Here is a 115,343-nt window from a genome sequence, read left to right as displayed (position 1 = left end):
ATGCAGGCAAGAACAAGGTACAAATGTTCAGCGGCATCCTGGCGCAACAACTGGGAGAACGCAACGAAATTGAATATGGCCTGGGCCACGCCATGCAGCGACAGGAACTCATGCTGTATTACCAGCCGCAAATCAATATGCAACACGGCAATATCAGCGCCCTGGAAGCGCTGATCCGCTGGCAGCACCCGGAGCGCGGACTGATTCCACCCGACCAGTTTATTCCTGTCGCCGAAGAAACCGGCCATATTTTTGCCATTGGTGAATGGGTATTGCAGACCGCCTGCCAGAAGATCAAGTCCATGCAAACCGAGTGGGGTTATATGGTGCCAATTGCGGTCAATGTATCGCCTATCCAGTTCCTGCGCGGCAACCTGGTCGAAACCGTACAACGCGTATTACGACAGGAGCGCGTTCCGCCACACCTGATTACACTGGAAGTCACCGAGAATGCCCGCTTCAAGGATGAAGCCATGTTCACACGCACACTGGAGCAGCTGAAACGCTTAGGCGTGTGTATTGCCATTGACGATTTTGGCATCGGCTACTCGAATATGGCCTATCTCAAAAACTACCCGATTGACGAGTTAAAAATCGACAAGGCCTTTGTGCAAGACCTGGAACAAAGCGTGACTAACGGCAACATTTTGCTGGCGCTGATTAACCTGGGCAAAAGTTTGCATAAATCGGTCACGGCGGAAGGTATAGAAACCGAATACCAGCACCGGTTTTTACTGCATAGTGGATGTGATGTCGGGCAAGGCTACTATTACAGCCGACCGTTATCGGATGAAGCGCTGGCGCAGTTTATGCGCGAGCAGCAGCCAAAATTCGATCATTTTCAGCAGGTGGCCAGATAATACTGGCCACAGTGCTTTTGACTAGACCGCAGTGTGCTCTACCTCAATCTCAGGTAACGCCTCGTGTTTGATGGCCGCTTCAAATGCGGTCAAACGTTTGTATACCGACAAAAGTTCAACAATCGTGGTCCAGGAATTCACCAGATATTGGAACGAGTTGCTGACTTGTGAGAACGCAGTCAGTATCTGTTGCAGAATACCAAAGGTGATGCGGCCAGCCGCAATTGTCGGCACCAGAATCAGGTAGGCGAAAATATTATCTGCCTGCAAATACAAGCTGCGTGCCACGTTGAAATACATATAGTGAAAATAGAGGCGGAAGTAGTTTTTACGCACATCCATAAACAATGACGTAAGTGTCGCCGGTTGTGCGCGCTCAATATTGTCCTCACCATACACCAGCTCTTTACGGTAGGCGGCTTCGACACGTTGATTCCTGAATTCCAGCCCCGGCAACTTAATCCCCACGGCGGCCAGTAATAAAGTACCGAACACCGACCAGGCAATCGCCGACGTAAACAACGGCGCGGGCACGGCACCAAACACCGGCAATTCGCTGACATAAGAAGACAGGCTCCACAGCACAGGCAAAAACGCGAATAGCGTCATGATCGCCTCCACCATGGACACACCCAGGCCTTCCATAATAGTGGCAAAACGCATGGTGTCTTCCTGCACCCGTTGCGAGGCGCCTTCAATGCGACGCACCTGTGACCACTGACTGGTATAAAAATCGTTCATCGCCGTACGCCAGCGGAAAATATAATGGCTGACAAAGAAACGCGTGATGACATAGATAAAAATCGCCACGAACGCAATTTCGGCAAACTGTAGCATCAAGGTATAAAGCTCGGCTGTGGTCACCTTGGAGTTGGGCGACAAGGCGGCCTGCACGCCATCAAAGAACGGCCTGCGCCAGTTATTAATCGCCACTGATACTTGCACCGAGTAGTAAGTCGAAAACAGGATGAATGCCGAGCCGACGATAGACCACCATTGCCAACGGCTGGGTTTAAGCTTAAACCAGGCCAGCGCAAACAGGGCCACACTCACAGCATAATAGCCATAAAACAATTTGAAGGAATCGGTCACAAAATGACCCAGACCAATCACAGGCTGCTCTTCGGCCAATGACAATCCAAACACAGCGCCAATGGCGGCAGAAAACTCAAACCAGACACCACAGCAAATAGTCGCCCACACAATGACAGAAGGCCAGAACCAGCGAGAATCAGGGAAAAAGGATTTAAACATAGCGCTTTCTTTGACGGTGTTTGTTTAGATGTGTTGAGAAGTCATTTGCTGCCAGTGTATTGGCTCTTGAAAAGACCTGCAACAAAAAAGCCTCCGTGTGGAGGCTTTATCTGTTCAAAGACATGTGGATGCTAGATGCGATTACCGCGGAAGCAGCACCCCAGCGGGGTATTGGCAGTGTAACTGGCCTTTAACACTATCGCATGCGGTTTGATTGCTGAATGCTTTTGTTGCACATGCTTTTTGTAAACAGCCGGTTTTTTCATGGCAGTCTGCTTATCTTCATCGACTTTACTTTCATCTACCGCCGCCACTTTTACCGCAGGCGCTAAGGTGTTCGACGCAACCACGACTTCAGCAGCCTCTGGCTTTGCCACCACCTGCGTCGACTGAACGCTACTCAGCAAAGGGTTATTGTCAGCCGGAGCTTCGTGCTCGAAAGTAATCATCATCAAGGCAAGCATGTTTAAAAAAATCAGCTTGGGTAACATATAGGACTTGGTTCGTTGCATTTTTAATACTCAATTTCGTCTCAGGCTATCTCATGCGCTATGTTAGAGGGCCTGGGCTGGCTGAATAAGTGGGCAGGTGCCGATTTACCTGTCAGAAAACGCCTACAAAATAACTATCACGGAAAACATTTACGCGATATTCTGGTCAGAGTGCTCAGACTCGTGCATGATGCATGATCAGAACGATTGGCCTTTGTCGATGGGAGCCTGTATGAAACGGTTATTGTTATTGCTGATAATGTGGACAGGGCTTGGGCAGGTGCACGTGCAGGCACAACCTAGCATCGTCGATACACTTGAATTAGGCCACTCGATTGTGATGGTCACCACCGACATGCCGGGCGGCTCCAATGGCCGGGGCTCGGGCGTGGTGGTCAGCCCGGAATACGTGGCCACCAACTGTCATGTCATCGCCAACAGCAATGGCGCCAATATTGCCAAGTTCCGTGATGGCTATCGGCCTATTGCGCTCAAAGCCAACTGGAAGCGCGATGTATGTTTACTCAAATTTGATCCCTTGCCGTTTAAACCACTCCCCATGCGCGACAGCAAAACGCTGCAATACGAAGAGGAAGTGTTTAGCCTGAGCTTTCCGGCCGCGGCGCCTGTACCGCAACTGTCTTATGGCAATATCAAAGGCATTTATCCTTACGATGGCAGCATGATTGTGCGCACGAATGCCTCTTTCTTGATGGGCTCCAGTGGCGGCGCCCTGTTTGACCAAAATTTCAACCTGATCGGGCTCACTACCTTCAAGAGCCCAGGACACCAGGCGTTTTACTACAGCCTACCCGCTGAATGGATTAAAGAGCTGATGGACGCACCTGAAGTTATTTCATTGAAAACCAATGAAGTGCCGTTCTGGGCATTGCCACTAGAACAACGGCCCTACTTTATGCAGGTGGTGATTCCTTACCAGAACGGCGACTGGGCTAATCTGAAGTCGATTGCCAGCCAATGGGCGAAGCAAGAGCCAACTTCGGCCGATGCCTGGTATTTTCTAGGGCTAGCAGAAGAAGGCCTGCAACAATACGCCGAGGCTGAGCAAGATCTCAAACATGCTTATGACTTGAACCAGCGCGACTATGACGCCATGCTGGCGTTATCGCGCGTGGCATTTACGCAAAAAGACCTGACTACCTTGCAGTCACTGCAACCGGCGATCAGCGCAGTGGATAAAGACCAGGGCGAAAAAGTCACGCAGCAAATTATTCAACTGAAACAAGGCAGTTAACACGCCGTGTTAAGTTTGTGAAACAGGCCAGAAAATATCTTGCTTGCGGGAACTCTCTCAGGCAAATGCTGTTCAAGCATGCAGCGCATAACAATAATGGATACACACATGATGAAACACGCAGTAACACGCACCACCACCGGGCTGACCATCGCCTTATTTAGTGCCATGGCAGAAGCTGAGTCTCGCATAGATCGACAAACTGAAACGGCCGTGCCCAGAGCACAAAACTTATACGGCATAGGCGTAGGCGTCTTGCCCAAGACCTCAGGCTCTGATGAGTACCGCGTACTTGCATTGCCAATTATCAATGCCAACTATGGTGATCGCTTTTTCATCAATGCATTACAAGCAGGTGTCTGGCTGCTGGACAGTGATGACCAGCGTGTGCGCTTTGGGCTGTCTGCTGAAGCCAAATTTGGCTGGGATGCCAGCAAAGGTGACCGGACTCGTGGCATGCATGACCGCGATTTCTCCATATTTGTCGGCCCATTACTGCGCTGGCAAACTGACTATGGCACCTTTAATGCACAATGGACGGCCGATGCCAGTGGCAACAGCAATGGCCAGCAAGTTCAGTTGCAATACATTAAAAGCCTGGTTCGCGCGCCGCAATTACGGTTGAACGGCGTGATTGGTGCCACCTGGAACAACCAGAAGTTTAATGACTATTATTTTGGCATCGACAGCAGCGAAGCCACGGTCAGTCGCCCGGTTTACCGCGCAGGGTCTGGGGTTGAATGGCAAGCTGGGGTCAATGGCATGATGCCAGCGTTCAAAGACCACTCCCTTTTATTTGGCGCCTTTGTGACGCGACTGAGCAACGCACAACATAACAGCCCGATTACCGAAACCAGAATCCAGCCGATGGCCTATGTCGGCTACAGTATTCCTTTTTAACTCACCCGTTTTTAACTCAGCTAGCGGCGGCTAACGGCGGCCGTTAGCGTTAAAAAACTGCCAGATCACATCATTGGCAGAGATCGCATCCGAACCAGCCTGCCCACCACGCGGTTTACTGCCTCCGGGCCAGGAATGGCCGCCAGTATCCGTAACGCACAGCTGCACTGGGGCCAGTCCGCCACGGTGGATTTCGCAATAAGCGCCGGGCACATCCAGGATGCGCTCGGCCTGGCTATTGGCCTGGTTGAGCTGCACCCACTTCTGTATCGTCGCTGGCACTGAGTTAAAACTCACATCAACCATGGACTGCTGACCTTTGCCGCCATTAAACGGCACATGGTCATCGTCTTTGGCATGGATATGCAGCACCGCTACCGGCTTGGCAGGCTGGCAGCGTTGGGTATTGTCGGTGCCAGCGACCGAGGCGATGGCACTCACGGTGTCAGATAGCTCACAAGCCAATCGGTAGCTCATCATGCCGCCATTCGACATGCCATCGACAAAAATGCGTTTGGCATCGACATTGGCACGTTGCTGCATGTCCTGGATGATGGCACGGATAACAGCTACATCATCACTCTGCTTTTTAACCGCCGGGCCACAGCAATTGCCCGCATTCCAGGTCGCAAACTTGCCACCCGGCAGGCGGCTGTAGCCATTAGGGAACACCACAATATAACCGTATTTTTCAGCGGCCGACACTTGGTGGTAAAAACGCTCATTGGCCTGCACTTGCATATTACCCAGGCCACCATGTAGCACCAGCACCATAGGCAAGGCCGGCCCAGACAGTGCCTGCTTGGGCACATGGACCAGATAAGGACGCTGCTCTCCGTTCACAGTCACGGCAAATTCATCATCACCCGCCGCAAGACCGGCCCACACCAGCGCAGGAAAAGTCAGCAAGCCCAGCAACACAGGGTAATATAATCGTTTAGGCAACATCATAGATACTCCAGACAAGCGTATGGAAAGCATACATGAACGCGCCAGTGAAGTGAGTTGTTGACCGCTTTAGCTCAATCGATGCATGAACAGAAATATGACACCACTTGCCCCCATACAACAACCGGTCGTCGGCTTATTGCTGGCAGGTGGCTTTTCACGCCGCTTTGGCGCGCAGAACAAACTGCTACAACCACTCGCCGATGGACAATTAATGGCGCTGAGTGCAGCGCAAGCTTTAATTCAAGCGTTGCCGAACAGCATTGCGGTGATACGTGCCTATGAGTCGCCGCTCACTGGCCAGCTCATGTCACTGGGATTTAAGGTAGTGACTTGTGAAGAACAGCATCAACAGATGGCAGACAGCCTGAAATTAGGGGTTGTCACGGCACAAACGCACTTTCCACACCTATCCGGACTGGTCATTGCGCTGGCAGATATGCCATACATTCAGGCAGCAACCATTACGCGCGTCGCGCAACAACTGACGCAAACACGACTGGTGCAGCCCATGTTTCAGGGCCAACCCGGGCACCCGGTTGGCTTTACCAGTGACCTGATACCGGAGTTACTGCTGGTCGAGGGAGACCAGGGCGCGCGTGAAGTGTTGCGCGCGCATCAGGCCGAGATTTTAAGATTTGAATGCCAGGATGCAGGCATCTTAAAGGATATTGATACCCCTGCAGACCTGGCGTGAGCCAATTTCACTCAAGCCGCAGCCAGATTGGCACTGGCTTGAGCGAGTCCGACTTGTTGCAATTGTGCCCGCGCCTGAATCAGCTCAGCCAGAATAGAGACGGCAATTTCGGCTGGCGTGCGGCTGCCTATGCGCAAACCGACCGGGCCATGCAGGCGATTCACTTCCTGCTCGCTTAAATCAAAACTGCGCAAACGCTGCTTGCGTTTTTCCTGGTTTTTCACTGAGCCCAGCGCACCGATATAAAACGCATCTGATTTAAGCGCCTCCAGCAAGGCCATATCATCCAGTTTGGGGTCATGCGTCACTGCCACAATGGCTGTGTGTGGATCAGGTGCGATGTCGAGCACCACATCGTCCGGCATGCCCGCTAGCCACTCTGCGCCTTCCACATGCCATTCTGCACGCATGTCTTCACGTGGGTCGCAGATCATGACATTAAAATCCAGCGCTTGTGCCATGGCTGCCAATACCGAGCCTAACTGGTTGGCGCCTATCACCAGCAGGCGCCATTGCGGGCCAAAGTAGCTGTGGAACCAGTCGTTGTCCAGATACGGCAGGCCTTCTGGCAGCACACGCTGATGGCGCACCTCGCCGCTATGCAGGTTGACTGAACGCTTTAACAAACGCCGTTGCGACAAACTTTCCAGCATGGGTGCCAGTTGCTCGGCCTGTGTGAGCGGCTCGGCAAAAATCTTCAGTTGCCCGCCACAGGGAATCCCAAAGCGCTGCGCTTCGTCCTGGTGGATGCCGTATTCGAGAATGGCTGGCCGTGTGGGCAACTGCTGCTGCCGCGCTTTATCTGCCAGGTCATCCTCAATACAACCGCCCGATACTGAACCGACCAGATGACCATCTTCACGCACCACCAGGATGGCGCCCGGCAAACGTGGTGCCGAGCCCCAGGTCTGGATCACGGTAAACAGATGCGCACGATAGCCTTGTTGCAGCCAGTCACTGGCGCGTTGCAGTACTTCCCAATCTGACGATTGCATAGACTTAAGCCAGTTGGTCGCCTATGGGTAAACGGCGGATGCGCTTACCGGTTGCCGCAAATACTGCATTGGCGACAGCAGGCGCTAATGGCGGCACGCCAGGCTCACCGACGCCGCCCATTTTTTCTTTGCTCGCGACGATATGCACGTCCACCTTGGGCATGTCTTTCATGCGCAATACCTGGTAGTCATGGAAGTTAGACTGCACCACTTGCCCGTCTTTAAAACTGATTTCGCTACTCAATGCTGCACCCAGCGCATAAGCCACAGAAGACTCCATTTGCGCCTTCACGCCATCCGGGTTCACCGCCAGGCCGCAATCAATGGCGACCACTACGCGGTGCACTTTGACTTCGCCCTCTTTCACAGAAACCTCGGCTACTTGCGCCACATAGCTGCCAAAAGATTCGTGTACGGCAATGCCACGGAACACGCCAGACGGTAATGGTTTGCCCCAACCCGCTTTATCGGCCGCCAGGTTCAGGGCGGCCAAATGGCGCGGATGATCTTTCAGCAATTGCCGTCTATATGCCAACGGATCCTGCTTACTGGCATGTGCCAGTTCGTCGATCAGGCTTTCCATGACAAAACCGGAATGGCTATGACCGACCGAGCGCCACCACAACACCGGCACATCACTTTGCACCGAATGCAGATGTACCTGATGGTTGGCGGTGCCTTTGACATAAGGTGAATCGGCCACGCCTTCTACAGAAGTCGCATCAATGCCATCCTTAATCATCACGCCTTCAAACGGCGTGCCTTTAATGATGGACTGCCCGACCAGCGTCTGTTGCCAGGCCAGTGGTTTGCCTTGTTGATCCAGCGCCACGGTGGCGCGGTGCACAAACATAGGCCGGTAAAAACCACCTTTGACATCATCCTCACGGCTCCAGACAGTTTTCACTGGCAAGCCAGCCGCTTTGGCCACTTCCACTGCCTCAGATACAAAATCGGCGCGCGGATTGGCGCGGCGGCCGAAACCACCTCCGAGGAACTGGGTATGAATTTTTACCTGATCAGGTTTCAACCCCAGAATTTTGGCAGCGGCAGCCTGGTCGGTGGTTTGCATTTGCGTGCCCGTCCAGATGTCGCAGCCTTGATCTGAAATTTTGACCGCGCAATTGAGTGGCTCCATCGGCGCATGTGACAAATACGGCAACACATACTCGGCAGTGATAGTGTGCTTGGCCTGTTTGCTGGCACTGGCAATATCGCCCGCCTTCGCCGCTTGCACACCTGGCTGCTGTGCCAGGGCCTGATATTGTTTCAATAGTGCCGCAGAATCCGGTTTGTCATGCCCGTCCAGGTCCCACGCCAACTTGAGTGCTTCTCGGCCTTGTTTGGCCGCCCAGTAATATTCGGCAATCACTGCCACGCCTGTTGGCACTTTCACCACTTTAATCACACCGGGTACCTGGCGTGCCGCGCTATCATCTACGCTTTTCAGTTTGGTGCCAAATACCGGTGAGCGCGCTACCATGGCCACTTTCAAGCCATCAAACTGCACGTCCTGGCCAAACTTGGCAGTGCCATTAATTTTTTCCGCGCTGTCCAGGCGTTTGGTGGCCTTGCCAATAAACTTCCATTGTTCCGGTTTTTTCAAGGTCACGCTGGTCGGCGTTTCCAACTGGCTGGCCGTCTCAACCAACTGGCCATAGGTCAATTTTTTCTTGCCGTTAATCACCGCACCGTTTTCGGTACGCAAGCCTGCGACAGGCACATTCCACTGCTTGGCTGCCGCCTGCAACAACAAGGCACGCGTTAAGGCACCTGCCTGGCGGTAACGGTCAAACTCTGACCAGGTGGTCGAAGAACCACCGGTAATCTGTATGCCGTAAGCGGTATGAATATAGGCCGGTGCGGCCGGTGCGTGCTCGACCTTCACCTTGCTCCAGTCTGCATCCAGCTCATCGGCGATCAGCATCGGTAGCGTCGTCCACACGCCCTGCCCCATTTCACTGTGTGCCAGCATCACCGTAATACTGTCATCGGCACCTATGCGCAAAAACGCATTTGGCGCAGGCAAAGGCATCGCTTCAGCGGCATTAGCCACCCCCATAAACCGTTTGGCTTGCGGGATACTAAAGGCCACCACCAAACCGCCAGCCACCAGCGCGGTGCTTTTAATAAAACTGCGGCGCGAGAGATTAATCATATCGTTCATGGTGTCTCTCCTTAGGCCAGTTTGGCAGCAGCTTCATGAATCGCTGTGCGGATACGTTGATAAGTCCCGCAACGGCAAATATTGCCACTCATGGCCGCATCGATATCGGCATCGCTGGGTGTGGGATTCTGCTTGAGTAACGAGGTCGCCGACATGATCTGGCCAGACTGGCAATACCCACACTGCACCACATCAATCTGCTGCCAGGCGGCCTGTACAGCCTGGCCGACTTTGTCTTCCTGCATGGCTTCTATGGTGGTGATTTTTTTGCCTACCGCGGCACTCACCGGCGTCACGCACGAGCGGATAGCCTGGCCATCCAGATGCACGGTACAGGCGCCACATTGCGCCATGCCACAGCCAAACTTGGTGCCAGTCATGCCAGCCACATCGCGAATCGCCCATAATATGGGCATATCGTCACTCACATTGAGATCGGTCTCTTTGCCATTGATATTTAGTTTCATCGGGTAGGTTCCTTGTGAATATCTGTTGTGCCTGATGGCTAAACCAATCTGAACGTTGGCTATGATGAAAAATATACTAACATACACATCTGTATGTATGTGTGTTTCATGCACGATAAAACAGGAAATTTAACGATGTTAAATTTTATCTACAGGCACGCTATATAAGGCCGTATATAACGAAGGGGCTGAGAATTTACATCGTCATCACAACACGGCACAATCCAACTATCACACGCATCCGATGATGATAATCATCACATTCATTGAGGAGACCAACAATGAGCAAAGCCATCATTGTGCAACCCGGCGGCGGCTACCAAAACGTGACTATAGGCAACCGTGAAGCGGCCGCCCCCAAAGCAGGCGAGATCACGGTCAGGCTACATGCCAACTCGCTGAACTATCATGATTTTGCCGTGGTTAGCGGCATGTGGGGGCCGACTGAGCCACGCATTCCGATGGCCGACGGCGCCGGGGAAGTGATTGCCGTAGGCACAGACGTCACTGAATTTAAAATAGGAGATGCTGTAGTCAGCACCTTCTTTCCCACCTGGCAATCAGGTGAGCCACTGGTTGAAGGCTTTGCCACCGTGCCGGGTGATGGCATTGATGGTTACGCCCGCGAGCTGGTCACCGCATCGGTAGCATCCTTTACCCTAGCCCCCAAAGGCTGGAGCCATCTGGCATCCTCCACCCTGACGACTGCGGCCCTTACCGCATGGCGGGCCCTGATGGCAGATGACCACCTGAAACCGGGCGATACCGTACTAGTGCAAGGCACAGGCGGCGTGTCTATTTTTGCGCTGCAATTTGCCAAACTGGCTGGTGCCACCGTGATTGCCACTTCGTCCAGCGACGCCAAACTGGAGAAACTCAACGCCCTGGGCGCAGACCACCTGATTAATTACAAAAGCACGCCGCAATGGGGCACACTGGCGCGTGAAATATCGGGCGGTCGCGGCGTCGACCATATCGTCGAAGTGGGTGGTCCGGCAACACTGGAACAATCCATGCTGGCGGCCCGCGTCGGCGGTCATGTGTCTGTCATCGGCATTCTGACCGGCCTGGCAGGAGACTTTCCGCTGGTGACTGCACTGATTAAGCAATTACGCCTGCAAGGCGTGCTGGTAGGGAATCGTGCGCAGCAACAAGCCATGGTGAAAGCGATTGATGCCAACGTTATGCAACCAGTGGTAGATAAAGTATTTGCAGTAGAAGAAATCGTGCAGGCGTTTCAATACCAGGAAACCAACCAGCACTTTGGCAAAATCTGCCTGCAGATTTAATATTTCAAACTTATGACGACTGATTAACCGCCAGCCTGCCGCACGCCTGGTTGGCTGGCAGTGCCACCGCCATTTGTGCTGGATACCCCAGTTTCAGGTTAGCCATCAGCGCCACGAACGCCGCACGTGAAATTTGGCCACCCAGGCGCGGATTGTCCTTTTTTTCTTTACCCACCGTGGATACCGTTTGGCCGTGGTAATCATGGCCCGGATAAACCAGGGTTGCCTCTGGCAGGCTGAAAATTGCACGATGCACACTGTCGTATAACTGTCCTGCATCGCCCTGCTGAAAGTCGGTGCGGCCACAGCCATTAATAAGCAAAGCATCGCCGGTAAAAATGCGGTCACCCAGGTAGTAACTCACGCAACCGCTGGTGTGGCCAGGCGTGGAGCGTACTTCAATATCCAGTGAGCCGACATGCAAGTGCATGCCATCGGTGACCAGCAGATCACCACACAGCACCCCCGCGTCACGGTGAACGACGCTTTGACTACCCAAGCGCTGGCGTAGCGCATCCGCCCCGGTCACATGATCGGCATGTACATGGGTTTCTAGCGTATAGGCCAGCGTTAATTCCTGGGTATGCAAAACCTCAATATAGCGCGCGATCTCACTTTCAACCGGGTCAATTAACACCGCCTGCCTGCTTTGTTCACACGCTAGCAGATAGGTATATGTGCAACTCTCTGCTTCAAAAAGCTGTTGAAAAATCATGTGCCGGCTCTCCTAAGAAATATCTTTATGAGAAATCAAGGCGGCACCAACGCGCTGACTGGTGCTCAGGGAAAATGACACGACTAGCATCCGTAAAAAGAGGCATGACTGCCTGCCAAATGACCAAGTATGGGTCGCACGCACGATGGCGCAAGAAAAGAAGAGATTAAAGCCAGCCGCGTCGCACGGCCAGCGTATGTAGCGCCATGCCCGCCAGCATACTGGCGACAAATATCCACACCGCAGCACCACCAACCAATATCGAGGCAACTGCCGGGCCGGGGCAAAAACCAGCCAGGCCCCAGCCGACCCCAAACAGTAATGCACCTATAACCAATTTGCGATCAATCAGATGGCTGGCAGGCAATTGCATAGGCAAGCCCAACAGACTGCGCGACTGTTTGGCCGCAGTTTTAAACGCGAAAAAGCCAATGGCAATCGCCCCCAACATCACAAACGCCAGTGAGGGATCCCAATCACCACTAATATCCAGAAACGCTAGCACCTTGGCCGGGTTAGTCATCCCGCCGACAATCAAGCCCAGGCCAAAAATCACGCCAGCGAACAATGCAATCAACATCACCATCATGCGCTCCTATCCTGCCACCAGCACATGGCGTACCAGCCATACCACCAGCATCGCTGTCAGCATAAACGTCAACGTCGCCACCAGCGAGCGTAACGATAAGCGCGATAAGCCACACACGCCATGACCACTGGTGCAGCCAGATCCCAGCCGAGTGCCAAAACCCACCAGCAGGCCGGATGCAATTAACCAGGGCGTACTGGTAGCAATCTGCATGGCGGGCAATGGCGTAAATAGGGCATACAACAGTGGTGCCACCAGCAGACCGGCAACAAAGGCAAAACGCCAGGCACGATCACTGGCAGCCGCCGACCACAGCTGGCCAACGATGCCGCTGATACCGGCAATCTGCCCCAGCCAGCGGATTAACAGCAAGGTAGAAAAGCCAATCAGCAAGCCGCCAATCAGTGATTGCAAGGGGGTAAATGTGCTCATACGGTGACCCGGTCGTTAAAAGTGAGGCGATGATCTGGCTATCGTGGCGAATTAATCTTCTTCGTCTGCCGTATCTTCATGTGCCACAGCTACCTGGCGGTTGCATTCAAACCCTGCTTTTTCAAGCACCACGCGATAATCGCAACTTGGTAAATGCCCTTCCAGACGGCCATTGATTTTGGTGGTTTCCTGCTTGCAAAACGCGCAACGATAACGATGCGCCTGTCCTTCATAATGCTCTTGCGGATAATCAATATAAAACAGTCGTTTCATCATGGACTCCTTATTTGCAACAGTGATCAGCCTATGCTACGCCGACGACCTCTGGCTGGCAATACACAAAAAATAGCCTGCAGCAAGGATTTTTGCTAATTATTTTCAGCATACAGATTTTAATCACCCCTGTTTTTAGTCATTAAATCAATCAGTTAAAACACTCACCCACAACACATCTGAAAAGTTATCCACAAAAAATGTGGACAGCGTTGCCTTATCCCCGGCTATGCAATGCTGCTATTTCCTGGATATCCAGATCACGCTCCATCATATGCAATAGTTCATCATGAATCTGTCCGGAACGATGCAGCTTCAGCAACTCCTCACGCCCGGCGGCCACTGCGGCCAGCACCACATTAAAATGCGCTTTACGGATATCGTCTGGCAACATGGCGTCATTTTTATGTTTGTCTGACAAGCTTTGGCGATAACCATATTGTTCGAGTAATCGTGGATGCTGTAGCTTGCCTTGTTCGTCATAAGCCAGCTTGTTGACCACTGCATATTGCGCCTGCTCTATACGCGCCCAGGTTTGCGGCTCATTAAGGTAAGTACGTTCATGGGCCGTGGCTTTTAATTTGAGTACGCGTATCACCCAACCGATGCTGGTACCCTGAAACAATACGGTGACTAAAATCACGGCAAACGCACACAGCAGCATCAAATCACGCCCCGGCACCTCGGCAGGCACCGCCAGCGCGGCCGCCAGTGTCACCACGCCGCGCATGCCGGCCCAACTGGTCACAAATGATTCACGCCAGCCGCCTGAGGCAGACCTTGCGTGTTTGCTGAATAATCCAGCCAGCCCATCGACGGCAAACACCCAGACAAAGCGCGACACAATCACCACCACCAGGACCAGCAACACCTCCAGGCTGTAATCAGCAATTGATTTGCTACCGTCGGCAATACGGTCCCACACCCCACGCAAGGAGAGGCCTATGAGGATAAACACCAGCGACTCAAAGACAAAAATCATGATTTCCCAAAACGCGGCACCGCGACGTCTGGCGGTGGCCGTCATGATTTCATGCTGGTGCCAGCCCAGCATCATGCCGTAGGTAACCGTCGCGATGACGCCCGAAACACCAATATGTTCACCCACCACATAACAAATCCAGCCCGGTAAGGCAGAGGCGAGAATCATGAGCTCGGTGTCATGCAAATAGCGCAAGGTTTTATAGACCAGGTAGCCAAACGCGGCGCCCAGCAGGATGCCGCCGACGCTAAGCCAGGCGAACTCCTCAACCGCCCCCGCCATGGAGAACACACCGGTCAGCATGGCCACAATCGAAAACTTGTATAACACCAGGCCGGTTGCATCATTGAGCAGGCTTTCACCCTCCAGCAACACCAGCAATTTGCGCGGTAACGCCACCCGTTGCAACACCGCCTTGGCGGCGATGGCATCCGGCGGTGACACAATGGCGCCTAAGGCAAAACAGGCTGCCCACGGCAGGGCCGGCGTCAAACTATGCAGTGCCAGCCCAACCACCAGGGTGGTAAATAGCACCGCGCCTATCGCCAGCAGCAAAATCCCCACCAGGTGGCGCCTGAATTCATGCCACACCGTGAAATAAGCGCCCGCCATCAGTAGTGGTGGCAAGAAAACCACTAACACCAGCGCAGGATCAATCTCAAACGCAGGCAAACCGGGGATAAAGGCGATCAGTGCGCCACCGATTAACTGCGCCACGGCAGGTGGCCAACGTAGCTTTTTCGCCAACACTTCTAGCGCAATAATCGCCACCAGAAAAAATAGAATCAGATTGAAATAAAACGCGTTGGACATAAATATGGATGCTCTTGTATGCGCGCAAAGCCAACAAGAAAACACTTTCGAATACAAAAAATCAAATGAGATGACGCTGTCACTGCGTGACTTAGAGGCGCTGGATGAGTGTAATAGAAAACATCCGCAGACGTTTCATTAAATCACGTAAAAGCAATTTAACGACTGGCTCACCCCATCTGCAATCACTTTTAAGCACCCGCCAATAAAACATATATTTACATGTGTTATTAAAGCAGTGTTTAATGGCGCTTCGATCTGCTTATGTGAAGTACAGCCATGCAATGGAGTCATCATATTTCAGCCGTTATTTCATTGGCAGCACGCATGACGCCGCCCTGGAAAGTCTTTTGGCTGGCTGGGCTGGTTGCCACAGCTTGCCTGCCGCTTGTTAGTCGGTTCGGACTCAGGGATAGCTGGTTTTTTCTGATTGCCATCCTCAGCGTGAGTGCCATCTGGTTGGGCATTTGGCGACAGCGCCCGCAACCATGCCAACCATGGTTGCAATTCGCGGTCGCTATCAGCGCACAATGCCTGGGTGGGCTCATAGAAGCGAATACCGATGCCAGTGGACACTTTGGCCTGCAACTTTCACTGGCTGATGTGTGCCTGCTCACAGGGCACCTGGCGTTGGTGCGCAGCTTGTGGCAACTCGCCTGCCAGCAACATCCGCAATTTCCACGTCATGGTTTTTTTCAGGGCTGGATCCTGGCCACCAGCCTCATGCTCATCGGCTGGCAATTCCTGTTTTTACCTACCATCCTGCATCATGGTTTTTCGCTGGATCGGCCGCAGATTTTCCGCATGCTGTATCCCTCACTGTCGTTTATTGAACTCGGCATGCTGCTATGGCTATGGACCAGTAGCAACGTATACGCCTCGCGGGTATTTTTGCAGCTTTGCCTGGCCATTCTGTTTTTTGCCATCGGTGAATGTGTGTTTCATGGCACGAGCAACAGCCTGGCTGTACCGCATGACATTAACCTGATGTGCTGGCTCATAGGCTATGTCAGCTTTGGCAGTGTTGCCTTGCACCCGGATATAGCGCAGCTCGGCCATCCCAGAGCCAGTGAAGACGATCGCCATGCCCACCATATCTTGACGATGCTATTACCGCTGGCCTTGCTGTTTCCGGTCGCGCTGCTATTACGCTATTTCCAGGCATTACATCCTGCCACCATCGGCATTTTGTTGGGCTTTTTCATTATCTTTATCATCGGCTGGTATCAGCTCAGCACCACCTTACAAAATATCATTGAGGTTAAGCAGCAACTGGAACAGCAAAACCGCACCGATTATCTGACCGGCATCCCCAACCGCAATTATCTTGAGCAAGTGGTTGAGAGTAGCATGTATTCCACGCGTGTACTGCCGCATAGTATGAACGCGATGTTGCTCATGGATATCGATGGTTTCAAAGCCTTTAACAATATTTTCGGCTTTGGCCTGGGTGACCTGATTTTAAAAGCCGTCGCCAAGCGACTACATCACAACAGCCAGGCGCAAGGCTACCACTTCGCCCGTGTCGACGGTGACGAGTTCATTGTGCTCATGCTCAACGTGCCTGAAAAAGCCATCGTAGAACAGCAAGCCTGGCATATTCACCAGTTGCTGGAGCAACCCTTTATTGTCAATGGGTTAACTGCCAAAGTCAGCTGCAGCATAGGCATCTCAATGGCAGACTCTTTCACCAAACACGCTTTTTCCAATATGCAACGCGAAAGTGAGCGCGCACTTTTGAGGGCAAAAGAAAATCAGTCTCAAGTCGAATGCTACCAGGCTATCCGCGACAAACCGGCAGACAAAAGCTGGATTATCAGTGAATTCCGGGAAGCCATACACGCGCGGCAAATCGTGGTCTACTACCAACCCAAGGTGCATTTGCAAACGCAAACGGTGATCGGAGTAGAAGCCCTGGTGCGCTGGCAGCATCCGCTACGCGGACTGATTATGCCAGGTGAGTTTGTGCCGCATATCGAAAACACTGACCTCATTCATACCCTGTTTAAACTGGTGTTACATGAATCGACCCGCCAGTGGCAATTGTGGCATCAACAGCAGCTTGACCTCACTATTGCAGTCAATGTCACCGCCCGCGACCTGATGAACTTTGACCTGGTGAAAGAGGTAGCGCAAGCGCTGGAAAAGCATGCCATGCCTGCCAATCACATAGAGGTTGAAATTACCGAGTCGAGCGCGCTCGCTGACCCCAGGCGCGTCAAAAAACTCCTGTCAGACCTGATCGCGCTCGGCATCAAAATCAGTATTGATGACTATGGCACCGGCTACAGCTCCTTACTTTATCTGCAACAACTGTCTTTGCACTATCTCAAAATCGACCAGCAATTTATCCGCGAAATGCACCACGACGCCTCCAGCCTGGCCATCGTATGCTCGACACTGGAGTTGGCAAAAAACCTGCACATAGAAGTGATTGCCGAAGGCATCCATGCCGCCGTGAGCGTGCAACAACTCAAAGCCTTGGGCTGTTACGGCGCCCAAGGCTTTCTATTCTCGGAACCGGTACCTGCCAGCGACATTCCGGCCACCATCCGTCGCATTGAGTCTGCCTGCTATGACATTGAGTCATGAGCCTAAGCCATGAACGCAAGACCTGAACTCCGCGCGCCAAACTGCCTCTAACAGACATGAAGATTAAACTGGCGACAGAATTAGTTTAATATGCTGCCAGTGATGGCAAAAACGCAGGAGTTTGTATGTTTACACTGAAAAAATGGCTCTGGACACAATGGCAGAAACTGCGTGGCGCAGACCGCGCTTACGCTAAATACCTGGCACATTTTCAACATTACCAGGCACAAGTCGTTGATGACGAACTACAGCAATCGCTCAATATTCAACCCATGAGTAAAGAGGCTTTTTTAAACGCCTGGCAACACAAAGGCTTGAAACCCGCGGGCAAATCTTGCGGCTGTAAAACAGGTGGTTGCTGCTAAGGGGCTGGCATGGAAATGATCAGTACTCACTCAGGCAAATTGCGCGCCATTGGTTACGACGCAGGCAAGCGCCTCTTAAGAGTAGAACTCGAAAATGGCAGCGCGCTGGAATAAGCCAATGTCGGCGACAGCATTTGGCGTAACCTGAAAAATGCCAGCGCACAGTGGAGCTATTACCGCGACAATATTGAAGAGGAATTCACCGCCAGCCGCGTCGCAAGCAAGGCAAGCGCCAGCGGCAAAAATCCGCTGGATGATTTATTTGGCTAAGCCTTGAAGCACCAGTGGTGAAGAACCTCTCAACAGTATTGGGCGGGCACGTTTTAATCAATCATCAGTTTGCCCGTATGGCGCATCGACATACGCCTTGAAATAACGTGTCGCACACAAGCCCAGCGGTGTATGGTGCTTGGCAGGCGATAACCAGTCAATCAGGAAATCCATACGCTTTTGCCCCAAACCTTGCAGATAGCGCTCCAGCGATAATTGGTCCTGATGAAAGTCATTGTCCACCTGCAATGCCTGAGCAACACGGCGACCTGAACGCAAGTCGTAAATATTGCCAGGCGGGTGCCCTTCAGGCGTCTTAGGCAGGGATTGTTTCTCCGCCATTCGCCAAGGCGCGCCCAATCGCGCCAGTCGGGGCAAGCGCTCAAGCGCCTCACCCGCAATCCAGTCATACAGCACTTGTCTCTCATAAGCAGTGAATACGCCGAACATCGGCGCTTTATCCGCCGCAATCATTTGCCAGAAACGGCTCTGTTCAGGGTCTTGATGGCGTGTTATCCAGCCAGTTTTTTCCATCACAGATAACAACCTGGCCACCTGGTCGGCATCAGCCAGCCACGCATTGATGGATTTATCCCCAATCACACAATGGTTGGCATGCATATACTGGCCAATACTGGCTTTGCTTTGCAGCACGCGGACCACTTCAGCCAGCAGGTCAAAGTGTTTGATCAGGTCCAGCGTACCGAGGCCGGCGTCATTTAACTTAACCCCTGCCACAATGCGCGCCATATAGTTCTGTACAGAACCAAACGTAGGCATCGCCTCGCTGACGGCATCAATCGCCGCCCTGGCATGCCCGCTATGGGCGTTATCAATGGTGGTATGCAAGGTAAAGTAATAGGGGTCGATATTCAGCTCTTTGAGTTCATATGCCGTGATCAGCAAATGTAGCGGCAACTGCTCATAGCCCAGATTAAAACCAATCACTTCTGGCAGATGTGTTTCAACATTTGCGGCCAACGCCAGTTGCACAGCGCCTTGTGTGAAAAACTTGTCGTCCAGCGTGCGCCAGTCATCACACTCATTCACTTTCAGCAGTTTGCGGTATAGCGCCACATGATTCATGGCTTCAACGCCATTGCCCAACTCTTCCAGATAAATTTTTAACAAGGAGGTAAAGCGCGTGTCCTGCCAGTGGCGCGTAAAGCCATATAGCCAGGCCCCATCAACCATCTTGGTCGGCGCGACTGCACGCAGAAAATACAAGGCATGCGATTTGCTACTGAAATACCAGCGGGGCTCGCCTGCTTTTCTGGCGGCAAGATACTCCTGGTACTGTTGGCCGATTGCCGCATGTTGCTCAAGCAACCACGCCTCCAGTTGCGCAGGATGTGTGGGCACATTGGTGAAATGATGGCTGGTTTCCTGCAAATTGGCGGCCAGAAAACCCAGGCTATCTGCCCGGCCCTTGCTAAAACCGGAAGGCGCCAACAGTGAAAAGTACATAGACTTGGCGGACCAGTCTTGGACTGTTTGCTGATGCTTCCCGATTTGTTTGCTGATGACTGACATCGCTGCGGTCTCCAATGCATTAACCTGCCAGATGGAATAGCCCAAATGGAATAGCAAGTAGAAAACACATAAGTTACGCAGATATGATCAAACGCTCTATCAGACGATGTATGAGCGTCATGTAGGAATTCGCTGATTAAACAGAAAGTAACATTCTGTTAAGCTACCAACACTCACCTCTAAAGGACGGCATCGTGGAAAAACACCTCCATCCCCCATTAGAACAGTTACTGCTGGCGCTCTATGAGCGTCACTACAGCTTTGTGACGGTAACCCCGGCAACCCATCATCTGGTGAACCAGCGGTCGGGCAATGCCTGGGCAAAAAGCATTCAGGATATCTTCGGCTGGAACCGGCCATTCAAGCAAGAAACGCTAGACGCAGCGCTATTTGCACGCATGAAAGAAGCCAATATTTTGCGGCCAGTGGCGCAAGGCTGGCAGTCGCAAGTGCGCGTTTCAAGCATTCAAGACAAGCTGTTTTTACATTCCAGCTTTCCGACTGACGCCGCCGATGCCGTGTTTTTCGGCCCGGACACCTATCGCTTTATCAATGCCATGTATGGTGCACTGTCGACATTGCAAGGCAAAGTACGGCGCTGTGTCGATATTGGTACTGGCGCGGGTGTCGGCGCCATTTTGCTGGCTGAAGCATTGCCTTATGCCGAGAGCATAGGCGTAGATATCAATGCCAAGGCACTGGCGTTTGCCGCCATCAATGCCAAAGCCAATCGCATTAGCAACGTAGCGTTCCACCACAGCGACCTGCTGCACGACCTGCCTGGCGAGTTTGACCTGATAGTTTCCAACCCGCCTTACCTGGTCGACCCATCCGCCCGCGCTTACCGGCATGGTCACGGCCCGCTGGGGGCACAACTGTCGCTGGATATTGTTGAGGCGGCGTTAGCCCGACTGGCACCGGGCGGCATCCTTATGCTTTATACCGGGGTCGCCATCATTCACGGGCATGATCCGTTCATCGAGGCCGTTAAACACAGTATCAAAATGGCAGGATGCACCTATCAATACACAGAAATAGACCCGGATATTTTTGGCGAGGAACTAGCTACAACCGCCTATGCACAGGCAGACAGAATTGCCGCGGTCTGGTTACTGGTAAACAAACCGACCATTGAAAGTGACGCCTTGCTACAGTTAATCAGTGCCGCCGCCGATACATAAGCGTTTACTCACTTTCACTTAACAGCAGCGACAACAAATACACACGGCAATCAAACTCATATTGCATATAGTTGGGTTCCATATGCAAACACAGCTGGTAAAACGCCTTATCGTGGTCACGCTCCTTAAGGTGCGCCAGCTCATGCACCACAATCATCTGCAAAAACTCCAGCGGTGCCGTTTTAAAAAATGCCGAAATACGGATTTCTTTTTTGGCTTTGAGCTTGCCACCCTGCACGCGCGAGATTGCTGTGTTCAAGCCCAAGGTCTGCTTTTCAACCGTCAGCTTGTTATCAAAATGCACTTTATCAAGTAACGGCGCATTTTTTAAATAGCGCTGTTTGAGCTCAATACAAAAGTCATACAAAGCTTTATCACTTTGAACGGCATGCACCTGCGGATAGCGTTGTTGAATATAAGTCCCCAATTGTCCCTGCGCATGCAATTGCGTAATTTTCGCACGTAAATGGGCGGGGTAACCAGGGAGGTATTGTTGAATCAATGCAGCAGACATGCTGTCATTTTAATCAGCAGACAGCCTTGCAACAACCCACACATGTTTTTGCCTTGGTCGAATGTCGTGTTCTGACGAATATCGCCTGTATATAGGCCGCAAACTTTGCAGCCCTCACATTACTCAAACATGAAAGGCCTTGATATAAGCTAAACACGCACGCTCAAAGCCTGTTAGAGTAAACACATCTTGTGAAGGGGACCGACCATGACCAAAGCACTCAAAGAAGCAACACTGGAGGCACATTTAGACGCGGTTGAAAAACACAAAGCGTTGTTAGAGCAACTGCACCTGAATGGCAACCAGCACTTGGACGAAGTGAATAACTCACTGCAAACACTCACATTGACCCTTGAGGAATACCTCAAGATTATTGGCATCCCATAACATCCCAACAGTTTCACTGTTGAGGCAACATTCATACTTTGTGCCTCAACGTCATACAGCCATCTCTTCTCGTGGCTCAATCCAGTCATGTGGACAAAAAATATCGTCACAAACATTGGCCTTACACATTGCATTCCCAACAACGTCATGGATATACTTGAGCGTAAATAGAACAAAGTATCCGTAGCACGCATTCCAGAGACACTCGAAGTTAGATTCACACTCGCCAGACAAGTTTTGTTGGTGCAAAGGGGTTGGTCATGCATGATGACATTGGGGATATCGAACGGGCCAATCTGCGCTTGCGCCAGGTGGTGGAAGCCGCACCTACGGCGATGGTGATGGTCAATCACACTGGCATCATCGAAATGGTGAACACCCAGACAGAGAACATCTTTGGCTACAGCCGGGCCGAGTTACTGGGCCAGTCGATAGATATCCTGCTACCCGAGCGATTCCGCCGTCAACATCCACATCACCGCGCATCCTTTTTTTCTGACTTAAGCCCACGTGCCATGGGGACTGGTCGCGACTTATTTGGCCGCCGCAAAGACGGTAGCGAGTTTCCGGTAGAGGTGGGCCTTAACCCGATTGAAACGGATGATGGCATTAAGGTGCTATCAGCCATTACCGACATTTCGGCGCGTAAAAGAATGGAGGAGCGTTTTCGCCAAGTGGTTGAAGCTGCCCCCAACGCCATGGTGATGGTGAATAAAGGCGGCATCATCGAAATGGTGAATAACCAGACAGAAAGCATCTTTGGCTATAGCCGGGTTGAGTTACTGGGTCAGTCGATAGATATCCTGCTGCCCGAGCGATTCCGCCATCAACATCCGCATCACCGTGCTTCGTTTTTTTCTGACTTGAGCCCACGTGCCATGGGGAGCGGACGCGACTTATTTGGCCGTCGCAAAGACGGTAGCGAATTCCCGGTAGAGGTGGGGCTGAACCCGATCGAAACCGACGACGGCGTCAAAGTACTGTCAGCCATTACCGATATTTCTGCGCGGGTAAAAGCGGGTGAAAAACTGGCGGAACACCGCGATGAACTCGAGCGCAGCAATAAAGAATTGGCGACCTTTGCCTATGTCGCCTCGCATGACCTCAAGTCACCGTTGCGCGGTATTTTCCAGATTTCGCACTGGATTGAAGAAGACCTCAACAATGGTCAAATCGATGCCATCCCGCAACACATGGACATGCTACGTGGCCGCCTGCGCAGAATGGAGCGCCTGCTGGATGACTTACTGGCCTACTCGCGCGCCGGGCGCATGGAAGGCAGCGTCAGCCAGGTCGACCTCGGCAAATGGGCGCAAACTGTTTTCGAGCTACAAGCGCCGCCCGACGGGTTCACCCTGGCAGTAGACCCAGACTTGCCCACCTTTACCACGCTTGCCACGCCGCTGGAGCAAGTGCTGCGCAACCTGTTTGCAAATGCCATCAAGCACCATGATAAAGCGCAAGGCCGCATTCAGCTGAGTGGTCGCACCGCCGGCAAAGGTTTTTATGAATTCAGCGTCACTGACGACGGGCCGGGCATTTCGCCAGAATACCAGGAGCGTGTCTACATTATGTTCCAAACCCTGCGGCCACGCGATGAAGTAGAAGGTAGCGGCATGGGGCTGGCGCTGGTGAAAAAGATTGTAGAAGCCTACGGTGGCAACACCAGCATTGCTTCTGACGGCATCCGTGGCTGTGCTATCCGGTTTACCTGGCCAATCAATATAGAGGAGAGGCTGACCCGTGCAAATCCTGCAGAAGCAAAACTATAAAGAAGTCACCTTACTCATTGTTGACGATGACGATATTGACGCCATCGCCCTGGAACGGGCATTGCGCAAGCTGCGGCTGTTAAACACCGTGCTACGTGCGCGCGATGGCCGCGAGGCACTGGAGTTATTGCGTACCGGCGCCGTGCCAGCGCCCTATATTATTTTGCTCGACCTCAATATGCCACGCATGAACGGCCTGGAGTTTCTGCAAACCCTGCGCACCGACCCATTGCTGACACATGCCGTGGTATTTGTACTCACCACCTCAAAATCAGATGAAGACCTGGTGGCCGCTTATCGCAACCATGTCGCAGGGTATGTCTTCAAGCAACACATGGATCGCGACTTTCTTGAAGTCATCGGCTTTATTGAGCATTACTGGCGCTTGGTCGAACTCCCCGTCACAAAGGAATAAACATGCGATTGCTACTTGTTGATGACGATGAACTGGACCGCATGGCAGTAATCCGCGTATTGCAAAATCCCAAACTGGTCAAAGACATCGTGCAGGCAAATACGGCCGTGAGAGCGTTGAAACTGTATGATGAAGATACCTTTGATGTCGTGCTGCTTGATTACCGCCTGCCCGACATGGAATGCCTGGATGTCTTAAATCAGCTCACACAACACACCGAAAAACATGCTGCCGTCGTCATCCTCACCGGCATGGAAGACAACGAAGTCATAGAGCGCAACTGTATTTTCGCCGGTGCGCAAGACTTCCTGCTTAAGAAGGAACTGTCAGAGCGGCACCTGACCAAGGCGCTGGTGCACGCACAAGCGCGCCACGCACTCAACAGCAAACTGATTGATACCCACAAACGCCTCAAATACCTGGCTGAAAACGACCCCATGACCGGGTTATCCAACCGCTATTATTTTGAAGAGCATCTGCGGGGTGCGATTCAGCGCGCACATCGCCTGAACTTCCAGCTCGGCCTGATTTACCTCGACATTGATAATTTTAAATTAATCAACGATAGTTCAGGCCACGACTCCGGTGACCAGTTATTGCAGCAGATTGCACAGCGATTACTGGCCGTCGTCCGCGAAGGCGACGTGGTTTGCCGCCTGGGCGGAGACGAATTCGCCATCGTCGTCCACGACCTGGATACCGAAACCTCGGTCGGCGCGCTGGCGCAACGTGTGCTCGAGAGCGTGCGCGAACCCATCACCCTCCACAACACCGAACATTTCGTCACCTGTAGCATCGGCATTGCCACATACCCCAAGTGTGCGCTCACTGCGGAAGACATGCAAAAGCGCGCCGACCTGGCGATGTACCAGGTAAAACGCGAAGGCCGCAACGGCTTTCACTTTTACAGCGAAGACCTGCAAGACCAGATTCTGCACAGAATCATGCTCGAAGGCGAACTGCGCTCGCAACGCCTGCAAAATCAGCTGGTGCAATATTATCAACCAGTGATTAACGCACAAAATTTCCAGATCTGCGGCGCAGAAATGCTCATGCGCTGGAACCACCCGAGCAAAGGCCTGTTAGCGCCGATTGCGTTTATTGATATCGTTGAAGAGCTCGGTTTCCTGGCTGCGATTGATACCAAGAACAGGCGCCTGGCCTGCATGCAGGTCGCGCAATGGCGTAACGACGGACTGATCGATAACGCATTTGTATTAGCGGTCAATGCCAGTGAGCAACTGCTACAACAAGAGAGTATGTTCAGCGATATTCAACATGACTTGGCCGCCGCAGGCCTGCCGGGTGAATGCCTGTCTATAGAAGTCACCGAAAGCGTATTGGTGTCAGACTTCGACAAAACCTCCGCCGTGCTTAATCACCTCAAGGCCCTGGGCGTACAAGTCGCGCTGGATGACTTTGGCATCGGCTATTCATCCATGTCTTATTTAAAACGGCTGCCTGCCTCGGTCTTGAAAGTCGATCGCTCGTTTGTGCAAAACGTGCCTGAGAGCGAAGCCGACAGCCGCATTTTAAAAGCCCTGATCGTTATGGCGAAAAGCCTGGATCTCGATGTGATTGTGGAAGGCATAGAGACCATAGAACAAGCCAGCCTTTGCCGTGAGCTAGGAGCGGATATGCTGCAAGGTTTCCTGTTCTCAAAACCACTGTCGCCGGATGACTTTGCCGCGTTTTTAAAAGGACACGACCCGGCAGGCCATCACCTCAATATGCCTTAAATCATGGGCTTTGCCTGCACGCTGTCGTCATAGCGCAGACCACAAAGCTACTTTTCCTGCGTATAGATCAGGCAACTGTAAGCGCCGATGGTGATGGCGGCTGAAAACGCATGGCCATCGTGCGCCTCGTCTTGGGCCGTGATATCGCCGGAAGGCGTTTCGTCCAGTTGCTCGCTATATAAAGTCGCGTCACTATTAAAACGCAACGTCCACTCGCCAGGCTGCGGCAAGCCGATCACATAGTGATCTTTACGCCCCTCAGCAAAATTAAATACCACAACCACATCGTCACCGGCACCACCTTCTTGCCAGCGGTGCATGGCAATCAGTTTGTCATTATCATTGACGTGATACACGGCGGTGTGTTGCCCGCTCAGGCCCGCAGAATACCCATTACGGTTTAAGCGCAGGCTGATCAAATCGCGGTAGAGGGTGGTGATATCGGCATATTCCTCTGCGCGATGCCAGTCGATAGGGCGGTCATCACGAAACCATTGGTCACGCAAAAATTCCTGGCCCTGAAACAGCATGGGGATACCCGGCGCCGTCATCACCAGCGCCGCGCCCAGGCACGAACGCTTGATAGCGTAACGCCCAGGTTGCTCGCTGGGATCGATCTCAGACACCAGTCGCTGCTTACCATTCGCCACCTCATCGTGTGACTCGGTATATACCACACGCTCAAACGCATCGTCGTTATAGCGCTTGAGCAAAGCGTCACGCACCGCGGGCATAGAGCGGTTGGCATCATCGACCTCAATCAGCGCGGTGCGTACCGGGTGCACAAATGCGGCATCCCACTGGCTGCTGAAGTGCGCCCCGCCATCCTCATGTTTCAGCGTCAGTTCTGCGCTACTTTGCAAATCTTCGGCAATGGTAATTTTGCCAGGGTAGCGCCGCTCCACCTCGCTGTTGATCCATTGCAGCAAGCTCCAGCCTTCTACAATCATTTGCTGTGCACTCGCCTCGACACTGCGGATATACAAGGTCATGTCATAGCGCAGACCATCGGCGTGATAATCGTCCAGCCACATCATGGCATTATCAAAAATATACTGACGTACTTCGCCACGGCCATAGTCCGGCCGCGTATCGCCCCACGGCGTCGCCGAGCGCCAGTCGTTATAAAAATAAATGCCGCCCTTGCCGTTCTCCTGCCAGCCATCAAACTGCCACAGGCTGATGTCAGACGGCCCAAAGTGGTTGTACACCACATCCACAATCACGGCGATGCCCAAGTCATGCGCGGCGGCAATAAAGCGCTTGAACGCCTCAGGTCCGCCATAAGCGCTCTCCACCGCATACGGGTGCGCCGGGTTATACCCCCACGAATAATCCCCGGCAAATTCGGCAATCGGCATCACCTCCACCGCATTAATGCCCAGCGCCTGCAGGTGCGGTAGCCGCTCAATCGCCGTATCAAATGTGCCTACCGTCTCGTCTTTGGCGTTAAATGTGCCAATGTGCAGCTCGTAAATCACCAGCTCGTTCCATGGCGGCATTTGAAAATCAGACCCAGGCTGATCAAAAAAATCCAGCGCAGGCACCACCGCATTGCCCGCAGAGTTAGTGACAACTCTGGCATAAGGATCTATGCGTTGCAGTTGCTGCTCGCGATTGATCAAATGATATTGGTATTCATCGCCAGGCTTGGCATGCGCCAGGTCGGCATACCAGTAACCATTGCCCTCGCTCACGCAAGGGTCAGCGCCAGCTTGCCAGTCATTGAAAGACCCGATTACCGACACCTGCTCAGCATGCGGCGCCCACACCCTGAAAGCCACGCCATCAGCATGCGGAATCGCCCCCATGCCAGGGAGAGGGTCAATACTCGTTTCAGATTGCAATGCATTGTTGCTAGATACCATGATGAACAACCTCCAGAGAGAAATGAATGCGAATAATGAATACAGCTCGCGCAGCCCGGACGAAAGACTGGCCGATAACAGGAGTGTAAAGAACCCAGACAGCAACAAAAAAGACGATCTATTCTGACATTGCTGTCAGTATCGTCTGTCATGCGTCGCGCCCCGTGCAAGCGGCCATTATTCCGGTCGCCATGTTAAACTGGCTTCCAGTTTTCAACAGGCAACACCGCATGATTCAATACAACCCCAAAGACTGGATTACCTTCATCTTCCGCTTTCACGAATCGGACACCTTCCGCCAGCTCATGCCCATGATGCTGTTGATTGGATGTTATGCAGGCGGCATCGCCTACCTCGAAATCGAGTACTGGAAACTGGCCGACAGCAGCCATGTGAAAAATCTGTCCTTAATCCACACCACCGTCGGTTTTGTGTTGTCATTGCTGCTGGCCTACCGCACCAACACCGCCTACGACCGCTGGTGGGAAGGCCGCAAAGCCTGGGGCACACTGGTCAATAACAGCCGTAACCTCGCCATTAAACTATCAGCCTTTTTAACTGACGAAGAAGATAAACAATTCTTCAAAAAAATCATCCCGACCTTTGCCTCGGTGCTTTCCAAGCACTTGATGAATGAAGAAGTCAGCAAAATGCTGTTTGAAGGGCTGGACCTGGAGATCGACCACCACGAACACCACCCCAACCAGATCGCGCAGCGCCTGTTTCAAAAAGCCAACGAGCTCTACGCCACAGGCAAAATCAGCGGTGACCAGTTGTTTATCATCAACGACGAGCTCAAATCATTCACTGAAGTCTGCGGCATGTGCGAACGTATTAAGAATACGCCTATCCCATATTCATACAGCGCGTTTATCAAGAAATTCATCTTCTTCTACGTGATGACGCTGCCGTTTGGCTTTGTATTCAGCCTGGGCTATTACGTGATTCCAGTCGTGGTGTTTATTTTTTATGTACTCGCCAGCCTGGAACTGATTGCCGAAGAAATTGAAGACCCGTTTGGCACCGATACTAATGATTTGCCGACCCCCAAAATGGCGGCCAATATTAAAAAACACGTGGAAGAATTACTTTGAATTAACGACTTTAGGAGTCAGCCTCATGGAAGCTTCATTGCACACACTGAATAATCTATTCGCCCAACTCGGCTTGCCGAATATGGACGCCGAGATCGAGAGCTTTATTAAAACGCACAGCCATCTGGCGGGTTACATTTCGCTGGCCGAAGCGCCCTATTGGACACCCGCACAGGCCGCATTTCTGCGTGAAGAGATATTGAAAGATGCCGATTGGGCAGAAGTCATAGACCAGCTGAATGCCAGATTGCATGCAAAGTAAATCATCCCTCGCATAGCGTGCGGGCATTCATGGCCTCTTGAACCACCACTAACGCTGTCACAACTGCCCCGTGACTAGCACTTCCTCAAAGGGCACTGGCCTGCCAAACAAATATCCTTGCGCATGAGGACAACCGATTGCTGCCAGGTATTGGGCTTGCGCCTCTGTTTCAACGCCTTCGGCAATCAGCCCTTTTCGCAAACTCCTGGCCATTGAGATAATGGCCTGCACAATTAATCCTCTATCTAGGTTAGTGGTGATATCTTTAATAAATGATCGATCAATTTTTAACTGGCTAATGGGGAAGCGGTTCAGATAGCTTAACGCTGAATACCCGGTGCCAAAATCATCAATTGAAATACATAGCCCATGGTTATGGAAAGTCTGCAGGACAGACTGAATCGCTTCGTTATCTTCCAGTAACAGACTTTCGGTGATCTCCAGCTTGATCCATTCAGGTTTACATCCCGTCTCCGTCAGGATGTTGATGACCGAGTTAAATAAATCATTCTGAATAAATTGCCTGGTGGACAGGTTAATCGAAACCGTAAAAGGCGTGGTGCGCCCCGCATTCCACTGCACTGCGGCTTTACATGCAGTGGATATGATCCACTCACCAATGCTAATGATGAGCCCGGACTCTTCAGCAATGCCAATAAACTGATCTGGGGAAACCAATTCACGATGGTCTCTATGCCAGCGGATCAGCGCCTCCACGCCCACCACTTCTTTGGTCATCAAATCCACTTGCGGCTGGTAATACAGCTTGAATTCGTCCTTCTGTAGCGCCTTGCGTAACGCATTTTCAATATTCATGCGTACCGACGTTTTCTCTGTGAGATCCGAAGAATAGAATTGAAAATTATTGCGGCCTTTGCTCTTGGCCGAATATAAAGCGGAGTCCGCGTATTTGAGTAAATCTTCCACTTTGTGGCTATCGGTAGGAAACACGGCAATGCCGATACTCACGGTAATAAATAACTCCTTACCGGCGATGTAAAAAGGCTCAGCCATGGCCTCGATAATTTTCTGGCCGACGTTAGACGCATTTTGCGGATGATGTATTTCAGATAAGAGAATCGCAAACTCATCGCCCCCAAGGCGGGCAATGGTGTCATAACGCCTGATACGTGTTTCCAGCCTTCTGGCCGCCTCACATAGCAACTGGTCCCCTACCGTATGCCCATATGAATCATTGATTTCTTTAAACCGGTCCAGATCCAGCATCATCAGGCTAAATGGATGATGATTTCGATCCGCCTCAGCCATGGTCTGATTCAAACGGTCGGCGAGTAATGCGCGGTTGGGCAATTCGGTCAATGAATCGAAATAGGCCAGATGATGAATGCGTGCCTGGCTTTCAACCGTCTCCGTGACGTCCTGCCCCATCGCTATCACAGCCATGACTTCGCCATTCGGGTCCAGCTCGGCAATCAGGGAGGTATGGATAATCCGCCCCCTCCCTTCCGGTGTTTGCCAATGCAGGTCTACGTTTTTATTAATCCCCGCCGCGAAGACCTCCTGAATATGAGATTCAAACTCGATCGCTGAAGCGCCGCCAGGATACTCAGAAGGCGATTTTCCAACCAGGAAATCACAGGTGACACCGTAAAAATCAGCGGTTTTAGGATTCAAATAAGTGCGCTTATTTTGGCGGTTGTAACGCACAATGGAATTAGGAAAATTTGAGATCAATGAGTGATATTCACGCTCCCGTTGCAGCGTCTCGGTCACATCTCTGGCGTAACCCACGGTGCCAATGACCTGATCATCGACGACCAAAGAGGATTTATATGACTCTATCCAGTAATACTCTCCAGACGTATCCCTGATCGGGCAGATCACACCAATAGGCGCGTCACTTTTTAAGGCATCTTTGTCACCATCTACATATTGCTGAGCAAGCTCGGCCGGAAAGAAATCAAAATCTGTTTTGCCTTCAAGATCATAAGTCGTCGCCACACCGGCCATCTTTGCATAGGCTTTATTGGCAGCTAACAACCGGCTATCTTTATCTTTCAGCCAGACCATAAAAGGAAAATTATCCAGCAAGGTACGCAGGTAATGCTCGCGATCCAATTGCTCAGGTTTGCCTTCATCTGCATGGCCATTCGGCAGTTTGCGTAAGACCTCCAGGCTATAGTCAGTTTCGCCCAGACTGATTTTTGTCGCGGTGATGACTGCATCAAAATGCTGCCCTGATTTGCTGCGACTTTTAACTGTATAGCTAAGCGATTTAACCTCTTGCAGCGCATGCCAATGCTCACGCCACCACTCATGGGAAAAATCAGGCAATAATCGTTGGTTATTTAAAGCGGATAGCTCAGCCTGTGAATATTCAAAGAGCTGGCAGGTCAGGGCATTTGTATAACAGAGCGTACCTTGTTGGCTAACCAAAAAAACTGCATCACCAATCTCATCAAAAGCAAACGTTAATTCCAGCAGTCTGGAACGATCTTGCAACGATAAATCCGTCATTGAAACCATCCCCACATATCTAGCCTGATTCTTGTTATATGCACGTAACGCACAAGATTCATACCCTGCAACTCAGCATCACCGAGAAGACTTAATCGTTATATGTAACAAATTGTAACTTCAGTGCGTAATTTATACCTTTTTGGCCGCGATGGGATAAAAATATATATTGATCAATGAACTATGCGATGCAAGTTACACTTTTACGTGAAGAGCGTTTGAAAGATGCCGATTGCGCAGAACTCTATGCGAGACTGCACTGAAAATAAAATAGGATAACAAGATAGTGAACGACGATTTCACCCTGCCACCAACATACACCACGCTACGGCTGCAAAACTTAAGCGTGGCAGAACAAACTAGGCTGCTGCCACAAGTGTTTGTGCTTGCCAGAGAGCAATATCCCGAATGGCCAGCAGAGCAATTACAAAACTGGCTCAATGCTTTGGCGGGTGGTAATGAGAATGGCACCAAAATGGTAGTTTCGGTAGTGCTAGATGCGCAAAATGAGGTGGCGGCCACCAGCGCACTGGAGCTCTATGACAATGGCACGGCCATGATCAACTACAGCCTTGCCCGCAAAAGTGCCGGGGATTATGCAGCGCTTATTTACGCCGCCACTAAAGACATGGCGGCGGGCATCCAAGCGCTACAAGCATGTGGTGAAACCATCCACTTTGTGGGCAAAGAACACCATTTACAAAGCCTGCGGGCCATTGCAGGCTATTACGCCGTCGGCAACGTGCCAGTTGATGGCCCGACTTCGTTACTCACGGCCAAAGTAAAATATTACGAAGTGGCTTATGGCGACCCGAAAGAGGTCGAAAACCAGACCAGGATAGACCATGCGTTTATGCTGGCAGATCCGAAAGCGGGTTATACGCCAGAGGAAGATGTGCACCTGTGGCTGTTGGGCGACTTTACCCCCAGCGAGCCGAGCAAACCGCTTGCTGAATCGTTCAGGGCGCTGGCAGAAACCTACGCCAAAGAGCACAGCATATTCCGCGAAAAAGATTATCGCTTAGACCCCGGTTATATTTCGCTAAACCAGCTGGCTGACCATTTGCCAGCTAATGCGACTTATCAACAAGCAGTCCAAGCCTCGGCGCGTGGAGCCGCACAATGGATAGGCCTCTCTGAATAAAGCACTTATCAAAATCGCTCAAGTCTGAGACTATTCATTCGACGCGTACCCACACACAAGGAACAGGCATGGCGCAAATAGAAAGCGGCTTGGCAAAGTTACTCACCAAAACGATGTTCACTGGTTTGATGCTATTGGCGCTGTGTGCGGCCAGCGTGGCGCAGGCCAACACTTTAGAAGAAGCCAAACACAAGCTATTGCAAAAAGACTATGCCGGTGCCCATGCCATTTACTTGTCACTTGCCAATCAAAACGATGCCAAAGCCTGCTACAACCTGGGCCTGATGTACCAGGATGGCGATGGCGTGGCCAAAAACATGGACGAAGCAGTCAAGTGGTACACAAAATCGGCAGAGTTAAATTACAAAGAGGCGCAATACACACTGGCCTCACTGGTGTTTCAGCGCCAGATTCAAAGCATCAGTTACCCGCAAGCGGTGACCTATTACGAGCAAGCAGCCAAGCAAGGGCATGTGAAGTCACAGCTTAATTTAGGCATGCTGTATCTAAGGGGCGATGTAATTACGCAAGATATGCCCGCCGCCGTGCAATGGTTAAGCCTGGCCGCGAGCAACAACAATACCGAAGCCCAAGGCTATCTGGCCGACCTCTACCAACAAGGCGCTGGCGTTGAACAAGATACAGTGAAAGCGGCGATGTGGTTGATACTGGCGACGCAAAACGAAGACAAGCATTTTTTGAATCGCCACACCAAAATGCTTAATTATCTTTTGGCGCAAATGACTGAAGAACAAAAAGCCTCCGCCACTCAATTGGCGGCACAGTGTAAAAGCCAACAATTAAAAGGATGCTGAGTAAGGTTAACTCCAGCGACTGCCACCTACCGACAGGCACTAAGTGCCTCGAAGCAAGGTGCCGCACAATAGATGGATTGGCTTAATTAAAAATGAAGAGCATGGACGAAAATTGATGGATACCAAAATCAATCGAATCCGGCCCTATTTATTAATAAAAAACTTAAAGCAAACTATCTTCCCTCAGTCGCTGGAAAGCGACTCGTATTTCATCCTCTGGGAAAATATTCCGCTTATTTTTTTCTAAACCAAGCATCTTTGAAGCAATATACTTAATATCGCTATTATCCAATCCAGGTGAAGTGGCAATTTTATGCACAGTAGACAGCAGCTCCAAACCGTATGGAGTTTCAAACCCATCTACCAGCTTCGTTAAATTATCTATGACAGCTTCGCTTTTTTCATCATTCTTCAAATAGTCTTCAGCTGCTGCAAATCCAGCAGGTGTAACATGCGCTTCCCTATCTGCTTGAAAGCCCGCTATTAATTTATAGTCAACTTCAAGAGCAACTATCGCTTTTTTCAAGGCTTCTGAATATGGTCCATAGAGATTCTTAGTGAAGTCCAAATTCAATGGCGCACCCATCACCTGCAAAAAGTAAGCAATCTTCTGAAGTGAAAGGCGATCTAATACACCCCCAAAAGGAGTTTCAAGCTCAGCAATTGCTTTGAGAAAAACAGCCCGTCCTAGAGTCATTTTTAAATTCGTATCCACATACTCTGGATCGTCACTTTCAATTAATGGGGCGTAAATTGAAACACTAACATCATCCAACACAGAGAGTCTTTCCAATATCATTGGTCGAACAATCTCCCAATCAAGCCCTCCATTTCCGCATCCTAATGGAGGAAGAGCAATTGATTTGATTTTGTATTTTCTTATATCTGCCACCAGAGCATCTAATCCTTCGGCAATATATTCCAGCTTAGACTTAGCACGCCAATGATCTTTTGTTGGGAAGTTAACAATAAACTTTGGCTCGCTCTTACCAAATAAATTCGTAAGCTCATATATCAGCATGGTGCCAGGCCGCAATACTTTAGCATCACACGCTTTTTTGTAAGCTTTGTAGTTATCGGGCCAACGACGCTTGAACTCAAGAGCCACACCTTTACCCATCACACCAACGCAATTCACCGTATTTACCAAAGCCTCAGCCTGATCTAAAAACAAATCTCCTGATTTGAATGTAATACTCATACGAAGCATCCAGGTTTAGAAAATACAGGAAGTTGATAGCCAGCCGCTTGAATCATATCTCGCACAATAGCCTGTTGTTTTGTATTGGGAGCCACCACACAAATGAACGCGCTCATAGGAACCGCAGTGCGAATCAAAAACTCTGCCATTCTAATTGGCCCACGTCGCTGATATCGCTCGGGGGTATCCTTGTTAAGGAAATACTGACAAGAGCCGACATACCCAATTTCTTGGATTCCTCCTGCTATAGGATTTTCGTCAAACAACTCCCATCTGATATGGGACTCCAGCATACCAGGATCACGTACTATCGTCGGCCCTGGAACGGTTGAATTCAATGCGTAATCACTAAAACAACATTGTAATTGAGCACCGTACAAATCAGACACTTTTGCAACCAAGAAAATCCGATCTTCCAGACGTGAGATTGTAGGCACCCCTCCCCTTGGAGGTATCACCTGTACGCGGCCACGATGAATTGCACATGTGAACGATGTTAACGGGGAGAAATAAAAAGCAACGCAGTCGTTCACTACTCCACCAAAGGGCAACTGAAAATCATTCGTACCACGCCGTTGTACTAAATTCTGATAACTAGTTTGATGGCATACTTGTGGATTAGAATGGTTTTTTGAACGAACCTCGCCATCAGCAAGAAATATTGGAAGGTCCCTATAATCTACCTGTCTAAATACAAATCTTTCTGGCATTGTAGAACCTTCACAACCTTTCAAAGAACACTATGCGCACGCAAACTTCTTGGGGAGTGCAACAATCAAAGTAGCCTGACACTATACTGCAATATCTTAAAATTGCCTTAATGGCATTATAAAAAAGCAATCTAAGTATTAAGCAATCTAATTTCGCTTAAATCGAGGCCAGTTGCTGCTAAAAGCTCTGGCGTTGACTCCTCTGTCACTCCTTCAAGTAACAATGCTGCTATTGCCTGATCAAAAGACTTCTTGATTGATAACCCAAACCCTATTGATGAATAAAACTGCGCAGAAAATACTCTTGCAGCCTCATCCCCTATAGAAGTATTCATTCCAATTGCAGCCGGAATATGTTGAACAATTGCCTCCGCTTGACCTCGAGAATAACAAGTATTAAAAAAAACCAATTGAATATCCCCTGAAGCTGCTGCCATTGTTTGCACTATAGCCTCTTTGGATACCAACTTTGTATTACCAGAGTTATCTTGAAAAACAATTTCGTCTTGATCAGAGCCATGGCCGCTAAAATGAATAACGGCCGGTTGACATTCATTAATTGCTTGCAAAACATCCAATGGCCTCACAGCCCAGCGAGACTCCAACTTAACAGCGTCTCTATGCTTAGATTTTCTAATCATTTCAGAAATAGATCTAACCTCTTCATCAAGCCTTAGTTGCTGCTGATCTATGGGATTAGAGGCAAGAAAAAGAACCGTTATCTCATTTGGCAATTGCTGTAGCTTTTGAATTGCAGACAAGGCCAAAGAGTGCATTACATCATGCTGTGACAACTTATGAACAATATTGCTAACTTGACGCTCATGCTTTTGTAGTGCTTGCTTTTGTAACTGTGCATTACGCCTATCAAGTTGCTGTTGGGCGCTATCTAAACGTTTAGAAACCTCGAAAAGCCGTCTTTGAAGGTCAGCAATCTTTGACTCAAGCTGTGCGACCCTTTGCTGATGCCTTGCTGCATCACCTTGATATCTCTCAGACTCTCGCAGTTTAGAGTTTAGAGTGCTTAAATTCGATGTCCTTGTGGCCGCTGATGCAGCAGCATTTGCTTTTCGATTTGCATCGGCGACCTGAGTAACTTCACGACTCTTTTCCTGCTGCAGCTTAGCTAGTTCCTGCTGATATCTTTGCATCTCTCGCTGATAACTATCTACACTCACACAGAAACTCCCAGTTTCAAGTTAGATCATTAAAAAAGGGGCTTTTGCCCCTTTTATTTATCACCTATTTAACCGCACTTACTATCCCCGCAGTTCAAGCAAGTCATACATCCATCCATCAAAATACTTGCTTTGGTATTACACTTTTTGCAAAGCTGCGCACCTTTTGGGAAGCCTTCATCATTTGACTCTTCACCTGACTTGGCGTGTTTTTCCAGGTATTCCGCTTTTTTCTCTTCTACCAGTTTTTGCTGGTGTTCGTCTAACCCAGGCTTTTTCAGCATGCCGATTTCTTGCAGGTGTTTTTCTACTACTTCACCAATCTCGGCAACTAGGCTGGGCACAAATTTGCCGCCTTTTTTGAAGTAGCCGCCGCTAGGCTCAAACACGCTTTTCAGTTCTTCTACCAGGAAGGTGACATCGCCACCTTTGCGGAATACGGCGGACATAACGCGGGTCAGCGCGACTATCCACTGGAAGTGCTCCATGTTTTTGGAGTTAATGAAGATCTCGAACGGACGGCGGTGCTCTTGTGGCGTGCCTTCGTACATGATGACGTCGTTGATGGTGATGTAGAGCGCGTGCTCGGTCACCGGCGTTTTGATTTTGTAGGTGTTACCCACGAGCATATCCGGGCGGCTCAATGGTTCACCCATTTGAATGATGTTTGCGACAGGCGCTGAAGCGGCCTCGGCTGCTTTTTTGTCTTCATCGGTCACCAGTTTGTAGGCGGTGATTTTTTTGTCGATTTTGATTGCCATGTTGTTCTCCCTATTGGAGCTTAATTTTTCAATAAATTCAATCTTTTAACATTCTCAAATTTTAGATGGTTGCCGTTGCGAGCGAAGCCAGTGCCAGGCGAAAAGCGGTTTTAAACCGGAGTGTATAAATAGTACATGAGGATTTAAAACTGCTTTTTAACGCCGCAATGGCGAGCGCAGCAGGCAAACACTAAAATTTTCCGTAGTAGCCTTCCTTGAAAGCATCAAAGAGGTTGGCCGCCGTATGGATTTCTCCGTCGTACTCAATCTCTTCATTACCTTTTGCTTCGATCTCGGTGCCATCTTCCAGCGTGAATTTGTAAGTGGTGCTTTCGAGGTCTTTCTCGGTCACCAATACGCCCTGGAACGCTTCAGGGTTGAAACGGAAGGTGGTGCAACCTTTGAGGCCTTTGTCATACGCGTAGAGGTAAATGTTTTTGAAATCCTCAAAGTCGTAATCGGTCGGCACGTTAATAGTTTTAGAGATAGAGCTATCAATCCATTTTTGTGCGGCGGCCTGAATATCGACGTGCGCTTTTGCCATGATGGTGGATGAATCCAGGAAGTAATCCGGCAATTGCTCTTCTGGCTTGTCGCTGAATGGCATGGCGTTCGCATTCACCAGTTCACGGTACGCCAGCAGCTCGTAGCTGAATACATCAACTTTCTCTTTGGACTTTTTGCCCTCACGGATGACGTTACGGGCATAGTGGTGGGCAAAGCTAGGCTCGATGCCGTTGCTGGCGTTATTGGCCAGTGACAGGGAAATCGTACCGGTTGGCGCGATGGAGCTGTGATGCGTGAAGCGTACACCCTTGGTCGCTATCTGGTTACGCAGACCTTCGGGGAATTGCTGCATATAGCGGCTGTATTTACCCAGCAACACTTTACCAGCCAGTTTCTGGCCAACCTTGATGCCATCAGCGGCCATTTCCGGGCGTACGCGCAGCATGTCGGCGGTGACTTCAAATTTCTCGTCCATAATCGGTGCCGGACCTTTTTCTTCAGCCAGTTGCACGCCGACTTCCCAACCCACTTCGGCCATGATGCGGGTGACTTCTTCAGTGAATTTCACTGAGTCTTCTTCACCATATTTCATTTTCAACATGGTCAGTGTGGAACCCAGGCCGAGGTAGCCCATGCCATGACGGCGTTTGCGGGCGATTTCCTGGCGCTGCTGCTCTAAAGGCAAACCATTGATTTCCACCACGTTGTCCAGCATACGGGTAAATACGCCAACCACTTCGCGGTATTCGTCCCAGTCAAAATGTGCGTCGTCAGTAAATGGCTTGCGCACAAATTTGGTCAGGTTGACGGAACCCAACAGGCAGGCGCCGTAAGGTGGCAATGGTTGCTCGCCACAAGGGTTGGTGGCGCGGATGTTTTCGCAGAACCAGTTGTTGTTCATCTCGTTGACGCGATCGATGAGGATAAAGCCTGGCTCAGCAAAGTCGTAGGTGGAAGACATGATGACATCCCACAGACGGCGCGCCTTGATGGTTTTGTAAATGCGGCAAGCGACTTTACCGGCCTCAGGGCCTTCGGTTTTGGTCAGGTATTTGCCTTTGATCGGCCAGTCACGCCACACGACTTGCGACTCATCGTTGACGTTGAGGCCATCAATAATGGCTTCTTTCTCGGTGACCGGGAAGGCCAAACGCCATTCATCATCGGCTTTGACGGCTTCCATAAACTCTTTGGTAATCAGGCAGCTTAAGTTGAACTGGCGCAAACGGCCATTTTCACGTTTGGCTTTGATAAAGTCAGTCACGTCCGGATGGCTGATATCAAACGTCGCCATTTGCGCGCCACGACGGCCACCGGCTGAAGACACGGTGAAACACATTTTGTCGTAGATATCCATAAACGACAGTGGGCCGGAAGTGTAGGCACCGGCACCGGCGACAAATGCGCCTTTTGGACGCAGCGTTGAAAACTCGTAACCAATGCCGCAACCCGCTTTTAAAGTAAGTCCAGCTTCGTGTACCTTGGCCAGAATATTGTCCATGCTGTCTTCTACCACGCCAGACACGGTGCAGTTAATGGTAGAAGTGGCTGGTTTATGCTCTTGCGCACCGGCGTTGGAGGTAATACGGCCGGCCGGAATCGCGCCACGGCGCAACGCCCACAGAAACCTTTCATGCCATTCGGTTTTTTTCTCTTCGGTGGTCTCGACGTCAGCCAGTGCACGCGCCACGCGGCTGTAAGAATCGTCCATATCCAGGTCTACATGCTCGCCAGATTTGGTTTTCAGGCGGTATTTTTTATCCCAGATATCAAGTGAGACAGGCTGCACCGGAATCTCGGCCGCGACCTCTTCTGAATGGACTTTCTTTTGTTCAACTGCTTTCAGCATCGAGCTCTCCCACCTTTGGCGATTCTTATTAATTGATAACGCGCTGTGAACCGGAAAAACCCCTGCGGCTGACAACGCGTTGGCACGAAGATTGGCTTGAAACAAGCGTTTGCACGCTTATATTGCCGCACGCTATGGATTGAGATGCGGCTTCAACCAAACACAACATCTTGTGTTGCTGGCAGTAATTTATGCCTATACTTTGTTGACGTCAATCGATTTTTTACGCCTTTTTTTGGTGCGTATTGCTTGCATTCTTGCAATCACTTTAACCACAAGGCCTCAGGCATAGGTGAGTCATCACTCTCCTGTTTTGCATGCATTTGATTGGTGCGTGCAGGCGAGATGTCAGCGCAAATATGCGAGAATAACGCCATGCCAAGATTCGTCTATACCCTGCTCATGTTCGCGGTAGCCACCCTGCTGCCGCTCAAGCTATTCTGGCGTGGCCTCAAGCAACCCGAATACCGCCAGCATGTGGGCGAACGCTATGGCTTTTACACGCAAACCGTCAACGCACCGCTGATTTGGGTGCATTGTGTTTCGGTAGGTGAAACACGTGCGACACAGCCGCTGATTCATGCGCTGCTGGCACATTACCCGCAACACCAATTACTCATGACCCACGGCACCCCCACCGGCCGTGAGACTGGTCGCCAGTTATTTGATCAGGAGATCGCCAGTGGCCGCGTATTGCAAGCTTACTTGACCGTCGACACACCAGGCGCGACCAAACGCTTCCTGACATACTTCAAGCCTTCATTAGGCCTATTAATGGAAACCGAACTATGGTTCCATGCCATCGACCAGGCCACGCGTTTGAATATTCCCATGGCGCTACTGAGTGCGCGCCTCTCACCCAAATCGGCCGCTGGCTACGCAAGACTCGGCAGCCTGACGCGCCGTGGCCTGCAACAACTATCACTGGTCGCCGCACAAACCGCCGCCGATGCCGAACGCCTGCAAACGCTGGGTGCAAAACATCCGGTCATCTGTGGCAATTTAAAATTTGACGTCACGCCGCCAGAAGACAGCGCGGCCAAAGGTGCAGCATTACGCCAGCTATTGGGTAAAGATCGCACAGTCTTCATGGCTGCCAGTACGCGTGAGGGTGAAGAGTCATTAATCCTCGATGCCGTGCAAGGCACGGACGTGCTCACGCTGTTAGTGCCACGCCACCCGCAACGCTTTGCTGAAGTCGAATCGCTGCTCAAGGCACGCGGCCTGCGCTATGTATTGCGTACGGAGCTGGTGCAGCCCTTGAATGGCGATGTACAGGTGGTGCTGGGCAATAGTATGGGTGAAATGTATACCTATTACGCAGCGAGTGATTTCGCGGTGATGGGTGGCAGCTTGCAGCCATTGGGTGGGCAGAACCTGATTGAAGCAGCGGCCATGGGTGTACCAACGATATTGGGGCCGAATATGTTTAATTTTGCGCAGGTGACGCAAGCGGCTGTGCTAGCAGATTCGGCTGTGCAGTTAAGTGATGTGGCTGAGCTGCATGACATGATTGCCACGCTGGCGGCGGATAAGATGAAAGTGACGACAATGGCGCAAGCGGCGAAGGGGTTTACGTTGCAGCATAGAGGGACGACACAGAGGCTGATGGTAGCAATTGAGCCGCTATTAAAAAAGTAATTCTTTAGCGAAGTATCGATGAGCACTTCAATACACATTCGTTATTGTGGCGATTTATTTCGCCCTTTCGGCGACCATTCTTTCTTATGCTTGTCCATAAGAAAGAAGGCAAAGAACAAGACACCCTAGCTTCCGCCTGTTTCCTGCGTTGCTCATCAGCATGGGCGGCCAACGAAACTCGCCCTAGCGGCTTGCAAACTCCGCAAGCCACCGCGGAACTCGAACAGCCGCTGGCCGAAGACTCCCACGCTGCCTGCGCTACTCGGCGCGGCAGATAGGGACCCATAAAACCACACGCCCTTAACTTACGTGAATCTTTTTACATCACATGCCGCTCAACCAGCGCAAAAAAACAAAAACAATACGTTGTTAAGTCTAGCAACAACAGCCCAGCGCCCTCCACGTAATATGCCTAACAAACGCCTCATCGTGGCGGGGTTTAATCGGGCCCCTATCTGCCGCGCCGAGTAGCACAGGCAAAATAAGGAGAAAGGGAGCGACTGTCCGAATCCCGCAGTAGCTCACGTTGTATGTGAGCTACCAGGTTGAGTTTCGTGACCGCTTATTTTGGCGAGCAACGCAGGAAACAAGCGGAAGCTAGGGTGCACTTTCTTTTGGTTACTTATTCTTTGTGCAAGCAAAGAAAAGTAACTCGCCGAAAAGGCGAAACAAAACGCCACATAAACACACAAACCGAAAAATTACCTTTCCCGCGCATCAAAAAACAAAAAAGGCGTACCTCTCAGTACGCCCTTCTCGCTCAACCCACAAACCCATTACCCAAGGTTAGGCGCTAACCACCGCTCCAGCCAATCCTTATCCACATTGCGCCGTTTCGCCATATCCTCCAGCTGATCATTGCCTATTTTATCCACACTGAAATACCTGGATTCAGGATGCGCGAAATAAAAACCACTCACCGCGGCGGCTGGTAGCATGGCGTAACTGTCGGTCAGCAACATGTCGATTTCAGTCGCTTGCAGTACCTTGAACATATCTTCCTTGACCGTGTGATCCGGGCAGGCCGGGTAGCCAGGCGCCGGGCGGATGCCTTGATATTGTTCTTTAATCAGTGCTTCTTTATCTAAGGCTTCACTTGCGGCATATCCCCACAGGTCTTGCCGCACACGTTCGTGCATGTATTCGGCAAAGGCTTCGGCCAAGCGGTCGGCCAGCGATTTGAACATAATGGCGTTGTAGTCATCATGATTCTTTTCAAAGTCCGCCAGACGCTTTTCCATGCCCAGACCCGCTGTCACGGCGAACAGGCCGATGTAATCGTCTATAGTTTCATTTCTTGATGGCCCTTTAGGCGCGATAAAATCCGCCAGGCACTGGTTGGGACGGGCTACGCCGTCGATGACTGGTTTTTGTGTTTGCTGGCGCATGCCGTACCAGGTCAGCGCAACCTGGCTGCGGGATTCGTCGGTATAAATTTCAATATCATCACTGTTGACCTGATTGGCAGGGTACAAAGCGATTACACCATTAGCACTTAACCAACGGCCATCGATGATGCGCTTCAGCATGACCTGCGCCTCAGCAAATACCTTGGTCGCCGCTTCGCCGACAATCTCGTCTTTCAAAATGGCCGGGTAAAAACCGGCCAGATCCCAGGTCTGGAAGAACGGGCCCCAGTCGATATATTGTGCGATCAGTGCCAGGTCGATATTTTTGAATACGCGGCGGCCGATAAATTTGGGCTTCACCGGCGCCTTGTCGCCTGTAAATTCGACTTTGGCCGCATTGGCGCGTGCATCGGCCAGGCTTAACATCGGCACGCCTTTTTTATTGGCATGCTGGTGGCGCGCTTTTTCGTAATCGGCCTGGATCTCGGCCAAATAGGCACCACGCGTTTCCGGCGTCAGCAGATTTTGCATGACACTGACTGAACGTGACGCATCCGGCACATAAATCACCGGGCCTTCATAATTAGGCGCAATTTTCACTGCGGTATGCGCGCGCGAAGTCGTTGCGCCGCCAATCAGTAACGGCGTCTGGTTTTCGACAAAATGCGGGTCGCGCTGCATTTCTTTGGCGATATAGGCCATTTCTTCCAGTGACGGTGTAATCAGGCCGCTCAAGCCAATGATATCGGCATTTTCGGCTTTAGCCATGGCCAGGATTTCAGCGGCGGGCACCATCACGCCCATATTCACCACTTCGAAGTTGTTGCACTGCAACACGACGGAGACGATGTTTTTGCCGATATCGTGCACATCGCCTTTAACGGTAGCAATCACCACCTTGCCTTTAGGTTTGGCAACCAAACCAGTACGGCGCTCTTCAGCGGCTTTTTCTTCCTCGATAAACGGAATCAAATGCGCCACGGCGGACTTCATCACACGGGCCGACTTCACGACTTGCGGCAAAAACATTTTGCCCTGTCCGAACAAGTCACCGACCACATTCATGCCATCCATGAGCGGACCTTCAATGACGTGAATGGGGCGACCACCCTTATTCATAATGTCCTGGCGCACTTCTTCAGTGTCGGCGACGATAAAGTCGGTGATACCATGCACCAGCGCATATTCCAGGCGCTTGCTGGCTGGCACCGGTTGCTCTGGCGTGCCACGCCAGGCCAATGTGGCTTCCTGTTTTTTGCCACCAGCCACCAAAGTACCGGCGATTTCGATCATACGCTCGGTTGCGGCCAGTGGATTATCCGGATCGACCACACGGTTGAGCACCACGTCTTCGACGCGCTCACGCAACTCGGCCGGAATATCGTCATAGACGCCGACCATGCCAGCATTGACGATACCCATGGTCATGCCCGCCTGGATGGCGTGGTAAAGGAACACGGTATGGATGGCTTCACGCGCGGGTTCGTTACCTCGGAAGCTAAAGCTGACGTTGGACACACCGCCGGAAATACGGGCGTAAGGTAAATTCTGCTTGATCCAGCGCGTGGCTTCGATAAAGTCTACTGCGTAGTTGTTATGCTCTTCAATGCCCGTCGCCACAGCAAAGATATTCGGGTCGAAGATAATGTCTTCGGGCGGAAAACCAGTGCCCACCAGCAAGTCGTAAGCACGTTTGCAAATCTCAGTTTTACGCGCATAAGTATCGGCCTGACCGGTTTCATCAAACGCCATCACCACTACCGCGGCGCCATAGCGCTGGCACAATTTGGCCTGGCGCAAAAACTCAGTTTCGCCTTCTTTCATCGAAATTGAGTTAACGATGGCCTTGCCCTGCACACATTTGAGACCCGCCTCAATCACCGCCCATTTGGAGGAGTCGATCATGATAGGCACGCGCGCAATGTCAGGCTCAGAGGCGACCAGATTGAGGAAGTGTGTCATGGCCTTGACCGCATCCAGCATGCCTTCGTCCATGTTGATGTCGATCACTTGCGCGCCGTTTTCTACCTGCTGGCGTGCCACGCTCAGCGCTTCTTCGTATTGCTCGTTGATGATCATGCGCGCAAACGCTTTGGACCCGGTGACGTTGGTCCGCTCGCCGACGTTGACGTATAGCGAGCTTTCATCAATGATAAATGGCTCTAAACCAGACAGTTTGGTCGTGATCGGCAGAGTAGGCACCTGACGCGGCGGCAAGACTTTAATCGCGTTGTAAATCGCGTTGATATGGTCTGGCGTGGTGCCGCAACAGCCCCCGGCAATATTGATAAAACCGCTGTCTGCAAACTCTTTGACCAGGCTGGAAGTCACATCAGGCGTTTCATCAAAGCCGGTATCAGACATCGGGTTAGGCAAACCGGCGTTGGGGTAGATACAAACAAAGGTATCGGCCACTTTGCTCAGTTCTTCAGCATAAGGACGCATCAGTGTCGCACCGAGAGCACAGTTCAAACCGACAGTCAGCGGTTTCACATGACGTACCGAGTGCCAGAAGGCGGTCACGGTCTGGCCAGACAGGATACGGCCAGAAGCATCGGTCACCGTACCGGAAATCATGATCGGCCAGGTTTTGCCCTGCTCGTCAAAAAAGGTCTCAATCGCAAACAACGCCGCTTTACAGTTGAGCGTATCGAAAATGGTTTCCACCATCAGGATATCGGCGCCACCGTCGACCAGGCCGCGGATTTGCTCCAGGTAAGAAGTTACCAGCTGGTCAAAACTGACATTACGTGCGGCAGGGTCATTCACATCCGGTGAAATAGACGCCGTTTTCGGCGTGGGGCCTAATGCGCCCGCCACGAAACGCGGTTTGTCCGGTGTGCTGTATTTGACGCAGGCAGCTTTGGCTAACTTGGCGGATTCAACGTTCATCTCGTACACCAGATGCGCCATATGGTAATCGTCTTGCGCGACGCTGGTGGCACCAAAGGTGTTGGTTTCGATGATATCGGCCCCAGCCGCCAGGTATTTTTCGTGGATTTCTTGGATGACCTGTGGCTGTGTCAGCGTCAGCAGCTCGTTGTTGCCTTTGACGAACAACTCGCGCTCGCCTGGCGGCCCTTGAAAGTCTTTGAAACGCGCCCCGCGATAATCAGCCTCGGTCAGCTTGTATTGCTGAATCATGGTGCCCATTGCGCCATCCAGAATCAGGATGCGCTTGGAAAGCGCGTCACGTAACCATTGTTCAGTGGCGGAGATGGGCAGTTGCGGCATGCGTATCAACTTGAAAACAAAAGCGATATTTTATCACAAGGCGCCACGCAGCCCGGCAAACGATGCCGAGGCAACGCAAGGCCTAGAAGTTAAAGCGCACAGTAGTCATCAGCACATGATTTTCGCGATCAACGCTGCGCGTGTTGATGTACTGATGCAGATAGCCCGTTTCGAGATTGGAGAAATCACTGAACTTCCAATTGGCACCGATAAACAAGCGGTTTTGATCGATGCCACGGTGCGCACCCCACTCAGTCTGGTTCAGGTTAATAAACAACTCGTCAAACATCACCAGCGATAATTTGGGATGCACTGGCAAGGGCATGGTTGCGCGCACCATCTGCCGCAAGCGATGACCAACATCCTGGAAGTCTTCACGCCGCCGCTGCTCAAAGCGCGTGCGGCTGGTGAAAGTCACATTGGCGACAGCATCAAACTGATACTGAAACTGCTCCCATAGCCGGTTTTCGCGCTGCGACGACTGGCCGGGCGGATGGCTGATAATGGTGTCATAGCCCAGCCAGACGCTGGCCTTGGGATTGAACTTATAAAACACCGATGGCCGCAGGATCAATTGATCAAAATGCTGGCCTTCGTTGCGCCAGCGCGGATGCGTATCCATGCTCCAGTAAAAATTTTCTGCCGGTAATTTGCCCTGGGTGTAGATGCTAAACCAGTAACGGCCATCTTCTTCGGTGTCGGCCATGGCTTGCGGCAGCCCACATACGGCGAATATGAAAAAAACACGGCTCAAAAAAATATAGTCGAATCGGAAAAATGACATTAACATCGCGGCATTCTATGTATCAATAATTCCAGGCATCAATATGAGCGGTAGTCCGCCCGCCTGGGCATCTGAGGGGACTGCATGATATCAGGTTTGGTTCAACTCTTTTTGTGGCAAGGCCTGGGCGAGCTGCTGAGTAAATTCTTTTTACCCGGCATTCCAGGCCCGGTGCTTGGCCTGCTGTTGCTATTGGCATTTTTATGCTTAAGAAAACAGGTGGATAGCGACCTGGCGCTGGTCGCAGACAGTTTCCGCCAGCATCTGGGCTTGCTGTTTGTGCCGGCATCGGTCGGCGTATTGCTGTTTTTACCGGAACTACAAACGCATGCGCTGGCCGTCAGCACCGCCTTGCTGGTTAGTGTGATTCTGACGATTGCTGTCACCGCGCTGGTGCTTAAAGTGTTCTGGTACTTTTCGCTCAAGCGCAATAAACACATCACGATGCATAAAGGACATCGCCATGAATAAGCGCATCCCGATTTCCGAAATATGGGTCTATCTTTCTGGTGACCCGCTGTTTGCGTTGATTATTACATTGGCGACTTACCAGTTAGGTTACCTGCTGTATGTGCGCGCCAAACGGCATCCACTGGTCAACCCGGTGGCGATTTCGGTCATTCTGACCTGCCTGGCCATCGCGTTAATGGACATGCCGTATGAAAAGTATTTTGAAGGCGCCCAGTTTGTACATTTTTTACTGGGCACGGCAACGGTCGCGTTGGCAGTGCCGATTTACAACGGCTTCAAGCGCATGCAGGGCAAGATTTTTCATATTTGGGTGGCCTTGACCGTCGGCAGCACAGTCTCGATCGCCAGTGCTGTGGCTATCGCCAAATGGATGGGGGCATCAGATAACATTGTCGGCAGCATGTATGCCAAATCCGTCACGGCACCGATTGCCATGGGCATTGCCGAACGGCTAAGTGTGTCACCGACACTGACCGCCGTGTTTACCGTCATTACCGGCATGCTGGGCGCGATTCTGGCGCCCTACATCCTCAACGCAGTCAAAGTACATCAATGGTGGATACGCGGCACAGCGATTGGCGTCGGCGCACATGGGCTGGGTATTACGCGCGCCTTTAGTGTCAACGAAGAAGCCGGGGTATTTGCCAGCATGGCGATGGGGCTGAATGGTGTGATCAGCGCGATAGGTTTGCCCATCGTGTTAACTTATCTGCGACCGCATCTGGGGTTTTAGCCATGCTGGAACTAAATTTGTATTAAATAGCTTTTAGCTGCTTAATACAGATTCTTTTCGCCTTGTTGGCGAGTTACTTTCTGATGCTTGCCCCTCAGAAAGTAACCAAAGAAGAGGGCACCCAGCCATCACGGCCTTACGGCTTCCTTGCGTTGCTCAACAAAGTGGGCGTCCATCGAAACTCGCCCTAGCGGCTTGCACAACCCGCAAGCCACCGCGGAACTCGAACAGCCGATGGCCGACTACTCCCACTTTGTCTCCGCTACTCAGCGTGATGGAATGGGATTTATCTCACCAAACTGACATTGTCGAAATCTGAACGACTCAAAAACCGGATTCTTTTATTAAGCCCTCTAAACGATGGCGCTCACCTGGTGTTGGGGGCCCCCATCTGCCGCGCCGAGCAACGCAGGGTTGGCGGGAGTTTTCGGCCATCGGCTGTCCGAGTTCCGCAACAAGCCACGCCTTGTGTGGCTTGTCAGGGCGAGTTTCGATGGGCGCCCGACAAACCGAGTAGCACAGGAATCAAGCGGAAGCTGGGGTGTCTTGTTCTTTGCCTTCTTTCTTATGGACAAGCATAAGAAAGAATGGTCGCCGAGAGGCGAAATAGATCAATCATAGAATAGTCTTCGCTTTGGGCAAGCAAAGAAAAGTAACTCGCCAAAAAGGCGAAAAAGTAAGTGATCATCTCCAAAACAGCGCAAACGCACGCACCAACTTGGTGCACTCAAAACTGACAACCAGCTTACAAACACCGCTTTTCTTCGAACTACGCTTGATTGCGTCTTGTCATTCGCTATGTAAAAGCGTTTAATGTAAGCAATGTAAAGAGCATTTACGATAATATATTTTAGATTTTATCGATGTTGACCGATCAGCCATCTAATTTGAATAAATACTGCGCCTAAGGCGATATAACGCACATACCACTACAGAATTGACATTTTATTTCCGTTAACTGACTTATGCATAAACATCTGAATACCGCCGCGTTGCAGCTCAGACTGTGGGTCGTCACAGTGCTGTTGGCTGTGCTCGGCTTTGCATTAGTCGCAGAATTCTCTGACCACTCCAGCTACAGCGACGACACCGTACGCGTACGCGTAGCCGAAGTCGTTGAGTATTCTGGTGATGGTGAAACGCCGTTCTCTTCCCTCATTCCCTTAATTTCACCACCCGCAAGCATGACGATTGCTTGCGTGATTCTGTTTGCGTTGCTGGCTCTGCCTCGCCGCCGCGTGACCCCACGCCCGGTGTTTGTTCGTCACCTGCACTCGCGCGCCCCACCCAGCCATCCCCAGGTGTAATCCGCGTTTGCGCCCCTGCTCAACGCCGCTGATCGCCCCCCTTCCCCTCGTTGTTACCAGCACTCCCTTAAGCGTCCACCCAGGACGGAGCCTAGGCTAGCGGTTGTGGTTTGCAGCAAGAAAGGATAGTCTGACGATCAAGACAGGCCCCCTGCAGCCAGGCATCCGCCAACCACCTGTTTTTGCAAGTATTTCTCTTCATTTTTTAAGATAAGAACACACTATGATTAAACAGAACTTAATCGTTTTAGGCTTGCTTGGCTCCCTGCTCAGCGCTTGTCATCAGGAAGAGGCGCACGAAGAAGCGCCACCGAAACTCGAAGTCACTACCCCATGGCACAAAGACACCATGATCACCAAGGAATATGTCTGCCAGATTCATGCCATCCAGCATATTGAATTGCGGGCACTGGAGCGCGGCTATTTGCAGGACGTCTATGCCGGTGAAGGCCAGGTCATCAAACAGGGCCAGCCCATGTTCAAAATCATGCCTAACGTCTACCAGGTCGATTTGCTGAAAGCACAGGCTGAGGCCAAAACCGTGCAAATCGAATATGAAAACACCAAGGCGCTGGCCGAGAAAAACATTGTCTCGCAAAATGAATTGGCACTGGGTAAAGCCAAATTGGACAAAGCCAATGCCGAAGTGCAGCTGGCACAAACCCACCTGAACTTTACCAATATCAATGCGCCGTTTACCGGCATCATGGATCATCTGCTGGTGCGAAAAGGCAGCTTGCTGGATGAAGGCGACTTGCTGACCACGCTGTCTGACAACAGCCGCATGTGGGTTTATTTCAACGTGCCAGAAGCAGAATACCTGGACTTCAAGATTCACCAGAAAAACGAAAAAGGCGTGCCGGTGAAATTGCGCATGGCCAATGGCGCCTTGTTTGACCAAGCCGGTGCGATTGAAACCGTGGAGGCCGACTTTGATAACAAAACCGGCAACATCGAGTTCAGGGCCGATTTCCCTAACCCGCATAGTTTGTTGCGCCATGGCGAAACCGGCACCATTTTGCTAGAAGTGCCCTACCCGAATGCGATGCTGATCCCGCAAAAAGCGACCTTTGAAGTGCTGGATAAGACCTTTGTGTATGTGGTCAACAAAGACCATAAGATCGAACAGCGCATGATTCAAATCGCCGCCGAACTACCCCATTTGTTTATCGTGAAATCCGGCCTCAAGGACACAGACACTGTGTTGCTGGAAGGTTTGCGCCGCGTCAGAAACGGACAAAAAATCGATACCGATTACAAAGCACCTGAAAAAGTCGTTCCTGAGTTGGAACTGTACGCAGAATAACCTTAAGGTGAAAAAAACATGTTAAACATCTTCCTCAGACGACCGGTGATGGCGATTGTGCTATCGCTGGTGATGGTTTTCCTCGGCTTTCTGTCGATTAAAACTCTGCCAATTTCGCAGTTTCCGGAAATTGCCCCGCCACGCGTGATTGTGACGCTGGCATTCCCAGGCTCCAGCGCGGACGTGCTGGTACAGTCTTCACTGATTTCTATCGAGCGCGCCATCAACGGGGTGCCAGGCATGAAATACATTGTGTCTGACGCCACCAGTGCCGGTGAAGCGACGATACAGGTGATTTTTGACCTCGGCGTAGACCCGAACGCCGCCATGGTGCTGGTAAAAACCAGGCTGGACCAGGTCATGAGTAAACTACCGCCCCTGGTGCAGTTAGAGGGGGTGATCGTCAATACCGTACAGCCGAGCATGCTGATGTATGTGAACTTGTACAGTAAAGATAAAAATGCCGACGAGAAATTCCTGTTTAACTACGTCAACGTCAGCGTGATTCCTGAAATTCAGCGTGTCCACGGTATCGCCCAGGCCCAGAACTTGGGTAGCCGCCAGTTTGCGATGCGTATCTGGCTCAACCCGGAACGCATGCGGGCTTACAAGATCTCATCCAAAGACGTGATGGATGCGATCAGCAGCCAGAGCGTGATTGGCCGCCCCGGTCGTTTGGGCCAGAGCTCGGGTATTTACGCCCAATCCAAAGAGTATGTGCTGGTTTACAAAGGCCGTTACAACAAGCCTGAAGAGTACGGCAACATTATTATCCGCGCCGATTCCAATGGCGAAATCCTGCACCTCAGAGACATTGCCAAAATTGAGTTAGGCAGTGAGTTTTTTGATATTTACTCCAACAAAGACGGCTACCCTTCTGCCGCGATTGTGCTCAAGCAAAACTATGGCACCAACGCCAGCGAAGTGATTGCTGACGTAAAAACCAAGATGGAAGAGCTGAAACAAAGCTTCCCGGCTGGCATGGATTATGAAATCAATTACGACGTCTCCAAGTTCCTCGACGCCTCGATTGAAAAAGTCATTCATACGCTGGCAGAAGCCTTTGTACTGGTAGCGCTGGTGGTGTTTATTTTCCTCGGCGACTGGCGCTCGACGCTGATCCCGACACTGGCGGTACCTATTTCGCTGATTGGTGCCTTTTTTGTCATGAAGGCGTTTGGGCTCAGTATTAACCTGGTCACGCTGTTCGCCCTCGTGCTCGCCATTGGTGTGGTGGTGGATGACGCCATCGTGGTGGTGGAAGCCGTGCATGCCAAAATGGCCTCTGACCATGTCGGCCCATACAAAGCGGTGCAACGCGTGCTGGGTGAAATCGGCGGCGCCATTGTGGCCATTACATTATTGATGACCTCGGTATTTATCCCGATCACCTTTATGCCAGGCCCGGTCGGCGTGTTCTACCGCCAGTTCGCCATTACCATGGCCTCTTCAATCGTGTTGTCCGGTATCGTGGCGCTGACATTAACGCCAGTACTGTGCGCCATGATCCTCAAAGACACGCACGGCCAGCCTAAACGCAAAACACCCATCTCGGTGTTTTTGGATGGCTTTAACTGGGTATTTGAAAAGGTCACCGGCCGTTATACCAACTTCCTGGAAAAAGTCGTCACCCTGCGTACCGTGACCTTTGTCGTGCTGGCGCTGTTCTCGGCCGGTATTTTCTATGTCGACAAAATCCTGCCTGCCGGGTTTATCCCAGGTGAAGACCAGGGCATGATTTACGCCATTATCCAGACACCACCGGGCTCAACGCTAGAAACCACCAACAAGGTCGCACGTCATTTGCAAATGTTGGCCAAGCAAGTGGAAGGCGTGGAATCCGTCTCCTCACTGGCGGGTTATGAAGTCTTGACCGAGGGGCGTGGCTCCAACGCGGGTACGTGTATTATCAACCTCAAGGACTGGTCTGAGCGTAAACAGTCAGTAAAACAGATCATCGAAGAACTGGAAGAAAAAACCAAAAACTTCGGTGCGGTGGTGGAGTACTTCCAACCGCCAGCCGTGCCTGGTTATGGTGCGGCTTCTGGTCTGTCACTGCGCTTGCTGGATAAAACCACCAGCGCGGACTACTACGTGTTTGACAAGATCAACAAGGAGTTCATGCAGAACCTGGGCAAGCGCAAAGAGTTGACTGGCCTGTTCACGTTTTATGCGGCCAACTATCCGCAATATGAGTTGATTATCGATAACCAGTTGGCGATGCAGAAGAAAGTATCGATCGAAGATGCCATGAACAACCTGGACATCCTGATCGGTAGTACTTACGAGCAAGGCTTTATCCGCTTTAATAACTTCTTCAAGGTGTATACCCAGGCCGGGCCTGAGTTCCGCCGTTACCCCAGTGACGTGCTGAATTACTTTGTGAAAAACGAAGAGGGTGAAATGGTGCCCTACTCCGCCTTCATGACCATGAAGAAACGCCAGGGCCCTAACGAGATCACCCGTTACAACCTGTACAACTCAGCGGCGATCCGTGCTGAACCGGCACCGGGTTACACCACTGAATCGGCTATCAATGCCGTGAAAGAAGTCGCACGCACTACGCTGCCGAAAGGCTACGACATTGCCTGGGAAGGCCTGTCTTACGACGAAGAGAAACGCGGCAATGAAGCGCTGATGATCTTTATCGTGGTGCTGGTGTTTGTCTACATGGTGTTGGCCGCGCAGTACGAAAGCTTTATTTTGCCGTTCGCGGTCATTCTGTCCTTGCCTGCAGGTATTTTTGGCTCGCTGTTCCTGCTGAAGATACTGGGGCTTGCCAATGACATTTACGCGCAGGTCGGCCTGATTATGCTGATTGGCCTGTTGGGTAAAAACGCCGTGTTGATTGTGGAATTTGCCGTGCAGAAACATGGCCAGGGCATGTCTATCCGCGATGCAGCGATTGAAGGGGCCAAAACCCGCTTCCGTCCTATCCTGATGACCTCGTTCGCCTTTATTGCAGGCCTGATTCCATTGGTGATCGCCACGGGTGCGGGCGCAGTGGGCAACCGCACCATTGGTACCTCAGCCATGGGCGGCATGCTGTTCGGCACCATCTTCGGTGTGATTGTGATTCCAGGCTTGTACTATATTTTTGGTACCCTGGCCGATCGTAAATCACTGATCCGCAAAGAAGAGACCGAACCACTGACCGAGACCTACAAATACAACTCCCATCAGGATGATGATGACGATGAAGAATAAGCATTTAACCTGGATGGTCGCTGGTGCAGTGTCGTTGATGCTGCAATCTTGCGCCATCCCATTTATCACCAGCAAGCAGGCTGATACCAATCTGCCAACGCAATACCAGGAGACGGCTGCCCCAGCTGGCAATAGTGCCAGCGTCAAATGGCAGGACTTTTTTGATGACCAAAACCTGGTGGCGTTGATTGATACGGCCGTAAACAACAACAAGGAAATTCATATCATGGCGCAACGGATCACCGTGGCGCAGAATGAAATCCAGGCCCGTAAGGGTGAATATTTGCCATTTGTCGGCATCGGCGCCAGCGCCGATAAAGAGAAAGTCGGCAAGTACACCCGCAATGGCGCCGTTGAAGAAAACCTGGATATCAAGGAAGGGCGCTCCAACCCCAGGTTCCTCGGCAACTACCAGTTTGGCCTGGTGGCGTCGTGGGAACTGGACGTGTGGAAAAAACTGCGCAATGCCACCAAAGTGGCGGTCATGGAGTATATGGCCACCATTGAAGGCAAAAACTTTCTGGTCACCAACCTGGTGGCCGAAGTGGCCCATGCTTACTATGAGCTGATCGCGCTGGATAATGAACTGGACACGCTGGATACAAACATCAAAATTCAGCAAAACGCGCTCGAAGTGGTGAAGCAGTTGCAACAATATGCGCGCGCCAATTCATTGGCAGTGAAGCGGTTTGAGGCAGAGGTAGAAAAAAACCAGAGCCGCCAGTATGTGCTGAAACAGAGCATTGTCGAAACCGAAAACCGCATCAATTATCTGCTGGGGAGAACGCCGCAGCCGATCAAACGTGCATCAGCAAACTTTATGGCCATGCAGAACAAGGTGATGCAAACCGGCGTGCCTTCAGAATTATTGGCCAACCGCCCGGATATTCGCCAGGCCGAGCTTGAACTCTCTGCAGCCAAGTTGAATATTGATGTGGCCAAAGCCAATTTCTACCCGTCGTTCTCTATCCGGGCAGGCTTGGGCTTCCAGGCGTTTGATCCTAAATACCTGCTTAATATTCCGGCCTCGGTCATGGCCTCATTCGGTGGCGAGCTGGTCGCGCCGCTGATCAACCGGAATGCCATTGAAGCGCAATACAAGAGCGCCAATGCCGTGCAGATCCAGGCGGCCTATGACTACGAGCAAAAGATTATCAATGCTTATATGGAAGTGGCTAACCAGATTGCCAATATCGACAACCTGGATAAAAACTACCAGCTAAAAAACAAGCAGGTGGAAGCATTGACGCAATCCATTGACGTGGCCAACCAGCTGTTTAAAGCTGCACGTGCTGACTATATGGAAGTGTTGCTGACGCAACGGGATGCGCTGGATGCCAAAATGGAGCTGATTGAGACCAAGCAGCAACAAGTGGCAGCCGTAGTCGATTTGTATCGCTCGCTGGGCGGTGGCTGGCAGACTGCGGAAACAACGGCAACCAAGCAATAACCTTTATTCACTTGCCAAAGGGAGAAGCGCCGCCGGCCTTCTCCCTTATTTTTTGCCCTCAGCCAAGCGGATCAACCAGTGCTCAATCACCACAACCACATACGCCTGTTCTTCTAGCGTCAGCGCCCGGCCCTCAGGAATACGGTGCCATTTACTCAAACAGCCACGACAACAGGTCGCCGTGGCATGCTGTGCCACAAACACCGGATGGCCACGCATTGGCGTTTGCTGGCCGTCATTGGCCACCACTGCGGGTGCGAGCCGATCGGCAATAAAGCGTTCGGCATGATCAAGTATTACCGGCAGGCCTTTTTGTTGCAGGTAAGCCCAGTCTTTTGCGTTCAGCGTGAAACTGGTACGAAAGGTGGAGCGTTGCAGGGCTTGAAACAACGACTCCAGATCGCGCATGGGGTTTAATGCAGATGAGAAAGATGCAGGTCGCGCAGTTTAGGCGCCTTGATGGCAGTAACGCCAACCACGGCAATGGTCATGCAGCCGCCGAATATCACTGACGGCACCAAGCCCATGAGCCTGGCAGTGAGGCCGGATTCAAACGCTCCTAGCTCATTAGACGAACCAATAAAAATACCGTTAATGGCTGAAACACGGCCGCGCATATTATCCGGCGTCGCCAGTTGCAGAATCGTTTGCCGCAAGATCACGGATACCGCATCCATCATGCCGGAAATCGCTAAAATCACAATCGCCAGCCAGTAGGTATTGCACAGCCCAAAGGCAATCATACATACACCAAACCCGGCCACCGCCAGCAATAACCAGCGGCCGCTATGCTCATGAATCGGATGTTTTGCCAGCCAGAGGCCCGTCACAATCGCTCCGAGGGCAGGCGCCGCACGCAACACGCCCAAGCCTTCCGGGCCCATCTGGTAAACATCATGCACAAACGCGGGCAACATGGCGACCGTACCACCAAACAACACCGCAAACATATCCAGCAATTGCGCGCCCAATACCACCTGTGTGCGCCTTACAAAACGCAAGCCTTCGCCTATGCTGGCAAACACGTTCATGGGCTCATGGTTGTGATGCTCTTGCACGCGTAATGTGGTTGCCGCAACAGCCGCCGCCAGCGCCAGTATGGCTGACAAGCCATACGCAATCGATTTATCGGCAAAGCCAATGAGCAGACCACCGATGGCTGGCCCAACAATCAAGCCAATCTGGAACATGGAGCTGCCAATGCCGGAGGCTTTGGCAATGGACGCACGCGGAATAATCAGGGCGAATAAGGTGTTGTAGCTGGGTGAAATCAAGGCCCGGGCAAAACCGGTGAGGGCCACCGTCGCGTAAATCCACCACTCGGTATGCTGTGGATGATGCTGGGCAATCAACACCAGCAAACCTGCGTTCACCGATAAGAATAAAGCCGAAACCATGGCAAAGCCACGGCGTGAAAAATAATGATCCACCGCATGCCCGGCAAACAGGGCGCTACCCATATAAGGGATGACTTCAGCGAGACCGATCAGGCCAAGCGACCAGGGGTCATGGGTGATTTCATAAATATGCCAGCCGATGGCAACCATCATCATTTGGTACGACAGCACCATAAAAATACGATAGGTCAGCAACTTTGGGAACGCATAGCCCTGATGGGCAAGAATCTGACGAACGGATAAAGACATGGTCACTATTATACGCTATCCCCATCAGCCGCCTGTGCATTGGCGTCTTGCGGCAGAATCCCCTAAAATAGCCGGGCGGGTGCAGTGAATCAGGCAGTAGGCGGTCACGCTGATGAGCCGTCGTTGACTCCGTGCGACCCTGCCGATATAGATGGAGCGCACCCGCCCTGACCTCTGCTTACAAGGAACGCCCTCACCATGCGTCGCTTTTATCACTGTTTGCTCGCCATACTCCTGGTACCAATATGTTTTAACTGGTGGATGCCAGTGCAGGCGCAAGAGACGATGCAAGTATGGGTGACGGTCGATTGGGAAGGTTTGTCACTACAAGAAGACAACCTGCAAGCCATGCAGAAATTCAGGCAACAGTTTCCGCACATTCCACTACTACACCTGATCAATCCGGCTTACTTTATACAGCCCGGCGTTAACCGCGCACAAATCGGCAGCCAGATACGCAGCACCTTGTTACCGCAAGACACCATCGGTCTGCATATACACCCCATGCGCACGCTGGTGAAATATTGCGGGATCGGCTACCAGGCTGAACCCTCGATTTCCGGCGCGGACGAGCACTGCTCTCAAACCAGTTGCGGTCACACGGTCAGCCTGGAATATGCCTATAGCCAGACCGAGCTCACACACCTGGTCAGTTGCGCTAGTGAGTTGATGGTCAGTAACGGCTTCAACCGTCCGCGACATTTTCGCGCAGGCGCCTGGCAGTTTGGGCCCAAGTTACAAGCGGCGCTGGAGGCCAATCATTTCTTATGGGACAGTTCGCGTATTGATGCCAATTTACTCACCACGCGCTGGCATGCCGATAGCCCGTTAGTCAAACTGCTACAGCAACTGCACCCGCAAAGCACACCCATGGACCAACCCTATGCGCTGGGCTACAAACTGATGGAATACCCCGACAACGCAGCCATGGCCGATTACACCAGCACAAAACAATTGCTGACCCTGTTTGAACAACTCCTTAATGCCCACCGGCCGGTAATGGTGATGGGCTTTCACCAGGAATCTGCCGCCGACTACCTGCTGCGCCTGGAGCGTACCATCCCGCGTATGGAGCAGCTGGCCAAACAAAAGAATGTGGCCATCGAATGGATGCCATAAACAAGTCCACGCCCTATGGATTTATTTCCTGAACACCGCACCGAACCTGTCGCGATCGCCGCTGGCGCCTATTGGCTGCCCGGCTTTGCCCTACCAGTGATGCCAACGCTTTGGCAGATGCTACAGCAGCATCTGGCCGCGCATCCCGCACAACAGATGATGACACCCATGGGCTATTTAATGTCAGTCGCCACCAGCAGCATGGGCCATTGGGGCTGGGTAGGCAGTTCGCAAGGCTATGGTTATCTCGCATACGACCCGGTCACCGGACAACCATGGCCAGCGGTTCCGCCAGTGATTTTGCAGTTGGCGGCAAACGCTGCCGCACAGGCAGGTTACAGCGACTTTGTGCCCGACAGCTGCCTGATCAACATTTACCAGGCAGGCAGCAAAATGGGCTTACACCAGGACAAAGATGAACAGGATTTTTCACAACCGATTGTTTCGGTATCCCTCGGCATCCCGGCCACATTCTTGTTTGGCGGAGCTAACCGCAATGACGCCTCAGCCAAAATTCCGCTGCAACATGGAGACGTCGTGGTATGGGGAGGTGAAAGTCGGCGCTTTTATCACGGTGTTGCCGCCATCGGGGCTCATCAGCATCCACTCACTGGCAACAAGCGAATTAACCTCACACGGAGAAAAGCAAAATAAGCCACGAACGTTAAGCAGGCGCTTATGCCCGCCCAAAGAAGTCTGCACAAATGCTGATTAGCATCAACAATCCACCTCACTTCCGGGTTGCATCCGTTTTTCAAAAGAGTAAACTGAAACTGTCTTATCGCACTTTCACTTCTTTTTTATAGGTGAAAAATTCCGACAGGACAATTTCAGAAAAAGGAGTTTGTCATGAATTTACAACTTACAGGACATCATTTAGAAATCACACCGGCATTGCGCGAGTACGTCTTATCCAAGTTCTCCCGCATCAGCAATCACTTTGATCATGTGATTGATGTCAAAGTCACCATGTCTGTTGAAAAGCTTGCCCAAAAGGTTGAAGCGACATTACATGTGCCAGGCAACGATTTGCACGCGACCTGCAGCGATGAAAATATGTATAGTGCCATCGACATGCTTACTGACAAACTTGACCGTCAGGTATTGAAACACAAGGAAAAACACGGCGACCACCATAAATCCGGCGGTGCAGTAAAACACCAGTTAAGTTCCTAAGTCTTGCCTCACATTCTCTACCCGCACGGGTAGAGAACTCAAACCCGCCACACACATCACTTTTACGTCGTTTCACCCCCACCGCTCAGCATTCAGTTGTAGAATGGCTGTCAATTCCCTGTTTACATGTTGACAACACGTATGGCGCAAATCTCAGTCGCTGATTTGTACAAGCAGATTCGCAGCAAACTCAAATTGAAATGGGTGGCTGGCGAGTCTGGCAGTCAAAAAATACTCAACTCCGGCACCGTGACCAAACCTTCATTGGCATTGGTCGGGCATTTGAATTTTGTGCACCCGAACCGCGTGCAGGTACTGGGCTGTGCCGAGATGGACTACATGGCCAGCCTGAGCATACTGGCGCTACAACAAGCGGTGAGCAATCTGTTCTCCACCGACCTGGCCATGGTAGTGGTGGCCAATGGTGAAAAAGTGCCCCCCATCATGCTGGAGGCCGCCCAGCAAACGCAAACCCCTTTATTTACCACCCCCATGATCAGCCCGCAGCTCATGGAGCTGCTCAGCCACTATCTGGCCGTGGCCACGGCAGAAACCACCAGCATGCATGGTGTGTTTATGGAGGTGCAGGGCTTTGGTGTGCTGATTACCGGCAGTGCGGCGATTGGTAAAAGTGAGTTGGCGCTGGAGCTGATTTCACGCGGCCATCGCCTGGTGGCTGATGACATTGTCGACTTTTACCGCACCTCGCCCGAGCGCATCGAAGGCCGCTGCCCGGAACTGCTACAGGACTTTTTAGAAGTGCGTGGCCTGGGCATTTTGAACATTCGCGCACTCTATGGCGATAATGCGGTCAAACCTACCAAGCCACTGGATATGATGATACAGCTGGAACTGGCCGACGAAATGAAGCCGCAAGACCTGGATCGCCTGAGCGCCAACCGGCAGACGCAACGCGTGCTGGATGTCGAAATCAGCAAGGTGATTATCCCGATTGCGGCAGGCCGCAACATCGCCGTGCTGGTCGAGGCGGCCGTACGCAACCATATGCTATTGTTGCGCGGCGTTAACGCCACCAAACAACTGACCCAGCGGCAAAAGCAAATCATGCTCAGAGAAAGCAAATTACGATGATAAGAAGTGGGTCGCACGTATGCAATTAGTGATTGTCACAGGGTTATCCGGCTCTGGTAAAACCATCGCTTTGCGTGTGTTTGAAGACAGCGGTTATTACTGTATTGATAACCTGCCTGCCACCTTACTGCCGCATATTCAAAACCACGTCGCTGACCGCGATGCGGCAAAAGTCGCTGTCAGTATTGATAGTCGCAGCATTGCCATTGAGTCGTTGCCGGATATTTTGCAGACCCTGAAAGCGCAAGGCATTGCCGTGCACCTGCTGTTTCTGGATGCGAGCCTGGAAACCCTGGTTAAACGCTTTTCCGAAACCCGGCGCAAACACCCGCTGAGCACCCCAGACCAGGCACTGTCCGAAAGTATTAACCACGAACGTGACTTGCTCTCCGGCCTGAATAACCTCGGCCATCATGTGGATACCAGTAATTTATCGGCTAATGCCTTGCGCCACCATACGCGTGACTGGATGCTGCAAATTGAGCAAAGCTACCAGGAAGCGCGACCAGACGCACTGGTGTTATCGTTTATTTCATTCGGCTTTAAACATGGCATCCCGCTGGATGCCGACTTTGTATTTGATGTACGCAGCCTGCCTAACCCGCATTACGACCCGATTTTGCGTCCTTACAATGGCAAGCAGGCCCCAATTCAGCAATTTTTGCAAAACGAAGCCATGGTGCTTGAAATGCAGCGTGACATTCAGCACTATATAGAAAAATGGCTACCAAGCTTTTATCACGACCATCGCAGCTATGTCACCATTGGCATCGGCTGCACCGGGGGGCAACACCGTTCCGTCTATCTGGTGGAACAACTGGGGGCATATTTCAAGCAACAGCATCAAGTCATGATACGTCATCGTGAATTACAAGATGCCCATGCCACGGTTACCCCTTAAACTACGGAGTCTGAGAGCAAAATTATGATTGGTGTATTGATTATTGCGCATGGCAGCCTGGGCCCAAGCCTGATCGACTGCGCAACCCATGTGATGGGTAATCGCCCGGCACAGCTGGATTTCCTGGAAATTTCCAAGCATGACGACCCCGCCAGCGTACTGCCTAAAGCACAGGTACTGGTCAAGCAACTTGATAGCGGCCAGGGCGTGCTGGTGTTGTCAGATATTTATGGTGCGACACCATGCAATATCGTCACCCGCTTGCTGACACCCGATGAAATCGAAGGCGTAGCCGGTGTTAACCTGCCCATGCTGGTACGTGTATTGAATTACCGCCATGAAGGCCTGCACTCCTGTATCCAGAAAGCCCTGAGCGGCGGCCGCGATGGCGTTGTCCACTTTACCAAAACCACTTGTCACCACGCACAATAATATTCACTCCCTATGGTCAAACTTTCTCTCGAAATCATTAACAAACTCGGCCTGCACGCACGCGCCTCTACCAAATTCACCCAAACTGCCAGCCAGTTCAAAAGCGAAGTCTGGGTAGAAAAGAATGGCCGTCGCGTCAATGCCAAAAGCATTATGGGGGTGATGATGCTGGCTGCCGCCAAAGGCAGCATCATCGATATCGAAGCCACGGGGGCAGATGAAGCGCAAGCGATTGCTGCCCTGCAGACCCTAGTGAACGACTACTTTGGTGAGGGCGAATAATTGACCAGTTTCAGCATGCACGGCGTGGGCGTTTCCAGTGGCATTGCCATTGGCCATGCCCACCTGATTTCCCATGCCCTGCTGGAAGTGGTGCACTTTAAAATTGAGGCCGATGGTGTTGCCGACGAAATCGCCCGTTTTGAGCGTGCCATTGACCTGGTCAAGCAAGATCTTGAACAACTCAAATCCCAGCTTCCCAAAAGTGCGCCTGCCGAACTGAGTGCATTCATCAACACCCATTTGGCCATGCTATCGGACAAGTCACTCTCCGAGGCACCAAAGACAATTATCCGCAATGAATTATGCAATGCCGAGTGGGCGCTCAAGCAGCAAATGGACGATATTGTTGCCCAGTTTGATGCCATTGAAGACGCCTACCTGCGTGAACGCAAACAGGATGTGGTGCAGGTTGTCGAGCGCGTGATCAAGGTATTGCTGGGCCGCGACCAACTGGCGGCCAGCGAAAAGAAACTGCAAGCCAGGCAAGAGCGCGCCATGATCCTGGTGGCGCATGATGTTTCACCAGCGGATGCGATCCAGTTTAAACATCACCAGTTTGCTGCCTTTATTACCGATGTCGGCGGCGTCACCTCGCATACCGCCATCCTGGCACGCAGCCTGAATATTCCGTCGATTGTGGCGCTGCAACGTGCGCGCGATTTAATCAACGACGGCGAGCTGATGATTGTCGATGGCGCCGCAGGCGTGGTCATCGTCAATCCGGATCCGGAAGTCCTGTCCGAATACCAACTCAAACAAAACCAGTGGCAACTGGCGCAACAAAAGCTGCAACTGATCAAAACCACCAAAGCGGTGACGGTGGATGGTATCGCGATTGATTTGCTGGCCAATATTGAAGTGCCGGAAGACGTCATCAGCGCCAAAGCCTCTGGTGCGGTGGGCGTCGGTTTGTACCGGACCGAGTTTCTGTTTATGAACCGCGCAGAGATGCCCGGCGAGCAGGAGCAGTTTGAGGCCTACAAACATGTAGCCGAGGCCATGAAAGGCCATCCGGTGACCATCCGCACGCTGGACATCGGTGCAGACAAGCAACTGAACCCGGATGAAGTGGTGACTGCGACCAACCCGGCACTGGGTTTACGTGCCGTGCGCTATTGCCTGGCAGAACCGCATATTTTCCACAGCCAGTTCCGCGCCTTGCTACGCGCCTCGCATTATGGCCAGGTCAAAATCCTGATTCCCATGCTGTCGACCCTGGCCGAGCTGCGACAAACCAAACTCTTGCTGGAACGAGCCAAAGAGTCACTGCGCCAGCAAAAAATTCCTTTTGACGAACAGATTCAGCTAGGCGGCATGATAGAAATCCCTGCCGCCGCCATTAATGCAGACGCCTTCGCGCAAGAGCTGGATTTTCTGTCCATCGGCACCAACGACCTGATTCAATATACGCTGGCGATTGACCGCGCCGATGATGCCGTCGCACATTTGTACAACCCCTTGCATCCGGCGGTGCTGCGCCTGATGCAGATCACGATTCAGGCTGCGGCAAAATATGGCAAATCGGTCTCGGTCTGCGGGGAGATGGCTGGCGATATCAAACTGACGCGCCTGCTGGTCGGTATGGGCATGCGCCAGCTCTCCATGCACCCGGCACATATTCTGAGCGTGAAATCGCAAATCCTGCAGAGTGAAGAGAATATACTGGCCAAGCAGGCAAAAAAAATCCTGTCATTCAATGACCTGGAAAAAATCGTACCGCTGATTAAAAAATATAACGGTGAGCTGCTTTAGCAAGAGGCGCGCAGCCTCTTGCATTTAGTAAACTCATCACCATCATCAATATATACAATCACCCAAACGCGAACATTTGGCCAATAATAGGCCTCTATCAGATATTGCAACCCTCAAAGGATACGTTGTGAGCACCAATCCATTACTCGTTTTTAACGGCCTGCCAAAATTCGATGACATCCGCCCTGAGCATGTGTCGCCGGCGATTGACAGCCTGCTGGCTGAAGGCCGTACCCTGGTTGAGCAATTAGCCACAGCAACTGACACCCCTGACTGGCAAAACTTTGTGCAACCGATCGAAAACTATTCGGAAAAACTATCGCGTAGCTGGGGACCGGTCGGCCATATGAACGCCGTGGTCAATACGCCAGAACTGCGTGAAGCCTACAATGACAATCTGGCCAAACTGACTGATTTTTATAGCGACCTGTCACAAGATGAACGTCTGTATAACAAATACAAAACCATTCAGGTCAGTGCAGGTTATGCGAAACTCAGCCGCGCGCAGCAAAAGATCATAGACAATGAAGTACGCGGCTTCAAACTGGGCGGCGCGGAATTGGCAGCGGCAGAAAAAGTCCGCTTTAAAGCCATTGCCGAGCAACTGTCTAAATTGGGTAGCAAGTTTGAAGAGAACATTCTCGATAACACCAACGACTTTAAACATGTGGTCGCAACTGCGGACGAACTCGGCGGCTTGCCGGAAGACGCCCTGCAAGCAGCAGCTGAAGCCGCCAAGGCCGAAGGCAAAACAGGCTATCTGTTTAGCCTGCATTTCCCGTCCTATATGCCGGTGATGCAATATTGCGAAAACCGCGCACTGCGCGAAATACTATATCGCGCCTATGCCACGCGTGCCTCAGAATTCAGCAAGCCCGAGTGGGATAACACCCACCTGATTGCCGACCTGCTCAAACTCAAACGTGAAGAAGCACAACTGCTGGGCTTTAATAACTATGCCGAGCTGTCACTGGCGACCAAAATGGCGGACACACCAGCACAGGTGATCGACTTTTTGGATACGCTGGCTAAACGCGCCAAACCATATGCCGAGAAAGACATGGCCGAACTGAAAGCCTATGCCGAAAAACTCGGCTTTAGCGATATGCAAGCCTGGGATGTGGCGTTTATCAGCGAAAAACTGCGCGAGGAGAAATACGCCTTCTCCGACCAGGAGGTCAAACAATACTTCCCCGAAGATAAGGTGCTGGCGGGACTGTTTAAAGTGGTGGAAACCATTTTTGGCGTACAAGTGCGTAAAACCGATGCGCCGCTGTGGCATAAAGATGCGGGCTTTTATGAAATCAGCGACCAGCAGCGCCAGCCGATTGCCTACTTTTATATCGACTTGTACGCGCGCCAGGGCAAGCGCGGGGGTGCCTGGATGGACGAATGCATCACGCGCCGCAAAACTGCCAACGGCATTGAGCTGCCAGTCGCCTACCTGACCTGTAACTTCTCCGCCCCGGTCGGTGACAAACCGGCGCTGTTTACGCATGACGAAGTGATTACACTGTTCCATGAGTTTGGTCATGGCCTGCACCATATGCTGACGCAAGTCGATGAATACAGCGTGTCTGGCATCAAGGGCGTGGAATGGGATGCTGTCGAACTGCCGAGCCAGTTTATGGAAAACTTCTGCTGGGAATGGGACGTGTTGCGCCATATGACCGCCCACGTGGAAACTGGCGAGCAATTGCCACGCGCCCTGTTCGACAAAATGGTCGCGGCCAAAAACTTCCAGGCCGGCATGCAAACCGTGCGTCAAATTGAATTCTCATTGTTTGATATGCGCCTGCACAGCACGTTTGACCCCGCTGGCAAGCAAACCGCTCTGGATATCCTGGCACAAGTACGTGACGAAGTGGCCGTATTACGCCCACCGGCATGGAACCGCTTCCCGAACAGCTTTAGCCATATTTTTGCCGGTGGTTATGCCGCGGGCTATTACAGCTACAAATGGGCAGAAGTATTATCCGCCGATGCCTACAGCCTGTTTGAAGAACTGGGCGTATTGTCTGAAACAGCGGGTAGCCGCTTTAAGAATGAAGTGCTAGCGCAAGGCGGTGCCCGCCCGGCCATGGAATCGTTTGTTGCCTTTAGAGGCCGCGAACCCAGCATGGATGCCTTGCTCAGACATAACGGCATGAGCCACTAACGCAACCTCAAGCCAGGTCTCGCCAGACTTGGCTTTTTAATTTACTTTATACAAGGACGCCTTAATGTCACACACTGCGCGCTGGCTTTTAATTGCCATATGCTTTGCTTCCTCTTACAGTTTTGCCAGCCAATCTGCCGACGACGATATTCAAGCCAAAACGCCAGAAGGCGACGAGGTAGTCCTGCACTCCAACGGCTATTGGGAGTTTAAAGACGCCAAAAAGGCCGCGGTGGCCAAAGTCAAAGTGGAAGAATTTGAGCGTAGCAACGGCTGTCCGCTTGGTATGCGCCCGAGCTTTCTCGGCATGGGTCGCTGTATTTCATATGATGACCCTATCCTCAAGCGCGGCTCATTAAGTGGTAAAAGCCGTTGACCATTCAGACAGCAAGAAAGCACTAAAACAGGGCAGCCATGGCTGCCCTGTTGCATTTTGTGTGCTGCGAAGCACCCATCACTTTTATGCCAACTCACTGATAGCAATTGGTTTTTTCCGGCAAAGCCAAGTGGAACGCGCCTTGCTTAAACATGGTTTTACATTTAATGTTGAAGCACCATGATTAACTCACTCGACTTTGCCCGCCACGGCGACAAACAAAACTCAGCCTTCTTTGAGGAGTATTTACAAAAGCTGCTTGAAGAGCGCGATCAGATGGGTCTGACGGAGATGATTCAGGAAATTGATGCGCTGATGATCACGGTGGACCCGGATCATTCAATTCAATATATCGCTGAATTGTCTCTGATGACCTCCTACCATTACCTGGTCACGCTGGAGAGTGAGAAACACTGGACGCATGTGTTGCGTATAGACCTCAACTCGCCAGACTTGCTGGTACGCGAGGTCAAAGACCCCAACCTGCGTGGTATTTTCCGTTCACTGAATGAAATTTACCCGGTGGGTGCGCGCAAACCCAATAGCCGCTATATGGGCGAGATTATCCGCGTCAGCAATATGCATGAGGTGGTCAAATTACAGGAAGAGCGCGAATTCCGCTTTTTCACGCAAGACGAGGTACGCAAACTGGAGCTGCCTGGCAATGTGGCGATCAGCAAGCCGTCGCCGTATACGCATAATATCGTTGGCTATATGAAACGAGATCCTGGCGAACTGCGTGTGTATTCACTAGGCATCAGCACCATACGCACCGATGTGCAGGCCGCGTATGAGCAAGCCAAAGACCAGCAAGCCAAGCTGCGTATAGACGACCTGATTCTGCCGGTCGACCACCTGGCCACGCGCGTCTATAGCCAGAACCGTGAAGTGGCGATTCTGGAGTACCTATCCTGGTCCAGCTATTTTTTCTGGGGCGCTTACAATATCTGGGACCAGAACTCCTCAACCAATGTCACCAAGAGTGTGCATGGTTTTGCCGAAACCAAAAGCCCGGCCAAAGTGTTCACCGCCAACAACACGCCCTACTTTGTGAATCACCTGGAGAAACTGCCCTCGCCGACCGAAACCTTTGTACGCAACTATGGCCCGCGCTTGCACCACATTGCTTTATCGGTGAAAGACGGCACGCGCGATGGCAAGGAAAATATCGACTTTGTCGTCAATGCGATTGCCAGCCAGGGCAAAGGCTTTTTGCTGGATGTGATCGGCTCGAAAGAAGAAGGCCTGAAACAGATATTCTCCAATGCCTCGGAGCATTCCTCACTGATTATTGAATACGTGCAACGCTACGATGGCTTTGATGGCTTTTTTACGCGCGACAACGTAGCCAAACTCACGGAAGCGGCCGGCGTGGAAGAAGGCGTGCTGGAAGCGCAAGCCAAACTGAGCCAACTGGCCGGTAAATAAGCTGGCCAGCGTCATGCTTTATACTGGGTGCTATTCCATCACCTGAACACCCTATGCATCACGACTTCTGGCATCAGCGCTGGCAACACCAGCACATCGGTTTTCACTTAAGTGAAGTGAATCCGTTTTTATTGGCGCACTTTCACGCACTAAACTTGCAACCCGGCCAACGGGTGTTTGTCCCCTTATGCGGAAAAACGCTGGACATTCACTGGTTATTGGCGCAAGGCATGCAAGTCGTGGGGGCTGAGCTCAGCGCATTAGCGGTGGATGCATTGTTTGCGGAGCTTAAACTCACACCAAGAGTCACACAATCAGGTGGCCTCAGGCACTATCGTGCCAAACAAATAGAGATATTTCAAGGTGACTTTTTCGCACTCACCCAAGACCAGCTCGGCACCGTGGATGCCACCTATGACCGCGCGGCCCTGATTGCCTTGCCAGACGAGATGCGCAAACAATACTGCCAATCCCTGATGGCCATCACGCAAACGGCACCGCAATTGCTGGTCAGTTTCCAATATGACCAGTCCTTAGTGCCTGGCCCGCCCTTTAGCGTCCACAAAGAAGAAGTAGCCACCCACTATCAGGCACATTATGTGCTGAAAGAGTTAGCCAGCATCACGATGGAAAAAGGCTTGAAAGGACAGTATCCGGCTGAAGAAACGGCCTGGCTACTCAGCCCGCGCTAAGACACAACCGGCCAGGCTGTCATGTTGCTCCAGCCAGTGTTGCAGGCTTTCTACCACTTGATGTGCATGCGCTCTTACCAGTTCGCTTGGCTGCCGCAGATCTGGCACCACTACCACGCGCAAACCTGCGGCAATCGCGGCCTGTGCACCCAGTTCGCTGTCTTCAAACGCAATGCATTCCTCTGCGGGCAATCCCAGTTTTTCCAGCGCCAATAAGTAAATATCCGGGTGAGGTTTACCGCGTTTGACTTCCTGCCCGCTGGTGACATGGCTGAAATAATCCAGTACACCGGTGTGCGTCAAGCGATGGGTGATATGCGGAATCGGCGAAGAAGAGGCCACACTGCAGACAATGCCTTGTGACTGGTAATACTGCAACAAGGCCTGCGCGCCATGTTTGAGCGGAAATGCATGATCGCGCAGTGCTAGAAACGCATTCAAGCCCTGCATCACGTGCTGGAAGTTAGCTTCGCTGCCCAACTGTTGCGTCATCAGCCGCGTGGAATCTGACCATACCCGCCCCACCAGCTCGACATATTCGGCCTGTGTATAAGTGATGCCGATAGTAGCTGCTGCCTGGATGCAGCCTTGCATAATAATGCGCTCGGAATCGATCAGCAGACCGTCCATGTCAAAAATAGCCGCTTTAATCACTGACAATGCTCATGTGCAAATAAAACCCTATTTTACCGCGACTGAGTTGCGGCTAAACACACACTTTTCAGCATATATACGTTTATTTGTCGCCAACATCCAGTCAAATCAACACAACTTAACAAAGGGTGGCTAATATAAAAGCACATGACACCAGCACACCGGCGGTTCATGCCATACAGAGATCGCCACAGTAGCGTGGATGAACAGGTGGCGGCACTTCAATCGACAAAGTATCAAATCGTAAAGGAGCCCCACGATGGACAAAGCAAAACTGTATACCTTGCGCTGGTCAGCCATGCAAATCGCCAGACTGTCTGCCGACCCGAAAGTGGATGCACTGGCACTCAGCCAGATTGAAATCCTGTCGCAATTGCTGGAAGAGCCGGTCCCCGAAGAGTTCAGGCCGCCGGAACCACCCCGCCCCAGTTTGCATCCGGAGGCAGTGGTCTCTGAAAAAAAGCGCTATCCGCTCGGCGAAAGAAAACTGTGGTATCCAGAAGCCGTCGTACGCACGGACATTAAACGCGCGGCACAGGGTGAATACCCAAAATCCTATCCCTATGGCGCCATCGTGCATTTCACCGCCGGACAATATACCAAAGGCCTTGAAAATGCAGTGAGTGCCATTTCGGGCAGCCCGTATTTCTTTTGCTGCATCAGCACCGACGGCAAACTGGTGCAAGCTAATCCGCTCAACCAATGGGGCTATCATGCTGGCGAAAGCGCCTGGACCATCGCTGGTGAAAAACGCAGTGGCGTCTCCAACTTTCTGGTGGGTATTGAAATCACCAATCCCGGGCGGCTCGAAGTACATAACGGCAAGTATTACACCTATTGGGATACCGGCCACAAACAGCCCATAGACGCCAAAAAAGTACGCGTGATTGATCAAAACACCGACAACATGCTGGCCGGTGCTTACTTGCCTTATAGCAAAGCGCAGGAAACCACGCTGATTGAGTTTCTGCTATGGGCCAAAGCAAACAACCCCAGCGTGTTTGACTTTGACTATGTACTCGGCCATGACGAAGTGGCTGGCCCCAAAGGCATAGGCCGCTGGCGCAAAAATGACCCGGGCGGTGCGCTGTCAATGACCATGACTGAATTCAGGCAATTACTCAAGGATGAATATAAACAGCGCTATGGTTAATGATGTGCAGGCAAAAAAATGCCCCGACAAGTCGGGGCCAATCGTAGACTTTACTACTGAATCTACGTCCTCACAGGGGGTAGATTAAACGATGCGCATGCCTCCAGAATTGACTCACATCAAACCGCCTGCTGAAAACGCTGCAAATCGTGCTGAGGGTAAAGCTAAACCGTAGTGTATTCTAGCGGCGTCACCGTGACATTCACGGTCAAATGTTGCTGACCACCACCCAGTACGACGCCACGCATGGGGGATACATCGCTGAAATCGCGGCCCCAGGCCACGGTAATATGCTCTTGCTGCACCAGGCAGTTATTGGTCGGGTCAAAGTCCACCCAGCCATACACCGGGCAATACACCGACACCCAGGCATGTGACGCGTCCGCACCAACCATACGCGGCTGCCCTGCGGGCGGGTGTGTGAGGATATAGCCGCTGACGTAGCGGCATGCCAGGCCCAGTGAACGCAAGGCACCGATCATCAGGTGGGCAAAATCCTGGCAAACACCGCGGCGACCTTTGAGCACTTCATCCAGCGGCGTGGAGATATCTGTCGCTTGCGGGTCAAACTCAAACTCGGAATAGATATGCTGGGTGAGTGCCATGGCGGCGTCCAGCAACGACCGTTGCGGGGTGAAACACTGGCGTGCAAAGCTGGCCAGCGCCTCGCTGACTTGCACCTTGGCCGTGGCATAGACAAAAGGCGTGGCGCTTAAATGTTGCGTGGCCTGCAATTGCAAGGTGTCGTGCACGCTTTCCCAGGCCGGGCTTTGTAATAGTTCAGCCAGGATAGGCCGCGGCTGCACATCCACCTGAAACCGCGACGTCACCTCCAGTGACTCATGTGGCACCAATAAGGTGACGTAATCATTATGATTGCCAAAAAAATCCAGGCGCCGTGACTGCTCGGCAGGCACCGGCTCACAGACCAGCGTATAAGACACACACTGCTGAAAATCCGTCTGGCGCGGCATCATATGCAATAACTGCTGTGACTGGATCACAGGAATATCGTAGCTGTATAGGGTTTGGTGCTCGACCTGATAGCGCATCGCCAGTCCTTAATAACGCGGGATCACCAGCGGACTGGCATAACTGAAGAAACGCAGACTCAGCCGGTCTGACAAGGTGAGTGTGACGGCATAAGTGCGGTTAAGCCACTCGGCCAGTGCGGCATTCCCAACCGTAAAGCATTGATCCGGGTCCAGTTGCAGCAAGGCTTGCCAGCAATCATTGAGCTCGGTGGCAATGCCACCAGCATTATCTTGCGCATCCATTTCTTCCAGATATTTCACCAGGCCTTTAATCTGGAACACCACAGAATTAGGGTTATTGTCGTCCATCAACAGCAGGTCCAGCACCGGCAACCATTCCGGCTGTGCCGCGTAACGGGCACGATAGGTCACCAGGTTATTGGTCACTTGCAACAACCACTCCAGGTTGCTGTGCTGCGGCATGCCCAGTGCGCGGCTGAGCAACACACACATAAACTGCAAGCGCTCAATACGCCGCCCGAGTGACATAAAACGCCAGCCCAGGTCACGCGTCATCCAGTCCATGGCAAAACCGGTGAGCGTGACAAAATGATTGATGGCCTGCTCAATGTAAGACAAGGCGTCTTGCAGGGTGGCATGCTGGTGACGGGTAATAAATAAGCGCGACAACACATTGACGGTACGCCAGTGGTCATTCGAAATACGCTCACGCAGGTTAAATGCCTGCTGGAATAATTGCTGCACACTGGTGGCCAAGCTATTGGATTGTTGTGAAAAGACGGACTGGATCAATAGCGGTTCAATATCATCATCTGCCCATGGCTGCCAGTTGGCCAAGTCTTCTTCGTCCTCGGCACAAGGCAGCAAATCAAACCACTGACACAAACCTTGCATGGTGACCCACTCGCCATCGCGCATTTCTGGCGTGTACTCAAGCAGAGCCCGGATGGTGGCACGCAACATCATGGCTTTTTGCAGGTTGCGCACTGAGTAGCGACCATACCAGAACAGGTTTTCCGCCATGCGGCTCGAGAGATAGGCATTTTCGCGCACCAAGTCCTGGCTGGAATTGGTTTTGCGCAACAGACTGAATGGCGGCTGGCTATCATGTGACAACACCCAGGTATCTTTGCTGGTACCACCACGCTGCATGGTCACTACGCGCGCATCCTTGCCACTGGCAACCCGGGACAAGCCGCCGGGTAAAATCGCATAACCATTCGGTGTGGCAAACGCATACACACGCAGGCTCACGGCGAGCGAACCGATTTGCGGCTGATGCTGGTGGCTGGTGAGCACCGGCGCATGCGAAATATCCACTTGCTCCTGGGCAATATAATGATCAGGCTGCGCCCGTAGCCGCTCAATCAACGACTCTTTTTGGCTGGGATTCAAGTCCTCACCAAAAATGGGCGAAGACCGCACCTGCGGGTAAGCTGGTTTGATCACCAGGTCATCCAGATGCTGGATCACATATTCCAGCGCGGCGGGTTCACCACACCACCAGGTGCCCACCGATGGCATACGCAGCGCTTCACCTAACAATGACTGGCATAAATTGGGTAAAAAGCCGAGTAAAGCGCCAGATTGCAGCAAATTGGCGCCCAGCGCATTGGCGATCAGCACATTACCCAGACGGGCGGCCTGCGTCAGGCCAGCCACGCCCAGCAATGAGTCGGCATTCAACTCCAGCGGATCACAATAATCATCATCAATACGGCGCAAGATGGCATGCACCGGCCGCAGCCCGGCAATGGTTTTTAGCCAGACAATGCCATTGCGCACGGTGAGGTCGCTGCCTTGTACCAGTGGATAGCCCAGATACCCAGCCAGGAAGGACTGCTCATGATAAGTCTCGTTATAAGGTCCGGGAGTCAAAATAACCACCAACGGCGGCTCCCCTTGCCCCAGCGCGGTGATGCCAGGGACAGTCTGTGCCTGATTATCAGCCACCCGGTGTCCCCAGTGCGCCAGACTGTCGCGCATGCTGGCAAAAAAGCCGCTCAGCCGCTCAATATTCAAGTCACGGAACAACTCTGGAAAAGCACTTGAAATAATGGTGCGGTTTTCCAATGCATAGCCCGCACCCGTCGGTCCTTGCGTACGGTCAGACACCACCCACCATTGGCCGTTGGGCGCACGCGCAAGATCGACCGCGTAGTGATGCAAGGCGACATTATCGTAATGCGGTATGCCGACACATGACGGCAAAAAGCCGTTATGGCCGTAAATCAAGGCGGGTGGCAATTGACCGCTGGCCAATAAACGCTGCTCGCCATAAACATCAAGCAACACCTGATTAAGCAAAGTAGCCCGCTGCGCCACCGAAGCAGCAATGTGTTGCCATTCGTCCTGCGGAATAATCAGCGGTAGTACATCCAGGTCCCACGGACGTTGTACGCCATGCGTATCGGCGTAGACGTTATACGTCACGCCGTTATCCCGCACCTGCCTTTGCACCGCCTCAATGCGTTTGCGCATCGCTGTTGGCTCTTCGGACTCAAGCTGTGCCAACAGCGCTTGCCAGTGTGGGCGCGCCTGGCCGTTGCTATCCAACAGTTCGTTGTAGCGGTCAGAAAAATAAAGCTGATTAAGCACTGATTGCATGCTGGGTAAGGGGGCGATCAAAAGCCATTAGTTAACAAAATATATACATCTAGATGACACTCAGTGTAACAGGATGTTCAACCATTGGCCTGCCAGCGCAAGTCCAGGGTGAATGGAAAACGCGGATTGGGTGGCTCTTTTACCACATCCACCTTGCCTGGCGTATGTCCATGCGCCCAGAAACGGGCAAACCGGCGCGCCTCTGCTTCATTGGCATTGACCGGGAAAGTGCTGTAATTGCGCCCGCCCGGATGCGAGACATGGTAAGTACATCCCCCCAGCGACTTTTGACTCCAAGTGTCCACCAGGTCGAATACCAGCGGCGCCTGTACCGGAATCGTCGGGTGCAAGGCGGACCAAGGATTCCAGGCACGGAAGCGGATGCCGGCGACATATTCCCCGGCATTGCCTGTCGCTTGCAGCGGCAGCGGGCGACCGTTACAGGTCACCACATGGCGACCATCCGTCAAGCCGCGCACCCGCAACTGCATGCGTTCGACAGACGAATCCACATAGCGTGCCGTGCCGCCGCCAGATACTTCTTCACCCAGCACGTTCCAAGGCTCTATGGCCTGCCGTAACTCCAGCTCAATACCGTAATAGGCAACCGTACCATAGCGTGGAAAACGAAACTCAATAAATGGCTCAAACCAGCGCTGCTCAAAGGCGTAGCCTGCCGCGCGCAAATCAGCCACCACATCAGCAATGTCCTGCGCCACAAAACTGGGCAGCATCCAGCGGTCATGCAACTCAGTCCCCCAATGCACCAATTTACCGGTGTAAGGTGTTTTCCAGAAACGGGCGACCAGCGCGCGTAACAACAAGCTTTGCAGCAAACTCATGCGCGCGTGCGGTGGCATTTCAAATGCCCGGAACTCGACTAGACCCAAACGCCCGGTCGGTCCATCTGGCGAATACAGTTTGTCGATAGAAAACTCGGCCCGGTGCGTATTGCCGGTTAAATCAACCAGCAAATGCCGCAGTAACCTGTCAACCAGCCAAGGCTGCTGACTCTCCTCACCCGGCGTCAGCATTTTTTCCATCTGCTGGAAAGCAATGCCCAATTCATACAAATTATCGTCGCGCGCCTCATCGACACGGGGGGCCTGACTGGTAGGACCAATAAACGTACCTGAAAACAGGTAAGATAAGGCCGGGTGATTCTGCCAGTAGGTAATCAAACTGCGCAGCACATCCGGGCGGCGCAGCATGGGGCTGTCTGCCGCCGTCTCACCACCCAAGGTGACATGGTTACCGCCGCCGGTGCCTGTATGGCGCCCGTCCAGCATAAATTTCTCTGTGCCCAACCTGCACACACGCGCCGCTTCATACAGTGTACCGGTATTCGCCACCAGTTCCGCCCAGCTTTTAGCCGGGTGGATATTCACTTCAATGACGCCAGGATCCGGCGTCACGCTGAGTAATTTCAAGCGGCTATGGCGCGGTGGCGTATACCCTTCCAGCCACAATTTAAGCTTGAGGTCGGCAGCTGTTTGCTCGATTGCACTGAGTAAATCGAGGTAGTCTTCCAGGCGCGTCACCGGCGGCATAAAGACATATAGGCGCCCTTGCCGCACTTGCACGCACAAGGCAGTGTGAATCACCTCGCGCGCCTTGGGCTGGATGGTTTTGTGTTTAAGCCTGACTTTGGGCGTATTGGTATCGCCCAGCGCGGCTTGTTCGGCAAACGAATCCAGGGTAAATGCTGGCTCAACATCAGCAGGTAACTGCCATGGCAATGAAGACAATGGCAATCGCAAGCCCATCGGTGAGTCGCCAGCCAATAAATAAAGATGTTCGCGCCGCAGCGGCCACTTACTGGTGAGCCACTCACCAGCCGCCTTTGATTCAACTGGCTTTAACGGCATCACATAGCCGACCACCTTGCCCAACCCTTGATTCAGCACATTGGCCAATCGTTTGCGTTCAGCGCCATCGGTCAAATCAGCTTTGAGCGGATCCACATTGTGCGATAACTGCTGCTCCTGCTGCGCCAACGACCAGACATCCTCATAAGCAGGCACCACACAGGCACGCGGAAAACCCAAGATATCGGCCAAATGCGAGACAAAGGCCTGCGCCTGCCTGGCGGTGTAACCATCACTCTCTGACTCAACAGAAAACAGGCTGACATCGCGCCAGACCGGCTTGCCATCTGGCCGCCAGTAGATATTAATCGCCCAGCGCGGCAAAGGCTCACCGGGATACCATTTACCCTGACCGTAATGCAGGAAGCCATTGGGGGCAAAATGTGCCTTGAGCCGCGATGCCAGCTCACCCGCCAACTGCCGCTTGTGTTCGCCCAATGCCAGCGTATTCCACTGCGCGCCATCCATATCATCAATCGACACAAAGGTCGGCTCACCCCCATGCGTCAAGCGTACATCCATTTTGGTCAGCTGTTTGTCGACCTGCTCGCCGAGCTTCACAATGGCCTGCCAGTCCGCTTCACTATACGGCTTGGTCACACGCGGATCTTCATGAATGCGGGTCACCGACATCTCGTGGTGAAAAGTGACTTCAGCGACATCGGTAAACCCGACCACCGGCGCCGCAGAAGAAGGCAATGCGGTGCAGGCAAGCGGAATATGCCCCTCGCCAGCCATCAGGCCTGAGGTTGGGTCCAAGCCGACCCAACCGGCGCCAGGAATAAACACCTCGGTCCAGGCATGCAAGTCGGTAAAATCCACTGCCGTACCACTTGGCCCGTCCAGCGCCTCAACATCGGCTTTAAGTTGTATCAGGTAACCGGACACAAAACGTGCAGCCAGGCCAAGGTTGCGCATAATCTGTACCAGTAACCAGGCCGAATCCCTGCAAGAACCCGTGCGTTTTTGCAAAGTTTCTTCCGGCGTTTGAATGCCTGGCTCCATGCGCACGGTATAGCCAATATCGCCTTGCAAACGCTGATTCACCGCGACCAGAAAATCCACGATGCCAATCCCGGGTTGCACCACCTGCTGGCGAATGTGCGCCATCCAGCCTTGCAACAAAGGCGTCATCGGCTCAGCCTGCAAATAAGCGGTTAACTCAAACGCCTGTTGCTCAGTGTAATTGAACGGAAAGTGTTCAGCATATTTCTCCACAAAGAAATCAAACGGATTGATCACCGTCATGTCCGCCACTAAATCGACCGTAAAGTCGAGTTCGCGCACCATTTCGGGGAATACAAACCGGGCGATGTAATTGCCGTAAGGGTCTTGCTGCCAATTGATAAAGTGTTTTTCAGGCTTCACGCTCAGTGAATACGACAACACAGGCGTGCGTGCATGCGCGGCAGGCTTCAGGCGGACTTCGTGAGGAGACAGATTGACCAGGCGGTCGAACTTGTAACTGGTGCGGTGATGCAAAGCAACGCGGATAGCCACTGCTACTCCTTATTAGAATTATGGTTCTGAGCAGTGAGATGCAGGAAATATGCCAGTTGCGCCAGCATAAGCGCTAGCGCAACCGAAGAAGATTTTTTAAATCACTAGTTGCAGCACTATTTACCGCCGCCTACCAGGCTTTTCACGGCGCTGACGACATCGCCTGGCATGACCACAATTTTACTGTTATTGGAGTCAGCCATTTTTTGCAAGGACTGAATGTAGCGATCCCCCAATAGAAAGGTCGCTGAAGCATTATTTTCTTTCACCGCCTCAGCAATCATCTTAATCGCCTCAGCGGAGGCATTAGCACCCACCATTTGCGCCTCGGCATCTTTACGCGCCGCTTCCAGGCGCGCTTCCGCGTTCAGAATCAACGACTGTTTGGCGCCTTCCGCCTCGGTCACCACCGCCACACGCTCACGCTCGGCAGCGGCTTGTCTTTCCATGGCGTCCTGCATATTGGCAGAAGGTTTGATATCCTGAATCTCGACGCTTTTCACCGTCAGGCCCCAATCCAGCGCCTCATCGGCAATGGCTTCCTTAAGTTCGGCCTTGATGCGGTCACGCGAAGTCAACGCGTGGTTTAAATCCATGCCGCCAATAATCGAGCGCAAACTGGTTTGCACCATATTGCGCATGGCTTCGCGGAAGTTTTCAATACCATAGACGGCACGTTCGATATTAGTGACTTTGATAAACGCCACCGCATTGGCCAGAATCACCGCATTATCGCGCGTGATCACCTCTTGCTCTGGCACATCCAGAATAATGTCCTTGGTGGTGACTTTGTAACTGACTGTACTCAAAATCGGGTTAATCACATGCAAGCCTGGCACTAAAATGCCAGCAAACTTGCCTAGGCGCTCAACTACCCACTCCTCGCCCTGCGGCACAATACGTACGCCTTTAACGATGGCAATAATCGCCAATATCAATATGATGATGCTGATTTCCATGTGTATTCCTCTAGTGAAAAATATTGAGCTGCTGCATTCAGCAACCCCAAAAGTCTTGGGCTAGTGTCGCTTAGTGTTGTCTCAGTGGCGCAACACGCAAGCCATTGCCTTCCACTGCCATGATTTTGGCAGGCTGATCGATAGCGATGTCTACGTCCGCATAGGCGGTCCATTCTTTACTGCCCATCACGCCTTGGCTAAAACGAATTTTGCCTGGCTGTGCCGGGCTGACGGCAACGGTGATCACGCCCTGACGACCGATCTCCTCACCCTGTGCCTGCCCGACACGCGGGGCCGGATGGGCTTGTTCCCGCTTGCGCCAGATGGCGACGGCCAATACGGAAAAAATGGCATAGATGACGATTTGCCAAGCAAGACTAAAGGCTGGGAATAACCAGGAAAACAATGCCATGACCAAGGCGGCGACGCCTGGCCAAAGCAAATACAAAGTACCGGACATCATTTCCAGACACAATAAAATCAGGCCGATAACGCCCCAACTCCAGACCAGTTGCACGGTGCTCACCTCTCTATTGTTTTTAATATATCCTATCAGAAAAGAACGTATTCTTGCTGCCTATTGCATACATGGCAATCACGCTGCTTGTATTAGCATGCCCTAGACTATCCGTTTAACATCGTTACCAAACAAGGAGAATTATGGAGATCGTCACCTTAGTCATATTCGCAGTTTTAACGCTTTATATCATCATGCTGTATAACAGTTTAGTCAGCGTTAAAAACAACATTGCCAAAGCCTGGTCGAATATTGAAATACTGCTGAAGCAGCGTCATGACGAGTTGCCTAAACTCATTGATACCTGCAAGCAATACATGAAGCATGAACAAGAAACCCTGGAAAAGGTCATGTTAGCCAGGTCACAGGTGTCTAAAGCGCAGCAGTCACACGACATAAACGCCTTGGGGACAGCCGAAGGTGCATTGCGCACAGGCTTAGGCAATCTGTTTGCCCTGGCAGAAGCGTATCCTGAATTAAAAGCCAACGAGAATTTTCTGCATTTGCAATCCCGTATCAGCGGGCTAGAGAACGCCATTGCTGACCGTCGTGAGTTTTACAATGAAAGTGTTAATATCAACAACGTACGTATCGAACAGTTTCCCGATCTGTTAGTGGCGAAACTATTTAACTTTCCACGCTTTGAGCTCATGCGTTTTGCCAGCGAAGAACTGCGAGACATCGATATCGGCAAACGCTTTAATAGTTAAGTTGTACTATGTTGCAGTTTTTACGCGGTCACGATAACGACGCGATCACATCCGTTGGCCACCTGACCTTGTTGCTGATGGCCGTGTATGCCCATAATCAAAGAGTATGGATAGGCTGTTGCAGTTTGATTGGCCTCATCAGCCTCTGGGCCTGGGCAGCTAACTACCAAAGATGTCGCGTCATTTCAGATACACCGACCTCACGCATCGCCTCCGCTGCTCAAGGCTATGTTGAATTGTATGGACGTACTGCGATGGCGTACAACAATCTACTCATCAGCCCCTACAGCCACACGCGTTGTATTTGGTACCGTTATCGCGTCTATGAAAAAGAAGACAAAGGCTGGCGCCAGGTCAGCAATCATACCAGTGACAGTACGATAGAGATTAGCGATGGCACGGGCAGCTGTGTGATCGATCCAGATCATGCAGAAGTCATTGCGCCCGATCGCCGGGTGGTAAACCAAGGCAGCTATAAATACGTGGAGGAGCTGCTGAGAAGCGACTCAGTTTATGCCTTAGGCGAGTTCGCGACCATAGGCGGCGCTAACTCCATACTCGACTTGAAATCAGATGTGGCTGCCTTGCTGGCATCCTGGAAGGAAAACAAACAATCATTGTTACAGCGCTTTGACCTCGATGGTAATGGCGAGATTGATTTTAAAGAATGGGAATTAGCACGCAGGGCGGCTATGCGTGAAGTCGAGAAAGAACATAGAGAGATCCGCGCATCAGATGGCGTCCATGTGATGCGGGCACCAAAAAATGGCCGACCATTTCTATTATCCAACCTATCACCACAAAAGTTACGCAATACCTATCGATACTGGGGTGCCGTGCATTTAACTATTCTCTTTCTGGCAGTGGCAGGCGCACTATGGTTCTGGCAAGGCCATACACTGATCGAATTGTTTACTTAAGTGTCTGAAAGCGCCCAATGTAAGAAGTCGTGTTGTCTATCAGTGGATTGTACTCGGTGGCATTCAGTCCACGGTCAGGCAGCCGCCTGCCCAAGCCTCACCACCAGCATCCTGCCTGCATAAACCGCCCCTGAGCAACTATGAATATTTGAAGGCATGGTATTACTACTTGTGTCAAAATGGTGCAATGACTCAACCGCCTACGCGTCTAACGCTTGCCTCTGACCGTTACGAACGGCTGGCACAAATCAGCGAATGTTTTCCGCAAGCCACCGGGCCAGACTTGTCCCAGGCATGGCAAGGCGGTCGCGCGGCTGCATTGCAGAAATTATCTGCCGTGGATGCGGAAGGCTATGCGCGTAGCCGCAATCAACTCACAGGCGCGGTGACAGGGCTCTCGCCCTACTTGCGCCATGGCTGCCTGTCGCTGCCGGAAACCGTGGCAGATATTCATACCCGCTTTGGCAAACGTGCGCACAAGCTGACGGCGGAGCTCAGCTATCGCGATTATTTCCGCCAGGTATGGTACCGGTTTGGCGCAGCGATCATGCAGCCCATGGAGTCACCAAAAGTGGCTTTAGGTGAGAAACCCATGCCAGACTTTATTCCACAGGGCTTTACCGGGCTGGTGTGCATGGATGAAATTGTGCGTCAATTGCAGCAACATGGTTATGTACACAACCATGCACGCATGTGGTTTGCAGCCTATGTCGTCCATTGGCTAAAAATAGACTGGCGACAAGCCGCAGACTGGTTTGAAAGCCAATTACTGGATGGCGATACCGCGTCCAACCACCTGTCCTGGCAATGGATTGCCTCCAGTTTCAGCAACAAACCCTATCTGTTTAACAAAGAAAATCTGATCAAATTTGGTGGGGAGCCCTGGTGCAAGCAATGCCGTGTCGCCTGCCCGTTTGAAGGCAGTTATGAGCAACTGCATCAACAACTGTTTACGGATGCCGTGGCCGCTGATAAACCGGTCACACACCACCTGAACCCGCCTGAACCCGAACCGAAAGGCGTCGCCAGCCTAGTGTGGATCCATGATGAAATGCTGTCACCATCGCACGCACTGCATGCATTCCATTTGCCTGCCGTGTTTGTATTTGATGCATCGCTATACCAGCACTGGCCACTCAAGCGGCTACAATTCATGGCGGATTGTTTGGCTGAAATGCCAGGGGCAGAAGTGTGGCTGGGAGAAACCAGACAAGTATTGGCGCAGCGTGCGCAAGGGCGCATCCTTACCCAGGATACCCCGCAACAAGCGCTCAAGCAGGCTGCTGGCGAACTGAATATTGAGTGGCGCGCAGAGCCTGGTTTGACAGATACTTCATTGAGCGACCATCAACTGATGCGTTTTAGCCGTTACTGGAAAGCCGTCGAGCCGACACTGACAGCTTAGTTTACGCAAACTAGCGCCTGCACCTGCGCTGCGGGCCTGCCCGCCTGTGGTAAAATCCCGCGCATGAATACTTCTAACCCAAACGCCAATACTCCTCGCGAACTCGCAAAATCCTTTGACCCAAAAACCATTGAAAGCCAATGGTATGCCTTTTGGGAAGGCAAAGGCTTTTATGCCGCCGGCATGAATCCGCAAGTGCAAGACAACTTCTGTATTTTGCTGCCGCCGCCTAACGTCACTGGCACCCTGCATATGGGCCACGGCTTTAACCAGACCATTATGGATGCCTTAACCCGCTACCACCGCATGCGCGGTGACAATACCTTGTGGCAACCAGGCACAGACCACGCGGGCATTGCTACGCAAATTGTGGTTGAGCGCCAACTCGATGCCCAAGGTGTCAGCCGCCACGATCTGGGCCGCGAAAAGTTTCTGGAAAAAGTCTGGGAATGGAAAGAGTATTCTGGCGGCACCATCACTCAGCAAATGCGGCGTTTAGGTACCTCGCCCGACTGGAGCCGTGAGCGCTTCACCATGGATGCAGGCCTGAACAAAGTGGTCACCGAAACCTTTGTACGCCTGTATAACGAAGGCCTGATTTACCGTGGCAAGCGTCTGGTGAACTGGGATGTGAAACTGGGCACGGCCGTGTCCGACCTCGAAGTCGTGCAAGAGGAAGAAGATGGCGCCATGTGGCACATCAGCTATCCGCTGGCGGATGGCTCAGGCGCACTGACTGTCGCTACAACGCGCCCTGAAACGATGCTGGGTGACGTGGCCGTAATGGTTAACCCGGAAGATGATCGCTACAGCCACCTGATAGGCAAAAATGTCATCCTGCCATTGTGCAATCGTGAAATCCCGGTGATTGCCGATGACTATGTAGACAAAGAATTTGGCACCGGCGTGGTGAAAGTGACGCCTGCGCATGACTTTAACGACAATATGGTCGGCCAGCGCCAGGGCCTGGACAAAATCATTATCCTCAACCTGCAAGGCTTTGTACCCGCAGCCGCCGAAGTGTATGCTGCCGACGGTAGCGCCAAAACCGCGATCGCCTTGCCCGCCAACCTGATTGGGCTGGAGCGCTTTGCTGCACGTAAGCAAGTGGTTGCCGACCTCGAAGCCGGTGGCTTTTTGATCAAAGTTGAAAAACACAAATTGAAAGTGCCACGTGGCGACCGCACCAACGTGGTCATTGAGCCCATGCTGACTGACCAGTGGTTTGTGGCCATGAGCAAAAAAGGCGAGGATGGTCAAAGTATCACCGAAAAAGCGCTCGAAGTAGTGGCTAACGGTGAGATCAAGTTTTACCCGGAAAACTGGGTCAACACTTACAACCAGTGGCTGAATAATATCCAGGACTGGTGTATCTCTCGCCAGCTGTGGTGGGGCCATCAAATCCCGGCCTGGTATAGCGATGACGGCAAAACCTATGTGGCGCACGATGAAGCCGAAGCGCAATCGCTGGCGGCCAAAGATGGCTATACAGGCGCCCTGAAACGCGACGCAGATGTGCTGGACACCTGGTATTCCTCTGCCCTGTGGCCGTTCTCTACTCTGGACTGGACCGGCGACGAAGCCCTTGATGCGCAGAACCAGGCCTTGCAGCAATACCTGCCATCGTCGGTGCTGGTGACCGGTTTCGACATTATCTTCTTCTGGGTGGCGCGTATGGTGATGATGACCAAGCACATCACCGGCAAGATTCCGTTCAAACATGTCTACGTGCATGGCCTGATCCGCGATGCCGAAGGCCAAAAAATGTCCAAGTCTAAAGGCAATGTGCTGGACCCGATCGATTTGATTGATGGCATTGACCTGGAATCGCTACTGAAAAAGCGCACCACCGGCCTGATGAATCCAAAAGATGCCGAGAAGATCGAGAAGCGCACGCGTAAGGAATTCCCGGAAGGCATCGCCGCTTACGGCACGGATGCGCTTCGCTTTACCTTTGCCAGCCTGGCCTCACCTGGCCGCGACATCAAATTTGACCTGCAACGCTGCGAAGGCTATCGCAACTTCTGCAACAAACTGTGGAATGCCACCCGCTTTGTGCTGATGAACACAGAAGGCCAGGACAATGGTTTTGGCGTGGAAAGTTGCGAAGATGGTGGCCGCAAGTTCAGCCAGGCAGATCGCTGGATCGTCTCACTGCTGCAACGCACTGAAGCTGAAGTTGAACGCGCCTTTAATGACTACCGCTTCGACCTCGCGGCCAAAGCCATTTACGAGTTTGTCTGGGACCAATATTGCGACTGGTACCTGGAAATCGCCAAGGTACAAATCCAGGGCGGCAGCGAGGCCGAGCAACGCGCAACGCGTCGTACGCTGTTACGCGTGCTGGAAACAATATTGCGCCTAGCGCACCCGATTATTCCGTTTATTACCGAAGAAATCTGGCAGACCATCGCGCCGATGACTGAGCTGAAAGACAAGTCACGCGGCACTGACAGCATCATGCTGCAAGCTTACCCGAAAGCGGACCTGGAAAAAATTGATGAGCAGGCGGAAGCCTGGGTGGCCACGCTGAAAACGGCGGTTGAGGCTTGCCGCAGCTTGCGCGGCGAAATGAGCATCTCACCCGCAGCCAAGGTACCATTGATTGCCGCCGGCGATGCAGAGCAACTGGCTGCTTTGGCACCCTACCTCAAATCGCTGGCCAAACTGGAAAACGTTGATATCGTTGCAGACTTACCAGAAGCCGATGCACCGGTCATGCTGGCAAGTGACTTCAAGTTGATGCTCAAGGTAGAAATTGACGTCGCCGCAGAAAAAGAGCGCTTAGGTAAAGAAATTGCACGTTTACAAGGCGAGATTACCAAAGCCAACAGTAAACTGGGCAACGAAAGCTTTGTTGCACGTGCGCCAGCAACCGTGGTCGAGCAGGAAAAAGCCCGCCTGGCAGAGTTCAGTGCCAGTTTAGAAAAACTGCAAACGCAATTAAATAAACTCAGCTAAGCACTTAAACCTGAACATTTTGCAATGTGGCATCTCGCCTATCATCAGGCGACGGTGCCACACTTGTGGCAAAACTTGGCAAAGGCGTTTTTTCTGGCATTACAACCCACACAGTAATTGTGCAAACAAATACCGCAGTGCATACAAAAGTCGTTGTGCTCATTTTTCAGGTCAACCTGGCGCTCACAACCCGGGCAAATATTCTTGCCTAAACGCTCTAGTGCGGTGTCATAGCCCAACTCTTCACGGCGCTGAAACTCAGGTTGCGACTCTGCCAACTGCTGCTGTGCCAGGTAACGCTGCAGGGCAGCAATGGCATACCTGCCACCCACCACGGTTAGCAAAATACCGACCATATAGCGCACATAACCACCATAATCTGGCAAATACGGCACCAGTTCAACGAAGAATGCCATCAATGCAAAGATAATAAAGCCCCATACAAAAGGCCAGTACTGGGATTTGCGCTGCTTTACAAACAACCAGGCAGCTAGCCCCAACAAAGGTAGCGTCAGCAACAGCCGATACAAAAATACCCGCGTCGCCTTGTGTTGGTAGGCCTCGTCGAATTTTTTACGTGCCACCTCTTCCATGGCATTGATCTGCGTTTGCAGTTGCGCCTCATGCTGAAATAGGTTTGTTTGCTTCTGCTGAATATGCTCTACCGACTTCTCAGCATTGCGCTCCTGCACTTTCAGCGCATCCAATTGCTGTGTGCGCCTGACCAACTCATCATCCTGCGTTGATAACTGCGTCACGTCTCGCGTGGCTACCCAATTATCGAAAGTACTGCGCGCAGCCTGATAGTCTTTTTGTCTAATCGTAAGCTGCAAACTGGCTTGCTCCAGTTGATCAGCCAATCGTTGCCGTTGCTGAACAATGCCGTTCAGCTCTGTGCGCAAAGGCTCCATGGCACGGTCATTAACAAAATGCTCGGTGGTGTACTCAGTCTCTACCCGCGGCAGGTCGCCGATAATATTTTTACCCAAACCGGTTAAAAACCAGGCGAAGATAAAAGCAACGGCCCACAATGCGCGGTTAAACCATTTTTCAGATAATCGAACGCCTTTATTCATCAGCAGCTCCTGATTGGATGTTTATCGATGCTAACGGGCTTTGAGCCCAGCAGCAAGCCAAAGTCTGACACAGGCCCGGCATCTGCCGTTAAAATAATGTTTTAGAGGATAGCAAGATGCCTGAAGCCGACGAAGAAAACCCGAAAGAAGTGCTGTGCAGTTGCAGCGGGACGACGCGCGGGCTGATTATTGACCTGGTCGCGCAGGGCAAAGATATTGAAGGCATTTCACGCTACTCGGGGGCACTCAGCGGTTGCGGCGGCTGTGAATGGGAGATTACCGAACTGGTGAATGCCCTCAACGCCAAACACCTCACACAACTGCCCAAACCCTAATGCGCGCACACCGTGCAAGACGGGTCTTTTTTCAAGCGGATGGTGCGCCACTCGGCAGATAGCGCATCCAGCAGCAGCAATCGGCCCTGCATGGTTTGGCCAATATTAAGCAACACCTTGATCGCCTCCGCTGCCTGCGCAGTGCCTATCATGCCGACCAACGGTGCAAACACCCCGTTATCGGCACAACGCAAGGCCTGATCATCACCCACATCAGGATACAGGCAGTGGTAACACGGGCTTTCGTCATGCCGGAAATCAAACACGCTTAACTGCCCCTCAAAACGGATGGCCGCGCCCGAAACGAGTGGTGTTTTGTGGGTAAAACAAAACTGGTTCAGCAAGTAGCGTGTGGCAAAATTATCCGAGCAGTCAATCACTATATCGGCTTCGACAACACGCGCGGCAAGCGCGTCATCATTAAGCCGCGTTGTCTCGACATTCACTTTGACCTCGGGATTCAAGCTGGCAATCGTTGCCTGCGCGGACAAGGCTTTGTTCTGCCCGACTGCCGCTGTCGTGTGAATAATTTGGCGTTGCAGGTTGGTTAAATCCACGTGGTCAAAATCGCAAATGGTTAAGGTCCCCACGCCAGCAGCAGCCAGGTACATAGCAACTGGCGCACCCAAACCTCCGGCGCCGATAATCAGCGCATGGCTTTGCGTGAGCGTTTCCTGCCCAGCGTACTCAACCTGAGGCAACATAATGTGCCGACTGTAACGTAACAGTAAATCGTCTTGCATGAAAAATCCGTTTATTCAAGGCAGGCGCTGCGCCTGCACCATCTGCTGTATCAATACTTTGGGCGACAACATGACCAAACGGTCATCAAACACCGCACCAGCCGCTTGCTGCTGCGCTTTATCGACAAAAGCGAGGTCGCCATCAGCGTTTTCCAGCTCATCAGAATGCGTGGGTGCTGCCATGGCATGCGCTTGCCCGCCAGACACCGATTGTATGCCACCCAGCCCGTTTTCGCCATGCGAAAGGACAATCGCTGCCGGACGACTGGGCGCACTGGTCACGAGCCCATTGTCGCCAGATACTTGAATATTACTGGCATTCTCTGCCGCAGACACCGAAAACCACTGCGCATGGTGGGTAAACGTACTATCCGCCCGGTAACGGAAAAACCGCCCCCAGGCATCAGTTGCAACGAGCCCCAATTGCAACCAGGGTAGTAAGCCCTCATCGCCCGCACAACTTTGATTCGCCGATACATTTTCCCAGCCATCTGGCGGCTGGTCAGTATCCGGGCATGGCAAATAATGATAAATAATGGCGTGACCGATCAATGCCTGCTGCGCGACATACAGCCGTTGCTCCGTTTGCTGGTATTTCTGCAAACCATGTTGTACCCGTAATGGCGTCATCAGCCAGCCCATCATTAAACTTAAAATCACCAATGCCAGCGCCATCTCCAGTAAGCTAAACCCTGACATCGCGGCCCTGATGTCGATTTGGCGGTTATGCGGCGCCCGGCTCATGGCCGACTCACCTTATCTTGCAGGTCATTGCTCCGCAAGTTGAGCGTAGAGGCATCTTGTATATGCAACGCGAGCAAGGTAGACGCTTCCAGATACACGTTCAGATGTCCTTTATCCGTGATGCTGTCACGAACCTGCCCTGGTAAGCGCTCTCCGCCCAGAATGATGCTGGCTTGTGTCTGACCTGGTAGGTAAAACACTTGCTCCCGCCATGCATTCTGCTGAAACCAATGATGTTGCTGATTGCCATCCAGCACATGCTGTACTGTCCATGGCCAGTGAGCATTGACATCCAAAGGCAAGCGACCGATGCTGGTCGCCGTAGAGAGGCATTGCCCGGCGCTCAATGACTGACTGCCTAGGCAACCGCTATCGTTGACTGCAGCAGCCATCGGGTAGCTCAAACATGGCACGCCAACACAGCGCAGGCTTCGCTTCACCTCTGCCAACACCTGCTTTTGCATCACTTGATGCATTTGACCCGAGGTGACTGGCCAAACCACATCGTTAAAATGCATGGAGGCTGGTGCCCTGGCAAAACCACGCGAAGTGCCCTCCTGTGGACTGGCGTTATCAGCCGCGCTATTAATATCCAGATAGTGCTTGGCAATCTCCGTGGTTGCCTCCTGACGCTGCTGCACCCAGCCACCCTCACGCACCAGGGGCTGCATGGGCGCGATCAACACCGCCACGACACCATTGCCTTGCGTTGCATCCCACATCAACCCTTCTGACGAAGCCACACTCCAAGTGCCAGTCGTATCCAGATTCAATGGCCGCAGACGCGGATTATTTTTATAGCGCTCGGAAACGGCATACCATAAACGCTCGCCACTGCCATCGCGTATATCGCCCACACCTAAGGTTTTCCAGGGTAGCCGTCCCAAACGTGACGTATTACTGCAGGATGTTTCAGCAATGCCATCATTATTGCGGTCTGGACAGGGCAAATCGCCCGGCCGCGGGCAGTTCAGCTCACACAGCGTCAGGCCTAATGGCTGCTGCGCATAAGCCAGCAAGGCTTGCTGCGCCAGTGCGAGTGACGCCATGGTTTTTTGCATTACGCGCTGGCGGGCAGGATATGTGCCTGGAGCCATATATAGCATCCCTCCGCCCATGCCAGATAACAATAGCAACACGACCCAGATCGCAACGCCTGTTTGCACACCTCGCTCAACATGATGAGGCATCATGATTGCGCCTCCCCTTGCACGTCAATCAGCTCATTGGGTAACACATTGGGGAAGTTAAATAACACCAGATCGCACTGCGCAGTAATCACCTCGGCGCCTTCAGCCAATGCCCAGCCGCAGTGACGCACCAGCAACAAACCTGCATAAGCATGCTCAAGCTGTTGCAACCAGTCGATGACGGTAGACTCATGAGATACGGACCAATTGAGCTGTATAGCCGTCGCCGTGAAGTTCGACGCTGGTGGCTGGCTGGTCGGCCATTGCGAACGACAGGTGACCGCCGTGCAAGACACGGTAGGCTGTATCTCATACGCAACATGCGGCAACGTAAATTGCTGCTGCATGGCGATCAAAGTGCGATCCCAATGATCGAAATCAGGCGACCGCATTAAACCAAATTTCTGCCAGCCTGCACGATGCGCAAGGAAATAATGCACATCAGGCTGGTAACTAGCCAGAAGCGCACTCTGTTGCTGTTGTTGCTGCAATTGATTTCTGGCCTGGCTCAACGCATCTTCAGCCTTCCATTGCTCATGCAACACGACTGCCAGCGCGACAGTGATCAGGCATAACGCGATCAACCAACCGAGCAAAATTGGACGTAAAGCAGACCAATAGCCTTTTGCTTTCATAGAGCGGCCGCCTGAGCATCTCGCAGGTACAGCTTAAGCACAGGCGGCTGATCAAGGCCCGGTGCTTGACCAGTATTACCCTGCCGCTGAGCGTTGCTTGCGGACGCAGACGGCATAAGCACCTCTATTTTTTCAACCTCGGGCAAACCACGCAATCGACTGAGCAGTTGCTGCCATTCGATAACAGCCTGGTCATTTTGATCACGCTGCGACCATGTCACGATCAGCGTTTCCTTCCAAACAGAAGCCTGCTGCGTGGGTACATCATCCTGCGCGGCACTCCCTGCCAAGCCCCATTCCAGTGCCGCCACCTGCCAGTGAGAGACGCCCAGCAAGACATGCTGCATGATGACCAATGCACGATCCGGCGATCGCACGGACGACTGCAAGCCTTGCACCGCCTGCGTCAAGGCGCGCACCCCCGGCAACTGTGCCTGATTGATAGGTTCAGATGGTTTCAGCTGCCCAACAGTTAGCTGGCGCTTAATCTGCAGCATTTGCCCCTGCGCCTGCTGTGTGGCTTGTATGCCCACCCAACCTGCCAAGACCATCAGACCGGCCATCACCGCCCCTGCCCAATGCAGGCGACGCTTCATGCGCATGCTGCTATCGAGCATCAACACAGATTCAGGGGCCAGATTAGGTAATGGCCGACCTTTTAATATGTGCTGAATCGCCGCCCACTCCATGGCATGCAGCCCCTCTGGCAATGCGTGCCCCTTTAAATGACGCGCCCTGTCTGCTTCAGAGATATCCACCCATTGGCAACCAACAGGTAACTGTGCTTTTAACAACGGGATATCCATCGGCATCTGGCCCAGCCAGATGAGTGATAATACATCTGCTTCTTCAAGCCAATGCTGGTGAATCAAAGTCATGCGCATTTGAGTCACCTCATGCGCAATACGACCCACACCATCTTCAGGTGTAGCAGTATCTGGCGGCAATAGGAACAGTCGACTAAAAAACAGCCGCTGCTGCCGGAGATAGCTAATACGGACTTGTTGTGGCGTGTATTGAACACAGAGTGCATGCATTAAACCTTGCAGGGTGGCGGGCAGGCAACAAGCAAGACAAACGGCTTGCGTGTATAACCCTTGAATTCGAATCGAGTGCTTGTGCAACACGCTCAGCCAGTCAGCCAAAAGAGGAGAAGTCAGCGCCACGAACAAAAAGCGACTTTCCCGGCGCAAGCCCTGCACATTATCCAGGCGACAAACGGTATGCATGCCTTGTGCAAAAGGCCATGTCGCCAGCTTGCGCATCAACAACTGATGCCCGGCAGACCCTCGCACTTGCGGCAAAGTTTCAACGTGATACTGCTCATCCGCATGATTAGTCAGGAACGAGATTATTGCCTGCGGAAACTGCTGCCACCAGTCTAATAGCGCAATGCGGCTGTCTTCGTCGCTACTAAACACTCGCAGGGCTAACACATGCTGACCACTCACATGCACCACGCGCCAGCGCGTTTGATCAAGCAAGACAATGAAATGTTGGCTCGCCATGTTCAATAACGCAGACTTGAAAAGCTGTCATAAACCGGCAACATCACCGCTGCCATTAAAAATAACAACATCATGCCCAGCGCGATGGTGAGCGCGGGCTCAAGTAATCGTAATACCAGCTGCAGTTGCGATTGCACCTCCCGGTCGTAAAAGACGGCCAGCTGGAATAACATGCGGTCGAGCGCACCAGTGGTTTCACCCACACTTAACATGCGTAACATCAGCGGTGGAAACTGTTGCGTGGCCGCAAAACCAGCCGTGAGGCTTTCCCCGGCCTGAACACGCTGATGCACTTCTGACAGCGCCTGTTCCATCACGCGCTGTTGCAACAAGGGCTGGCACCATGCCAATGCCTGCAACAAGGGAATCCCTGTCTGATACATCAACCCGAGAAAACGACAAAGCCTGGCCAATACCAGTTGATGCAACAAACGCCCAATCACTGGCAACCTCAAGAGCCGTTGGTCAAGAAAAAAAGCGAAGACCGGTGATCGACGCATCGCCAGCATAAAGGCACCCACCAGGGCAATCACGCCAAGTAATAGCCATCCGCCATAAGCCATCATCCCGTCCGACAGCGCCAGCAACAGGCGGGTAGACCACGGCAACTCCTGGCCCAGGCTTTGCAAGAAGCTGGCCATTTGCGGCACAAGAAAAGTCAGCATGACATAGGCAGCAAGCGCCACCATGACACACAACACCGCCGGGTAAGTCAGGCCCCGGCGAATTTGTGACAACAGTTCGGCCTGCCACGACAATGTACGCGTCAAATGCCCGAAAATCTCCGGCAACTGACCGGTACGCTCACCCGCATCAACAAGCTGACCCAGCAAGGGTGGAAAGACTTTAGGCTGCGCCTGCAAGGCTTGTGACAATAGCCTGCCAGCCTCTAGATCACGTTGCACGGTGCGCAATGCCGCCATCATGCCAGCATGTTCATTTTGGTCAGCCAGCTCGGCCACTGCCTGCAGCAAGGGCACACCCGCTTGCAGCAATTGCTCCATTTGCACGCAAAATAAAATCAATGCCTGCGTACCCACTCTGGGCTGTCGCCACACCCATGGCTGACCCAATTTGAACGTCAGTAACTCCAGGCTCTGCTGCTGTAAACTCGCCATGAGTGCCTGCTCATCGGGCAGCTCCAATACGCCACGTTGCCGTTGGCCATATTGGTCGATGGCGATATAGCGATAGCTGGTCATGGTGTTGCTACCACTGCCTCAAGTGCACTTAAGTCGACCACCCGACGCAACTCCTGCACGCTGGTCTCCCCTGCATTTACCCACTGCAAGCCCTCTTCCGCCAGCGTGGTATAGCCGTGCACCCGCGCCAGTTGCTGCATGGCCAGAGGTTGCGTCAGCATCGCATTCATATCGGCATGCATGGTCAGCACTTCCATAATGACCAATCTGCCATGGTATCCACTCATGCGGCAGTGCACGCAACCTTCGGCCTCAAATACAGGCCTCGCCCAGGTTTGTGCCGGTGCACATACCTGGCGCAACAGTTGCTCCAGCGCGCGATCAGCCTCGGTTTGCCGCTTGCAGTGTTTACACAAACGTCGTAGCAGCCTTTGTGCAATCACACCCACCAGGCATCCCGCCATCATATGTGGACTGACGCCCAGATCTTGCAGCCGTGAAAAAGCAGCTGTTGCACTATTGGTATGCAAGGTGGTCATCACCAGATGGCCAGTCATGGCCGCCCTCACTGCCATGGCAGCGGTAGATTCATCGCGTATTTCGCCAATCAGGATGATGTCAGGATCCTGCCGTAAAATCGCCCGGATACCATTGATAAAATCCACCTTATTTGCTGCATTGACCGAGGTCTGACGCATGAGCGCATGCGGATATTCCACCGGGTCTTCCAGTGTCATGATATTGACATGCTCGTGATTGAGGTGACCGAGCATTGAATACAAAGTGGTGGTTTTGCCACTGCCTGTGGGGCCCGTTAAAATCAGCAAACCTTCTGGCTTTTCCAGCATGGTTTTGACGCGTTGCAACTGTGGTGCACGCAATCCCATGGCCTCCAGGGGGATAATTGCCTTGTCGCGGTCGAGTACCCGCAATACAAGATTTTCACCATGCAAAGTCGGATGACTGGACACCCTGAAATCAATTTGCCGACCGCATAAAAACATATTGACCCGGCCATCCTGCGGTGTACGCTGCTCGGCAATGTCCATTCCCGCCAGTATTTTTAGCCGTACACACATGGCCGGCCAGTAGCGATCATGCAAGCAGCGGATCTGCCACAACACCCCATCAATCCGGTAACGTATCCTGAGAAAGGCATGCTCAGGCTCGAAATGGATATCCGAAGCGCCTTGCTTGACTGCATCTATCAACACGGCATTCACCAGCCTGATAACCGGCCGCGAGGCTTGCTGCACAGAGAGTGAGGATGGCGCGCTGCCCTCCTGCTCAATTTCACGCAACAGACTATCGAGTGACAGGCTATGCCCGTAACACTTGTCCAGTGCCTGCTCTAAATGTGCTTCAGTCGCCAATACCGATTTGAGCTGTATGGTGCCGCCCAGCATATGCCGCAGTGCATCTAGCACCAGCATATTATTGTGGCCAGACAAGGCCACACGCATGATTTGTTTGTCTGGCGACAAATCCAGCGGCAACAATTTATGTTGTCGGGCAAAGGCCTCCGGCACCATCGCCAGCGCTTCCGGGTCAACAATCACCTGCTGTAAATCAATGCTTTCCTGTGCATGATAATGCGCCAGCACATCGCGTATCATGGCATCAGTTACAAAATGTAGCCTGACTAATTGCTGCCCAAGTAGCAACCGATGTTTTTGTTGTTCAATTAACGCAATTTCTAACTGGTCAGCGGTAATCATGCCTTTTGCCAACATCCATTCCCCAATACGAGTGTTGTCTGTGGCGGCCAGCATGCTCAATGCTCCAGTTGCATCAAAAACAGGTCATCCTCAGGCGTATAGTCTGGAACCTCCTGACGGATTCTGCTTAAGTAATCTTCACGCTGCTGAATCTCGCCGCGTTGGCTGGTGACGACCAGCATGCCCGCCAAGGCAATCACCTGATGGGGGTCTTGCTGTAACACCTCTTCAAAAGATGCTCCTGCTAGCACCAGCTGACCAGAAAGTAGTTGTTGTACAGCGGTGCTTAATTGTGACTTCAGGCTCGCTTGCAATTTCGGCATGGCTTGAATTTGCAACGTCAGACGTAACGGTTTGGGGGCTGGTTTTGCTGTGGCATACCCCTCCACCGGCGCCTCAGCTGCTGGATAGCTTAAGGCCGTTACCGGAGATGACTTCGTAGGCTTGAAAGTAAACAGGCTCGGCAATTTGTTTGATGTCGCCAGATTGCCCAGTGCAGGTGCATGGATAGGATAAAACGCATCCACCGGCTGACTCAAGCCAGCAGGCAACTGTCTGATAATGCCATTTTCACCACCAGACAATATATGATAGCCCTCTTGCCAGACCAAGCCACTGATCAAAACAACGCAGCCCCACAACAAATAACTTAAGCCGATCTCAACGCGCTTAAGATCTGTGATGATCAATGCGCGGCAATAGGCGCGTTGCGCAGAGCGGCCATACCCTGGCCACGATGCCAACAATCTTAGACGTCGATTCATGACGGCTCCCCCACATTGATCTCAAATGCATCAGCAGGTAATTCATCAGGCAATAAAGGCTGAAACGATTGCAAGTCACCCGACCGCACATCGGCGCGCCCGATGACGGTCGGCCTGAGAAAAACAATCAACTCGGTCTTTTTTGCCGCCTGATTTTTACCGGTAAACACTTGCCCAAGCACTGGCAACCTGGATACGCCGGGCACACGGTCGGTGAATTCGCGCTGATCCTCCTGCATCAACCCACCCAGCACCGCGATATTGCCGCTGGCAATATTCAGCACCGACTCCATTTCACGCACTTGTATTTCAGGGATGCTGCTGACTATCCGCGTACTACCGCTGCCCAATTGCGGATTAGGGTCTTCGATATAGCGCAACACCTTGGACACGGTGGGGCGCACATTCAAATTCACCCGCTGATGGCTGTTAATTTGTGCCGTGACGGCCATGACCAACCCGACTGGGACGGTATTGGCGGTGGTGGTGACGGCCTGTAAATTACTGCCGCTATTGCTGCTGCTTTGGGAAATTTGCGACTGAATCGTGAAATACACCAGATTGTCGACCACCTTGAGAATCGCAGTCTGGTTATTGAGCACCATTAATTTAGGGCTGGATAACACGCGCGTTTTGCCAAACTGTTCCAGCAAAGTCACGCTGGCACTGAGGTTGCCCAAGCGACTAAACGGATTAAAGTACCCTAGCATGAATGCCACACTGCCATTATTCTGGCCAAGTGCATTTTTACTGTTGTTACTTTCCCAGGTGCCAGCCGCACGATTGAACTGTGCCGCATCATTGCCAAGCGATTGCGCTAACTGCCATCCGCGCTGCTGTGCCGAAGCGGACAACCGGCTCCAATCGATGCCCATCTGAAAGCTTTTACTTAACTCTACTTCCACAATCGTGGCTTCAATGAGCACCTGCCTGGCGGCCACTTGCATCACCGACTCCAGATACGACCTGACTTGTGCCTGCTGGCTTTGCGACGCCCGGATCGTCAAAATACCCGTTTCAGGATTGGCAATCAGCCGTGAAGCATGCCAGCGGACATGCGCCTGTTTGACTCTTTCCGAAACAATAGTGGCGCTGGCTGCTGATTGATCTGGCGCCTCACGCGAATGGCGAGCGGCCTGCATACTGTCGACCGGCTCCGTCGTCTGCACAGGCAAATCCAGGCTTGATGCCGTACTCTCCAGTACCTCAGCACGTGCGATGCTGGCCTTATCAGTTTCGTCTAACAGCGCCTGTATATTCTCGACGACGCTTTCCCACAAGTGATAACGCGATTGCGAAGTGACCGCCGTTCTTGAGCTGTTACTGTTACCGCCTTGCACCACCGCTGCTTGCCCGGTGCCACCATTGCCAGCAGCCCCTGCGGCGGCTCTGCCAGCACTATTGATTTCACTGGCGACCCCGATATAGCCAGTGGTGTCGCGACTCATATTAACGTAATTCAATTTATAACTACGGATGACAGGCATGTCTGGCGTAATTAACCACACGCCATTCGACCACTCGTAATACATATCCAACTGCTTAGATATACGTGCCAGAATGGACGGCACTGACTGCTGGATCGCATTCAAACTTACCTTGCCTCGCAAGCCTGGGTGCACATCAATATTCAAACTGCTTTCACGCGCAATCGCCAGCAATACCTCCTGAACGGGCGCATCGTGCACCACCAGGTTAATCAGCAGGGTGGGGGTAGCTGACTTTAATGGCGGCTTAATAGTACGGGTAGATTCAATCTCGGCAATATCGACTTCAGGATAAACCGCGATAGGAGAGGTTTCTGTCGGAGGCGTGTCTGGCAAATGCAATGCAGAGTGTGTAGACGCATCAAGCGGCTGCCGTAGGCATGCGGTGAGCCAAACACAACACAGCAGGATGAGAGCGGAGCGCATCGACTTCCCCCGTTACGATATTGACATTTTTTAACACATATTAAATACAATCAATATGCAATGTCAAATCATCTCGAGAGAAAATGCAGGTCACCGACGAGATTGTCGGCGAATGGTCAGTCGGCAGGCACACGTTCAATGCCCGCGCTTAGCAATATGGAAGTAAAGACTAGAACAACTCGATTTCGCCGCTAATCACGGTATCTGTGAGCAAACCTTGTGCGATCAACGTCTCATAGTAGCAAATTTGATTTCGACCGTGCTCTTTGGCGTAATACAAAGCCTCATCTGCATGCTCAAGCACCGTATTGGGCAACACATTCAACGCCATTTTTGAGCAGCCAATACTGATCGTGACCTGCCCCACTTGCGGGAACGAATACGCTGCCAGCGCCTCTTTAAACCGGTCGAGCAACATGATGATGTCATTTTCTTCGGCACAGGAGAACACACCGACAAACTCTTCCCCGCCAAAGCGGAACAACAAGTCACCATCCCGAAAAGCCTCCTGCATCAACCGTGATAACAGCAGCAGCACTTCGTCACCAATCAAATGGCCGTAGGTATCGTTAATTCTTTTGAAGAAATCAATATCGAAAATCACCAGGTAGTGGTGCAAGGGGAATCTGTATTCCGGCTTATAGTCATTGAGCAGGATTTTGCCGACGCATTGATCGAATGTTTTGCGATTGAGCAGGCCAGTCAAGGCATCGCGCTCGTTTTCTATAATCAACCCGGCGTAATGCTGGAACATCTGCAAGCATTGCTCTACCAGCTCAATCTCTTCCGCCGAAAGCGTTTCGTGCTGGATCAGCAGGATGGCACTTTTGTGGGAGATACTTTGCTTGAGCGGGAACACATGCAATTTGCCGCTAGCGGTATCAAAACACGCATGCTGACGATATTCTTGATTCAAATAACCCAACAGCATCGTATAAACCTCTGGCGGCCAGGCCTCAAAGGTCGGATCAGTACTTGATTCCTGAGTATCCATCACCGAAACAAGCTGCCGTTTGGACAATACTTGCATTCTGATCGGCTGCGCCTGGGTTGCAAACACAGACATCCAGTGCTGCATTAATGATAGCAGCGCCGGATCAAGTGCAAGGCTGTCTCTGACCTTGGTGAGGTCGATCAGGCTTTGCATAAATTTTTTCAAATTCAGAGGTGTAGTCATGTTCGCGACAATGGTTGTTTCGAACACTTTATCAAAAGCATGCTGTTGGTCTATTGGTAAACAGAGCCAATTTTAGTGACTATTTTTGAATTTAAGACTTGAGAAAGCAAGAATGGGGTGGCTAATGGGACTCGAACCCACGACAACCGGAATCACAATCCGGGGCTCTACCAACTGAGCTATAGCCACCACTGGGGAAATTTTGGCCTGCCCGACAGGAATCGAACCTGTAACCCCCAGCTTAGAAGGCTGGTGCTCTATCCAGTTGAGCTACGAGCAGATAGGAGTTACATGCCGACGGGCAATCCAGAGAAACTGGTCGGCGTGGAGAGATTCGAACTCCCGACATCCTGCTCCCAAAGCAGGCGCGCTACCAGACTACGCTACACGCCGAAGACGGAAATATAACCGATTTTCTGAATTTGTGTCAATGTCGATGTGATAAAATTCTATTTTTTACGACAAATATTTTGTTCATGAGCGCTCATATTATTGATGGCAAGCAAATTGCCAGTCAACTGCTAGAGGATATTAAAGCCAACATCGACCAACGTGTGCAGGCCGGAAAACGTGCCCCGTGCCTCGCGGTGATTTTATTAGGGGATGACCCGGCCTCTGCCATTTATGTGCGTAACAAACGCCTGGCTTGTGAAAAAACAGGCATCGTTTCAATCGCCCATAATTTACCTGCCAGCACCTCACAAGAAGAATTATTTGCGCTGATCAGGCAATTGAATGCCGATGATGCAACTGACGGCATTTTGGTACAGTCGCCGTTGCCACATCATATTGATGAAACAGAAATTTTGGCCCTGATTGATCCGGCCAAGGATGTAGACGGCTTTCACCCTTATAACATTGGCCGCCTGGCCGTACGCCAGCCACTGCTGCGCTCTTGCACACCTTACGGTGTCATTAAAATGCTGCAAGCCAGTGGTATCGCACTCAAGGGGCTGGATGCCGTGGTGGTGGGTGTATCCAACCACGTGGGGCGCCCGATGGGCCTGGAGCTGCTGCTGGCAGGTTGCACCGTCACGAGCTGCCATCGCCATACTAAAGACCTGGCGACCCATATTGGCCGCGCTGATTTAATTGTTGCTGCGGCTGGCAAAGCGGGGCTGATTAAAGGTGAGTGGATCAAACCAGGCGCGATTGTTGTAGATATCGGCATCAATCGCCTGCCGGATGGCAAAATCACCGGCGATGTGGATTTCGCAGTGGCCAGCCAGCGTGCGAGCCACATCACCCCCGTACCCGGCGGTGTGGGGCCGATGACAGTGGCAACACTGATGGAAAATACATTAAAAGCACTGGAGCTACGCGAGCAAGCTTCATCCGCGCGCGTTTAAAACACAGCAAAGAGCCTTTGCATGCCCTTAGAAACTGGTGTAAACTCGCGCGATTGTTGATAGACCTAATGCAGTACAAGCGCCTTTTTTGGCAATAACTATTCAGTAGTTTCGTTCTTTGGAACCATCATGGCAGATACCGTTAACAAATCCTTCACCCCTTACCAGCCAGCCGCCGGTGAGGAATACATGAACAAAAAGCAGCAGGATCACTTCCGCAAAATCCTGAATGACTGGAAGTCAGAACTGAGTCACGACATTGACCGTACCGTGCATACGATGCAGGACGAAGTCACCAGCTTTGCTGACCCAAATGACCGCGCCAGCCAGGAGTCTGACATGGCGCTGGAGTTGCGCAACCGTGACCGCGAGCGCAAGCTGATTAAAAAAATCGACGAGACATTGCGCAATATTGACAGTGGCGATTATGGTTACTGTGAAGGTTGCGGCATTGAAATCGGCCTGAAGCGCCTAGAAGCGCGCCCGACTGCCACATTGTGCATTGACTGCAAAACACTGGACGAAATGCGCGAGAAACAAGTCGCTAAATAATCCTCGCCACCAGGCTGAATCCATTCAGCCCTCGGCAATAAAAAAAGGCTGCTTATCATGGCAGCCTTTTTTTATTCTTGCGAATGATGGACTGTTACCAGCTCTCCTCCACCGCGAATAAACGCCGGTGCTCGCGTATGGCGTAGCGATCTGTCATCCCGGCAATATAATCTGCCACCGCACGCGCTTGATTTTGCTTGGCGACCAATTGATATTCATCCGGCATCAGGGCAGGATTGTCCATAAATGCCGTGAACAGCTCTGCAATAATGCGGCGCGCTTTGGCGCTCATGCGATTGACGCGGTAGTGCTGGTAAAGATGCTTGCGCAAAAATTGTTTGAGCTCCAGGTTCTTTTCTTCCAGCGCCTGGCTAAACCCAACCAGGTAGGCAGGCGCCTTGCGCACATCGTCAATGCTGGCTGGATTTAATGCAGCAATGGCCTGCTGGCTTTGCTCGCATAAATCGACCACCAGCACATTAATCATGCGACGTATGGTTTCATGTACCAGTCGTTTTTCTTCTATCTCGCCATACAGCTTTTTAACTTCGGCCATATTTTCAGCGAAGAGCTGAATGCCAGCCAATTGCTGGATGGTGATCAAGCCGGAGCGCAGACCATCATCTACGTCGTGATTGTTATAAGCAATCTCATCGGCAAAATTGGTGACTTGCGCCTCCAGGCTGGGCGATTCACCGCGCAAGAAACGCTCACCAACATCTCCCAGCAACTGCGCATTTTTGCGCGAACAGTGCTTGAGGATACCTTCACGTACTTCAAAAGTGAGGTTCAAGCCATCAAAACTGGCATAACGGTTTTCCAACACATCGACCACGCGCAATGACTGCAAATTATGTTCAAAGCCGCCGTAATCGCGCATGCAATGATTGAGCGCATCCTGACCCGCATGGCCAAAAGGCGTATGGCCGAGGTCATGCGCCAGTGCAATGGCCTCTGCCAGGTCTTCATGTAAACCCAGCGTGCGCGCGATACCGCGTGTGAGTTGCGCCACTTCAATGCTATGTGTGAGGCGTGTGCGGAACAGGTCGCCCTCGTGATTAACAAATACCTGTGTTTTGTATTCGAGACGCCTGAAAGCCGTAGAATGAATAATACGATCGCGATCGCGCTGGAACACATTACGCAATGGCGACTCTTGCTCGCTGACCTTGCGACCACGTGTTTTTTCAGGCTGTGCGGCAAAGTGAGCTAAGGTCATGACGGCTTTCTGTGTTACGCCGCCGATGACAGCGTTTGCTTCAACTTTTCGGCATCGTAATCGGCGGTGATCACCGCCTTGCCAATATCCTGCTGCAAAATCAGGCGGATACGGCCATCTGACACTTTCTTATCCAGCTGCATTAAACGCAGATACTCATCCGCCCCTAAATCTGGCGCTGTAATCGGTAGTTTTGCGGCCTGCATAATGGTTTTAATACGTGCCAATTGCGCCGCATCGAGCCAGCCCATACGTTGCGACAGATCCGCCGCCATCACGGTGCCGGTGGCCACGGCTTCGCCGTGCAGCCAGACACCATAACCCATGGCATTTTCAATGGCGTGACCAAAGGTATGGCCCAGATTGAGCAAGGCGCGCTCGCCCTGCTCATGCTCATCGGCCACCACCACCTCAGCTTTATTCTGGCACGAACGGTAAATAGCATAGCTGGCAACGGCGGTGTCCAAGGCCATCAGGGCGGACATATTGGTTTCCAGCCAATCAAAAAAGTCGGCATCGCGAATCAGGCCGTATTTAATGACTTCAGCGACCCCTGCCGATAATTCGCGCTGCGGTAAGGTCTTCAGCGTGTCGATATCGGCCAGTACCAATTTAGGCTGGTAGAACGCCCCTATCATGTTCTTACCCAGAGGATGGTTAATGCCGGTTTTACCGCCGACACTGGAATCCACTTGCGACAACAAAGTGGTCGGCACCTGAATAAAGGGTACACCACGCAAATAAGTTGCCGCCGCATAGCCGGTCAAGTCACCAACCACACCGCCACCGAGGGCAATAAGAGTAGTGTTACGCTCGCAGCGGTTTTGCAGCAAATGATCGTAGATGATTTGCAGCGTCTGGTTGTTTTTATACGCTTCGCCATCCGGCAAAATGATCTCAATCACACTCACGCCAGCATCGCGTAAGGGCTGGGCAATGGCCTGCATATATAAAGGTGCCACCGTCGTATTGCTGACAATCGCCACCTGCTTGCGTTTCAAATGCGGCAAGATCAGATCAACCTGGCCTAGCAGGCCATTGCCGATATGAATAGGATAACTACGGTCAGCCAAGCTGACGGTTAAGGTTTGCATGATGGCTCCAACGCATTGAGGGCGTTTTCAATTTTTTGGATAATCACCGCCACTGGCTGATGGCCGGTATCGACGATCAGATTTGCAGTTTCGGTATAGAGTGGATTGCGGGCGTGAAACAATTGTTCCAGCTTGGCTTTCACGTCCACATTTTGTAGTAAAGGGCGATTTTTATCATTACGGGTACGTAAATACAGCTCATTGACATTGGCACGCAGATAAATCACATAGCCATACTGCTTGAGGATATCGCGGTTTTCCGGCGCAATAATGGCACCACCACCCGTGGCGAGCACAATATTATCCTGCTGTGCAAATTCCTCCAGCGTAGAGGTTTCGCGCTTACGGAAACCCGCTTCGCCTTCCAGTTCAAAAATAGTCGGAATCTTGACGCCGGTACGTTGCTCAATCACATGATCGGTGTCGTAGAAGGTTTTGCCCAGACTTTTGGCAATCAATTTGCCAACGGTGGTCTTACCTGCCCCCATCAAACCGATCAAAAATATGTTGTTTGGTATTTGCGCACCCATAAAAAAACCCAACTGTTTCAGTTGGGCATTTTAAGGCAAAGCCTGTCGGCTGTCAGTAATCGTGCGCGTTTGCTTGCGCTAATTAGTTCAAAGCCAGCGTTTCATCCATGACTTTCGGCGTGATAAAAATCAACAGCTCAGTTTTATCCTCTTGTTTGGTATTGCGTTTGAACGCATAACCGACCACTGGCAAGTCGCCAAAGAAAGGCACTTTGTCAGTCCCTTTGCGGGAAACCTGCTCGTAAATCCCGCCCAAGACCACTGTCTCGCCGTTGCCCACCAGGACCTGCGTTTGTACGTTTTGCGTATTAATCGCCACGCCACCGGGCAAGGTTTCACCACGGCTGTCTTTGCGTACATCCAAATCCATAATAATTTTCTGGTCTGGCGTGATTTGCGGGGTCACCTCCAAACTGAGCTCAGCCTTTTTAAAGCTGACCGCAGTTGCACCGCTACTGGTGGCACTTTGATAAGGAATCTCCACCCCCTGCGCAATACGCGCTTTCTGCTGGTTGGCCGTCGTCACGCGAGGACTGGAAATCACTTTACCACGTGAATCTGCTTCCAAAGCCGACAATTCAAGGTTCAGTAATAAATTGGCCGACAACTTGAGCAAGCTCAGCGCAATGCCACCATAAGCGTTGGTCACGGGCAGGTTGGACATCAAATCAGGCTGACCATTGGAGCTGATAGTGTAGTTGCCCAGCGTCGCACTCTGTACTGTGCCGCCCTGCGTACCCAGCGTATACGTGCCCGTGCCGCCCGCTGTAGTAGGCGCGGTATAAGCCGTGGCCTTATTTCCTAACGTCCCACCTATCGACAAGCTGGTATTACTGCCCGGTGTACCGGTTTGCGAAATACCAAACCGCGCGCCCAATGCCTTAGAGAAGGTATTGGAAGCAATCACCATGCGTGATTCGATCATGACCTGCTTCACAGGTACATCCACCTTGTTAATGATGGTCTGGATTTCCTCCAGTTTTCTTGGCGTATCCTGCACAAAAATCGTATTGGTGCGCGCATCAAAAGTCACGCTACCGCGCTGCGACAGAATACGGTTCATACGGCCCGCCGACGAGCCTCCAGAAGCCCCGGCAGAAGTACCGCCTGAACTGCCACCTGAACCACTGGTGCTGCCACCGAGTAACATATTTCTAAAATCTATGGCTTTCTGGTATTTCAACGAGAATACTTCGGTACGCAGGGTTTCCAGGGTCTCGCGCTCAGCCTCAGCCGTGAGTTGCGCCTTTTCCTTGGCGGCAAACTCCTCTGCCGGTGCAATCGAAATCACACTGCCGTTGACGCGCATATCCAGGCCTTTGCTTTTCATGATCACATCCAGCGCCTGATCCCATGGCACATCCTTCAGGCCGATAGTTACACTGCCGGAGACGGAGTCACTAACTACAATGTTTTTGCCTGTGAAGTCAGCAATCACTTTCAATACATCCCTGACATCTACACGCTGGAAGTTCAAGGAAAGTTTCTCACCGGCATAGCCTTGCTTGGAGCCTTGAATGAGCTTGTTAGGATCTTTTGCTAATGGACGGATATCTACCACCAAGCGGCGATCGGTCTGGTAAGCAGACTGCTCCCAATCCCCCTGCGGCTCAATCACGATTTGTGCCTGGTTGTGATGTCGTAAAGCATCAACATACAATACAGGCGTATTAAAGTTGATCACATTCAGGCGGCGTTGCAATGCTTCCGGCAACTCGGTATCGGCAAAATCAACCACCACCGTTTTACCTGCATTACGCACGTTGACACCCACACGGTTATCCGAAAGATCCACCAAAATACGGCCTTCGCCATTTTTGCCACGCACAAAATCAATCTTCTGAATTTTGTGTCCGGCAGCAACTTCCTGCTCAGAAAAACGCTTGGCAGCCACGGTGGCAGCCGGGGCTTCTACGCCCTCTTGTGTGAGCCCGACCAGCAAGGTCTGATCCTGTACCTGTAACTGGTGCTGCACTGGTTTGGATAAATTGAGCACCACGCGGCTGCGGTCACTGGCTTGCGCCACTTGTACAGATTTCAATACACCCTGATTCACTGGCAGCACATTCTTGCCGGTGGCATTGCTGGCATTGGGGATATCAAAAACGATCCTGGGCGGATTACTTAAAGTGAAACTGAGTGGCGCAGTGGCAAGTGGTTGCGCCATCTGCAATTGCACGTTCAAACGCCCTCCCGGCAGTGCAGTGACATCCACGGCTTGCAGTTGGTTAGTCGCCGTCGGCAAATCAGCCGCAACGCTCCATCCCGACGTGGCGAGTGCCACAGACAAGAATGCCACCCGGGCAACAAGAAAGCTTAATTTTTTCATCATTGATGTTCCTGCAGTTCCAATGTTGTCATTTGCTCGGCCCATTCCCCGCTCACCGGGTCTTGAATCGTCTCTTTTATTTTTAACTCGTATTTCAGTGTCTGGCGGTTTTCTGCCAAGGCCGTAATCACACCAAACTTTTCTCCCAGGTGTGATCCAGGCTTTACCTGATACACCATATTGTCAGGCGTTTGTATGGTGGCAAACATGCTGTTCTTTTTGCTCAGTACGCCGACAAATTTGAGACTTTCCAATGGATACGCTTCCAGCGGTTCCTTGGGGCGTTTCAAATCAGGCTGATTGGTGTTTTGCACCGAGGCCTTGCGCGGCACAAACGGATCATGCAGCACGCCATCAACGTTATATTGCTTGGGAGAAAACCCCTGCACCTCTGGCAATGGCTCCACCGGGGCCACCATAGTCTGGTCGGCCTCATTCATAAACTGTGTCAAATCGTCATCCTGTGACGTACCACAGGCCGTGAGTAACACGGCCGGAATCAGGCAAAACAAGTAATTGTTGCGCATCATTTCTTCCCTGCCTTGCTTTCTTGGGCTTTACGCGCAGCAACTTCTTCCGCGTCCAGATAGCGGTAGGTTTTGGCGACAGCTTCCATCACCAGCATATCTTTATGCGGCTGCTTGTCGTCCTTGCCGGCTGGCTGGATTTGCAGGTTATGCAAGGTCACGATACGTGACAACTTGGCCACCTCAGTGACAAATGCGCCCAAATTATGGTAACGCCCTAACACTTTGATATTGATCGGCTTTTCAGCATAAAACTCGGCAAAAATCTCTGGCATCGGCACAAAGCCTTCAAAAGATAGGCCCTGGCTGACACCCGCCTGGTTAATATCGGTCAGTAACCCGTCCATCTCGGACTTATCCGGTAACTGCTTAAGCAAAGTGCCAAACGTGCGTTGAATCTCAACCACTTGCTGCTCATAGGCCTTGATCTTCATGGCCTGCATTTTTTTGCCCAGGTATTCGTCACGTAAGCCTTGTTCTTTTTCTTTTTCAGCTTTTAATTCTTTAAGGTTAGGGCTGAGCAGAAACACATAGCCCACTACCAGCAGCGCTGCCGCCAGTATCGTCAGCAAAACCGCTTTCATCGGCATCGGCAAATTGCCGGCCGTTTTGATATCTATATTATTAAAGTCAGAAAGTTGCATCTCTGGGTTATCCTTTGGCAGGCGCAGGCTTCTGCTTGGCAGGGTCGTCTTTAGGCGTGTCGCGCTTCAACGATACCCGCAACACAAACTCATACTCTTTAATGCCTAGCGCATTGGTATTGGCCTTGATTTCAACCAGGTTAGGACTATGCATAATGGGTGACTCACTCAGGTTGTGTACCAGCGTGGCAACCCTGGCATTGGTATCCGCGACCCCTTTGAGCTCAATCTCATCCTGCAATTGCTTGACGCTTTTGAGGAATACACCTTCTGGCAGCTGCCTAGCAAGTTCATCCAGAATCAACACTGCCTGATTACGATCGCTTTGCAAGCCTTCGACGATCTGCTTGCGCTCCAGCACATGCTTGATTTGCTCTTTCAAACTGCCGATCACGGCAATTTCTTTGTCCAGCCGCGCCGTCTCATCTAGCAAACGCTGGTTACGCGACTGTTGTGTCTGGATTTTGCTGTGGATATAACTCCAGCTCACAAACAAAATAGCCGCAGCGGCAATCGCCACTAATGATGCCATCAAGCCAAACTCACGTTGGCGCTCCGCACGCTTGATCTGACGATGCGGTAACAGGTTAACTTTAATCATGCGTCCACCCCACGCAGAGCCAGGCCACAGGCGATCATCAGCGCAGGCGCATCTGCTTCAAGCTGGGAAGGTTTAATCTTATTAGCCAGCGTCATGCCCTGAAAGGCATTCGCGACCAAAGTATGCACACCGGTTTTTTGTTCTATCAGTGCCGCCAAGCCTTCAGTGGCAGCCACGCCACCGGCCAGCAACACATGATCAACCGAGTTGTACTGGGTAGAGTTGGTAAAAAAGGACACGGCACGCGCGGCTTCGCCTGCCAGGTTTTGCAAAAACGGCTGCAATACTTCCTGTTCATAAGAGTCTGGCAACCCGCCCTGACGTTTGGCAATTTCGCTCTCTTCAGGCGACAGGCCAAACCGGCGCTGAATTTCCTGCGATAACATGGCGCCGCCAAACGCCTGCTCCCTGGCATAGACGGAATGTGCGCCGACCATGACATTGATATGCGTCACATGGGCGCCTATATCTAGCATCATGGTGACGGTTTTTTTGCTATGTTGTGGCAACTGCTTAATAATTTGGCGATAGGCCGTTTCGGTGGCGTAAGCTTCTACATCAACGATGCTCACCTTCAAGCCAGCCTCTTCAGCCACGGCGACACGGTCATCAATTTTTTCTTTTCTGGCCGCTACGATCAGCACTTCGACTTCATCCGTGCTTTTGCCCATCGGCCCCAGCACCTGAAAATCGAGGTTCATTTCCTCAAGCGGGAAAGGAATATACTGGTTGGCCTCAGACTCTACCTGCAACTCCAGGTCTTCTTCGCGCAAACCGGCAGGCATGATGACGCGCTTTGAAATCACCGCCGCCGTCGGCAGTGCCAACACTACCTGGCGCGCACGCGACCCGAGCAAACGCCAGGCCGATCGCATGGTATCGGCCACCTGCACCAGGTCATTAATATTGCCATCGCTGATGACCCCTTTAGGCAGGGTCACATTGGCGTAGCCATCCAGTCGGAATTGTTGTTTGCCTATGGCACTCAGCTCCACCATTTTGATAGCGGTTGCACTGATATCAACACCAATAAAACTGGTTTTTTTGCGTTGTAAAAAGCCCAGACTCAACTGTATTGCCCTTTTTAAGTATTTGAATGTTCGTTGGGTTATGCATCAACCATGCCAACTCACACTATTTCATGGCGACAAGCAAATGACTGGCCTTCATGGTCGCCAGAAGAATGCTGATTATTTGCATGATTCCATAATTAACTGCCATTGAATTGGCAAAAAAAGATTACAATTCATGGGTAATTCTCACGATGGCAGCAAGACGCATGAACTCAAGAAACTGGTTGCAGTCCCTTCTTTTTCTTTCCATTATCGGCAGCTTGATCGTCGCTGCCCTGCTGGTGTTGATGATCAGCATTCTCTATCCTTCACTGCCTTCGCTAGACGCGCTGACGGATTACCATCCGAAATTGCCGTTGCGCATTTACGATGCCGAAGGTGGCCTGATTGCCGAATTTGGCCAGGAACGGCGTGCCTTCGTACCGATTGAGCAAACGCCCAAAGTCATGAAAGACGCCATTCTGGCGATTGAAGACCGTCGCTTTTACCAGCACAACGGCATTGATACCACCGGCATTTTGCGCGCCATCCGCAACAACCTGACCGGCCGTGGCCATGAAGGCGCCAGCACCATCACCATGCAGGTCGCCAAGAACTTCTTTAGCAGCCCGGATACGCCGCGGAATATCTGGACCAAGATCAAAGAGGCCATGCTGGCGATCAAGATCGAAAACGCCATCAGTAAAGACAAGATTCTTGAGCTGTACCTGAACCAGATTTACCTGGGCGAGCGCGCGTATGGCTTTGCCACTGCGTCCAAAACCTATTACGACAAAGACCTGAAACAAATTAACCTGGCTGAGGCCGCCCTGCTGGCAGGCTTGCCCAAGGCCCCTAGCAAATACGACCCCTACATTCACCCAGATTACGCGATCAGGCGCCAGCATGAAGTGCTACGCGACATGCACCGCTATGGCATGATCAGCGACCGCGAGTTTGAGCAGGCCATGAACACGCCGCTCAAGTTCCAGTCGTCGAAACGACAAGTACAAGCCCTGGGAGGGGAATACGTTGCTGAGATTGTGCGGGCGACCTTGTATAAACGCTATGGCGAGAAAGCGTATACCAGCGGCCTGCGCGTCTACACCACCATCAACAACAAGCATCAGGCCGCCGCGAACACGGCCGTGATTCAAGGCATTATCAATTTTGAATTGCGCCATGGATTCCGCGGGGCCGAGCAGATTATTTCGCTGCCAGCGGGCAAACTGACCGCCAGCGGTGCCAGCGAACTATTGCGGGATTTTGTCACTTACAACCAGTTTGTGCCCGCCTTGGTCACCAAGGTCGAGCCTAACCTGCTCACTTTGGTCACCAACCGTGGCGCCGTGCTCAAGTTGCAGGACAAAGCCATTTTGCTGGTGAAAAACCATATGCCCCCGGCCAAACGCACGCCATTGTCGCTGGTGCCTGGCGCGGTGATCCGTGTCTACCAGCAAAACGACGGCTGGTCAGTGGTGCAACTGCCAGAAGTCGAAAGCGGATTTATGGCGCTCAACCCGGAAACCGGGCAGGTACAGGCCCTGATCGGCGGTTTTAGCTTCCAGCGCAACAAATACAACCATGTGACACAAGGCAGACGTCAGCCAGGCTCCAGCTTCAAGCCATTTATCTACTCGGCCGCCCTCGAAAAAGGCTACAGCCCGGCCAGCGTATTTGAAGATGCCCCCATCAGCTTCACCTCTACCGAAACCGGTAGCAATAGCAGCTGGGAGCCACGTAACTACGATGAAAAATATGCAGGCCCCATGCGTTTGCGTGAAGCGCTGGCTCAGTCAAAAAATACAATCTCTATCCGCCTGATGAATGCGATTGGCGCCCGCTATGCGCAAAACTACCTGCGCAGATTCGGCTTTGATCCCAAGGATCACCCGGCTTACCTGTCTACCGCGCTGGGCGCTGGCTCTTCTTCGGTGTGGCAAATGGCGGCCGCCTACGCCACCTTTGCCAATAGTGGCTACCAGGTGCATCCTTACCTGATCGAAAAAATTATCGACAGCCGCGGCAAAGTCATTCAAGCGGTACAAGCAGGCAAGCATGTGTCGCCAGAACGGGTCATCGACCAGCGCAATGCCTTTATCATCACCACCATGCTGCAAGACGTGGTGCGCGACGGTACGGCCAGGGCAGCCCTGTCACTACGTCGCCCGGATATTGCCGGTAAAACCGGCACTACCAATGACCAGTTTGATGCCTGGTTTGCCGGTTACCATCCAAAAGAAGTCGCGGTGGCCTGGATGGGTTATGACAATCCACACAATCTGGGGCGCGGCGAAACCGGTGGTCGCGCAGCATTGCCGATCTGGATCAATTACATGCAACAAACCCTGACCGGCTTGCCGATCTACCAGTACAAAGTGCCGGATGGCGTATTGCAACTGAAAGTGGATGCTTACACTGGCGCGCAAGTGGGTGAAGATGACCCTGGCATTTATGAATATTTCTACGAAGAGCACTTGCCACAGTCACAACCTGAAAACCTGCCCGGCCTGTTTGACCCGGAAGCAGAACATGCGCCAGAAGACAATGAACCATCCTTCCTCGAGCGCCTGATCGGCGAGCATAGTGGCGGTGGCAGTGAAGACAAAAAACTGCCGACAAACCCGGCGGCAAAGTTACTCAGCCCCAATTAGAGACGAATCCAACTTAAAGCCTGATGCGATGTTTGACGACTTTTCAAGTGATCTGCGGCAAGAAATAGCACAGTCTGCCGCGCGCCTGATGTTCGAGGAAGGCATCAGTGACTATGGCCGCGCCAAGCGCAAAGCAGTGAAACTGATGGGCATACAACAGAATGCCCCTCTGCCAACCAACGCTGAAATTGATACCGCCTTGCGTGAGTACCATGCCCTGTATGCCGATGAAAATGATGCGGCGCACTTGCTGGAGTTGCGGCAAGCGGCCTTGCACACCATGCAGCTACTCAAAAAGTTTAATCCGCATCTGATTGGCTCGGTGATGGAAGGCACGGCAGGCCCTTATGCTGACACCGACATTCATGTGTTTGCGGAAAGCGGCAAAGAGCTGGAGATTTATTTACTCAACCAGAATGTGCCTTACCGGCTGGATGAGCAGCAATTTCGCATGTCAGACCGGCCGAGTAAGCAAAAGCACGACGTGGTACGCAAACGGGTGCCGGTGTTGCTGGTAGAAACGCGTTTTGGCACACAACGCATCAGCGTATTTGAAACCGATGATATCCGCACCGCACCACGTAAAAATGGTGAAAAGTCGGGCATACACCGCATGAACCTGCTGCAACTGACTGAAGCCCTTTACCCGGGCAGAACCATCAGCGAATAAGCTTATTGCAAACTGATCTGGCCATGCCCAAGTACGGTACCAGTGGCATAAGCCATATCCACCAGCGCCACCTGGTAATCACTAATGGCGCGAATTTCTTTTAACTGCGCCTCGCCCAGACGCGTTAGCGTTTCAAGCACCTCGGTCATGGTACGCAAACCTTCATTAAACTGCTTGAGCTCGGCTTCATAGTTAATGCCAGCCACCAGCACTTGCTGACGCGCTGCAATAATGCGCTGCCAATTCTGGTCCACTTTATCCAGCGAGTCATGTATCTCGCGTTTGACGGTCAGGGTTTGTAACGTTTTGGTGGTCAGGCGCTGCATGCGCTGTGCCACGGCCCGATCCAGCTTGGCCTTGCGCGCTTCGTTACTCACCGGCATTTCAAACTTCAGGCCGACCGACCAGTCGCGATAACGGCCACCAAACAAGTCCTGGCCGATATCACCGAAGCGCTCGCCGGAGCCGGACAATGCCCCATACTGGTAATCCAGCGTGAATAACGGCAAGGTCTGGTTTTGCAGATAATCAATCTGCACCAGCTCAGCACTTAGCTTCAACTCCTGATCCAGCAACTCAATACGGCTATCCAGCGCATCGCGGATCAAATGCGCACGGTCAAACTCAAACTTGACCAGGCTAGGCGCCGTCATTGGTACCCATGGCGACTGGCCTGTTTGATCATCCGGCAAATCATTGAGTAAAAACTGTAATTGCCGTTGTGCCAGTTTAAGGTTAGTTTCTGCCACAATCAGCGCTTCCATGCGGTCAGCCACACCTATATCGGCACGATTGATTTCTACAGCGGCCGTTAAGCCTTCCTGCACACGACGCTTGACCATGGCCAGGTTCTGGCTGGCATATTCAAACTGGTTTTTGCGCACATCCAGCGCCGCCCACGCCTCGTAAAGCTCCCAATAGGCTTTGTCCACAGTAGCGACAATGCGTATGGTCTGCAAGCGGGTTTTCAACTGCACGCTGTCGCGGTCCAGTTCGGCAACACGGATACTGGCCTCATTCACCTGCTGGCCTGCATTACGTAGCAAAGGCTGGCTAAACGAGAAGCGCAAGGCACTGCGGTACTGGTCGCTGGCAAACTTGCCCAGGCTCTGCCGGTTTTCCAGTGGCGCACTCAAGGTCACGGTACCACCCGTACGCAAAGGCACTTTGACACCCGCTTCGACATCCCAGAATTCCTTTTTTTGCGCATCCAGGTTGAGTTTTGCCAGCTCGCCATTCAACAGTGCATTGTCTGACTTGAGGATGACTTTGTCGCCTGCCATGGCAGGTGTGTCTTTTTCGGCATATTTGGCATAAGCAAAAATCACCTGGTCAAACTTGGCCTGCTCTTCTCGTAGCGATTGTCTCGCCAGCTCAGGATCCATTTTTGCCACTTTGATTTGCAAATTGTTTTGCAATGCCCGCTGCCGAATATCGGCAATAGTGACTTGAGAGCCTTGTGCCATTGGCACAATACTTTCACTTTCCGGGCTATCAAACGGCTTTAACGCAGTTTTTAAATCGACCGTCACCGACGATTTGCGTTGCTGCTGTTGCTTGACCGCATCGTGTAGTGGTACGCCAGGTTGTGGGCTATAGGTTTCTAACGCACGCCCTTCGGTCTTTTCCAGGCGTTGCCGCGCACGCGTGTCTGTCACCTCATCGGCCAACAATGCGCCCCAGGGCGAAGCAATCACCAATAGTGTTAACAGCCAGCGCGTCATGTTGCTTTGCCTCCGGCCTGTTGCAAGGGCACGGGTTCTGGCGGGATACGTGGCGGAAAGCCATTGAGCAAACGCCACAATTCGTAGCCTATGGTCACACGCTCAAGCAATACCCAGCCTTTGGCGCTGATGCCCTGGCGCAAAAACCTGGCCGATGGCCATTCTGGCGTACCGGCTTTATGTACGACCATGATACGGAAATGACCAGAGCCGTTATCTGTCGGGTCGACAAAAGAAATTTCACCTTCAAACGTGCCGACGCCAACCTGTGCCCAACCGGGCACCTGTATCGCAGGCCAGCCTTCAAACTCCAGGCGCACACTGCTGCGCGACGTAATCAGTGGTGCATCACGGCCATCAACCCATAGCTCGACCGCGCGCTGCGAGGTATGGGGCACAATCACCAGCAAGGGATCGCCCTGCTTGATGATCTGCGATTGCGAATTGACCGGTAACCTGAAAATCGTGCCATCCCTGGGCGCGACAATACGCTGCATATTTTGCCGCGCCAATGAGATTTCTGAATTGTGCAGGCTATTTTCACTGTCTGCGGTTTCGCCGCGAATCTTGTTGATCACCGCAGAAGTTGAGTCTAAATAGGCCTGGGTATCAGAACGGGTTTGCTGGATATCCGCCGCCGCCGAACTGGCTTCTGCTTTGGCTGATTGCCATTGCGCCTGCGCACTATTAAGGTTGCGGCTGGCAATAATATGGTCACGTTCAGCCACCTCCAAATCACGCTTAGACACCAGGCCATCGGCAAACAAACGTTGCAAACGATTGACTTGCAGGCTGGCCGCATCCAATGTCGCCTGCGCCGAATTCACCGCCTCCTGGCTACTGCGAATTTTCTGGTTGGCCACATCCAGCTTGTATTGGGCCGCAGAAATCTTGGCATCGCGTGCGGCGGTCAGGTTCTGTTTCTGTAACTCGTAATTACGCAATTCATCCTGTTTCGCACCCAGCTTGCTTTGCAAATTATCCCGCTGTGCTTCAAGACGCTGCTTAAAATTAGGATCAGTATCGGCAATCTCCAGCAGCAAATCGCCCTCTTTCACTTGCGAGCCCTCTTGCACATGCCAGCGATTGATCAGGCCATTCACCGGCGCATCGATGGTTTGTACGCGCTCGGAAGGTGAATAGGCAGTCACCTTACCCAAGGCCGTCACGTTTTGCTGCCAGGGTAAAAATAAAAACAAGGTCGGCAAACCCACTAACAACCAGGCTAACCGTTTGATCCAGACACGCAAATGCTGCGGCGTTTGCACGCTGTGCATCAGCGCTTGTTGCAATTGATTATGCATGATGGTCTCCCGCCTGGTTGCGCGGGCTATCCAGGGTCATCACCTGCTGGAATTGCTGTGCAATATGGGGGAAGCGTGTCGTCACGATCAGCATCCAATTTGACTGGTGGCGCTTAAGCAAAGTCAGTACCTGATCCAGCTCCTGCTGGCCGAGTCCATCCAGCAAGCCATCAATGATCAGCAAGTCCGGACGTCCTATCATCGCCCTGGCCAGCATCAGGCGTTGCAACTGGGTATACGTCATGGGCGCACCATAATCGGTCAGTACCGTATCCATGCCCTTGGGCAATTGGCTGATATCTTCCCACAAGCCCAGCATTTGCAAGATATCGACCATGGCATCCAGCGTGATGTTAGTACGGGTCAGGCGCAGATTATCCAGAATAGAGCCATGCTGCCACTCGACCTTGTTGGCAACCCCAATACGGTCACGCAAGTGGTCCAGGTTCAGTTGGCGCAAGTCTATGCCGCCATAACTGATATAGCCTTGGGCAGGTTGCCTGAGTCCGGTTAACAGCTCGAGCAAGGTGCTTTTACCGCTGCCCAATGCGCCCAGAATCGCCATACTCTGGCCATGCTGCAATTCAAAACTCACCTGGCTCATCAATGCTGGCTGACCATGATGGCTAAAACCCAGGCCAACCACTTTTAAAGGATGATAGCCGTCCAGGCTGGACTGATGCTCACCCACCGTCTCCACCGGCAAGGTCTCCAGCACGCCTAATTTATCGACCGCAGCCAGCAAATCGTAAAAATACTCCAGCTTGGTCACAAAGCGCACAAAGGCAGACAGCACGCCAAAAATAATCAATTCTGCCGCCACAAACTGGCCCAGGTTAATCTGTCCCTTGATCACTAAGGTGCCGCCGAGAATCAGCATGCCAGTGCCGATCACCGCATACATGCCAACCGCGCCAATCAACTGCATCATTAATACGCGGAAATGTTGTACTCTGGCACCGAGATAGTTTTGGGCCAGCACCTCAGTATTTTCTGTAGTACGTTGTTTGGCACCATAAAACTTGGATAACCATTTATTACGTGCAATGTTTTCCAGCCAGGCCGCCATATCGTACTTGGCCTTGGACTCCTTGAGCGCGGTGGTTTCCGCCTGCTTGCCCAGCAAAAATACGACAGCCCACAATACGATCAGCATCAGGATCACCAGAATGCCGAAGTACAAGCTGTAAAACAGTAAGACCACGCTACCAATCAAACCTTGCAGCAAGGCGGTCAGGCCAACCGTGAGCAGGGTTGCCACCGATTTTTGCACCGTCTGAATATCAAAGTAGCGGTTTACCAGCTCGACTGGATTGTGCTGGTCATAGACAGAGACATGAATCTGTTGTGTGTTTTGCGCAATGAGCAAACTATGCCGCACAAATACCCGGCGTTGAATCAGCTCAACCAGGAAACTCTCAATCGCGTAAATCCCCCCCGACAAGGCCAGCAGGCAAAACAGGATAAAGCCGACCACATACAAGGGCTGCAACACGCCGCCCATGGTGACGATATTGACCATGGTCTGCACCGCCACAGGCGTCGCAATGCCCAACACGCCATAGACTAGTGTCAGGTAAACCAGAAGCAGGATATCCTGCT

Annotated in this window: 97 protein-coding genes and 3 tRNA genes (2 of these 100 cut by a window edge); 45 read left to right on the top strand and 55 right to left on the bottom strand. The window is 52.1% G+C overall.

The window, feature by feature from the left end:
- Nucleotides 1-860, top strand: partial view of a bifunctional diguanylate cyclase/phosphodiesterase gene (locus MET42_RS0102110; protein ID WP_019881077.1) — the 3' end only. 1,276 nt of this gene lie to the left of the window's left edge; only the last 860 of its 2,136 coding nucleotides appear in the window; its start codon lies beyond the left edge, outside the window; the stop codon is at nucleotides 858-860.
- Nucleotides 861-881: 21 nt separating this feature from the next.
- Here MET42_RS0102110 and sbmA read toward each other — a convergent pair whose 3' ends face one another.
- On the bottom strand, nucleotides 882-2,114 hold the full coding sequence (gene sbmA, locus MET42_RS0102105) for a peptide antibiotic transporter SbmA (protein ID WP_019881076.1): 1,233 nt from the start codon (nucleotides 2,112-2,114) through the stop codon (nucleotides 882-884).
- Nucleotides 2,115-2,245: 131 nt separating this feature from the next.
- Nucleotides 2,246-2,626 (bottom strand): hypothetical protein, encoded by a 381-nt coding sequence (locus tag MET42_RS0102100; RefSeq protein ID WP_019881075.1) that lies wholly within the window; start codon nucleotides 2,624-2,626, stop codon nucleotides 2,246-2,248.
- A gap of 211 nt (nucleotides 2,627-2,837) precedes the next feature.
- Between MET42_RS0102100 and MET42_RS0102090 the strand changes: the two genes are divergently transcribed.
- Complete coding sequence (locus MET42_RS0102090) at nucleotides 2,838-3,860, top strand: trypsin-like peptidase domain-containing protein (protein WP_019881073.1); 1,023 nt, start codon at nucleotides 2,838-2,840, stop codon at nucleotides 3,858-3,860.
- Between the two features lie 108 nt (nucleotides 3,861-3,968).
- The gene (locus MET42_RS0102085) at nucleotides 3,969-4,760 is read left to right on the top strand and encodes a MipA/OmpV family protein (protein WP_019881072.1); all 792 of its coding nucleotides are present in this window, start codon (nucleotides 3,969-3,971) and stop codon (nucleotides 4,758-4,760) included.
- A gap of 30 nt (nucleotides 4,761-4,790) precedes the next feature.
- Here MET42_RS0102085 and MET42_RS0102080 read toward each other — a convergent pair whose 3' ends face one another.
- A complete protein-coding gene (locus MET42_RS0102080) occupies nucleotides 4,791-5,711 on the bottom strand; it encodes a PHB depolymerase family esterase (protein WP_019881071.1) in 921 nt (306 codons plus the stop codon).
- Nucleotides 5,712-5,805: 94 nt separating this feature from the next.
- On the opposite strand from MET42_RS0102080, the gene MET42_RS0102075 reads away from it, so the two are divergent.
- Nucleotides 5,806-6,405 (top strand): NTP transferase domain-containing protein, encoded by a 600-nt coding sequence (locus tag MET42_RS0102075; RefSeq protein ID WP_019881070.1) that lies wholly within the window; start codon nucleotides 5,806-5,808, stop codon nucleotides 6,403-6,405.
- Nucleotides 6,406-6,416: 11 nt separating this feature from the next.
- Here MET42_RS0102075 and MET42_RS0102070 read toward each other — a convergent pair whose 3' ends face one another.
- The 3 genes from MET42_RS0102070 to MET42_RS0102060 are packed head-to-tail and all read right to left on the bottom strand — an operon-like array spanning nucleotide 6,417 to nucleotide 10,034.
- The gene (locus tag MET42_RS0102070; protein WP_019881069.1) at nucleotides 6,417-7,400 is read right to left on the bottom strand and encodes an XdhC family protein; all 984 of its coding nucleotides are present in this window, start codon (nucleotides 7,398-7,400) and stop codon (nucleotides 6,417-6,419) included.
- Nucleotides 7,401-7,404: 4 nt separating this feature from the next.
- On the bottom strand, nucleotides 7,405-9,567 hold the full coding sequence (locus MET42_RS0102065) for a xanthine dehydrogenase family protein molybdopterin-binding subunit (protein WP_019881068.1): 2,163 nt from the start codon (nucleotides 9,565-9,567) through the stop codon (nucleotides 7,405-7,407).
- A gap of 11 nt (nucleotides 9,568-9,578) precedes the next feature.
- Nucleotides 9,579-10,034, bottom strand: a complete 456-nt coding sequence (locus tag MET42_RS0102060) for a (2Fe-2S)-binding protein (protein WP_019881067.1) — start codon at nucleotides 10,032-10,034, stop codon at nucleotides 9,579-9,581.
- Between the two features lie 281 nt (nucleotides 10,035-10,315).
- Here MET42_RS0102060 and MET42_RS0102055 point away from each other — a divergent pair, with 281 nt between their 5' ends.
- Nucleotides 10,316-11,323, top strand: a complete 1,008-nt coding sequence (locus MET42_RS0102055; RefSeq protein ID WP_019881066.1) for an NAD(P)-dependent alcohol dehydrogenase — start codon at nucleotides 10,316-10,318, stop codon at nucleotides 11,321-11,323.
- A gap of 10 nt (nucleotides 11,324-11,333) precedes the next feature.
- On the opposite strand, the gene MET42_RS0102050 is transcribed toward MET42_RS0102055, so the two are convergent.
- From MET42_RS0102050 to MET42_RS0102030, 5 genes are all read right to left on the bottom strand, one after another.
- Entirely contained in the window at nucleotides 11,334-12,038 is a 705-nt protein-coding gene (locus MET42_RS0102050; RefSeq protein ID WP_019881065.1) for an MBL fold metallo-hydrolase, read from the bottom strand.
- Nucleotides 12,039-12,204: 166 nt separating this feature from the next.
- The gene (locus tag MET42_RS0102045; RefSeq protein WP_019881064.1) at nucleotides 12,205-12,624 is read right to left on the bottom strand and encodes a DUF6691 family protein; all 420 of its coding nucleotides are present in this window, start codon (nucleotides 12,622-12,624) and stop codon (nucleotides 12,205-12,207) included.
- Nucleotides 12,625-12,633: 9 nt separating this feature from the next.
- On the bottom strand, nucleotides 12,634-13,059 hold the full coding sequence (locus MET42_RS0102040; protein ID WP_029512292.1) for a YeeE/YedE family protein: 426 nt from the start codon (nucleotides 13,057-13,059) through the stop codon (nucleotides 12,634-12,636).
- 51 nt (nucleotides 13,060-13,110) lie between these two features.
- Nucleotides 13,111-13,332, bottom strand: coding sequence for a hypothetical protein (locus MET42_RS0102035; protein WP_019881062.1), 222 nt, complete (start codon nucleotides 13,330-13,332; stop codon nucleotides 13,111-13,113).
- 217 nt (nucleotides 13,333-13,549) lie between these two features.
- Nucleotides 13,550-15,127 (bottom strand): Na+/H+ antiporter, encoded by a 1,578-nt coding sequence (locus MET42_RS0102030; protein ID WP_019881061.1) that lies wholly within the window; start codon nucleotides 15,125-15,127, stop codon nucleotides 13,550-13,552.
- A gap of 279 nt (nucleotides 15,128-15,406) precedes the next feature.
- On the opposite strand from MET42_RS0102030, the gene MET42_RS0102020 reads away from it, so the two are divergent.
- The gene (locus tag MET42_RS0102020) at nucleotides 15,407-17,719 is read left to right on the top strand and encodes a bifunctional diguanylate cyclase/phosphodiesterase (protein WP_019881059.1); all 2,313 of its coding nucleotides are present in this window, start codon (nucleotides 15,407-15,409) and stop codon (nucleotides 17,717-17,719) included.
- A 125-nt stretch (nucleotides 17,720-17,844) separates the two neighbouring features.
- Nucleotides 17,845-18,084, top strand: a complete 240-nt coding sequence (locus MET42_RS0102015) for a hypothetical protein (protein WP_019881058.1) — start codon at nucleotides 17,845-17,847, stop codon at nucleotides 18,082-18,084.
- A 327-nt stretch (nucleotides 18,085-18,411) separates the two neighbouring features.
- Here the strand turns inward: MET42_RS0102015 and MET42_RS0102005 are convergent, their stop codons facing one another.
- Nucleotides 18,412-19,887: an iron-containing redox enzyme family protein gene (locus tag MET42_RS0102005; protein WP_232411236.1), complete on the bottom strand. Its 1,476-nt coding sequence runs from the start codon at nucleotides 19,885-19,887 to the stop codon at nucleotides 18,412-18,414.
- A 194-nt stretch (nucleotides 19,888-20,081) separates the two neighbouring features.
- On the opposite strand from MET42_RS0102005, the gene MET42_RS0102000 reads away from it, so the two are divergent.
- Nucleotides 20,082-21,068, top strand: coding sequence for a class I SAM-dependent methyltransferase (locus MET42_RS0102000; RefSeq protein WP_019881054.1), 987 nt, complete (start codon nucleotides 20,082-20,084; stop codon nucleotides 21,066-21,068).
- A 4-nt stretch (nucleotides 21,069-21,072) separates the two neighbouring features.
- Here the strand turns inward: MET42_RS0102000 and MET42_RS0101995 are convergent, their stop codons facing one another.
- On the bottom strand, nucleotides 21,073-21,582 hold the full coding sequence (locus tag MET42_RS0101995) for a YgjP-like metallopeptidase domain-containing protein (RefSeq protein ID WP_019881053.1): 510 nt from the start codon (nucleotides 21,580-21,582) through the stop codon (nucleotides 21,073-21,075).
- A gap of 207 nt (nucleotides 21,583-21,789) precedes the next feature.
- Between MET42_RS0101995 and MET42_RS0101990 the strand changes: the two genes are divergently transcribed.
- The 4 genes from MET42_RS0101990 to MET42_RS0101975 all read left to right on the top strand — a co-directional run bounded on the left by MET42_RS0101990 (nucleotide 21,790) and on the right by MET42_RS0101975 (nucleotide 25,895).
- Nucleotides 21,790-21,969, top strand: coding sequence for a hypothetical protein (locus tag MET42_RS0101990; RefSeq protein WP_019881051.1), 180 nt, complete (start codon nucleotides 21,790-21,792; stop codon nucleotides 21,967-21,969).
- Between the two features lie 260 nt (nucleotides 21,970-22,229).
- Complete coding sequence (locus tag MET42_RS14310) at nucleotides 22,230-23,741, top strand: PAS domain S-box protein (protein WP_019881050.1); 1,512 nt, start codon at nucleotides 22,230-22,232, stop codon at nucleotides 23,739-23,741.
- Nucleotides 23,713-24,156, top strand: coding sequence for a response regulator (locus MET42_RS0101980; RefSeq protein WP_019881049.1), 444 nt, complete (start codon nucleotides 23,713-23,715; stop codon nucleotides 24,154-24,156). The genes MET42_RS14310 and MET42_RS0101980 overlap by 29 nt, the downstream gene beginning before the upstream one ends.
- A gap of 2 nt (nucleotides 24,157-24,158) precedes the next feature.
- Nucleotides 24,159-25,895, top strand: coding sequence for a bifunctional diguanylate cyclase/phosphodiesterase (locus MET42_RS0101975; protein WP_019881047.1), 1,737 nt, complete (start codon nucleotides 24,159-24,161; stop codon nucleotides 25,893-25,895).
- 47 nt (nucleotides 25,896-25,942) lie between these two features.
- On the opposite strand, the gene MET42_RS0101970 is transcribed toward MET42_RS0101975, so the two are convergent.
- Nucleotides 25,943-27,763: an alpha-amylase family glycosyl hydrolase gene (locus MET42_RS0101970; RefSeq protein ID WP_019881046.1), complete on the bottom strand. Its 1,821-nt coding sequence runs from the start codon at nucleotides 27,761-27,763 to the stop codon at nucleotides 25,943-25,945.
- Nucleotides 27,764-27,993: 230 nt separating this feature from the next.
- On the opposite strand from MET42_RS0101970, the gene MET42_RS0101960 reads away from it, so the two are divergent.
- Both MET42_RS0101960 and MET42_RS0101955 read left to right on the top strand, forming a co-directional pair.
- A complete protein-coding gene (locus tag MET42_RS0101960) occupies nucleotides 27,994-28,857 on the top strand; it encodes a bestrophin family protein (protein WP_019881044.1) in 864 nt (287 codons plus the stop codon).
- Between the two features lie 25 nt (nucleotides 28,858-28,882).
- A complete protein-coding gene (locus tag MET42_RS0101955; protein ID WP_019881043.1) occupies nucleotides 28,883-29,119 on the top strand; it encodes a DUF2789 domain-containing protein in 237 nt (78 codons plus the stop codon).
- 57 nt (nucleotides 29,120-29,176) lie between these two features.
- Here MET42_RS0101955 and MET42_RS0101950 read toward each other — a convergent pair whose 3' ends face one another.
- The gene (locus MET42_RS0101950; RefSeq protein ID WP_232411234.1) at nucleotides 29,177-31,414 is read right to left on the bottom strand and encodes an EAL domain-containing protein; all 2,238 of its coding nucleotides are present in this window, start codon (nucleotides 31,412-31,414) and stop codon (nucleotides 29,177-29,179) included.
- A 469-nt stretch (nucleotides 31,415-31,883) separates the two neighbouring features.
- Here MET42_RS0101950 and MET42_RS0101945 point away from each other — a divergent pair, with 469 nt between their 5' ends.
- Both MET42_RS0101945 and MET42_RS0101940 read left to right on the top strand, forming a co-directional pair.
- Nucleotides 31,884-32,741 carry a hypothetical protein gene (locus MET42_RS0101945; protein WP_019881041.1) on the top strand — a complete coding sequence of 286 codons (858 nt, stop codon included), beginning with the start codon at nucleotides 31,884-31,886 and terminating at the stop codon, nucleotides 32,739-32,741.
- A gap of 68 nt (nucleotides 32,742-32,809) precedes the next feature.
- The gene (locus MET42_RS0101940; protein ID WP_019881040.1) at nucleotides 32,810-33,556 is read left to right on the top strand and encodes a tetratricopeptide repeat protein; all 747 of its coding nucleotides are present in this window, start codon (nucleotides 32,810-32,812) and stop codon (nucleotides 33,554-33,556) included.
- A 163-nt stretch (nucleotides 33,557-33,719) separates the two neighbouring features.
- Here the strand turns inward: MET42_RS0101940 and MET42_RS0101935 are convergent, their stop codons facing one another.
- The 5 genes from MET42_RS0101935 to MET42_RS0101915 form a co-directional block, all read right to left on the bottom strand.
- Complete coding sequence (locus MET42_RS0101935; protein WP_019881039.1) at nucleotides 33,720-34,757, bottom strand: macro domain-containing protein; 1,038 nt, start codon at nucleotides 34,755-34,757, stop codon at nucleotides 33,720-33,722.
- Entirely contained in the window at nucleotides 34,754-35,467 is a 714-nt protein-coding gene (locus tag MET42_RS14535; RefSeq protein WP_081624273.1) for a DarT ssDNA thymidine ADP-ribosyltransferase family protein, read from the bottom strand. The genes MET42_RS0101935 and MET42_RS14535 overlap by 4 nt, the downstream gene beginning before the upstream one ends.
- 131 nt (nucleotides 35,468-35,598) lie before the next feature.
- A complete protein-coding gene (locus MET42_RS0101925; RefSeq protein WP_232411232.1) occupies nucleotides 35,599-36,645 on the bottom strand; it encodes a hypothetical protein in 1,047 nt (348 codons plus the stop codon).
- A gap of 68 nt (nucleotides 36,646-36,713) precedes the next feature.
- On the bottom strand, nucleotides 36,714-37,406 hold the full coding sequence (locus MET42_RS0101920) for an NrdJb (protein WP_019881036.1): 693 nt from the start codon (nucleotides 37,404-37,406) through the stop codon (nucleotides 36,714-36,716).
- A gap of 190 nt (nucleotides 37,407-37,596) precedes the next feature.
- Complete coding sequence (locus tag MET42_RS0101915; protein WP_019881034.1) at nucleotides 37,597-39,762, bottom strand: adenosylcobalamin-dependent ribonucleoside-diphosphate reductase; 2,166 nt, start codon at nucleotides 39,760-39,762, stop codon at nucleotides 37,597-37,599.
- Nucleotides 39,763-40,137: 375 nt separating this feature from the next.
- Between MET42_RS0101915 and MET42_RS0101910 the strand changes: the two genes are divergently transcribed.
- Nucleotides 40,138-41,403, top strand: coding sequence for a 3-deoxy-D-manno-octulosonic acid transferase (locus tag MET42_RS0101910; RefSeq protein ID WP_232411230.1), 1,266 nt, complete (start codon nucleotides 40,138-40,140; stop codon nucleotides 41,401-41,403).
- A gap of 776 nt (nucleotides 41,404-42,179) precedes the next feature.
- Here the strand turns inward: MET42_RS0101910 and metH are convergent.
- Entirely contained in the window at nucleotides 42,180-45,986 is a 3,807-nt protein-coding gene (gene metH, locus MET42_RS0101905; RefSeq protein WP_019881032.1) for a methionine synthase, read from the bottom strand.
- 82 nt (nucleotides 45,987-46,068) lie between these two features.
- Nucleotides 46,069-46,692, bottom strand: a complete 624-nt coding sequence (locus MET42_RS0101900; RefSeq protein WP_232411229.1) for a DUF2490 domain-containing protein — start codon at nucleotides 46,690-46,692, stop codon at nucleotides 46,069-46,071.
- A 174-nt stretch (nucleotides 46,693-46,866) separates the two neighbouring features.
- Between MET42_RS0101900 and MET42_RS0101895 the strand changes: the two genes are divergently transcribed.
- From MET42_RS0101895 to MET42_RS0101870, 6 genes are all read left to right on the top strand, one after another.
- On the top strand, nucleotides 46,867-47,241 hold the full coding sequence (locus MET42_RS0101895; protein ID WP_232411227.1) for a CidA/LrgA family protein: 375 nt from the start codon (nucleotides 46,867-46,869) through the stop codon (nucleotides 47,239-47,241).
- Nucleotides 47,234-47,974, top strand: coding sequence for an LrgB family protein (locus MET42_RS0101890; protein WP_019881027.1), 741 nt, complete (start codon nucleotides 47,234-47,236; stop codon nucleotides 47,972-47,974). Before MET42_RS0101895 ends, MET42_RS0101890 begins: the two co-directional genes overlap by 8 nt.
- 965 nt (nucleotides 47,975-48,939) lie before the next feature.
- Entirely contained in the window at nucleotides 48,940-49,281 is a 342-nt protein-coding gene (locus MET42_RS0101885) for a hypothetical protein (protein WP_019881026.1), read from the top strand.
- Nucleotides 49,282-49,504: 223 nt separating this feature from the next.
- Entirely contained in the window at nucleotides 49,505-50,587 is a 1,083-nt protein-coding gene (locus tag MET42_RS0101880) for an efflux RND transporter periplasmic adaptor subunit (RefSeq protein WP_019881025.1), read from the top strand.
- An 18-nt stretch (nucleotides 50,588-50,605) separates the two neighbouring features.
- Nucleotides 50,606-53,794, top strand: a complete 3,189-nt coding sequence (locus MET42_RS0101875) for an efflux RND transporter permease subunit (RefSeq protein ID WP_024930354.1) — start codon at nucleotides 50,606-50,608, stop codon at nucleotides 53,792-53,794.
- Nucleotides 53,784-55,244 carry a TolC family protein gene (locus tag MET42_RS0101870; protein WP_019881023.1) on the top strand — a complete coding sequence of 487 codons (1,461 nt, stop codon included), beginning with the start codon at nucleotides 53,784-53,786 and terminating at the stop codon, nucleotides 55,242-55,244. Before MET42_RS0101875 ends, MET42_RS0101870 begins: the two co-directional genes overlap by 11 nt.
- A 45-nt stretch (nucleotides 55,245-55,289) precedes the next feature.
- Here MET42_RS0101870 and MET42_RS0101865 read toward each other — a convergent pair whose 3' ends face one another.
- Both MET42_RS0101865 and MET42_RS0101860 read right to left on the bottom strand, forming a co-directional pair.
- Nucleotides 55,290-55,652, bottom strand: coding sequence for a DUF4186 domain-containing protein (locus MET42_RS0101865; RefSeq protein ID WP_019881022.1), 363 nt, complete (start codon nucleotides 55,650-55,652; stop codon nucleotides 55,290-55,292).
- A gap of 5 nt (nucleotides 55,653-55,657) precedes the next feature.
- Nucleotides 55,658-56,890 (bottom strand): MFS transporter, encoded by a 1,233-nt coding sequence (locus tag MET42_RS0101860; protein ID WP_019881021.1) that lies wholly within the window; start codon nucleotides 56,888-56,890, stop codon nucleotides 55,658-55,660.
- Between the two features lie 198 nt (nucleotides 56,891-57,088).
- On the opposite strand from MET42_RS0101860, the gene MET42_RS0101855 reads away from it, so the two are divergent.
- The 12 genes from MET42_RS0101855 (at nucleotide 57,089) to tmpT (ending at nucleotide 68,298) form a co-directional block, all read left to right on the top strand.
- A complete protein-coding gene (locus tag MET42_RS0101855; RefSeq protein WP_019881020.1) occupies nucleotides 57,089-58,009 on the top strand; it encodes a hypothetical protein in 921 nt (306 codons plus the stop codon).
- Between the two features lie 15 nt (nucleotides 58,010-58,024).
- The gene (gene alkB / locus MET42_RS0101850) at nucleotides 58,025-58,663 is read left to right on the top strand and encodes a DNA oxidative demethylase AlkB (protein ID WP_019881019.1); all 639 of its coding nucleotides are present in this window, start codon (nucleotides 58,025-58,027) and stop codon (nucleotides 58,661-58,663) included.
- Nucleotides 58,664-58,858: 195 nt separating this feature from the next.
- Nucleotides 58,859-59,185 (top strand): ribosome hibernation-promoting factor, HPF/YfiA family, encoded by a 327-nt coding sequence (gene hpf / locus MET42_RS0101845; protein ID WP_019881018.1) that lies wholly within the window; start codon nucleotides 58,859-58,861, stop codon nucleotides 59,183-59,185.
- 141 nt (nucleotides 59,186-59,326) lie between these two features.
- Entirely contained in the window at nucleotides 59,327-60,277 is a 951-nt protein-coding gene (hprK, locus tag MET42_RS0101840; RefSeq protein WP_019881017.1) for an HPr(Ser) kinase/phosphatase, read from the top strand.
- A gap of 19 nt (nucleotides 60,278-60,296) precedes the next feature.
- Nucleotides 60,297-61,178, top strand: coding sequence for an RNase adapter RapZ (rapZ, locus tag MET42_RS0101835; RefSeq protein ID WP_019881016.1), 882 nt, complete (start codon nucleotides 60,297-60,299; stop codon nucleotides 61,176-61,178).
- Nucleotides 61,179-61,202: 24 nt separating this feature from the next.
- On the top strand, nucleotides 61,203-61,610 hold the full coding sequence (locus tag MET42_RS0101830) for a PTS sugar transporter subunit IIA (protein WP_019881015.1): 408 nt from the start codon (nucleotides 61,203-61,205) through the stop codon (nucleotides 61,608-61,610).
- Between the two features lie 12 nt (nucleotides 61,611-61,622).
- Complete coding sequence (locus MET42_RS0101825; protein WP_019881014.1) at nucleotides 61,623-61,892, top strand: HPr family phosphocarrier protein; 270 nt, start codon at nucleotides 61,623-61,625, stop codon at nucleotides 61,890-61,892.
- A complete protein-coding gene (ptsP, locus tag MET42_RS0101820; RefSeq protein WP_019881013.1) occupies nucleotides 61,893-63,644 on the top strand; it encodes a phosphoenolpyruvate--protein phosphotransferase in 1,752 nt (583 codons plus the stop codon).
- 127 nt (nucleotides 63,645-63,771) lie between these two features.
- Complete coding sequence (locus tag MET42_RS0101815; RefSeq protein WP_019881011.1) at nucleotides 63,772-65,802, top strand: M3 family metallopeptidase; 2,031 nt, start codon at nucleotides 63,772-63,774, stop codon at nucleotides 65,800-65,802.
- Between the two features lie 64 nt (nucleotides 65,803-65,866).
- Nucleotides 65,867-66,178 (top strand): hypothetical protein, encoded by a 312-nt coding sequence (locus tag MET42_RS0101810; protein WP_019881010.1) that lies wholly within the window; start codon nucleotides 65,867-65,869, stop codon nucleotides 66,176-66,178.
- A 180-nt stretch (nucleotides 66,179-66,358) separates the two neighbouring features.
- A complete protein-coding gene (locus MET42_RS0101800) occupies nucleotides 66,359-67,606 on the top strand; it encodes a hypothetical protein (protein ID WP_019881007.1) in 1,248 nt (415 codons plus the stop codon).
- A gap of 53 nt (nucleotides 67,607-67,659) precedes the next feature.
- A complete protein-coding gene (tmpT, locus tag MET42_RS0101795; RefSeq protein ID WP_019881006.1) occupies nucleotides 67,660-68,298 on the top strand; it encodes a thiopurine S-methyltransferase in 639 nt (212 codons plus the stop codon).
- Here tmpT and MET42_RS0101790 read toward each other — a convergent pair.
- Nucleotides 68,281-68,952: an HAD family phosphatase gene (locus tag MET42_RS0101790; protein ID WP_019881005.1), complete on the bottom strand. Its 672-nt coding sequence runs from the start codon at nucleotides 68,950-68,952 to the stop codon at nucleotides 68,281-68,283. The genes tmpT and MET42_RS0101790 overlap by 18 nt on opposite strands.
- 259 nt (nucleotides 68,953-69,211) lie before the next feature.
- Here MET42_RS0101790 and MET42_RS0101785 point away from each other — a divergent pair, with 259 nt between their 5' ends.
- The gene (locus MET42_RS0101785; RefSeq protein WP_019881004.1) at nucleotides 69,212-70,105 is read left to right on the top strand and encodes an N-acetylmuramoyl-L-alanine amidase; all 894 of its coding nucleotides are present in this window, start codon (nucleotides 69,212-69,214) and stop codon (nucleotides 70,103-70,105) included.
- A gap of 164 nt (nucleotides 70,106-70,269) precedes the next feature.
- On the opposite strand, the gene MET42_RS0101780 is transcribed toward MET42_RS0101785, so the two are convergent.
- The 5 genes from MET42_RS0101780 to MET42_RS0101760 form a co-directional block, all read right to left on the bottom strand.
- The gene (locus MET42_RS0101780; RefSeq protein ID WP_019881003.1) at nucleotides 70,270-71,157 is read right to left on the bottom strand and encodes a transglutaminase family protein; all 888 of its coding nucleotides are present in this window, start codon (nucleotides 71,155-71,157) and stop codon (nucleotides 70,270-70,272) included.
- Between the two features lie 9 nt (nucleotides 71,158-71,166).
- Complete coding sequence (locus MET42_RS0101775) at nucleotides 71,167-73,707, bottom strand: circularly permuted type 2 ATP-grasp protein (protein WP_019881002.1); 2,541 nt, start codon at nucleotides 73,705-73,707, stop codon at nucleotides 71,167-71,169.
- Between the two features lie 77 nt (nucleotides 73,708-73,784).
- Complete coding sequence (locus tag MET42_RS0101770) at nucleotides 73,785-77,075, bottom strand: DUF2126 domain-containing protein (RefSeq protein ID WP_019881001.1); 3,291 nt, start codon at nucleotides 77,073-77,075, stop codon at nucleotides 73,785-73,787.
- Nucleotides 77,076-77,191: 116 nt separating this feature from the next.
- Nucleotides 77,192-78,034, bottom strand: coding sequence for an SPFH domain-containing protein (locus MET42_RS0101765; RefSeq protein WP_019881000.1), 843 nt, complete (start codon nucleotides 78,032-78,034; stop codon nucleotides 77,192-77,194).
- Between the two features lie 70 nt (nucleotides 78,035-78,104).
- Nucleotides 78,105-78,560, bottom strand: a complete 456-nt coding sequence (locus MET42_RS0101760) for an NfeD family protein (protein ID WP_019880998.1) — start codon at nucleotides 78,558-78,560, stop codon at nucleotides 78,105-78,107.
- Between the two features lie 134 nt (nucleotides 78,561-78,694).
- Between MET42_RS0101760 and MET42_RS0101755 the strand changes: the two genes are divergently transcribed.
- From MET42_RS0101755 to MET42_RS0101740, 4 genes are all read left to right on the top strand, one after another.
- A complete protein-coding gene (locus MET42_RS0101755; RefSeq protein WP_019880997.1) occupies nucleotides 78,695-79,261 on the top strand; it encodes a LemA family protein in 567 nt (188 codons plus the stop codon).
- A gap of 8 nt (nucleotides 79,262-79,269) precedes the next feature.
- Nucleotides 79,270-80,181 carry a hypothetical protein gene (locus MET42_RS0101750; protein WP_019880995.1) on the top strand — a complete coding sequence of 304 codons (912 nt, stop codon included), beginning with the start codon at nucleotides 79,270-79,272 and terminating at the stop codon, nucleotides 80,179-80,181.
- A gap of 187 nt (nucleotides 80,182-80,368) precedes the next feature.
- Nucleotides 80,369-81,586: an FAD-binding domain-containing protein gene (locus MET42_RS0101745; RefSeq protein ID WP_019880994.1), complete on the top strand. Its 1,218-nt coding sequence runs from the start codon at nucleotides 80,369-80,371 to the stop codon at nucleotides 81,584-81,586.
- A 63-nt stretch (nucleotides 81,587-81,649) separates the two neighbouring features.
- Entirely contained in the window at nucleotides 81,650-84,547 is a 2,898-nt protein-coding gene (locus MET42_RS0101740) for a valine--tRNA ligase (RefSeq protein WP_019880993.1), read from the top strand.
- A gap of 44 nt (nucleotides 84,548-84,591) precedes the next feature.
- On the opposite strand, the gene MET42_RS0101735 is transcribed toward MET42_RS0101740, so the two are convergent.
- Nucleotides 84,592-85,623 (bottom strand): zinc ribbon domain-containing protein, encoded by a 1,032-nt coding sequence (locus MET42_RS0101735; RefSeq protein ID WP_019880992.1) that lies wholly within the window; start codon nucleotides 85,621-85,623, stop codon nucleotides 84,592-84,594.
- A 116-nt stretch (nucleotides 85,624-85,739) separates the two neighbouring features.
- On the opposite strand from MET42_RS0101735, the gene MET42_RS0101730 reads away from it, so the two are divergent.
- Nucleotides 85,740-85,958 carry a (2Fe-2S)-binding protein gene (locus MET42_RS0101730; protein WP_019880991.1) on the top strand — a complete coding sequence of 73 codons (219 nt, stop codon included), beginning with the start codon at nucleotides 85,740-85,742 and terminating at the stop codon, nucleotides 85,956-85,958.
- Here the strand turns inward: MET42_RS0101730 and MET42_RS0101725 are convergent.
- The 13 genes from MET42_RS0101725 to MET42_RS0101665 form a co-directional block, all read right to left on the bottom strand.
- On the bottom strand, nucleotides 85,955-86,701 hold the full coding sequence (locus MET42_RS0101725; RefSeq protein WP_019880990.1) for a molybdopterin-synthase adenylyltransferase MoeB: 747 nt from the start codon (nucleotides 86,699-86,701) through the stop codon (nucleotides 85,955-85,957). The genes MET42_RS0101730 and MET42_RS0101725 overlap by 4 nt on opposite strands.
- Before the next feature lie 15 nt (nucleotides 86,702-86,716).
- The gene (locus MET42_RS0101720) at nucleotides 86,717-87,445 is read right to left on the bottom strand and encodes a type II secretion system protein (RefSeq protein ID WP_019880989.1); all 729 of its coding nucleotides are present in this window, start codon (nucleotides 87,443-87,445) and stop codon (nucleotides 86,717-86,719) included.
- Entirely contained in the window at nucleotides 87,442-88,638 is a 1,197-nt protein-coding gene (locus tag MET42_RS0101715) for a hypothetical protein (protein WP_019880987.1), read from the bottom strand. Before MET42_RS0101715 ends, MET42_RS0101720 begins: the two co-directional genes overlap by 4 nt.
- Nucleotides 88,635-89,270 (bottom strand): hypothetical protein, encoded by a 636-nt coding sequence (locus tag MET42_RS0101710; RefSeq protein ID WP_019880986.1) that lies wholly within the window; start codon nucleotides 89,268-89,270, stop codon nucleotides 88,635-88,637. Before MET42_RS0101710 ends, MET42_RS0101715 begins: the two co-directional genes overlap by 4 nt.
- Entirely contained in the window at nucleotides 89,267-90,778 is a 1,512-nt protein-coding gene (locus MET42_RS0101705) for a hypothetical protein (protein ID WP_019880985.1), read from the bottom strand. Before MET42_RS0101705 ends, MET42_RS0101710 begins: the two co-directional genes overlap by 4 nt.
- A gap of 2 nt (nucleotides 90,779-90,780) precedes the next feature.
- Entirely contained in the window at nucleotides 90,781-91,980 is a 1,200-nt protein-coding gene (locus tag MET42_RS0101700) for a type II secretion system F family protein (RefSeq protein WP_019880984.1), read from the bottom strand.
- Entirely contained in the window at nucleotides 91,977-93,692 is a 1,716-nt protein-coding gene (locus MET42_RS0101695; RefSeq protein WP_019880982.1) for a GspE/PulE family protein, read from the bottom strand. Before MET42_RS0101695 ends, MET42_RS0101700 begins: the two co-directional genes overlap by 4 nt.
- A gap of 2 nt (nucleotides 93,693-93,694) precedes the next feature.
- A complete protein-coding gene (locus MET42_RS0101690) occupies nucleotides 93,695-94,402 on the bottom strand; it encodes a hypothetical protein (RefSeq protein WP_232411224.1) in 708 nt (235 codons plus the stop codon).
- The gene (locus MET42_RS0101685; protein WP_232411222.1) at nucleotides 94,399-96,225 is read right to left on the bottom strand and encodes a type II secretion system protein GspD; all 1,827 of its coding nucleotides are present in this window, start codon (nucleotides 96,223-96,225) and stop codon (nucleotides 94,399-94,401) included. Before MET42_RS0101685 ends, MET42_RS0101690 begins: the two co-directional genes overlap by 4 nt.
- A 259-nt stretch (nucleotides 96,226-96,484) precedes the next feature.
- Entirely contained in the window at nucleotides 96,485-97,492 is a 1,008-nt protein-coding gene (locus MET42_RS0101680) for a GGDEF domain-containing protein (protein WP_232411220.1), read from the bottom strand.
- A 113-nt stretch (nucleotides 97,493-97,605) separates the two neighbouring features.
- Nucleotides 97,606-97,681 (bottom strand) — tRNA-His (locus MET42_RS0101675).
- A gap of 14 nt (nucleotides 97,682-97,695) precedes the next feature.
- Nucleotides 97,696-97,772, bottom strand: a tRNA-Arg gene (locus MET42_RS0101670).
- Nucleotides 97,773-97,808: 36 nt separating this feature from the next.
- A tRNA-Pro gene (locus tag MET42_RS0101665) sits at nucleotides 97,809-97,885 on the bottom strand.
- 83 nt (nucleotides 97,886-97,968) lie between these two features.
- Between MET42_RS0101665 and folD the strand changes: the two genes are divergently transcribed.
- Together folD and dksA are read left to right on the top strand one after the other, a co-directional pair.
- The gene (gene folD, locus MET42_RS0101660) at nucleotides 97,969-98,841 is read left to right on the top strand and encodes a bifunctional methylenetetrahydrofolate dehydrogenase/methenyltetrahydrofolate cyclohydrolase FolD (RefSeq protein WP_019880977.1); all 873 of its coding nucleotides are present in this window, start codon (nucleotides 97,969-97,971) and stop codon (nucleotides 98,839-98,841) included.
- A 129-nt stretch (nucleotides 98,842-98,970) separates the two neighbouring features.
- Nucleotides 98,971-99,393 (top strand): RNA polymerase-binding protein DksA, encoded by a 423-nt coding sequence (dksA, locus tag MET42_RS0101655; RefSeq protein ID WP_019880976.1) that lies wholly within the window; start codon nucleotides 98,971-98,973, stop codon nucleotides 99,391-99,393.
- A gap of 94 nt (nucleotides 99,394-99,487) precedes the next feature.
- Here dksA and MET42_RS0101650 read toward each other — a convergent pair whose 3' ends face one another.
- The 8 genes from MET42_RS0101650 to MET42_RS0101615 all read right to left on the bottom strand — a co-directional run bounded on the left by MET42_RS0101650 (nucleotide 99,488) and on the right by MET42_RS0101615 (nucleotide 107,407).
- Nucleotides 99,488-100,612 (bottom strand): deoxyguanosinetriphosphate triphosphohydrolase, encoded by a 1,125-nt coding sequence (locus tag MET42_RS0101650; protein ID WP_019880975.1) that lies wholly within the window; start codon nucleotides 100,610-100,612, stop codon nucleotides 99,488-99,490.
- Nucleotides 100,613-100,626: 14 nt separating this feature from the next.
- On the bottom strand, nucleotides 100,627-101,706 hold the full coding sequence (aroB, locus tag MET42_RS0101645; RefSeq protein WP_019880974.1) for a 3-dehydroquinate synthase: 1,080 nt from the start codon (nucleotides 101,704-101,706) through the stop codon (nucleotides 100,627-100,629).
- Nucleotides 101,694-102,236, bottom strand: coding sequence for a shikimate kinase (locus tag MET42_RS0101640; RefSeq protein WP_019880972.1), 543 nt, complete (start codon nucleotides 102,234-102,236; stop codon nucleotides 101,694-101,696). Before MET42_RS0101640 ends, aroB begins: the two co-directional genes overlap by 13 nt.
- 82 nt (nucleotides 102,237-102,318) lie before the next feature.
- A complete protein-coding gene (pilQ, locus tag MET42_RS0101635; protein WP_019880970.1) occupies nucleotides 102,319-104,568 on the bottom strand; it encodes a type IV pilus secretin family protein in 2,250 nt (749 codons plus the stop codon).
- Nucleotides 104,565-105,095 carry a pilus assembly protein PilP gene (locus tag MET42_RS0101630; protein WP_019880969.1) on the bottom strand — a complete coding sequence of 177 codons (531 nt, stop codon included), beginning with the start codon at nucleotides 105,093-105,095 and terminating at the stop codon, nucleotides 104,565-104,567. Before MET42_RS0101630 ends, pilQ begins: the two co-directional genes overlap by 4 nt.
- The gene (locus tag MET42_RS0101625; protein WP_019880968.1) at nucleotides 105,092-105,736 is read right to left on the bottom strand and encodes a type 4a pilus biogenesis protein PilO; all 645 of its coding nucleotides are present in this window, start codon (nucleotides 105,734-105,736) and stop codon (nucleotides 105,092-105,094) included. The genes MET42_RS0101630 and MET42_RS0101625 overlap by 4 nt, the downstream gene beginning before the upstream one ends.
- A 7-nt stretch (nucleotides 105,737-105,743) precedes the next feature.
- The gene (locus tag MET42_RS0101620; RefSeq protein ID WP_019880967.1) at nucleotides 105,744-106,337 is read right to left on the bottom strand and encodes a PilN domain-containing protein; all 594 of its coding nucleotides are present in this window, start codon (nucleotides 106,335-106,337) and stop codon (nucleotides 105,744-105,746) included.
- The gene (locus MET42_RS0101615) at nucleotides 106,334-107,407 is read right to left on the bottom strand and encodes a pilus assembly protein PilM (RefSeq protein WP_019880966.1); all 1,074 of its coding nucleotides are present in this window, start codon (nucleotides 107,405-107,407) and stop codon (nucleotides 106,334-106,336) included. The genes MET42_RS0101620 and MET42_RS0101615 overlap by 4 nt, the downstream gene beginning before the upstream one ends.
- A 209-nt stretch (nucleotides 107,408-107,616) precedes the next feature.
- On the opposite strand from MET42_RS0101615, the gene MET42_RS0101610 reads away from it, so the two are divergent.
- Together MET42_RS0101610 and MET42_RS0101605 are read left to right on the top strand one after the other, a co-directional pair.
- Complete coding sequence (locus MET42_RS0101610; RefSeq protein WP_019880965.1) at nucleotides 107,617-110,043, top strand: penicillin-binding protein 1A; 2,427 nt, start codon at nucleotides 107,617-107,619, stop codon at nucleotides 110,041-110,043.
- A gap of 28 nt (nucleotides 110,044-110,071) precedes the next feature.
- On the top strand, nucleotides 110,072-110,713 hold the full coding sequence (locus tag MET42_RS0101605) for a hypothetical protein (protein WP_019880964.1): 642 nt from the start codon (nucleotides 110,072-110,074) through the stop codon (nucleotides 110,711-110,713).
- Between the two features lie 2 nt (nucleotides 110,714-110,715).
- Here the strand turns inward: MET42_RS0101605 and MET42_RS0101600 are convergent, their stop codons facing one another.
- The 3 genes in view from MET42_RS0101600 to MET42_RS0101590 are tightly spaced (each overlapping or abutting the next) and all read right to left on the bottom strand, a layout consistent with a single transcriptional unit that may run on beyond the window.
- Nucleotides 110,716-112,437, bottom strand: coding sequence for a TolC family protein (locus tag MET42_RS0101600; RefSeq protein ID WP_019880962.1), 1,722 nt, complete (start codon nucleotides 112,435-112,437; stop codon nucleotides 110,716-110,718).
- On the bottom strand, nucleotides 112,434-113,741 hold the full coding sequence (locus MET42_RS0101595) for an HlyD family secretion protein (protein ID WP_019880961.1): 1,308 nt from the start codon (nucleotides 113,739-113,741) through the stop codon (nucleotides 112,434-112,436). The genes MET42_RS0101600 and MET42_RS0101595 overlap by 4 nt, the downstream gene beginning before the upstream one ends.
- A protein-coding gene (locus MET42_RS0101590) for a peptidase domain-containing ABC transporter (RefSeq protein WP_232411218.1) crosses the window boundary here: on the bottom strand, nucleotides 113,734-115,343 show its 3' portion. It continues 67 nt past the right edge of the window; only the last 1,610 of its 1,677 coding nucleotides appear in the window; the start codon falls outside the window, past its right edge; it ends in the stop codon at nucleotides 113,734-113,736. The genes MET42_RS0101595 and MET42_RS0101590 overlap by 8 nt, the downstream gene beginning before the upstream one ends.

Source organism: Methylophilus sp. 42, from assembly GCF_000384155.1.
GTDB lineage: Bacteria > Pseudomonadota > Gammaproteobacteria > Burkholderiales > Methylophilaceae > Methylophilus.
The sequence above is the reverse complement of the archived record's forward strand: the minus strand, read 5'-3'. Positions and strand labels throughout refer to the sequence as shown.

What these genes read in the sequence shown, in the direction of transcription:
- sbmA (WP_019881076.1), bottom strand. Translation starts at nt 2,114, where the DNA reads ATGTTTAAATCCTTTTTCCCTGATTCTCGCTGGTTCTGGCCTTCTGTC.
- MET42_RS0102100 (WP_019881075.1), bottom strand. Translation starts at nt 2,626, where the DNA reads ATGCAACGAACCAAGTCCTATATGTTACCCAAGCTGATTTTTTTAAAC.
- MET42_RS0102090 (WP_019881073.1), top strand. Translation starts at nt 2,838, where the DNA reads ATGAAACGGTTATTGTTATTGCTGATAATGTGGACAGGGCTTGGGCAG.
- MET42_RS0102085 (WP_019881072.1), top strand. Translation starts at nt 3,969, where the DNA reads ATGATGAAACACGCAGTAACACGCACCACCACCGGGCTGACCATCGCC.
- MET42_RS0102080 (WP_019881071.1), bottom strand. Translation starts at nt 5,711, where the DNA reads ATGATGTTGCCTAAACGATTATATTACCCTGTGTTGCTGGGCTTGCTG.
- MET42_RS0102075 (WP_019881070.1), top strand. Translation starts at nt 5,806, where the DNA reads ATGACACCACTTGCCCCCATACAACAACCGGTCGTCGGCTTATTGCTG.
- MET42_RS0102070 (WP_019881069.1), bottom strand. Translation starts at nt 7,400, where the DNA reads ATGCAATCGTCAGATTGGGAAGTACTGCAACGCGCCAGTGACTGGCTG.
- MET42_RS0102065 (WP_019881068.1), bottom strand. Translation starts at nt 9,567, where the DNA reads ATGAACGATATGATTAATCTCTCGCGCCGCAGTTTTATTAAAAGCACC.
- MET42_RS0102060 (WP_019881067.1), bottom strand. Translation starts at nt 10,034, where the DNA reads ATGAAACTAAATATCAATGGCAAAGAGACCGATCTCAATGTGAGTGAC.
- MET42_RS0102055 (WP_019881066.1), top strand. Translation starts at nt 10,316, where the DNA reads ATGAGCAAAGCCATCATTGTGCAACCCGGCGGCGGCTACCAAAACGTG.
- MET42_RS0102050 (WP_019881065.1), bottom strand. Translation starts at nt 12,038, where the DNA reads ATGATTTTTCAACAGCTTTTTGAAGCAGAGAGTTGCACATATACCTAT.
- MET42_RS0102045 (WP_019881064.1), bottom strand. Translation starts at nt 12,624, where the DNA reads ATGGTGATGTTGATTGCATTGTTCGCTGGCGTGATTTTTGGCCTGGGC.
- MET42_RS0102040 (WP_029512292.1), bottom strand. Translation starts at nt 13,059, where the DNA reads ATGAGCACATTTACCCCCTTGCAATCACTGATTGGCGGCTTGCTGATT.
- MET42_RS0102035 (WP_019881062.1), bottom strand. Translation starts at nt 13,332, where the DNA reads ATGAAACGACTGTTTTATATTGATTATCCGCAAGAGCATTATGAAGGA.
- MET42_RS0102030 (WP_019881061.1), bottom strand. Translation starts at nt 15,127, where the DNA reads ATGTCCAACGCGTTTTATTTCAATCTGATTCTATTTTTTCTGGTGGCG.
- MET42_RS0102020 (WP_019881059.1), top strand. Translation starts at nt 15,407, where the DNA reads ATGCAATGGAGTCATCATATTTCAGCCGTTATTTCATTGGCAGCACGC.
- MET42_RS0102015 (WP_019881058.1), top strand. Translation starts at nt 17,845, where the DNA reads ATGTTTACACTGAAAAAATGGCTCTGGACACAATGGCAGAAACTGCGT.
- MET42_RS0102005 (WP_232411236.1), bottom strand. Translation starts at nt 19,887, where the DNA reads ATGTCAGTCATCAGCAAACAAATCGGGAAGCATCAGCAAACAGTCCAA.
- MET42_RS0101995 (WP_019881053.1), bottom strand. Translation starts at nt 21,582, where the DNA reads ATGTCTGCTGCATTGATTCAACAATACCTCCCTGGTTACCCCGCCCAT.
- MET42_RS0101990 (WP_019881051.1), top strand. Translation starts at nt 21,790, where the DNA reads ATGACCAAAGCACTCAAAGAAGCAACACTGGAGGCACATTTAGACGCG.
- MET42_RS14310 (WP_019881050.1), top strand. Translation starts at nt 22,230, where the DNA reads ATGCATGATGACATTGGGGATATCGAACGGGCCAATCTGCGCTTGCGC.
- MET42_RS0101975 (WP_019881047.1), top strand. Translation starts at nt 24,159, where the DNA reads ATGCGATTGCTACTTGTTGATGACGATGAACTGGACCGCATGGCAGTA.
- MET42_RS0101970 (WP_019881046.1), bottom strand. Translation starts at nt 27,763, where the DNA reads ATGGTATCTAGCAACAATGCATTGCAATCTGAAACGAGTATTGACCCT.
- MET42_RS0101960 (WP_019881044.1), top strand. Translation starts at nt 27,994, where the DNA reads ATGATTCAATACAACCCCAAAGACTGGATTACCTTCATCTTCCGCTTT.
- MET42_RS0101955 (WP_019881043.1), top strand. Translation starts at nt 28,883, where the DNA reads ATGGAAGCTTCATTGCACACACTGAATAATCTATTCGCCCAACTCGGC.
- MET42_RS0101940 (WP_019881040.1), top strand. Translation starts at nt 32,810, where the DNA reads ATGGCGCAAATAGAAAGCGGCTTGGCAAAGTTACTCACCAAAACGATG.
- MET42_RS0101935 (WP_019881039.1), bottom strand. Translation starts at nt 34,757, where the DNA reads ATGAGTATTACATTCAAATCAGGAGATTTGTTTTTAGATCAGGCTGAG.
- MET42_RS14535 (WP_081624273.1), bottom strand. Translation starts at nt 35,467, where the DNA reads ATGCCAGAAAGATTTGTATTTAGACAGGTAGATTATAGGGACCTTCCA.
- MET42_RS0101920 (WP_019881036.1), bottom strand. Translation starts at nt 37,406, where the DNA reads ATGGCAATCAAAATCGACAAAAAAATCACCGCCTACAAACTGGTGACC.
- MET42_RS0101915 (WP_019881034.1), bottom strand. Translation starts at nt 39,762, where the DNA reads ATGCTGAAAGCAGTTGAACAAAAGAAAGTCCATTCAGAAGAGGTCGCG.
- MET42_RS0101910 (WP_232411230.1), top strand. Translation starts at nt 40,138, where the DNA reads ATGCCAAGATTCGTCTATACCCTGCTCATGTTCGCGGTAGCCACCCTG.
- metH (WP_019881032.1), bottom strand. Translation starts at nt 45,986, where the DNA reads ATGCCGCAACTGCCCATCTCCGCCACTGAACAATGGTTACGTGACGCG.
- MET42_RS0101900 (WP_232411229.1), bottom strand. Translation starts at nt 46,692, where the DNA reads ATGGCCGACACCGAAGAAGATGGCCGTTACTGGTTTAGCATCTACACC.
- MET42_RS0101890 (WP_019881027.1), top strand. Translation starts at nt 47,234, where the DNA reads ATGAATAAGCGCATCCCGATTTCCGAAATATGGGTCTATCTTTCTGGT.
- MET42_RS0101885 (WP_019881026.1), top strand. Translation starts at nt 48,940, where the DNA reads ATGCATAAACATCTGAATACCGCCGCGTTGCAGCTCAGACTGTGGGTC.
- MET42_RS0101880 (WP_019881025.1), top strand. Translation starts at nt 49,505, where the DNA reads ATGATTAAACAGAACTTAATCGTTTTAGGCTTGCTTGGCTCCCTGCTC.
- MET42_RS0101875 (WP_024930354.1), top strand. Translation starts at nt 50,606, where the DNA reads ATGTTAAACATCTTCCTCAGACGACCGGTGATGGCGATTGTGCTATCG.
- MET42_RS0101870 (WP_019881023.1), top strand. Translation starts at nt 53,784, where the DNA reads ATGAAGAATAAGCATTTAACCTGGATGGTCGCTGGTGCAGTGTCGTTG.
- MET42_RS0101865 (WP_019881022.1), bottom strand. Translation starts at nt 55,652, where the DNA reads ATGCGCGATCTGGAGTCGTTGTTTCAAGCCCTGCAACGCTCCACCTTT.
- MET42_RS0101860 (WP_019881021.1), bottom strand. Translation starts at nt 56,890, where the DNA reads ATGTCTTTATCCGTTCGTCAGATTCTTGCCCATCAGGGCTATGCGTTC.
- MET42_RS0101855 (WP_019881020.1), top strand. Translation starts at nt 57,089, where the DNA reads ATGCGTCGCTTTTATCACTGTTTGCTCGCCATACTCCTGGTACCAATA.
- alkB (WP_019881019.1), top strand. Translation starts at nt 58,025, where the DNA reads ATGGATTTATTTCCTGAACACCGCACCGAACCTGTCGCGATCGCCGCT.
- hpf (WP_019881018.1), top strand. Translation starts at nt 58,859, where the DNA reads ATGAATTTACAACTTACAGGACATCATTTAGAAATCACACCGGCATTG.
- hprK (WP_019881017.1), top strand. Translation starts at nt 59,327, where the DNA reads ATGGCGCAAATCTCAGTCGCTGATTTGTACAAGCAGATTCGCAGCAAA.
- rapZ (WP_019881016.1), top strand. Translation starts at nt 60,297, where the DNA reads ATGCAATTAGTGATTGTCACAGGGTTATCCGGCTCTGGTAAAACCATC.
- MET42_RS0101830 (WP_019881015.1), top strand. Translation starts at nt 61,203, where the DNA reads ATGATTGGTGTATTGATTATTGCGCATGGCAGCCTGGGCCCAAGCCTG.
- MET42_RS0101825 (WP_019881014.1), top strand. Translation starts at nt 61,623, where the DNA reads ATGGTCAAACTTTCTCTCGAAATCATTAACAAACTCGGCCTGCACGCA.
- MET42_RS0101810 (WP_019881010.1), top strand. Translation starts at nt 65,867, where the DNA reads ATGTCACACACTGCGCGCTGGCTTTTAATTGCCATATGCTTTGCTTCC.
- MET42_RS0101800 (WP_019881007.1), top strand. Translation starts at nt 66,359, where the DNA reads ATGATTAACTCACTCGACTTTGCCCGCCACGGCGACAAACAAAACTCA.
- tmpT (WP_019881006.1), top strand. Translation starts at nt 67,660, where the DNA reads ATGCATCACGACTTCTGGCATCAGCGCTGGCAACACCAGCACATCGGT.
- MET42_RS0101785 (WP_019881004.1), top strand. Translation starts at nt 69,212, where the DNA reads ATGGACAAAGCAAAACTGTATACCTTGCGCTGGTCAGCCATGCAAATC.
- MET42_RS0101780 (WP_019881003.1), bottom strand. Translation starts at nt 71,157, where the DNA reads ATGCGCTATCAGGTCGAGCACCAAACCCTATACAGCTACGATATTCCT.
- MET42_RS0101775 (WP_019881002.1), bottom strand. Translation starts at nt 73,707, where the DNA reads ATGCAATCAGTGCTTAATCAGCTTTATTTTTCTGACCGCTACAACGAA.
- MET42_RS0101765 (WP_019881000.1), bottom strand. Translation starts at nt 78,034, where the DNA reads ATGGAAATCAGCATCATCATATTGATATTGGCGATTATTGCCATCGTT.
- MET42_RS0101755 (WP_019880997.1), top strand. Translation starts at nt 78,695, where the DNA reads ATGGAGATCGTCACCTTAGTCATATTCGCAGTTTTAACGCTTTATATC.
- MET42_RS0101750 (WP_019880995.1), top strand. Translation starts at nt 79,270, where the DNA reads ATGTTGCAGTTTTTACGCGGTCACGATAACGACGCGATCACATCCGTT.
- MET42_RS0101745 (WP_019880994.1), top strand. Translation starts at nt 80,369, where the DNA reads ATGACTCAACCGCCTACGCGTCTAACGCTTGCCTCTGACCGTTACGAA.
- MET42_RS0101740 (WP_019880993.1), top strand. Translation starts at nt 81,650, where the DNA reads ATGAATACTTCTAACCCAAACGCCAATACTCCTCGCGAACTCGCAAAA.
- MET42_RS0101735 (WP_019880992.1), bottom strand. Translation starts at nt 85,623, where the DNA reads ATGAATAAAGGCGTTCGATTATCTGAAAAATGGTTTAACCGCGCATTG.
- MET42_RS0101730 (WP_019880991.1), top strand. Translation starts at nt 85,740, where the DNA reads ATGCCTGAAGCCGACGAAGAAAACCCGAAAGAAGTGCTGTGCAGTTGC.
- MET42_RS0101725 (WP_019880990.1), bottom strand. Translation starts at nt 86,701, where the DNA reads ATGCAAGACGATTTACTGTTACGTTACAGTCGGCACATTATGTTGCCT.
- MET42_RS0101720 (WP_019880989.1), bottom strand. Translation starts at nt 87,445, where the DNA reads ATGAGCCGGGCGCCGCATAACCGCCAAATCGACATCAGGGCCGCGATG.
- MET42_RS0101715 (WP_019880987.1), bottom strand. Translation starts at nt 88,638, where the DNA reads ATGATGCCTCATCATGTTGAGCGAGGTGTGCAAACAGGCGTTGCGATC.
- MET42_RS0101710 (WP_019880986.1), bottom strand. Translation starts at nt 89,270, where the DNA reads ATGAAAGCAAAAGGCTATTGGTCTGCTTTACGTCCAATTTTGCTCGGT.
- MET42_RS0101705 (WP_019880985.1), bottom strand. Translation starts at nt 90,778, where the DNA reads ATGGCGAGCCAACATTTCATTGTCTTGCTTGATCAAACGCGCTGGCGC.
- MET42_RS0101700 (WP_019880984.1), bottom strand. Translation starts at nt 91,980, where the DNA reads ATGACCAGCTATCGCTATATCGCCATCGACCAATATGGCCAACGGCAA.
- MET42_RS0101695 (WP_019880982.1), bottom strand. Translation starts at nt 93,692, where the DNA reads ATGCTGGCCGCCACAGACAACACTCGTATTGGGGAATGGATGTTGGCA.
- MET42_RS0101690 (WP_232411224.1), bottom strand. Translation starts at nt 94,402, where the DNA reads ATGAATCGACGTCTAAGATTGTTGGCATCGTGGCCAGGGTATGGCCGC.
- MET42_RS0101680 (WP_232411220.1), bottom strand. Translation starts at nt 97,492, where the DNA reads ATGACTACACCTCTGAATTTGAAAAAATTTATGCAAAGCCTGATCGAC.
- folD (WP_019880977.1), top strand. Translation starts at nt 97,969, where the DNA reads ATGAGCGCTCATATTATTGATGGCAAGCAAATTGCCAGTCAACTGCTA.
- dksA (WP_019880976.1), top strand. Translation starts at nt 98,971, where the DNA reads ATGGCAGATACCGTTAACAAATCCTTCACCCCTTACCAGCCAGCCGCC.
- MET42_RS0101650 (WP_019880975.1), bottom strand. Translation starts at nt 100,612, where the DNA reads ATGACCTTAGCTCACTTTGCCGCACAGCCTGAAAAAACACGTGGTCGC.
- aroB (WP_019880974.1), bottom strand. Translation starts at nt 101,706, where the DNA reads ATGCAAACCTTAACCGTCAGCTTGGCTGACCGTAGTTATCCTATTCAT.
- MET42_RS0101640 (WP_019880972.1), bottom strand. Translation starts at nt 102,236, where the DNA reads ATGGGTGCGCAAATACCAAACAACATATTTTTGATCGGTTTGATGGGG.
- pilQ (WP_019880970.1), bottom strand. Translation starts at nt 104,568, where the DNA reads ATGATGAAAAAATTAAGCTTTCTTGTTGCCCGGGTGGCATTCTTGTCT.
- MET42_RS0101630 (WP_019880969.1), bottom strand. Translation starts at nt 105,095, where the DNA reads ATGATGCGCAACAATTACTTGTTTTGCCTGATTCCGGCCGTGTTACTC.
- MET42_RS0101625 (WP_019880968.1), bottom strand. Translation starts at nt 105,736, where the DNA reads ATGCAACTTTCTGACTTTAATAATATAGATATCAAAACGGCCGGCAAT.
- MET42_RS0101620 (WP_019880967.1), bottom strand. Translation starts at nt 106,337, where the DNA reads ATGATTAAAGTTAACCTGTTACCGCATCGTCAGATCAAGCGTGCGGAG.
- MET42_RS0101610 (WP_019880965.1), top strand. Translation starts at nt 107,617, where the DNA reads ATGAACTCAAGAAACTGGTTGCAGTCCCTTCTTTTTCTTTCCATTATC.
- MET42_RS0101605 (WP_019880964.1), top strand. Translation starts at nt 110,072, where the DNA reads ATGTTTGACGACTTTTCAAGTGATCTGCGGCAAGAAATAGCACAGTCT.
- MET42_RS0101600 (WP_019880962.1), bottom strand. Translation starts at nt 112,437, where the DNA reads ATGACGCGCTGGCTGTTAACACTATTGGTGATTGCTTCGCCCTGGGGC.
- MET42_RS0101595 (WP_019880961.1), bottom strand. Translation starts at nt 113,741, where the DNA reads ATGCATAATCAATTGCAACAAGCGCTGATGCACAGCGTGCAAACGCCG.